Origin of the sequence: Pseudomonas sp. NFACC41-3, assembly GCF_900109505.1 — a bacterium.
GTDB classification, from domain to species: domain Bacteria; phylum Pseudomonadota; class Gammaproteobacteria; order Pseudomonadales; family Pseudomonadaceae; genus Aquipseudomonas; species Aquipseudomonas chlororaphis.
The window spans coordinates 338,357-448,436 of record NZ_FOAE01000003.1 but is presented as its reverse complement, the minus strand read 5'-3'; the positions used below and the strand labels follow the sequence as shown (position 1 = coordinate 448,436).

Below are 110,080 nucleotides of genomic sequence, written 5' to 3'. Positions count from 1 at the left end.
CGGAGACATGGATCTGTTTGATCGGCTCGGCGCGGCGGGAGATTTCCTGCCACACACCCAGCCGTTGATAGATCTGCCGCGCGCCGAACGACAGCGCTGAGGAACGCGCATCGTAGCTGGGCTGATAGGTATCGCCCGGAGCGAACGGCTCGATCAGCACGATCTTCCAGCCACGCTCCTTGGCGCCGGCCTGCAAGGCCAGGGCCAGGCTGGCACCGACCAGGCCACCGCCGATGATCGCCAGATTGACCCGGTTCATGCTGCGTGGCTCCGGGCGGCGGCCATCAGGGCCTCGATCTCGGCCACGGTCTTGGGCACGCCACCGGTGAGAATTTCACAGCCTTGCTTGGTTACCACCACGTCATCCTCGATGCGCACGCCAATGCCGCGCCATTTCTTCGCCACGTTCTGATTGTCCGGCGCGATGTAGATGCCCGGCTCGACCGTCAGGGCCATGCCGACTTCCAGCACCCGCCATTCGCCGCCGACCTTGTACTCGCCGACGTCATGCACATCCATGCCCAGCCAGTGGCCGGCGCGGTGCATGTAAAACGCCTTGTAGGCTTCGCTGGCGATCAACTCGTCCACCTCGCCTTCGAGCAGACCCAGCTTGACCAGCCCGGCGGTGATCACCCTGACGGTCGCTTCATGGGCCTGGTTCCAGTGCTTGTTCGGCGCGATCTCGGCAAAGGCGGCTTCCTGGGCGGCCAGCACCAGCTCGTAGATCGCCTTCTGCTCGGCGGAAAACTTGCCGCTCACCGGCCAGGTGCGGGTGATGTCGCTGGCATAGCAGTCGATTTCGCAACCGGCGTCGATCAGCACCAGATCGCCGTCCTTGAGCAACGCGTCGTTCTGCTGGTAATGCAGGATGCAGCTGTTGCGCCCGGCGGCGACGATCGAGCCGTAGGCCGGCATCTTCGCCCCGCCCCGGCGAAACTCGTAGTCCAGCTCGGCTTCCAGGCTGAACTCGTACAGGCCGGCGCGGCTGGCCTGCATGGCCCGGATATGGGCCTGGGCGGAAATCCGCGCAGCCTCGCGCATCACCTTCACTTCCGCCGCCGATTTATACAGGCGCATGTCGTGCAGCAGATGATCCAGGGCAACGAATTCGTTCGGCGGCTGGGCGCCCAGGTGCGCCTTGGAACGGATCACGTTGATCCATTCCATCAGGTGGCGATCGAACTCGGGGTTGCTGCCCATGGCCGAATACACCCGGTCGCGGCCTTCGATCAGGCCCGGCAGGATGTCGTCGATATCGGTAATGGGGAAGGCATCGTCGGCGCCGTAATCGCGGATCGCGCCCTCCTGGCCAGCCCGCAGGCCGTCCCAGAGTTCGCGCTCGGCATTACGCTCGCGGCAGAACAGGATGTACTCGCCATGCTCGCGACCGGGCATCAGCACGATCACCGCCTGGGGTTCGGGGAAACCGCTGAGGTACTGGAAATCGCTGTCCTGACGGTAGACATGCTCGACGTCGCGGTTGCGGATCGCCACCGCGGCAGCCGGCAGGATCGCGATGCTGTTGGGTTCCATCTGCGCCATGAGCGCCTTGCGGCGGCGGGTGTATTCCGATTTCGGGATATGGATCATGGGCAGACGGATTTCCCTATCGAGCGATCAGTGCAGAGAAGGCTTGGCGGCCGGTTCAACCGTCTTGTTGGTCTCGGTGAACAGCAGCAGCGGGGCGACCCGCAGGTATTCCATCACTTCCATGTAGTCGCTTTCGCCGTCGTCGGACTCTTCCAGCGCGTCCTGTACCTGGGCGATCGCCGCCAGGTCCTGCAGCACTTCCGTGGCCTCGGTGCTCAGGGCACTGCTGTCGCGGGAGTTCAGGCCGAAGCCGGTGAGGAAACCCTGGCACCACTGACCCAGGGCCGCGGCGCGCTCGGCCAGCGGGGCGTCGTCGGTGGGCAGCAGCAGGACGACGGTCATGTCGTCGCTGGTCAGCTCGCCCTTGACCATTTCCTGCAGGCCGATCAAGGCGTTGCGAACATTGTCCTGCGGCTCGCCTTCGAGCAGCTCGGCGGCGTCGATCAGCCAGCCGTCGACTTCGAAGCCGGCGCCGGCGCAGCTGCGACCCAGCAACAGGCCATGCAATTCGGCGGGCGAGACAGGGTGACCGCTGCTGCTGAGCAGGGTGGCGAAGGCGTTGTACGGGGAATTCTGAATGGGCATGGGTAGCTAGGCGCCAAGCGGCGCAATGTCTAGAATGGAGGCCTTGTATCCTAGCATCGGCAGACGCGCCAAGACCATCGAGGCCGTCAACTCGTTTGCCCAGGCAGTTGCCACTCATCAGACAAATCCAGTGGGATCCAATGGAAGACACCGATCTGCAAGCGCTGATGGCTAGACTCGAACTGCTAATTGGCCGGGTCGAGCAACTAAAGAGTCAAAACGCACTCTTATTAGCTCAGGAAAAGACTTGGCGCGAGGAACGCGCGCACCTCATTGAAAAAAACGAAATCGCCCGGCGTAAGGTCGAATCGATGATTTCGCGCCTCAAGGCCCTGGAGCAAGACTCATGAGTTCAAGCAATAGCGTTACTGTGCAGATCCTCGACAAAGAGTATTCGATCATCTGCCCCCAGGAAGAACGTAGCAATCTGGTGAGCGCCGCCCGGTACCTGGATGGCAAGATGCGCGAGATCCGCAGCAGCGGCAAAGTCATTGGCGCCGATCGTATCGCGGTGATGGCCGCCCTCAATATCACCCACGATCTGCTGCACAAGCAGGACCGCCCTGACGTGCAAGCCAGCGGTTCGACCCGCGAACAGGTGCGCGACCTGCTCGAGCGCGTGGATCTGGTGCTCGCCACCGACACCGATACAACCAAGGCTGATTCCTGAGGGTGGTTGCGGTATAATCCCCACCACTCCCTGGGGTGCTTGCCAGTTGGCGATGTCCCTGAGCCGATTCGCACTACCCTGGAAGTTGCACGTTGGGCCGGTGTGCATGTCCGCTAGACGGAAAGCCTTAACGCCTACTGCATCTTCCGCCTTGAACTTTCGGGTTCAAGGGCTAAGTCGACAGCGGTTCATCCGGGGAGCCTGAATTCCAGACCAATGCCAGCTATGCAAATAGCTGGCATTGTTTTTTTGGGGCTCCGCTTTTTCGGTTCCGTTTTTTTCGGCTCTGTTTTTTTCGATCAGGGGTTATTTGGTACGCTGTCCTGCCGTACCCGACCCGGACCCGAGCGACCATGACCGAACCGGCGCCGCTTTCCCGCCCGCAACTTCGACGCATCCTGCGCAAAGCCCGCCGCGCCCTCACCGCCAGCGAACAACGCCAGGCCTCTCGTGGGCTGTATCGGCAACTGGCGCAGCATCCGCTGTTCCGCCGCGCCAGGCACATCTCCCTTTACCTGCCCATGGACGGTGAAATCGACCCGCGCCCGCTGCTGCTTGCCGCACAACGCCGGGGCAAGGCGACTTATCTGCCGGTGCTCAGCGCCTGGCCACGGACCAAGATGGTGTTTCAGCGGGTTCGCCCCGGGGAGAAACTGCGCCCCAACCGCTTCCGCATTCCCGAGCCACGGGTGAGCCTGGCCCGGCAACGCAAGGTCTGGGCCCTGGACCTGGTGCTGTTGCCGCTGGTCGGCTTCGATGAGGCGGGTGGACGCCTGGGAATGGGCGGTGGTTTCTATGATCGCAGCCTGGCCTATCTGGCGCGGCGCAAAAGCTGGCGCAAGCCGACGCTACTGGGGCTGGCCCACGAATGTCAGAAAGTCGCGAAACTGGATCAGGCGAGCTGGGACGTACCGCTGCAAGGAACGGTGACTGACAAGAAATGGTATTTCGCGAAATAGGCGCCACCAGGAGAGAGCGGCGCCTTGGAAGGAATCAACGTTTGTAAGGCTGCTGCTGTTGCGCGAGCTCGACCGGTGCGTCGGTCTTGTTGGCCCACAGGCTCTGCGCATAACCGGTTGTCACTACGCCCAAACCGAACAAAATAACCAAAATCCATAGTAAATCCGGTTTGCGTTGCATCGATTGCCCCCCTCAGGCAAATCCCACACGATGACAGCGACGGTTTCCATAACAGGCCGTGCAGCAGCGTCAAGCTTAAAATCCCGGCATTCTGCGATAACGTGAACCGACACGCAAATGCTGACGTCAACCGACTGTCGGTTTGTCATAAAATTGCCCGACAACTTGCCCACGTCCCTCTGGAGAGCACAGAAAATGGCCTATTGGCTGATGAAATCCGAACCGGAAGAACTCTCGATCGAGGGCCTGGCGCTCAAGAAACAGGCGCGCTGGGACGGCGTACGCAACTACCAGGCACGAAACTTCCTGCGCAGCATGGCGGTGGGTGACCAATTCTTCTTTTATCACTCCAGCTGTCCCGAATCGGGCATCGCCGGGATTGGCCGGATCATCGAGGCCGCCTACCCCGACCCGACCGCCCTGGAACCGGAAAACCCGCATTTCGATCCCAAGGCCAGCGCCGAGAAAAATGCCTGGAGCGCCGTCGATGTCGCCCATGTCGAAACCTTCCCCAAGGTGCTGCGCCTGGATTATCTGAAGCAGCAAACCGCCCTCGCCGAACTGCCTCTGGTGCAGAAAGGCAGCCGGCTGTCCGTGATGCCAGTGACCGCCGAACAGTGGGCGGCGGTACTCGCGCTGCGCTGAACAGGCCGCCAGCGATACTCAGGCAGGCATCCCGCGCACATCGTACTAGGCTTGCCCGTTCATTTGACGGACATCAAGTCGCCCAACGGCTTGAGCCGCCAGACTAGGACGCTATAGCCGCAGGGATGCCCCCCAATGCCGACGAATCACCGCTCCTCCCGCCTTTTTGCCTTCGCCTTGCTGGCATTGCTGCTGATCGCGGGCGGCTTTGGTTACTGGAAGTCCACCCTGGACCGCCTGCCCGAAGGCCTGAGCATGGGCAACGGCCGGCTTGAAGCCACTGAAGTGCAGATCGCCAGCAAGACGCCCGGACGCCTGGCCGAAGTGCTCGTCGACGAAGGCGACAAAGTCTCCAAGGGCCAATTGCTGGCCCGCATGGACACCCGCACCCTGGAGGCCCAGCGCGCCCAGGCCGAGGCCGACGTGGTGCGCACCCGGGAAAACCTCGCGGCGGCCGAAGCCAATGTGCATCTGCGCCAGAGCGAACTGCTGCTGGCCAACCAGGAACTCAAGCGTTCCCGGGAACTGTTCAACCGTGGTTACGCCAGCCAGCAGATCATCGACCAGCAGCAGGCGCGCCTGAACACCGGCAACGCCGCCGTCCAGGCAGCCCAGGCCCAGGTCGCCGCGGTGCGCGCCGCCATTGGCTCGGCCAAGGCCATGGTCGCCCAGCTGACCAGCGAGATCGACGACAGCAGCCTGCGCGCGCCCATCGACGGCATCATCCAGCTGCGTCTGGCTGAACCGGGCGAGGTGCTGGGCGCCGGCGGCCGGGTGTTGCTGCTGATCGACCCGAGCGACCAGTACATGAACCTCTACCTGTCCGCCTCGGTGACCGGCCGCCTGGCCGTCGGCAGCGAGGCGCGGATCCTGCTCGACGCCCTGCCCGATCAACCGCTGCCGGCGAAGATCAGCTTTGTCGCGGCCAAGTCCCAATTCACCCCCAAGGAAGTGGAAACCCGCGATGAGCGCCAAAAACTGGTGTTCCGCGTCAAGCTGCGGCTGACCCAACCCAGCGCCGTACCGCAGGCCAAGCCGGGCATGCCCGGCGCCGGTTACGTGCGCACCGCGACCGTGGCCTGGCCGGCCAACCTGCAATGAACGAACTGGCGCTGCAGGCCACGGGCATCAATCATCGCTATGGCTCACAGCAGGCTCTGGTCGACCTTGCCTTCAGCCTGCCCGGCGGCACCCGCTGCGGATTGATCGGCCCGGATGGCGCCGGCAAGTCGAGCCTGCTGGGCTTGATCGCCGGGGTGAAGAAGCTTCAACAGGGCCAACTGCAGGTGCTCGGCGGCTCCATCGAACAACGCCGCCATCGCAACAGCCTGTACGCGCGGATCGCCTTCATGCCCCAGGGCCTGGGCGGCAACCTGTATCCCGAGCTGTCGATCGAGGAAAACATTCGCTTCTTCGCCACCCTGTTCGGCCTGTCGAAGACCGAATGCGAACAGCGCATGCACAACCTGCTGCTGGCCACCGACCTGCTGCGTTTCGCCGAACGGCCCGCGGGCAAGCTGTCCGGCGGGATGAAGCAGAAGCTCGGGCTGTGCTGCGCATTGATCCATGAGCCGGACCTGCTGATCCTCGACGAACCCACCACTGGCGTCGACCCGCTGTCCCGCCGGCGCTTCTGGGAGCTGGTGGACGAGGTTCGCCGCCAGCGCCCGCAACTGACGCTGCTGGTGGCCACCGCCTATATGGAGGAAGCCGAGCAGTTCGAGCACTGCCTGATGCTCGACCGCGGCCGGCTGATTGCCCAGGGCTTGAGCCGGGAACTGGCCATCGCCACGCCCAGTGGCAAGCTCGACGATGCCTTCACCCACTTTCAAGGCGACAGCGGGCACGACAACCAGCCGCTGGTGATCCCGCCAAGAACCACGGACAACCAGCAAATTGCTATCGAAGCCCATGAGCTGACCCTGCGTTTTGGCGACTTCACCGCCGTGAACAAGGTCAGCTTCGCCATTGGCCGGGGCGAGATTTTCGGCTTTCTCGGCTCCAACGGCTGCGGCAAGACCACCACCATGAAGGTCCTGACCGGGTTGATGCCGGCCACCGAGGGCAGCGCCAGGCTGCTGGGCAATCCGGTGGACGCCAGGGACCTGGCCACCCGCAAGCGCGTGGGTTTCATGTCCCAGAGCTTTTCGCTGTACGGCGAACTCAGCGTGCGCCAGAACCTGGTGCTGCACGCCCGGCTGTTCGACCTGCCCAAGGCCGAGAGCGGCCCGCGGATCGAAGAGCTGATCCGCCGCTTCGCTCTCCAGGAGATCGCCGACCAACCCTCCGGCGCCCTGCCCCTGGGCTTGCGTCAACGCCTGTCCCTGGCAGTGGCGGTGCTGCACCGCCCGGAAGTGCTGATCCTCGACGAGCCGACCTCGGGTGTGGACCCGGCGGCCCGCGACGACTTCTGGCGGCTGTTGATCGAACTGTCGCGGGAACAGGGGGTGACGATCTTCCTGTCCACCCACTTCATGAACGAAGCCCAGCGCTGCGACCGCATCTCGCTGATGCACGCAGGCAAGGTACTGGCTTGCGATACGCCGGCCGCCCTGCAGCAACAATTCGCCGGCAAAACCCTGGAAGCCGCTTTTGTCCGCTGCCTGGAAGACGCCCAGGGCGCGCCGCAAGCACCTCCCCCGGCGGCTGCCCAGCCCAAGGTCAGCAGCGCCATTCACAGCGACAGTCGGCGCTTGCGCCTGTCGCGCCTGATCGCCGTGGCCACTCGCGAAGGCAAGGAGCTGCTGCGCGACCGGGTGCGCCTGGGCTTCGCCTTGCTCGGTGCGCTGTTCATGATGGTGATCTTTGACTACGGCATTTCCCTGGACGTGGAAAACCTCGCCTTCGCCGTCTACGACCAAGACCAGACCCCGCAAAGCCGCGCTTACCTGGAAGCCTTCCGCAGCTCCCGCTACTTCAAGGAGCAACAGCCGATCCGCGATGCCGCCGAACTGCATCGGCGCCTGCAACGCTCGGAGATCAAGCTGGCCCTGGAGATTCCCCCCGGTTTCGGTCGCGACCTGTACGCCGGGCGCCAGCCCGCGGTGGCCGCCTGGCTCGACGGCGGCATGCCGTTTCGCGCCGAGACCAGCCGCAACTATGTCGAGGCGGTGCATCAGGCCAATATGGAATTGCTCGCCGAACACAGCAGCCCGGCCCTGGGGCGAGCAGCCGCGGCCCGGCTGGAAACGCGCTTTCGCTACAACCAGGACGTGGTCAGCGTGAATGCCATCGGCCCCGGGGTGATGGCGCTGATCCTGGCGTTCATCCCGGCGATGCTCACGGCGCTGGGCATCGTGCGCGAGAAGGAGCTGGGCTCGATCACCAACTTCTACGCCACGCCACTCAAGCGCCTGGAGTTTCTCCTGGGCAAACAGGCGCCCTACCTGGGCCTGAGCCTGATCAACCTGGCGCTGCTGGTGGCGATGAATCGCTGGCTGTTCGGCGTGCCCTTCAAGGGCAGCGGCCTGACCCTGGCCTTCGGCGGCCTGCTGTACGTGCTGGCCACCACCAGCCTGGGCCTGCTGATTTCCGCGTTCACCCGCACCCAGATCGCGGCGATCCTCGGCACCATGATCATCACCAGCCTGCCGACCATCCAGTTCTCCGGGCTGATCGTGCCGCGCTCGTCGCTGGACGGCGCCGCGGCGCTGATGGGGCAGCTGTTCCCCGCCGGTTACTTCCTCGACATTGCCGTCGGCACCTTCACCAAGGCCCTGGACCTGCGCCAGCTGTGGCCGCAGTGCCTGGCGCTGTTCGGGTTCTTCCTCGGGTTCACCGGGCTGAGCCTGGCGATGCTGAAAAAACAGGAGGCCTGATGCACCGGTTCAGCCACATCCTGCGCCTGGGCCTCAAGGAGCTCACCAGCCTGCGACACGACAGCGTGTTGCTGCTGTTTCTGCTGTACGCCTTCACCGTGGCCATCTACATGCCGGCGGCCGGTTCGGTGATCGGCGTGCACAACGCCAGCGTGGCGCTGGTGGACGAAGACCACAGCCAGCTCTCGCGCCAGCTGGCCGAGGCCCTGCAACCACCGGAATTCCAGAGCCCGGTGCAGTTGCCCTACGACCAGTTGGACCAGGTCCTGGACAACGGCCAGTTCACCTTCGTCATCAATGTGCCGGCCAACTTCCAGAGCGATCTGCTGGCCGGGCGCCAACCCAGCGTGCAAGTGAATGTCGACGCCACGGCCATGAGCCAGGCCTTCATGGGCGCCGGTTATATCGGGCGGATTTTCCAGCGCGAACTGCTCAACTACAGCCAGGCCGACCCGGCGAGCCGGATGCCCGCACTGCTGACCAGTCGCGCGCTGTTCAACACCAATCTGCAGGGCGGCTGGTTTCTCGCGGTGATCCAGATCGTCAACAACATCACCATCCTGGCCATTGTCCTGACCGGCACCGCGCTGCTGCGCGAACGCGAGCACGGCACCCTCGACCATCTGCTGGTGCTGCCGCTGACTGCCCTGGAGATCATGCTGGCGAAGATCTGGAGCAACATGCTGGTGGTGGTGCTCTGCACCTGGATGTCGCTGGAGGTGATCGTCAAGGGCGTGCTGGGCGTGCCGCTGGCCGGCTCGCTGGCGCTGTTCCTCGCGGTGACCGGGCTTTACCTGTTCGCCAGCACCGCGCTGGGGATCTTTCTCGCCACGCTGGCGCGTTCGACCCCGCAATTCGGCCTGCTGGCGATTCCGGTGATCATCCCGATGTTGCTGCTGTCGGGCGGCAGCACCCCGCTGGACAGCATGCCCCAGTGGCTGCAATGGGTGATGCAGGGCTCGCCGTCGACCCACTTCGTCAGCCTCAGCGCCGCAATTCTGTTTCGCGGCGCCGGCATCGAGGTGGTCTGGCCAGACCTGCTGGCCCTGGCGGTGATCGGCCTGCTGTTCTTCGGCATCGCCTTGGCGCGGTTCCGCAAGAGCCTGGCGTCCTGAGGTTGCCTCAGGGTGCCAACTTGTAGGAGCGAGCTTGCTCGCGATCAGCCGCCCGGCTGAAATGCGGCGGAGCTTGCAATATCGCTATCGCGAGCCAGCTCGCCCCTACAGATCCAGCATTACTGGATGATCAGGTTGTTGAACAGCAGGTCTTCCACCACCGGCTTGCCGGTTTCGTCGTTCATCACCTGCTGGGTCTGCTTCAGGGCTTCCTGGCGCAGTTTTTCCTTGGCTTCGACGTTGTTCATGGTTTCCGTGGTCTGCTGGGCGAACAGCGCCACCAGCTGGTTACGGATCAACGGTTCGTTGGCCTTCACCGCCTGGGCGGCGGCATCGCCGGTCACCCGCAGGGCGACGTCGGCCTTGTAGACCTTGAGCTTCGGGCCACCATCCAGACCGTAGTTGCCCACGAACGGCGGGTTCAGGCTGATGTAACTGACTTTCGGTGCTTCGCCCTCTTTGGCTTCCTCGGCCATGGCTGCCATTGGCAGAGACAGGGCCAGCATCAACATGATCCACGCTTTCACAGTTCGCTCCTTATCCGGTAGGCGGTCTAGCATAAAGGCCCCTGCGCCCGTGCCCAAGCACAAAGCTTATGGCTGGCTATCAGGCCGGGGCATGCTCGTTGACCGCGTTATTCACCCACCTACACTTATCGGCCATCACTCCCAAAGGAATAGCCCTGATGAAAGCCGTGCTGTGCAAAGCCTTCGGCCCCGCCGAAACGCTGGTGCTGGAAGACGTCGCGAGTCCTGTGCCGAAGAAGAACGAGATCCTGCTGCAGGTGCACGCGGCCGGGGTGAACTTCCCGGACACGCTGATCATCGAGGGCAAATACCAGTTCAAGCCGCCCTTTCCGTTCTCGCCCGGTGGCGAGGCCGCGGGGGTGGTGGGCGCGGTCGGCGAGAAGGTCAGCCACCTCAAGGTCGGCGACCGGGTCATGGCACTGACCGGCTGGGGCAGCTTTGCCGAGGAAGTGGCGGTACCGGGCTACAACGTGCTGCCGATTCCAGCGTCGATGGACTTCAACACCGCCGCCGCCTTCAGCATGACCTACGGCACCTCGATGCATGCCCTCAAGCAACGCGGCAACCTGCAGCCGGGTGAAACCTTGCTGGTGCTCGGCGCTTCCGGCGGTGTCGGCCTGGCGGCGGTGGAAATCGGCAAAGCCATGGGCGCCCGGGTCATCGCCGCCGCCAGCAGCGCCGAGAAACTCGCGGTGGCCAAGGCCGCCGGCGCCGACGAATTGATCAACTACAGCGAAACCAGCCTGAAGGACGAGATCAAGCGCCTGACCGACGGCCAGGGCGCCGATGTGATCTACGACCCGGTCGGCGGCGACCTGTTCGACCAGGCCATCCGCGCCATCGCCTGGAACGGCCGGCTGCTGGTGGTGGGTTTCGCCAGCGGACGCATTCCCGAACTGCCGGTCAACCTGGCGCTGCTCAAGGGCGCCGCGGTGATCGGTGTGTTCTGGGGTTCGTTCGCCCAGCGCCAGCCCCAGGACAACGCGGCGAACTTCCAGCAGCTGTTCAGTTGGTTCGCCGAAGGCAAGTTGAAACCGCTGGTCTCGCAGGTCTACCCACTGAGCAACGCCGCCAGCGCCATCAACGATCTTGGCCAGCGCAAGGCGGTGGGCAAGGTGGTGGTCCAGGTTCGCTGAACCTCCCCCTTTTCTTTATGTAGGAGCGAGCTTGCTCGCGATAGCGGTGTGACAGTCGACTTCATTGCTGACTGTCGGATCGCCATCGCGAGCAAGCTCGCTCCTACACAGAAGCATCAGGTACGTCCTCCACTTATCTTTAAGCGACATGTTCGTAAAAGAACATGCAAATGCTCCTGCGTTGCGTGCTCCTAGATAAGATGCAGTGCTATTTTCGGTAACGAAACTGTAACATTCGCATCCGCAGTCAAAACAAGAAATTTGGAGCTCTTGAATGTTTGCTTTCTTTCGACCTGCCGCACATCAGGCGCCCCTGCCTGACGAAAAAATAGACAGTACCTACCGCCGCCTGCGCTGGCAGATCTTCGCCGGGATCTTCATCGGCTACGCCGGCTACTACCTGCTGCGCAAGAACTTCTCCCTGGCCATGCCGTACCTGATCGAAGAGGGTTACACCCGCGGTCAGCTGGGCCTGGCCATGTCGGCAATCGCCATCGCCTACGGCCTGTCCAAGTTCCTCATGGGCCTGGTGTCCGACCGCTCCAACCCGCGCTACTTCCTGCCCTTCGGCCTGTTGGTGTCGGCCGGGGTGATGTTCATTTTCGGTTTCGCGCCCTGGGCCACGTCCAGCGTGACCATGATGTTCATCCTGCTGTTCATCAACGGCTGGGCCCAGGGCATGGGCTGGCCGCCAAGCGGACGGACCATGGTGCACTGGTGGTCGCAGAAGGAACGCGGCGGCGTGGTTTCGGTATGGAACGTGGCGCACAACGTCGGCGGCGGCCTGATCGGCCCGCTGTTCCTGCTCGGCATGGGCTGGTTCAACGACTGGCACGCGGCGTTCTACGTCCCGGCCGCCGTGGCCCTGATGGTGGCGCTGTTCGCCTTCGTCACCATGCGCGACACCCCGCAATCGGTCGGCCTGCCGCCAATCGAGAAGTACAAGAACGACTACCCGGAAGGCTACGACGCCAGCCACGAAGAAGAATTCAGCGCCAAGGAAATCTTCGTCAAATACGTGCTGCGCAACAAAATGCTCTGGTACATCGCCATGGCCAACGTCTTCGTCTACCTGCTGCGCTACGGCGTACTCGACTGGGCGCCGACCTACCTCAAGGAAGCCAAGCACTTCACCGTGGATAAAACCTCGTGGGCGTACTTCTTCTACGAGTGGGCGGGGATCCCGGGCACGCTGCTGTGCGGCTGGATGTCGGACAAGATCTTCCGTGGCAACCGCGGCCTGACCGGCATGGTGTTCATGGCCCTGGTGACCGTGGCGACCCTGGTGTACTGGCTGAACCCGGCCGGCAACCCGACCATCGACATGATCGCGCTGTTCTCCATCGGCTTCCTGATCTATGGCCCGGTGATGCTGATCGGCCTGCAGGCCCTGGAACTGGCGCCGAAGAAAGCCGCCGGCACCGCCGCGGGCTTCACCGGTCTGTTCGGCTACCTGGGTGGCTCGGTCGCGGCCAGCGCGGCGATGGGCTACACCGTGGACCACTTTGGCTGGGACGGCGGCTTTGTCCTGCTGGTAGGCGCCTGCCTGCTGTCGATGGCCTTCCTGGCCCCGACCCTGTGGCACAAACAGGTCGCCAGCCAGAGTCGCGAAGCCATTGCCTAATGGGTGGCTGACTTACAGCGCTTGAGCCGCGCCTCCAGATTACGGTCTGGCATGGCGTGGCTACGCAGGGCGTGCACGGTCTGCTCGACATAATCGCGAGTAGTGCCGTAGCGCCCGCAGGCGTTTTCAAATACCTGGCTCAGCACATGGTCCGGCAGGTTGCCGGCATAGCTGGGCAGGTGTCGCTCCAGAACGAACCCCAGGGCCTGAACCCGGCTACCGTCTTCGAGGCGGCAGTTGAGCCAGTGCGGGCGATAGGACGGGTATGGCATCTCGCGCTGCCACAGCGCATACAGCGAGGTTTCCAGCTGCTCTTGCGGCAGGCGGTAGGCGAAGCCACTGCAGGAACCGCCACGATCCAGGCCAAAGACCAGCCCCGGCTTCTCCGGCGTGCCACGGTGCTCGTGGGACCACAGGTACAGACCGCGATGGTAGCCATGCACCCGCCCGCGCATGCGCTCGACCGCCGAACATTCAGGGCGCCAGATCAGCGAACCATAGGCAAACAGCCAGACCGGCCCGCCCTTGTGGCGCGCCATGGTGGACTGCATCGAGCTGAGAAGCTGTTCGTGGGTGAGCTGCGGCCCCAGGTCGAGCCGCGGAGGGTAAGCCAGATTCAAAAAACTGGATTCAATGGCTGTCATGGCGAATAGCGTTCGGCTCCCCGCGTATAAAGAATTACTTAATAGAACGCACGGCTGTAACTCCAAGACACATATGTTTCAAGGCAAGTTAAGTGCCATCGAAGAGTTTTAACTTTCAATAATGCGTGACATATAACCTACCGGTATTTATCTAATTAAATAAATACCGATGGGCTATATAGGAAGTTATAACGAGGGACAGCCCCGAGAACTCAGGACCGAGGAGCGTAGGCAAATACATCCGCGCGCATCTGGTGCGCATCCATGCCCGCTTCGACCAGCGCGTCGAGGGTCGCGTAGATCATCGCCGGCGAACCGCTGGCGTAGACATGCACCGCCGACAGGTCGGCTATATCCTCGCTCACCGCCTCGTGCAGCATGCCGCAGCGCCCTTCCCAGCCACAGAGGTCGCTGACCACCTTGTGCAGGAACAGGTTGGGCAGCTTCTTCCATTCGTCCCAGTGTTCGATCTGGTAGAAGTCGTCCGGTCGGCGCACGCCCCAGTACAGGTGCACCGGGTATTTGAAGCCCTTGGCCCGGCAATGCTCGATCAGGCTGTGCATCTGCGCCATGCCGGTGCCGGCGGCGATCAGCACCAGCGGCCCGTCCGGCAGCTCGGCCAGGTGGGTATCGCCAAACGGCAGCTCGACGCGCACGTTGCCGTTGCGCTGCAACTGTTCAATCAGGCTTTGTGCACTGCTTTCGCGCACCAGTACGTGCAGCTCCAGGTCGCGCCCGGCGTGTGGCGCCGAGGCCAGGGAGAACGCCGACTTCTCGCCATTCTCCCGCTCGAGCATCAAGTACTGGCCAGCGTGATAACGCGGTGGCTTGCCGGCGGGCGCCCGCAGGCGGACCCGCCAGACATCGCCGCCGACTTCCAGACACTCGGTGACCTGACACGACAGACTGCGCACCGGCAGTTCTCCCAGCGCAAGGACGCCATCCCACAGCACGATGCAGTCTTGCAGCGGCTCTGCAATGCAAGTGTAGAACTCGCCATGATCGCGCACATCGCCGGCCTGCAGGACGCGGCCCTCCACCAGCAGGGCGCAGCACACATGACAGTTGCCATTGCGACAGCTTTGCGGGCATTCATAGCCCAGGCGCCGCGCCGCATCGAGAATCCGCTCGCCGGGCAGCGTCTCAAGCACCGCTCCGGAGGGCTGCAAGGTTACACGCATCAATCTATTCCTAACTGATTCCAGATGGCATCGATCCGGCGGGTCACTGCCTCATCCTTGACGATCACCCGGCCCCACTCGCGGGTGGTTTCACCGGGCCATTTATGCGTGGCATCGAGCCCCATCTTCGAACCCAGGCCGGAGACCGGCGAGGCGAAGTCGAGGTAGTCGATCGGCGTGTTATCGATCATCACCGTGTCGCGCTTGGGGTCCATGCGCGTGGTAATGGCCCAGATCACGTCGTTCCAGTCGCGCGCATTGATATCGTCGTCAGTGACGATAACGAACTTGGTGTACATGAACTGTCGCAAAAACGACCAGACACCGAGCATTACCCGCTTGGCGTGGCCGGGGTACTGCTTCTTCATGGTCACCACCGCCATGCGGTACGAGCAGCCTTCGGGCGGCAGGTAGAAGTCGGTGATTTCCGGGAACTGTTTCTGCAGGATAGGCACGAATACTTCGTTCAGCGCCACGCCGAGAATCGCCGGCTCATCCGGCGGACGACCGGTGTAGGTACTGTGGTAGATCGGCTTGATCCGGTGGGTGATGCGCTCGACGGTAAACACCGGAAAACTGTCGACTTCGTTGTAGTAGCCAGTGTGGTCGCCATACGGGCCTTCATCGGCCATCTCGCCCGGATGGATCACCCCTTCCAGGATGATTTCCGCAGTGGCCGGCACTTGCAGGTCGTTGCCGCGGCATTTCACCAATTCGGTGCGGTTGCCCCGCAGCAGGCCGGCGAAGGCGTATTCGGAGAGGCTGTCCGGCACCGGCGTCACGGCGCCGAGAATGGTCGCCGGATCGGCGCCCAGGGCCACGGACACCGGGAACGGCTGGCCCGGATGCTTCTCGCACCATTCGCGGTAATCCAGCGCGCCGCCACGGTGGCTCAGCCAGCGCATGATCACCTTGTTGCGGCCGATCACCTGCTGGCGATAGATACCGAGGTTCTGCCGGTCCTTGTTCGGCCCCTTGGTGACGGTCAGGCCCCAGGTGATCAGCGGACCGACATCGCCCGGCCAGCAGGTCTGCACCGGGAGCATCGCCAGGTCGACGTCATCGCCTTCGATGACCACTTCCTGGCAGATCGCGTCCTTGACGACTTTCGGCGCCATGGAAATGATCTTGCGAAAGATCGGCAGCTTGGACCAGGCATCCTTGAGCCCCTTGGGCGGCTCGGGCTCCTTGAGGAACGCCAGCAGCTTGCCGATTTCCCGCAGTTCGCTGACCGCCTCAGCCCCCATGCCCAGCGCCACGCGCTCCGGGGTGCCGAACAGGTTGCCCAGCACCGGAATGTCGTAGCCGGTGGGATTTTCAAACAGCAGGGCCGGACCTTTGGCACGCAAGGTGCGATCGCAGACCTCGGTCATTTCCAGCACTGGGGACACCGGAACCTGGATGCGCTTGAGTTCGCCGCGCTGTTCCAGACCGCTGATAAAGTCGCGCAAGTCGCGATACTGCATGCGTGAGCCTCGTTTTGGCCGTGGCGTTCGGGGCTGGCAGTTTAGCGCCGAACCCGACTGTTCAGAACAGTGAACTGCCGTTCATCAATAATCGGATAGCAAAAAGCCGGGTTTCCCCGGCTTTTGCGGTCCCGCTCGACTTACTTGCGTTTCATCGACAGGAAGAACTCATCGTTGGTCTTGGTCTGTTTCAGCTTGTCGACCAGGAACTCGATGGCGGCGACTTCATCCATCGGATGCAGCAGCTTGCGCAGGATCCACATGCGCTGCAGCTCGTCGTCGGCGGTCAGCAACTCTTCGCGGCGGGTGCCGGAACGGTTGATGTTGATGGCCGGGAATACGCGCTTCTCGGCGATCTTGCGGTCCAGGGGCAGTTCCATGTTGCCGGTACCCTTGAACTCTTCGTAGATCACTTCGTCCATCTTCGAACCGGTCTCGACCAGCGCGGTGGCGATGATGGTCAGCGAGCCGCCTTCTTCGATGTTCCGCGCGGCGCCGAAGAAACGCTTCGGTTTTTCCAGGGCGTGGGCATCGACACCACCGGTCAGCACCTTGCCGGAGCTCGGGATCACGGTGTTGTAGGCACGGGCCAGACGAGTGATGGAGTCGAGCAGGATCACCACGTCCTTCTTGTGTTCGACCAGGCGCTTGGCCTTCTCGATCACCATTTCGGCAACCTGCACGTGGCGGGTTGGCGGTTCGTCGAAGGTGGAGGCGACCACTTCGCCGCGCACGGTGCGCTGCATCTCGGTCACTTCTTCCGGACGTTCGTCGATCAGCAGCACGATCAGATGAACTTCAGGGTTGTTACGGGTGATGTTCGACGCGATGTTCTGCAGCATGATGGTCTTGCCCGCTTTCGGCGGAGCAACGATCAGGCCGCGCTGGCCTTTACCGATCGGGGCGCACAGGTCGATGACACGACCGGTCAGGTCTTCGGTGGAGCCGTTGCCGGCTTCCATCTTCATGCGCACGGTCGGGAACAGCGGCGTCAGGTTTTCGAACAGGATTTTGTTCTTCGCGTTCTCGGGACGATCGTAGTTGATCGTGTCGACCTTCAGCAGTGCGAAGTAACGCTCGCCTTCCTTTGGAGGGCGGATCTTGCCAACGATGGTGTCACCGGTGCGCAAGTTGAAACGACGGATCTGGCTCGGGGAGACGTAGATATCGTCTGGGCCGGCCAGATAGGAGGCGTCGGAGGAGCGAAGAAAGCCGAAGCCGTCCTGGAGGATCTCCAGCACGCCATCACCGGAGATTTCCTCGCCGCTTTTAGCGTGCTTTTTCAGCAGGGAGAAAATCACGTCCTGCTTGCGCGAACGGGCCATATTTTCTATGCCCATCTGTTCGGCCAATTCGAGCAGTTCGGTAATCGGCTTTTGCTTGAGTTCAGTCAGATTCATATAGGAATGACGTAATCATTTATGGAGGGGGGAAATTAAGCTTTTGGCTTAATGATGCCGCGCCGCGGAGAAGGCGACAGGATCGCGTACTTATTCGAAAAGGAGAGCGTCGGCGACGGCTTGCAGGGGGCAGAGGAGAAACCAGTGCGGGGCCGAATGTAACACCTGAGTTTCTGAGCGTCTAGCCCTGAATAATGAAAAAGCCCCGCTATTTACGGGGCTTTTTTGATGCGATTTACAACGACGCTTAGATGTTGGCGTCGAGGAAAGCAGCCAGTTGCGACTTGGACAGTGCGCCGACCTTGGTGGCTTCGACGTTGCCGTTCTTGAACAGCATCAGCGTCGGGATACCACGCACGCCATGCTTGGCCGGGGTTTCCTGGTTTTCGTCGATGTTCAGCTTGGCAACGGTCAGCTTGCCTTTGTAGGTTTCAGCGATTTCGTCCAGGACCGGAGCGATCATTTTGCATGGGCCGCACCACTCAGCCCAGTAGTCGACCAGTACAGCGCCTTCGGCCTTGAGTACGTCAGCCTCGAAGCTAGCGTCGCTAACGTGTTTGATAAGATCGCTGCTCATGGAAGTCTCCAGGTTGTAAGCAAAAAAACGTGGCCCATCATAGCCGCCCTTCCCGCGTTCAGGAAGCCGGAGTTGATTGACTCTCGCTATGGTGCCCGATGAATTTGGGTATAGCTCAACTGGAAACTATGCGGGGGTAACAAAGGCGATTCCGGTGCGCAACGCGGCGCCACGCACATGCTCCTGCATGGCCTTCTGCGCCGCCCCAGAGGCATGCCGGGCCAGCCCACGGAGGATCTTGCGGTGCTCCTGCCAGGTTTCCATGGCCCGCTCGGGTCGGATGAACGGTAGTTTCTGGCTCTCCAGGAAGATCTCGGCGCTGGTGCTGAGAATGCTCACCATTGCCTGATTGCCGCTGGCCTGCAGGATCTTCTGGTGAAACTCGAAATCCAGCCGCGCCGCCGCCTCGAAATCCGCCGCCCGCAGCTCGTTGCGCATGGCCTCGACATTATCCTGCAGCGCATCCAGCTCGTCGGCGGTCAGGGTCACGGCCGCCAGCCCCGCGGCGAAGCCTTCCAGGGCGTAACGCAACTGAAAGATATCCGTCGGCGACGCCTGGGCCGCGAACGGCCAGCTCAGCCCCGCGCCATTGACCGGCAATTCCGCGGCCTGCACGAAAACACCTTTGCCAGGCTGCACGCTGATCACGCCCAAGGCGCTCAAGGACGACAGCGCCTCGCGCAACGAAGCCCGGCTGACCCCCAGCTGTACGGCCAGATCGCGCTGCGACGGCAGCGCATCGCCCGGGCCGAAGCCGCGCTCGTTGATCAATTGGCGGATGGCTTGCAGCGCCACCTCGGGTACGGCGCGGGAGATCGAGTTCATAGAATGCAGGCTGGCCGGTCCAGGAAAAGGCTAGTTGTAAAGCTATTCGCCGAGCCCGGCAAGTCGTGCCCCAAGGGGGTTCGGGCGGGTGGCCGAACGCTCGATAAGGGGGCAGAAACGCCATCAACTGTTCAGACCAGTAAGACCGAACGACGCCAGCAAAACCCGGTGCTCCAAGGCTTTTTCCGGCGTTTGGCACGGCCTGTGCTGTGTCGCTGCGCAGAAATCACTTCCCGTGAATCCGGAGATTTGCCATGACCAAGCGTTTCAGCGCCCTGCTCTCTGCCCTGTTTGCCAGTCTGATGCTGAGCCAGACGCCCGCCCACGCCAGCGGCCTGGACGATGTCGTCGCCCGCGGCACCCTCAAGGTGGCCGTGCCCCAGGATTTCCCGCCCTTTGGCTCGGTCGGTCCGGACATGAAACCCCGTGGCCTGGATATCGACACCGCGAAACTGCTGGCCGACCAGCTCAAGGTCAAACTCGAACTGACCCCGGTCAACAGCACCAACCGCATTCCGTTCCTGACCACCGGCAAGGTCGACCTGGTGATCTCCAGCCTCGGCAAGAACCCGGAGCGCGAGAAAGTCATCGATTTTTCCCAGGCCTACGCGCCCTTCTACCTGGCGGTATTCGGCCCACCCGAAGCGCCTATAGCCACCCTCGACGATCTCAAGGGCAAGACCATCAGCGTCACCCGCGGCGCCATCGAAGACATCGAACTGACCGCCGTGGCCCCGCAAGGCGTAACCATTAAGCGCTTCGAGGATAACAACTCGACCATCGCCGCCTACCTGGCCGGCCAGGTCGACCTGATCGCCAGCGGCAACGTGGTAATGGTCGCCATCAGCGAGCGCAACCCGAAACGCATCCCGGCGATGAAGGTCAAGCTCAAGGATTCCCCGGTCTACGTCGGCGTGAACAAGAACCAGCCGGAGCTGCTGGACAAGGTCAACCAGATCCTCACCACCGCCAAGGCCGACGGCAGCCTGGAAAAGAACGCCCAGCTGTGGCTCAAGCAGCCATTGCCGGCTGGCCTCTGATCGCCGTCGCGGAGGTTATCCATGGCTTATCAGTTCGACTTTCTACCGGTGCTGGAAAACACCAGCCTGCTGCTGCGCGGCGCCCTGTTCACCCTTGAGCTGACCGCCATCGGCACATTGCTCGGGGTCGGCCTGGGCATAGTCGGCGCGGTGGTGCGGGCCTGGAAGATCCAGCCCTTCTCGGCCCTCTTCGGCGTCTACGTCGAGCTGATCCGCAACACTCCGTTCCTAGTGCAGCTGTTCTTCATCTTCTTCGGCTTGCCGTCCCTGGGGCTGCAGATCTCCGAGTGGCAGGCGGCGGTGCTGGCGATGGTGATCAACCTGGGCGCCTACTCCACGGAAATCATTCGCGCCGGGATCCAGGCCATCCCCCGCGGCCAACTGGAGGCCGCGGCGGCCCTGGCCATGACGCGCCTGGAAGCCTTCCGCCATGTGGTATTGCTGCCGGCGCTGGGCAAGGTGTGGCCGGCCCTGAGCAGCCAGATCATCATCGTCATGCTCGGTTCGGCGGTGTGTTCGCAGATCGCCACCGAGGAGCTGAGCTTCGCCGCCAACTTCATTCAGTCGCGCAACTTCCGCGCCTTTGAAACCTACGCCCTGACCACGCTGATCTACCTGTGCATGGCCCTGCTGATCCGGCAGCTGCTGAACTGGGTCGGGCGCCGCTATATCGCGAGGAGCAGCCAATGAGTGATTTCAGCTTCTGGGACATCGTGCGCAACCTGCTGACCGGCCTGCAATGGACCCTGCTGCTGTCGCTGGTGGCCTTTGTCGGCGGTGGGCTGATCGGCTTGCTGATCATGACCCTGCGCATTTCCAAGAAGGCTTTCCCCAGCGGTTTCGCCCGCCTGTACATCGAGCTGTTCCAGGGCACACCGCTGTTGATGCAACTGTTCCTGGTGTTCTTCGGCATCGCCCTGCTGGGGGTGGATATCTCGCCCTGGCTGGCGGCGGCCATCGCCCTGACGCTGTTCACCAGCGCCTACCTGGCGGAGATCTGGCGCGGCTGTGTCGATTCGATCCCCAACGGCCAGTGGGAAGCCTCCTCCAGCCTGGCGCTCAACCCTTATGAACAGCTGCGCCATGTGATCCTGCCGCAGGCGCTGCGGATTGCCGTGGCGCCTACCGTGGGCTTCTCGGTGCAGGTGGTCAAAGGCACCGCGGTGACCTCGATCATCGGCTTCACCGAGCTGACCAAGACCGGCGGCATGCTCGCCAATGCCACCTTCGAGCCCTTCATGGTCTACGGCCTGGTGGCGCTCGGTTACTTCCTGCTGTGCTACCCCCTGTCCCTCAGTGCGCGCTACCTGGAAAGGAGACTGCATGCCTCTGCTTAGAATTTCCGCCCTGCATAAATATTACGGCGACCATCATGTGCTCAAGGGCATCGACCTCAGTATCGAGGAAGGCCAGGTGGTGGCGATCATCGGGCGCAGCGGTTCGGGCAAGAGCACCTTGCTGCGCACCCTCAACGGCCTGGAGTCGATCAACGACGGGGTCATCGAAGTCGACGGCGAATACCTCGACGCCGCCCGCGCCGACCTGCGCAGCCTGCGGCAGAAGGTCGGCATGGTGTTCCAGCAGTTCAACCTGTTCCCTCACCTGACCGTCGGCGAGAACGTCATGCTCGCCCCGCAGGTGGTGCAGAAGGTGCCCAAGGCCAGGGCCGCCGAGCTGGCGCGGAAGATGCTGAAGCGGGTAGGCCTGGAGGAGAAGTTTGACGCCTTCCCCGACCGCCTGTCCGGCGGCCAGCAACAGCGGGTGGCGATTGCCCGGGCCCTGGCCATGTCGCCCAAGGTGCTGCTGTGCGACGAGATCACCTCGGCCCTGGACCCGGAGCTGGTCAACGAAGTCCTGAGCGTGGTGCGCCAGCTGGCCAAGGACGGCATGACCCTGATCATGGTGACCCACGAGATGCGTTTCGCCCGGGAAGTGGGCGACAAGCTGGTGTTCATGCACCAGGGCAAGGTGCATGAAGTGGGCGACCCGAAAGTGCTGTTCGCCAACCCGCAGACGCCGGAACTGGCGAATTTCATCGGGACCAATGAGGCGGCGGGCTGAGACTCTGCGGCGCCTGCCAGATTATTTCGCGAGCGAGCTCGCTCCTACAGTGGCCCGCATTCCCCTGTAGGAGCGAGCTCGCTCGCGATCGAACCCGCAGGGTTCGGCGCTTTTGCCTGCCTTGCATCAAGGATCGCGCCTTCGGCCACTGCTGCGCGTTGGCGCGAGCGATTGATCGTGGCAGGATGGCAAGGTTATCGACCGAGACCCCCAAACCATGCCGCAAACCCAAGCCAAGAATCTGTCCCTGATCGCCGCCATCGACCTGGGCTCCAACAGCTTTCACATGGTCGTGGCCAAGGCTCACCATAATGAAATCCGCATTCTCGAGCGGCTCGGTGAAAAGGTGCAGTTGGCCGCCGGGATCGACGAAGACCGTCAACTCAACGAAGAATCCATGCAACGCGGGCTCGATTGCCTGAAGCGCTTCGCCCAACTGATCAACGGCATGCCCCTGGGCGCGGTGCGTATCGTCGGCACCAACGCCCTGCGCGAAGCGCGCAACCGCGGCGAATTCATCCGCCGCGCCGAGGAGATTCTCGGCCACCCGGTGGAAGTCATCTCCGGTCGTGAAGAAGCTCGCCTCATCTACCTGGGCGTGTCCCATACCCTCGCCGATACCCCGGGTAAGCGCCTGGTCGCCGACATCGGCGGCGGCAGTACCGAATTCATCATCGGCCAGCGCTTCGAGCCGCTGCTGCGCGAAAGCCTGCAGATGGGCTGCGTCAGCTTCACCCAGCGCTATTTCCGCGACGGCAAGATCACCCCGGCGCGCTACGCCCAGGCCTACACCGCGGCGCGCCTGGAAATCATGAGCATCGAACACGCCCTGCATCGCCTGACCTGGGATGAAGCCATCGGCTCCTCGGGCACCATCCGCGCCATCGGCCTGGCGCTCAAGGCCGGCGGCCACGGCAGCGGTGAAGTCAACGCCGAAGGCCTGGCCTGGCTCAAGCGTCGGCTGTTCAAGCTGGGCGATGCCGAGAAAATCGACTTCGAAGGCATCAAGCCGGATCGTCGGGCGATCTTCCCCGCCGGCCTGGCGATTCTCGAAGCCATCTTCGACGCCCTCGAACTGCAGCGCATGGACCATTGCGAAGGCGCCCTGCGCGAAGGCGTGCTCTACGACCTGCTGGGCCGTCATCACCACGAAGACGTGCGCGAGCGCACCCTGGGCTCGCTGATGGAGCGTTATCACGTCGACCTGGAACAGGCTGCCCGGGTCGAGCGCAAGGCGCTCCACGCCTTCGACCAGGTGGCCGAGGACTGGGACCTGGAGGACGGCGTCTGGCGCGAATTGCTGGGCTGGGCCGCCAAGGTCCATGAAGTGGGCCTGGATATCGCCCACTACCACTACCACAAGCACGGCGCCTACCTGATCGAGCACTCCGACCTCGCCGGTTTCTCCCGCGAAGACCAGCAAATGCTCGCGCTACTGGTACGCGGCCACCGTCGCAACATTCCCAGGGACAAGTTCGCCGAATTCGGCGAGGAAGGCAGCAAGCTGATCCGCCTGTGCGTGCTGCTGCGTTTCGCCATCCTGTTCCACCATATCCGCGGCACCCAGGAAATGCCCCAGGTGAAGCTGCACGCCGCCGGCGACAGCCTGGAGGTGATGTTCCCGGCAAACTGGCTGGACGAGAACCAGCTGACCCAGGCCGACTTCGCCCTGGAAGCCGAGTGGCTGACCCGGGTCGGGATCACCCTCAACGTGCACTGAAACGCCCCGCACAAAAAAAGCCGGCTTGCCGGCGATGGGCTCCTGCTAAAGGGCGTCATCGCCGGCAAGCCGGCTTTTTCATGGGCTGAATAGGCCGCGGGCTCAGCGCACCGCCAGCACCGGGTTGCTCAGGCGCTCCAGCAATGTGGCCTGGGCGCTGCGCGGGTTCTGGTTGCCGGTCGGGGTGTTGCGGATGTAGCGACCGTCCGACTGCAGGCTCCAGCTGTGGGTGTTATCGGTGAGATAACTTTCCAGCTCTTTCTTGACCCGCAGGATCAGCTTCTTGCCCTCGACCGGGAAGCAAGTCTCGACGCGCTTGTCGAGGTTGCGCTCCATCCAGTCGGCGCTGGAGAGGAACATCTGCTCCTCGCCGCCATTGAGGAAGTAGAACACCCGGGTGTGCTCCAGGAAGCGGCCGATGATCGAGCGCACATGGATGTTGTGCGACACACCGGCGATCCCCGGACGCAGGCAGCACATGCCACGCACCACCAGGTCGATGCGCACGCCCGACTGGCTGGCCTTGTACAGCGCGCGGATGATCTTCGGATCGGTCAGCGAGTTGAACTTGGCGATGATGTGCGCCGGCTTGCCGTCCAGGGCGAACTGGGTCTCCCGGGCAATCATGTCGAGCATGCCCTTCTTCAGGGTGAAGGGCGCGTGCAGCAGCTTCTTCATGCGCAGGGTCTTGCCCATGCCGATCAACTGGCTGAAGAGCTTGCCGACGTCTTCGCACAAGGCGTCGTCGGAAGTCAGCAGGCTGTAGTCGGTATACAGGCGGGCGTTGCCGGCGTGGTAATTGCCGGTGCCCAGGTGGGCGTAGCGCACGATCTCGCCGGCTTCGCGACGCAGGATCAACATCATCTTGGCGTGGGTCTTGAAGCCGACCACACCGTAGATCACCACCGCGCCGGCCGCTTGCAGGCGGCTGGCCAGTTGCAGGTTGGACTCTTCGTCGAAGCGCGCGCGCAGCTCGATCACCGCGGTGACTTCCTTGCCGTTACGCGCCGCATCCACCAGCGCATCGACGATTTCCGAGTTGGCGCCGGAGCGGTACAGGGTCTGGCGCACCGCCAGCACGTGCGGATCCTTGGCCGCCTGACGCAGCAGGTCGACCACCGGGGTGAAGGACTCGAACGGGTGCAGCAGCAGGATGTCCTGCTTGCTGATCACGCTGAAGATGTTCTCGCTGTTCTGCAACAGCTTGGGAATCTGCGGGGTGAACGGCGTGTATTGCAGCTCCGGGTGGCTGTCCAGGCCGGTGATGCTGAACAGGCGCGTCAGGTTCACCGGACCGTTGACCTGGTACAGCTCGGTCTCGCTCAGGTTGAACTGCTTGAGCAGGTAGTCGGACAGGTGTTTCGGGCAGGTGTCGGCCACTTCCAGACGCACCGCATCGCCGTAACGACGGGAGAACAGCTCGCCGCGCAGGGCGCGGGCCAGGTCTTCGACGTCCTCGGTGTCCACCGCCAGGTCGGCGTTGCGGGTCAGACGGAACTGATAGCAGCCCTTTACCTTCATGCCCTGGAACAGGTCATCGGCGTGGGCGTGGATCATCGACGAGAGGAACACATAGTTGTCGCCAGGGCCGCCGACTTCTTCCGGCACCTTGATGATCCGCGGCAGCAGGCGCGGCGCCGGGATGATCGCCAGGCCGGAATCGCGACCAAAGGCGTCGATCCCTTCGAGTTCGACGATGAAGTTCAGGCTCTTGTTCACCAGCAGCGGGAACGGGTGCGTCGGGTCGAGGCCGATCGGGGTGATGATCGGCGCGATCTCGTCGCGGAAATAGCGACGGACCCAGGTCTTGAGCTTGGTGGTCCAGTAACGGCGACGGATGAAGCGGACCTGATGTTTTTCCAGCTCCGGCAACAGGATGTCGTTGAGGATCGCGTACTGGCGGTCGACGTGACCGTGCACCAGGTCGCTGATGCGCGCCAGGGCCTGGTGCGGCTGCAGGCCATCGGCACCGGCCTGTTCACGGGCGAAGGTGATCTGCTTCTTCAGGCCGGCGACGCGGATCTCGAAGAACTCGTCCAGGTTGCTGGAGAAAATCAGCAGGAACTTCAGGCGCTCCAGCAACGGATAGGACTCATCCAGCGCCTGTTCCAGCACGCGGATGTTGAACTGCAGTTGCGACAGCTCGCGATGGATATACAGGCTGCTGTCATCCAGGCTCGGGATGACCAGGGTCGGCATCGCCACATGCGGTGCGTCCGCTTGCACCGGCGGGGCTTCCAGCTCCGGTGGTGTTTCAACGACCTGCTCGACCACGGGTTGAGCTTCTTTTACGGCAACTTCAGTGAGTCCTTCGGTATTCATCGCGTGTTCCTGGGAGGGCTATTTTTGCTCTCGTAACAATTGAGCAGCACGAACGGCAAAGTAAGTCAGGATGCCATCGGCACCCGCGCGTTTAAAGGCGGTCAAGGATTCGAGAATAACCCCTTCGCTCAACCAGCCATTCTGGATCGCCGCCATGTGCATGGCGTATTCGCCGCTGACCTGATAGACAAAGGTTGGCACCTTGAATTCATCCTTGACCCGCCAAAGGATGTCCAGGTACGGCATGCCCGGCTTGACCATGACCATGTCCGCGCCTTCGGCGAGGTCGGCGGCCACTTCATGCAGGGCTTCGTGGCTGTTGGCCGGGTCCATCTGGTAGGAGGCCTTGTTGGCCTTGCCCAGGTTCAACGCCGAGCCGACCGCATCGCGGAACGGGCCGTAATAGGCGCTGGCGTACTTGGCCGAATAGGCCATGATCCGCACGTTGACGTGACCGGCCAGCTCCAGGGCTTCGCGGATCGCCTGGATGCGGCCGTCCATCATGTCCGAAGGCGCGACCACCTGGGCGCCGGCTTCGGCATGGGACAGGGCTTGCCTGACCAGTGCATCGACGGTGATGTCGTTCTGCACATAGCCTTCTTCGTCGAGGATGCCGTCCTGACCGTGGGTGGTGAACGGATCGAGCGCCACGTCGGTGATCACCCCCAGCTCGGGGAAACGCTCACGCAGCGCGCGGGTGGCGCGCTGGGCAATGCCTTCCGGGTTCCAGGCTTCGGCGGCGTCCAGCGACTTGAGATCCGCCGGGGTCACCGGGAACAGCGCCAGCGCGGGAATCCCCAGCTCGACCCACTTTGCCGCTTCCTCCAGCAGCAGGTCGATGGTCAGGCGTTCGACGCCCGGCATCGAGGCCACCGCTTCCCGACGATTCTCACCGTCGAGCACGAATACCGGCAGGATCAGGTCATCGGTGGTCAGGACGTTTTCACGCACCAGGCGACGAGAAAAATCATCACGGCGATTGCGACGCAGGCGAGTGGCAGGAAACAAACGGTTGGCTGGGGTAAAGCTCACGACAGACTCCTGAGCCCGCACAGGCGGGCGAGCGTGACAGTTATAAGCGCCCATTATGACGAACGGATGACAGTTGTGCTTAACCCTGTGACCGGTAGTCACAGCTATTGTCCAGCCAGCATTTGTTCACGTCGAGACACATTTGGATACTTTCCTCCATGGGCCCGAAGGGTTAGGCTGCGCGTTCATTTCGCCAGCATCCAGACAATGCTCCAACAATTTCTTCAGGAATTCGGCTACTTCGCCCTCTTTCTCGGCACATTCTTCGAAGGCGAGACCATCCTGGTCCTGGCCGGCTTCCTCGCGTTTCGCGGATACATGGACATCAACCTGGTGGTGGTCGTGGCGTTCTTCGGCAGCTATGCCGGCGACCAGCTGTGGTACTTCCTGGGACGCAAGCACGGGCGCAAGCTGCTGGCGCGCAAGCCGCGCTGGCAATTGATGGGCGATCGGGCGCTGGAGCATATCCGCAAGCATCCGGACATCTGGGTGCTGAGCTTCCGCTTCGTCTACGGCCTGCGCACCGTGATGCCGGTGGCCATCGGCCTGTCGGGGTATCCGCCGGGACGTTATCTGTTGCTCAACGGCATTGGCGCGGCGATCTGGGCCGCCGCCCTGGCCGCCGCGGCCTATCACTTCGGCGCCGTGCTCGAAGGCATGCTGGGCAGCATCAAGAAGTACGAACTGTGGGTGCTCGGCGCCTTGCTGGTCCTGGGTTTCGCCCTGTGGCTGCGCCGCCGCTTCAAGAATGCGCGACTGGCCAAGGCGATCTACGAAGCCGAACAGGTCAAGCAGAACGAGCAGAGCGATTGCTGCAAGTCTAAGACGCCAGTCGAGTAAGACGACCCCGGCAGCAGTAAAGCGCTATGCCACTGAGCAGGCTGTAGCTGATCAAGCCGACCCAGCCCAAGGCGCTGGCCGGCCACAGCCCGACCAGAGGCGCCAGCCACACCAGCGGCAGGTTCGACGCCAGCCGCAGCAGCTCCATCTTCAGCGCCCACGGGCGATTCTCCAGCGCCCCCCCAATACCCAAATAATGAACACCCCGCCGTAGTTGCGATCCATGTAGAAAGCGTCCCCGACCCGATAGTTGTTCGCCCCCCGCCAGCGGTCGGCCAGCAGCTCGAGGGCTATCAGCACGAAGAAGAACGGCACCGCATACAGAATGAAATTCATGACACGGCCTGATCGCAATCCTGATCGGAGATTAGGTCGGGCGGCGAGATAACCCTATGGCAACGGGCGACAAATTAGTGGACATTTAACGCCATGAATCTGGAGAAAAAACCATGAGCAAAAAAGTTGCAGTGATCCTTTCCGGCTGTGGCGTCTATGACGGTGCCGAGATCCATGAAAGCGTCATCACCCTGCTGCGCCTGGACCAGCGCGGCGCCCAGGTGCAGTGTTTCGCCCCGAACATCGCCCAGCTGCATGTGATCAACCACCTGACCGGCGAAGAGATGCCGGAGTCGCGCAATGTCCTGGTGGAGTCGGCGCGCATCGCCCGCGGCCAGGTCAAAGACATCCGCGAGGCCAACGCCGAAGACTTCGACGCGCTGATCGTGCCGGGCGGCTTTGGCGCGGCGAAAAACCTTTCCAACTTCGCCGTGGAAGGGGCCGGCTGCACAGTCCAGCCGGATGTCCTGGCACTGACCGAAGCCTTCGCCGAAGCCGGCAAGCCGGTGGGCCTGATCTGCATCTCGCCGGCATTGGCGGCGAAGATCTACGGCCCGGGCGTCACCTGCACCATCGGCAACGACGCCGACACCGCGGCCGCCGTCAGCAAGATGGGCGCGACCCATGCCGAGTGCACCGTCGGCGACATCATCGAGGACAAGGCGCGCAAGCTGGTCAGCACCCCGGCCTACATGCTCGCGCAGTCCATCAGCGAAGCCGCGGCCGGCATCAATAAGCTGGTGGATCGGGTGCTGGAACTGACCCACGAAAACGACGAATAACCCAAAAGCCGTGGCGAGCGGCAAGCGCCCTCGCCTCGCGGGAATTGTCAGGCCTGACGCGCCAGCCGCGTCAGGATCCGGTCCAGGGCATTGGCGAAGGCCTGCTTCTCGCGATCCCCATAAGGGCCTTGCCCGCCACCGACCTGCCCCTGCTCGCGCAGATCGGTAAACAGGTTACGCACCGCCAGCCGCTCGCCCATGTTCTGCGCATCGAACTCCTTGCCCCGCGGGTCGAGGGCGGCGACGCCCTTCTTCACCAGCCGGTCGGCCAGGGGCACGTCGCTGCAGATCACCAGTTCACCCGGCACTGCGTGTTCCACCAGATAATCGTCAGCCGCATCCGGACCGCTGGGCACCACGATCAGCTTGACGCAGGCAAAGGCCGGCTTGATCTGCGGCTGCCCCGCCACCAGCACCAGCTCGAACTGGCGCTTGAGGGCAAACCTCACGACCTGATCCTTCGCCGCCTTGGGACAGGCGTCGGCATCGATCCACACACGCATTGCGTGACTCCTCCTGAAAGCATCGCGGGCAAGCCTCGCGCCTACAGTTCTCGATGAACCGTAGGAACAAGGCTTGCCCGCGATAATGAGCGAAGCGGATGCCTCAGGAAACCTGGGCCCGCCGTTTCTCGGCGATGCGGCTGCGACTGTAGAGCACGATGATCGCCACGATCGCCACCGCCTGTGCCGTCAGCGAGTAGGCATCGGCGTGAATGCCCAGCCAGTCGAAGTCGAAGAACGCCACCGGCCGCGTACCGAAGATTCCAGCCTCCTGCAGCGCCTTGACGCCATGCCCGGCAAACACCACCGACAAGGCGCACAGCAACGCCGCGTTGATGCCGAAGAACAGCGTCAGCGGCAGCTTGGCCGAACCGCGCAGGATCACCCAGGCCAGGCCGACCAGCAGCACCAGCGCCGTGGCGCCGCCGGCCAGCACTGCGTTGTGGCCTGCCGGGCCGGCCTGCAGCCATAGGGTTTCGTAGAACAGGATCACTTCGAACAGCTCGCGATAGACCGAGAAGAACGCCAGCACCGCAAAACCGAAACGGCCGCCACCGCCCACCAGGCTGCTCTTGATGTAGTCCTGCCAGGCCGCCGCGTGCCGGCGGTCGTGCATCCACACGCCGAGCCACAGCACCATGACACTGGCGAACAAGGCCGTGGCGCCTTCCAGCAACTCGCGCTGGGAGCCGCTGACGTCGATCACATACGCCGCCAGCGCCCAGGTCGCCAGGCCGGCCAGCAACGCCAGCCCCCAACCGACGTTGACGCTGCGCACCGCCGATTGCTGGCCGGTATTGCGCAGGAAGGCCAGGATCGCCGCCAGCACCAGGATCGCTTCCAGGCCCTCGCGCAGCAGGATCAACAGGCCGGAAATGTAGCTCAGGGACCAGCTCAGGCCATCGCTGCCCAGCAGGTCCGCCGACTCTTTCAGCTTGGCCTTGGCGGCATCCAGGCGCTGCTCGGCCTGCTCTGCCGGCAAGCCGTCCTGCAGCGCCTGACGGTAGGCCATCAGGGCTTTCTCGGTGTCCTTGCGCACATTGGCATCGACGTTGTCGAGGGAGCTTTCCACCAGCTCGAAGCCTTCCAGGTACGCCGCCACCGACAGGTCGTAGGCCTGTTCGTGGTCACCGGAGCGGTAGGCGGCCAGGCTCTTGTCCAGGGTCGAGGCGGTGTAGTCGAGCAGTTGCGCCGGGCCGCGCTTGACCTGTGGCGGCTGGGCGCGCTGGGCACGGAAGGTGGCCGCGGCCTGCGGGCCTTCGGCGGCCTCTACTTCACTTGGGGTCTGGCGGGCCAGGTCGGCGAGGTTGTAGCTCTTGTCGCCCTTCGCCGCGGCCGGGTCGGCGGTGAAACCGGCGATATAGGTCGCCAGGTCCCAGCGCTGGCGGTCGTCCAGCTGATCGGCGAAAGACGGCATGTCGGTGCCTTCGACGCCCAGGCCGAGGGTGTTGTAGATCGCGTAGAGGCTCAGGTGATCCGTGCGCGCCGCATCCCGTAGGTTGGCCGGTGGCGGCGTCAGGCCGACACCGGCCGGGCCGTCGCCGGCACCGGTGTCGCCGTGACACACCGAGCAATGCTGGGCATACAAAGGTGCGCCACGGCTCGGGTCCGGGGTGATGATCGGCGCCTGGCTGACCTCATACGCCACCGCCAGCCGGGCTCCCAGCTGCCGCGCCTGACGGGCGACGAGGGCGCCGTCCGCCTTGGCCTTGACCGCGTCGTTCAGGCTGGCGATGCCCTGCTCCAGCTCGGCCTTCTCCGGCTTGGCCGGCAAATCGGCGACCAGCCCCTGCAACACGCCGAGAAACTCGACCTGCTCACGGTACTCGGAGTCATCAATGACCTTGCCCGCCTCGACCGTCGGTGGGTAGTCCGCGCCAATGTAGTCGAGCAGGTGCAGCGCCTTGGGCGCGCCTTCTACGGTGTCCGCCAGCAGGTTGGCACTGCACAGGGCCAATACCGGCAGCACGAGCCACGCCAGGAAACGGGAGGGGGCAGTCATGAACGAATCTCAAATGGAAATACGAAGTAACACATTGTTCACTTCCAATGAGTTTCACTCAAGCGTTGTCACACGCGACACCCAGGCGCAGTCGTGCCTCGTGCCGGGCCAAAGCCTTGAATCGCCTGGGGTCCGGGGTTTCCTGAACAAAGATGAAATAAATCCGGGCGTGGTCGGGACTAGCCCATGCTCTCGGATCCCCTGAGGCGCACGTACAAAAAAGGCGCCCCCGATGGGCGCCTTTTTGCTGTGACCAGCCTCTTAGACCGGCGCTTTGCGAATGGTCGCCAGCAACCCGGCGGCGCCGAGGAACAGACCGGCGAAGGTGCGGTTCATGCGCCGTTGCTGGGTAGGCGTGCGCAGCAGGCGCAGGACCTTGGAGGCCAGGCCGGTGTAGCCGGCCATGACGATCAGGTCGACGGCAATCATGGTCGCGCCGAGGATCAGGTACTGCTTCACCAGCGGTGCGTGGGGATCGATGAATTGCGGCAGGACCGCCAGCATGAACACCAGCGCCTTGGGGTTGCTGATGTTGACCAGGAACCCGCGGAACACCAGCGCCAGGGGTTTGCCGATCGGCCGGATCGCGGCGTCGTCGCTCAGGTCGCTGGGCAGCGCGCGCCACTGTTTGACCGCGAGGTAGACCAGATAAGCCACGCCGAACCATTTGATCGCGTAAAAGGCGGTCGAGGATGCCGCGAGAATCGCCCCCACGCCGGCGGCGACAATCGCAATCTGCATGGCCAGGCCCAGTTGCAGGCCCAGGGCGTTCCAGTAACCGCGCCAGAAACCGTATTGCAGACCGCAGGACATCGACGCAATCGCGCCGGCCCCGGGGGAAAGGCTGATCACCCAGCAGGCGGCAAAAAACGCCAGCCATGTCTCAAGAACCATCGCACACCTCGGCTCGAATTCGTCGTAGACGCCTAAGCTAATGCGCTGGCGGGCGGATGACCATAGATTTTTGTCGGACAGATATCGCCGGCCAACTGTAGCCGCTGCCGAAGGCTGCGCTAAGGTCCGCAGGAGCTTCCTGCGACCTCAAGAGCACGTCTGCTTCGCAACCGATGCAGCCTCGCGATGCTCGGCAGCGGCTACAGAGACGGCGCAGGGGGACTATTTCTCGCCGGAGCCTATCGACAGCGCATCGCTGCCACGCCAACGGCGCACCGAACGCTGGAAGAACAGGCTGTTGGGCACCTGCACCATGACGCCGCCGGTGCCGGCTTCCTCGGCCTCGATCAACGAGGTGTACAGCAGGTTGATTGCCACCACCCGGCCCTTGATACCCGGCTTGTCGAGGGTGTCCACCAGTTCGACCACATCGCCGATGCGGAAAGGGCCCACGGTGAAGATCAGGATGGCGCAGAGCAGGTTGGACAGCACGCTCCACATGGCGAAGAAGGCCACCGCCGCCACCGCGACAAAACCGGACAGGGCAGTCCAGAGCACCGTCGCCGACACCCCGAGCCGCTCCAGGACGAAGATCAGCGCGCTGCCCATGATCAGCCAGCGTAAGCCGCCGCGCAGCGGCATCAGCAGCTGCGGCGGGAACGGATAACGTTCACCCAGGCGGGTCAGGCAGCGGGCGACAAACCGCTGGGTGATGTAGCCAGCCAGCAGGATCAGCAGGATTTGCACGGTGACCCACAGCGGCTCGACCCACGTGATAGGCACAGGCAGCTTGAACGCTTCCATCAGGACAAGGCTTCCAGTTCCGCCTGCATGCTTTCCAGCAGTTCCAGGGCTTCCATCCAGGCCTCTTCCAGCTCGCCTTCACGCACCTTCAGCCTGGCCTGCTCGGCCAGCAGGTCACGCAGCTCGTCCTTGCGCGCGGCTTCGTAGATACCACTGTCGCCAAGGCTGGCTTCGATTTTCGCCAGCCGCTCGTGGACCTTGCCCAGCTCGGTTTCCAGCTTGTCGGCTTCGCGCTTGTGCGGGGCCAACTGCTGGCGCAGGGCCGCGGCAGCCTGGCGCTGGGCCTTCTTGTCGGTTTTGTCCGGGTTGACCGTGGTCGTGCTGACCGGCGCGTTGCGCTGGCGGTAGTCCACCAACCAGCGCGCGTAGTCGTCCAGGTCGCCGTCGAACTCTTCGACCTTGCCGTCGGCCACCAGGTAGAAGTTGTCGGTGGTGCTTTTCAGCAGGTGACGGTCGTGGGAGACCACCAGTACCGCGCCGCTGAACTCTTGCAGGGCCATGGTCAGGGCCAGGCGCATCTCCAGGTCCAGGTGGTTGGTCGGTTCGTCAAGCAGCAGCAGGTTCGGGCGGTCCCAGGCAATCAGGGCCAGGGCCAGGCGCGCCTTTTCGCCACCGGAGAAATTCAGCACCGGCTCGTCGATACGCGCGCCGCGGAAGTCGAAACCACCGAGGAAGTCGCGCAGGGTCTGCTCGCGCTCGGTCGGCGCCAGGCGCTGCAAATGCAGCAACGGGCTGGCCTTGGCATCGAGCGAATCCAGCTGGTGCTGGGCGAAATAACCGACCACGGTGTTCTCGCCGCGGGTCAGGCGGCCGCCCAGCGGCGACAGCTCGCCGGAGAGGTTCTTGATCAGGGTCGACTTGCCCGCACCGTTGGGGCCGAGCAGACCGATGCGCGCACCCGGGGTCAGTTGCAGCTTGACCTTCTCCAGCACGGTCTTTTCGCCGTAACCCAGGCGGGCATCGGACAGGTCGAGCAGCGGGCTGGAGATCTTTTCCGACTCGCGGAAAACGAAGTCGAACGGCGAGTCGACGTGGGCGGCGGACAGCTCTTCCATCCGCTCCAGGGCCTTGATCCGGCTCTGGGCCTGGCGGGCCTTGGTGGCCTGGGCCTTGAAGCGCGCAATGTACTTTTCCATGTGCGCGCGTTGCGCCTGCTGCTTCTCGTAGGCTTGCTGCTGTTGCGCCAGACGTTCGGCACGGGCGCGCTCGAAGGCGCTGTAGCCACCGCGATAAAGGGTGATCTTGCGCTGATCGACGTGAGCCACATGGTCGACTACGGCATCGAGGAAATCGCGGTCGTGGGAAATCAGCAGCAAAGTGCCGGGGTAGCCCTTGAGCCAGTCCTCCAGCCAGAGGATCGCATCGAGGTCCAAGTGGTTGGTCGGCTCGTCGAGCAATAGCAGGTCCGACGGGCACATCAGCGCCTGCGCCAGGTTCAGGCGCATCCGCCAGCCACCGGAGAAGTCGCCGACTTGGCGGTCCATCTGCTCGTTGCTGAAACCCAGGCCAGCCAGCAGCTTGCGCGCCCGGGCGTCGGCGGTATAACCGTCGGCGCTGTCCAGCTCGGCATGCAGGCGCGCCAGGGCCGCACCGTCATGGGCCGTTTCGGCGGCGGCCAGCTCACGCTGCACCTGGCGCAGGCGCAGGTCGCCATCAAGCACGTAGTCGACCGCCAGCCGCTCGAGGGTATCGACCTCCTGGCGCATATGGGCGATGCGCCAGTCGGCGGGCAGGAAGCAGTCGCCCGAATCCGGGTGCAACTCGCCACGCAGCAAGGCGAACAGGCTGGATTTGCCGGCGCCATTGGCACCGATCAGGCCGGCTTTCTGGCCGGCGTGCAGGGTCAGCTCGGCGTCTTCTAGCAGACGTTGCGGACCACGCTGTAAAGTCAGGTTCTGAAGTCGAATCATAATGGCGGCGGAGTCTACCAGCTTCGTTCGCAACTGGCGCGAGTAGCACTATGTCCTCTGACCTGTGGAGCTTCACCCTCAAGACCTACGCCCGCCCGGGAGTCGAAGAGGCCTGCCTGAACCTTCAGGCGGCCGGGGCCAATGTCTGCCTTCTACTCTGCGCGGCCTGGCTCGGCGTACGCGGGGTGGCCTGCACTTCGCAGCGCCTGCAACAGCTGCGAACCCTGGGCCAGCCCTGGCACGACGAAGTCGTCAGGCCGCTGCGCCAGCTGCGCACGCAATGGCGCCCGGCCGCGAGCGCGGATCCGGAACTGGCGATCTTGCGCGAACAGGTCAAGGCATTGGAACTGGAGGCCGAGCGGCAACTGCTGCTGCGCCTGGAGGCGCTGGCGGGAGAATGGTCGGAGGGTGAAGCGCAGGATCTGACGGACTGGCTGGAAGGACTGGCGGCCGAAGCCGCCAACCTCAACCGCGACGCGCTGCAGGCGCTGCGCGTCGCGGTGACCGGCGCTTAGGAAGCGCTGGTTGGCGTGGTGCTGGCGGGAGCGGCAGTCGGCGCCGGAGCTGGCGCAGCAGTCGCCACTGGAGCTGGCGAAGAGACCGGTGCCGCAGGCTTGGCTGCCGGAGTTGCCGGGGCGGCTGGTTTGGCGGCCGCTGGAGCGGTGGCCGGTTTGGCAGCAGCAGGCTTGGCGACGACTGGCTTCTTCGCGGCAGGTTTTGCAGCCGGCTTGGCAGCAGGTTTCACCGCAGGCTTGGCGGCAGGTTTTGCTGCAGCCGGTTTAGCGGCTGCTGGCTTGGCGGCAGTGGAAGCCGCTGGCTTGGCTGCTGCAGGTTTGGCTGCCGGTTTGGCCGCGGGTTTCGCTGCTGCCTTCACCGGAGCTTTGGCCGCAGCCGGTTTGGCGGCCGGCTTCGCAGCCGTTTTTGCCGCTACTGGTTTAGCTGCTGGCTTGGCAGCAGCAGGCTTGGCCGCTGCGGTTTTAGCCGCTGGCTTGGCGGCGGGTTTGGCCGCTGGTTTTGCTGCTGGCTTGGCAGCGGGTTTCGCTGCAGCCGGTTTGGCAGCCGCCGTTTTCGCAACGGGTTTGGCAGCAGGTTTTGCAGGTGCTTTTGCAGCAGCCGGTTTAGCCGCTGGCTTGGCAGCTGCAGGTTTGGCTGCGGCGGTTTTTGCCACTGGCTTGGCGGCAGGTTTGGCAGCCGGTTTACTGGCAGCTTTTGCCGGTGCTTTAGCGGCAGGTTTGGCCGGTGCTTTTGCCGCCGGCTTGGCTGCGGCTTTCTGTGCTGGAGCGGCGGCCGGTTTGGCGGAGCGAGTGCTCAGCACCTTGGCTGCGGCTTCTTTCACACGACCGACGCCCTGGGCCAGTTTCAGGCTTTCCTGAGCGTCGCGCTTGAGTTGCAGAATGTAGACGCGGGTTTCGGATTGACGTGCCTTGAGTGCATCGAGCAGGTCTTCAAGTTCTTTCACTGCGTCCTTGGCTTTGGCTTGTGCCTTGGCCTTGCCGGCCGCCGCGGCGTCCTGCAATTTGGTGCGCGATTTGTGCAGTTTTTCCTGTGCCTTACCGCGTTGCTTTTCCAGTTTGGCGAGCAGTTTTTCAGCATCAGCCAAGGCTTGGGAACAAGCGTTTTCCAAATGTTCGAGCAGGCTGCTCGAAAGCTGTTGGAGCAAATGCAACGGAGTGTTTACAGGCTTCTTATTGGCCGACATGGTTTACCTCCTGGCTGACGTGAGTTGCGGCTCATACTAGACCTCTGCTGCTACCGCCGCTAGGGCATGTTGACAGTATCGAATGCCATGCGTTGCAGAGGATCGAAAATGTTCTTCGCGCGCAAGAAAGTTACTCACCAGCCGCCACATCCACGCTGGCATAATCCACCTCGTCTCAGGCCGGAGAACGCCCATGTCGCGTTACCTTTTTTTATCCTTGTGTATGTTGTTGCCACTGGCTCAGGCCGCCGAAGATTCGCAGAAAAACGATGCTCACGATCTCGCCTACAGCCTGGGCGCCAGCCTCGGCGAGCGCCTGCGCCAGGAGGTGCCGGACCTGCAGATCCAGGCATTGGTGGAGGGCTTGAAACAGGCCTACCAAGGCAAGCCCCTGGCACTCAAGGACGAGCGCATCGAACAGATCCTCGCCCAGCATGAAGCACAGGTCGGCGAGCAAGCGGACAAGCCGCGAATCGAAGTGGCGCTGGAAAACGAACAGCGCTTTCTCTCTGCCGAAAAGGCCAAGCCGGGGGTACGCGAACTGGAGAACGGCATCCTGCTGACCGAGCTGGCACCCGGCAACGGAATACGGCCGGGAGCCAATGGTTCGGTACAGGTTCGCTACACCGGACGCCTGCCTGACGGCACAGTGTTCGATCAGAATCAGCAGCCGCAATGGTTTCGCCTGGACAGTGTGATTGCCGGATGGCGCAGCGCGTTGCAACAGATGCCGACGGGGGCGAAGTGGCGCCTGGTGATTCCTTCGGCCCAGGCTTACGGCGCCGACGGTGCGGGCGACCTGATCGCGCCTTACACCCCCCTGGTGTTTGAAATCGAGCTGCTGGGGGCTACCGGTTAGGGGGGCGCAGAAACGAAAAACGGTGCGCAATGCGCACCGTTTCAATAAAGCTTTCGCTGCAAGTCAGGCCTGAACGGCGGCCTCTTCCTTGTGAGCGTTGTGCAGCACTTCGATCAGGCAATCTTCCAGCTCGAAGCGTTCATGCAGCAGACCACCCAGCTCCTTGAATTTCTCCGCCACGCATTTTCCTTCGTCGCACAGATCGTTGAACGCCAGCAGCTTTTCAGTGATGACATCGATCCGTGGATAAATGGTTTCGGCCAGTTCGAGCCCGCGCTGGTCGTTGAAGGCCTTGGCCTCGCCGGTCAACTGCTCGTAGATTTCAAAATGACCGGCGGAGACGTAGTCCACCAGGATTGCGCAGAACTCCTGCAGCGGCTGTCGATTTTCAGCCAGCGTCTCAGGCTCCGCGCCGAGAGCATCATAGGCCCGAACCAGTTCGTGACGCTCCTGCAACCAGCGATCGATCAGCAGATGCACTCCACCCCAGCGTTCCTGAGCATTCTGACAACTTTCGAGCATGGCGATCTCTCTTCCCTTATGGGTCATGCCGCTCTGAATCCGCCACTGGACTGAACATCAGCATCCGGCCAGGCAGAACAGCATCGAGCAACGTAATTGCGGTGACACGTGCGGGCCAGATTATGCCCGCTCGACAGCCGCTTCAAGGTACGCAGGAGATAAAGTTCATACAAGTGTTTAATCTTGCGTCCCATCGCAAATCGCCGATTCAGGTCGCGGCCGCCCTGCGCCGGCCCCATGGTAGAAGCCGCACCAGACGATAGGCGCTCAAAATCATCACAGCGATGAAAAACAGCAGGCTCCACTCCGCGGCACTCATGTCCAGCAACGTCCAGGAGACCTCCGCGCACTGCGCGGTCCCGGTGAAAACCAGCTGCAAGGCACGCCCCCAGGACAGGTTGCCGAGCATGAACGCCATGTCCGGCAAGCACGCCAGCAACTGATCCGAAGGAATGTTCTGCAATAGCACATGGCGCCCTGCCGTAACCACACCCGCCAGGCTGCAGAGCAGTTCCAGCAGCCAGTACAGGGCACTCGCCGGGTATTGTGGCCCCTGCAGGGCCGCGACCAGGCTGATCGAGGTCAACAGCAACACGAAGAAACGTTGCGCCACCCACAACAGGCAAGGCTCGAGCCCAATCCCGAACTCCAGGTGAAACGAAGCCCACAGGGCCAAGGCACCGGTAAAAAACACAAGGGAGAACAGCAAGCGTGAGCCGGCCAGCGACATGGTGTATCCACAACGGAAGAAACAGGCTGCCACGGTAGAGAAAGCGCTCGGCCCTTTCAAGGCGCGCCATGACAAGATCGAGCGCGGCAAACTGGCACAGAGGCCAGATCGGGAGGGGGCACGGGACGGGCCGCCCCTCCGAGGACGGCCCAGCCTTGCTGGTTTATACCCTGGCAGGCACCGGCAGCGGCGATGCCAGGAGGCGCTCGTCCAACAGCCCCAGACCTTCCTGGAACAGCTGGTTGCTGCGCTCGGTATCGCCCAGCTGCGCCAGCAACCGGGCCAGCTCGGCACAGGCCTCAGGGTTGCGCTGCAGGCGCAGGCTGCTTTCCAGGTAGTCCCGCGCCTTGCCCCAGAGACTGGTTTGCAGGCACAGGCGACCCAGGGTCAGCAGTAGGCTCGGATCGTTCGGGTGGTCTTTGAGCCACTGCTCGGCGAACTGCAGTTGCCGCGCCGGGTCACTGCCCCGCAGCAAGCCGTAAAGCCGCGCCAGATGGCTGTCGTACTTGCGCTTGAGAGCGACGCGCAGCACTTCTTCGGCCTCGGCCCCGGCGCCCAATTGCCGCAGTTGTTCGGCGTAGGCCAGCACCAGCTGCGGTTCCTGACGCTGAGCCGCGGTCAGTTGCTGCCAAGCGCGGTTGAGCGATTGCAGGCCGACCGTACCGTCCTCTTCGCGATGCGCCGCGAGGGTCAGGTTCTCGCCCCAGGCCCGACGCTCCAGCTCGGCCAGTTCGTTGGCGGGCAGGACCTTGTCCTTGCGCAGCTCGGGCAGCAGGCGGATCACCGCCGACCAATCGCCCCGCTGCTGGTGCAGACGCTGCAACTGCCGCAGCACCTGGACACTGTGCGGATGACGCTCGTGCATGGCTTGCAGGGTACTCAGGGCGCCTTCGGTATCACCGCGATCGGTCTGCAACTGGGCATGACTCAAGGCCACCGCCAACTCAGCCTGGGGCTGGCGCTCGAGGGCACGCTCCAGCAGGCTGTCGCACTGCTCGTAGTTTCCCTGCTCGTTCGCCGCCCGCGCCGCGCCGAGGTAGTACAAAAGAGGCTGGCGCTCGGCTTCCGCGGCACGATGCAAGTGCTTCTGGGCGCTGGCCCAGCGGCCCTCGGCAAGATCCATCTGGCCTTGTTCGATGGCAATCTGCACGCGACGGCTGCGGTTGCGCCGCGACCAGGGATTGACCACGCCGCTGGAGGCCATCACCAGTTCGATCAGTGCCTTGATACCCCAGATCACCAGCCAGATCACCGCGATCAATGCCAGGGTCGCCCACAGGCTCGACTCATAACGGAAGCTGTCGTAGGCAATCAGGATGTACCCGGAGTGCTCGGCAATCGCCAACCCCAGCAATCCCGAGGCGGCGATCACCAGGAACAGAATCACGTACAGGCGCTTCATGGGCTGGTCTCCTGCGGGGCATTCGCAGCAGGTTTGGCCAGTGGTTTCACCGACTCTTCAGCGCTCAGGTTGCGTCGCTCCAGGTAGGCCTGAACGGCGCTCAGGGTCTTGGCCAGGTCCGGCGTCTGCACAGTGACCGGCTGTTTGCTCAGCTCGGACACGCGCTCGAGCATGAGTTTGCTCTGCGGGTTGTCCTGATTGAAATTGCCCTTCAACACGTCGCGAGCTTCCGCCAGGGCCTGGGTGTACACCGGCGCCTGGCCGTTCAGGGCCGCCCATTGCGCCTGCTCCAGGGCCAGGCTCAAGGCCAGGCGCACCTGCGTCAGGCTTTGCCCGGCGAGCAGCGGCCGCACATTCTTGTCCGCGTTGAAGTCGATACGAATGTAGCGCGAGATCTGATCCCACCATTGCGCCCAGCGGCTGGCGCCGTCGCCGTCGGCGGTCAGGCCCAGCAACGAATCGCCACGGTCGCGGTACTCCGGGGCCAGCTCGGTGAGCTCGGTCACCTGGTCGCGCAGTGCGCCCAGTTGCAGGAACAGCCCGGTGCGATCCGGTTGTTCGGTGCTGCGCAGGGCCGCGAGGCTCTTGGCCAACTGCTCACGCGCGGCGAAAGAACCAGGATCGTTCTGCTCGCGCAGGATCTCGTCGGCACCCTGCACCAGGGCCTGGGCGCTGCTGATGTCCTGCAAGGCCGAAAGACGCAGGCTGGCCAGACGCAACAGATGTTCCGCCTCGGCCAGACGCCAGTCCTTGCGGCTGGCACCCAGCACGCTCTCGAGCTTCTGATTGAGTCGCTGCTGGTCACCCTGCAACTGCGCGACGAGACGACGACGCTCTTCCAGCTCATCGGCCGCCGGCAACTGCTCCAGGCGAGCCGTCAGGCGCTGCTCGTTGAGCTTCAGGCTCTGCGCCTCGTCACCCAGGGCCTGCAACTGCCCCAGCTGCTGTTGATTGTTGGCTTGCAGGCTGCGCACCTGCCAGACACCCCAGCCGCCGGCAGCGACGCCGGCCGCCCCCAGCAGCAGGGCGAGGATCGCCAACCCGTTGCCACGGCGCTGTGGAGCAGGGGTTGCGGGTTCAGCCGGAGCATCGACTACCGGCTGGACATCATCTTTAGGCAAGGCTGTTTCGCTCACGTATCCATCCTTTGCGTTTAGAGAACGGGCACGGGTTGCTCCCGTAGCGCCGTTAGCAAGGCCGCGGCGCTGGCGCCACGACAATCCACAACTTTCTCGGCCCCGGCGGCACGCGCCATCTCGGCGACCCGGGGGCTCGGTACAAACAACGGCAGCCGCGCCACCTGTGGCCAGGCCTCGCCGGCCAACTGCTGCAAGTGCTCGAAACCCTGCCCACTGCTGACCACCAGCCCATTCAAGCGTTCCGCCTGGATGCATTGCATCAGGACCCCGTCGGCATAGCGTGGCAGGTCGCGGCGGTACAACTCCAGATAATCGACACTAGCACCTTGGCCGCGCAAACGCTCAGCCAGCAGCTCGCGGCCACCCTTCCCGCGCACGATCAGCACCCGCGGGTCGGGCCGTGCAATAGCCTCGCGCAACTGGGGAAGTTCAAGCAAGGCTTCGCTGTCATCGCCTTGCTCGGGGAAAAAAACATCCAGGCCGTGATCGGCCAGAATCTGCGCCGTGCCGGCGCCCACACTGAACCAGCGCTGGCTCGGCGGCTGCGGCCAGAACTGCTCGAGCAGTTGCACGGCCATTCGCGCGGCCGGCTTGCTGACCACGATCACCGCACAGTACAGGTGCAGATCAAGCACTTTGGCGCGCTGGGTATCGCCAAAAGGCAGGGCTTGGATTTCCAGCAACGGCAGGCTGCTGCTGAACACCCCCGCTTCGCCCAGAACCTCAGCCAGCAGCGCCGACTCGTCCGTGGGCCGGGTCAGCAGCACACGCCAGTCGCTCACTCTTCGCCAGCCTCGCCATAGACCGCGCGCAGAATATCGTCGGCGCCCTGGGCCAGCAGATCCTCTGCGACCTGCACGCCGAGCGCCGCCGCCGCGCTACGTGGAGCACGGGCCTCGGCGCTGAGCAGCACACCGCCGCTCGGTTCGCCGACCAGGCCACGCAACCACAGCTGATCGCCTTCGAGTACCGCATAGCAGGCGATCGGTACCTGGCAGCCGCCATTCAGATGTTTGTTGAGGGCCCGCTCGGCGGTGACTCGATCCGCGGTATCGACATGATGCAGCGGCGCCAGCAGCTTATGGATCTCGCTGTCGGCCGTGCGGCATTCGATGCCCACCGCGCCCTGCCCGCCAGCCGGAAGGCTGTCGTCGACGCTGATCGAAGAGCTGATGCGATCTTCAAAGCCAAGACGGATCAAGCCCGCAGCGGCCAGGATGATGGCGTCGTACTCGCCGGCGTCGAGCTTGGCCAGGCGAGTGTTGACGTTGCCACGCAGGAAGCGGATCTGCAGGTCCGGACGACGAGCTAGCAACTGCGCCTGGCGACGCAGGCTGGAGGTGCCCACCACGCTGCCCACGGGCAGGTCGTCGAGACTGGAGTAGATATTGGAGACAAAGGCATCGCGCGGGTCTTCACGCTCGCAGATGCAGAACAGGCCCAGGCCTTCGGGGAAGTCCATAGGCACGTCTTTCATCGAATGCACGGCGATATCCGCTTCGTTTTCCAGCAGCGCGGTTTCCAGCTCCTTGACGAACAGTCCCTTGCCGCCGATTTTCGACAACGGCGAGTCGAGCAGCTTGTCGCCGCGACTGACCATGGGCACCAGCGTCACGATCAACCCGGGGTGAGCGGCTTCCAGACGAGCTTTGACGTATTCGGCTTGCCACAAGGCCAAGGCACTTTTGCGGGTAGCGATGCGGATTTCGCGAGAGGACATGGATCAATCCGTACTGATGAAAATACGGCAGATGATAACAGCTCAGCCAAATCAGCTTTGACTTGTATCAGGAACTACAGCCCCTCCCTGGCTGCAGGAACATTGCGGCGGGGCGCATGACCCGCCCGGCCGCCCGGATCTAGAGCTGCTGCATCATCTTGCGCACGCCGGCCACATGCCGTCGGCTGACGATCAACGCATCGCCATTGAGGCCTTTGAGGAACAGCTGGAAATGCCCCAGCGGCGTACGCTGCAGGCGTTCGATGCGTTCACGGGCCACCAGGGCGTTGCGATGGATGCGTACGAAACGCTCGCCAAACTCGTCCTCCAGCGCCTTCAGGGGTTCGTCCAGCAGGACTTCGCCGCTTTCATGGCGCAAAGTCACGTATTTGTGGTCGGCAATGAAATAGACGACCTGATCCAGCGGGATCAGCTCGATGCCTTTGCGGGTCCGCGCACTGATATGGCTGCGAGGGCCGCTGCCGCTTTCCGCGGCGGGCCGGGTCAGGGCCGCCAGTTGGACCCGGTTAGGGCGGTCGGCCTTTTTCAGCGCCTCGAGCAAATGCTCGGAACGCACCGGTTTGAGCAGGTGACCTACCTCGCTGACATCAAAAGCCTCGAGGGCGAATTCATCAGGGGCGGCACAAAACACCACGGCTGGCGGTGCTTCGCGCTCGCACAAACGGGCGGCAACCTGCAGGCCATCGAGACCCGGCATGCGGATGTCGAGAAGCACGATATCCGGCTTCAGGCTGTCGATCAGGGCCAATGCCTCTTCGCCATTGGTGGCGCTGGGCTCCAGGACACTGTATCCCTCAAGCTCACTGACCATGCGGCTCAGTCGCTCGCGGGCTAGGGGTTCGTCATCAACGATCAGGACATTCATATTGCGCTGGATTCCTGCGTGAGTCTCGCACAAGGATAGCGTAGACAGGTGAAGTGACGTCCGTCACGGCGATCCACGCTAAGACTAGTGCGAGGGCCAAAAAGTGCCCCACGACGGGCACCATTATTTACCCGGGCCTGCTCGATACCGTTCAAGGCCCGCCACTGCACGACATGGTCATGGGGACTGCTGATACAGGACACAAACACCCCCTCTCTTATAGTCGGCTTCCACCCCGACCGCCTCCCTCGCGAATCGCGAGGTGGCGGCGGGACCGGAGCGCATGCGACAACGGTTGCGTGATCAGCGACCAGACTCGATGAAACATCCGGGATTGCGCTGTTCCTTCAGTCCAACTGTAGACGGTTGCCAAGACGATATTGCTCTATCGATAAATATCGTTACATCACTCCTAGTAGCCCGCCTTCGCTCGCCTAGTCTCTGCGCGCCCGAGGTCGGCGACAAGCGCCCGCGGCCCCCATGGCAGAAATAAAAACCTGCCGACCGGTGCCAGCTACAGGATTGGCAACCCTGTTATTATCCGCGGCAACTTTTCACCTCATTTCCCTTCCAGCCGATCACGAGCGAATTCATGAGCACTGACAAGACCAATCAGTCCTGGGGCGGCCGCTTCAGTGAGCCCGTCGACGCCTTCGTCGCCCGCTTCACCGCCTCCGTCACTTTCGACCAGCGCCTCTATCGTCACGACATCATGGGCTCGATCGCCCACGCCACCATGCTGGCCAAGGTCGGCGTACTGACCGATGCCGAACGCGACAGCATCATCGACGGCCTGAAAACCATCCAGGGCGAAATCGAGGCCGGCACCTTCGACTGGCGCGTCGACCTGGAAGACGTGCACATGAACATCGAAGCACGCCTGACCGACCGCATCGGCGTCACCGGCAAGAAGCTGCACACCGGCCGCAGCCGCAACGACCAGGTGGCCACCGATATCCGTCTGTGGCTGCGCGACGAAATCGATCTGATCCTGGCGGAAATCACCCGCCTGCAAAAAGGCCTGCTGGAGCAGGCCGAGCGCGAAGCCGGCACCATCATGCCGGGCTTCACTCACCTGCAAACCGCGCAGCCTGTGACCTTCGGTCATCACATGCTGGCCTGGTTCGAGATGCTCAGCCGCGACTACGAGCGCCTGGTCGATTGCCGCAAGCGCACCAACCGCATGCCGCTGGGCAGCGCCGCGCTGGCCGGCACCACCTACCCGATCGACCGCGAGCTGACCTGCCAGCTGCTGGGCTTCGACGCCGTCGGTGGCAACTCGCTGGACAATGTGTCTGATCGCGATTTCGCCATTGAGTTCTGCGCCGCCGCCAGCGTGGCCATGATGCACCTGTCGCGCTTCTCCGAAGAGCTGGTGCTGTGGACCAGCGCGCAGTTCCAGTTCATCGATCTGCCCGACCGTTTCTGCACCGGCAGCTCGATCATGCCGCAAAAGAAAAACCCGGACGTTCCGGAGCTGGTTCGTGGCAAGAGCGGCCGCGTGTTCGGCGCCCTGATGGGCCTGCTGACCCTGATGAAGGGCCAGCCCCTGGCCTACAACAAGGACAACCAGGAAGACAAGGAGCCGCTGTTCGACGCCGCCGACACCCTGCGCGACTCGCTGCGCGCCTTCGCCGACATGATCCCGGCGATCAAGCCCAAGCACGCGATGATGCGCGAAGCGGCACTGCGCGGATTCTCCACCGCCACCGACCTGGCGGACTACCTGGTGCGCCGCGGCCTGCCATTCCGCGATTGCCACGAGATCGTCGGCCACGCCGTGAAGTACGGTGTGGAAACCGGTAAGGACCTGGCGGAAATGAGCCTGGAGGAACTGCGCAAGTTCAGCGACCAGATCGACCAGGACGTGTTTGCCGTGCTGACCCTGGAAGGCTCGGTCAACGCCCGTGACCACATCGGCGGCACGGCCCCGGCTCAGGTCAAGGCGGCGGTGGTTCGCGGCCAGGCGTTGCTGAGCAGCCGCTAAAAGCTAGCGCGGGCAAGCCACGCTCCTGCTAAGAGCATGGCTTGCCCGCAGTCAGTGACCTGAAACCTTCCTACTTCTTGCTGGCGATCATCGCCAGGAACTGCGGCATTGCCGCGTCCTTGTCTGCCGCGACCCGCTGCACATTGGGCATCTGCTCCAGGCGCGCCATCAAGGCCTTGGCTGTCGGTATCTCGGCCAGATAATCCACACCGAACAGTTTCTGCCCTACCGCGCAGGCCAGGCTCACGCTGTACAGAAAATACAGGTCCGCCACGCTCAGGCTGCTGCCCGCCACATAAGGGGCGAACTTGCCGTGCCTGGCCAGCGAGGCGAATCCCAGCACCAGCTCGTTGCGGGACTTCTCCTTGATAGCCTCGGGGACCGCCATCCCGAAGAACGCCTCGCCATAACAGGCCCGCGCCGGCAACTCGATGTAAAGCTCGATCTCCTTGGCCAGCGCCAGCACCTGGGCACGCGCGAACGGATCACTGGGCAGCAGCGCCGACCCAGGCTGGCTTTCAAGGTATTCGAGGATCACGCTGGTTTCATTGATAAAACCCTGCTCCACCCCCAGCACCGGCACCTTGCCGCGCGGGCTGATGGCCAACGCCTCAGGGCTTTGCCCGGCGTAGAACGGCACCTCTTCGAAAGGCAGATCTTTTTCCAGCAATGCCAGTTTCACCATGTTGTAGTAATTGCTGACGGCGAATCCATAAAGCTTGAGCATCACATAGCCTCCAGGCCGGGCACGGGGTTGGCAGTCACTCTTATAGATCCTCGACAGCCGACTGGCCAGCAGCATCAGGCTTCTGAATACGGGTAAACTGGCGACCTTTCCTTGAGGAGCCTGCCATGAGCGAGCCGACCCCCGGTACCAGCAACGACGACAGCGACGAAGAAGCGTTCGCCGAAAACACCCTGATCGAAGCGATCGAAAACCAGATCGAAAGCGACAACCCGCCCGCGGCCAAGGCCACCTTCAACAAGCTGACCCTGGTCGGCTATGAGCGTGACGAAATCCTCAACCTCATGGCTCACGTCCTGGCGGTGGAAATCGACGCGATCCTCGAAGAAGACCGCGCGTTCGACACCCAATGGTACGAAGCCGCGCTGCGCGCCCTGCCCGAGCTGCCGCCCGAGAAGAAATAAGCCCGCCACGCCTCGCGTCCGCCCCTGGCCGGCGCGATGGCGAGCCTTGACTACACTGGTACGCGCCCTGCGGCCAAATACCGCCGCCCAGGGGCGTAAAAGTCCGCAGCGGACACTGGACAGGCTGCCCAACTGCGGTCACCTTAAGGACGCTGTCGTCTAATTCCTAGAAAGTCTGGAGTCCTTATGTCGTATACCCCTGAGTTGGTTGCCGAACTGGAAATCCTTGCACTCTTCAACCTGGACAGTTCCCAGGAAGGCCTGAAAATCCATCAGACCGCTGCCCCCCAAGCTATCGCCGCCGCACGACGCCTGTTCGAAAAAGAGCTCATTACCCAGCCCGATGGTGGTTACCTGACCAGCCTGGGCCGCGATGCCGCTGAGCATGCCCAAGGCCTGCTGACCATTTTGACGGTCAAAGAAGCCGCCTGAACGCTCTCCCCTATGGCCCTCGGAATCCCCGCCTGTCGGATTCCGCGGGCAAGCTCCAGTTGCCCGCTGGAACTCTGACGTCAAAAATAAAATTCAGCTTAAAGCTCGCCCTCGACTGGCTGTAAACTCCTCCGCCTATAAGACCTCCCACGTTCAAGCTTCGCGAGCCTGTTTGAATGACCCGCACCCATGAAATCCGCCCAGATCTGGACGAGGGAATCGATCGCAAGGTTCTCAGCCAGCTGCGCGCGCGCTTTCTGAAGCTCAACGAAGGGCGCCTGGGCCGGGCCATGGAGGGGTTGTCGCCGCGCCAGCAACTGGTGCTCAACCTGTTGCCGCTGTTCTTTCACGTCAACCACCCGTTATTGCCGGGTTATGTGTCGGGCGGCACACCCGCCGGGCTGTCGAACTACGAACCCGACACGCCGACGCTCAACGAAGCCCAGCGCCTGACCCGCTCGTTTTCCTACAAGGTCCGGCTCGGCAACGCACCACGCCCTATCCATGGCCTGTTCCTGATGGGCAGCCTGGGCACCCTGGCCCAGGCTGACCAGAGCGATATGGATGTGTGGGTCTGCCATGCGCCCGACCTCGGCGAAAACGAACTCGCCGAACTGCGCAAGAAATGCCTGCTGCTGGAAACCTGGGCTGCCAGCCAGGGCGCCGAGGCGCATTTCTTCCTGATTGACCCCAGCCGCTTCGTCCGTGGCGATCGCGACACCCAGCTGAGCTCGGACGATTGCGGCACCACTCAGCACTATCTGCTGCTGGACGAGTTCTATCGCACCGCCATCTGGCTGGCCGGGCGTACGCCACTGTGGTGGCTGGTGCCGGTGTACGAAGAAGCCCGCTACCAGCAGTACACCCATACGCTGCTGTCCAAGCGTTTCATCCCTGCCGACGAAAACCTCGACCTTGGCCATCTGGCCCATATTCCGCCGGGCGAATTCATCGGCGCCGGACTCTGGCAGTTGTTCAAGGGCATCGAGTCGCCGTACAAGTCGGTGCTCAAGCTGCTGCTGACCGAGGTCTACGCCAGCGAACACCCGCGGGTGGAATGCCTGAGCCTGCGCTTCAAGCAGGCGGTGTTCGCCAATCGCCTGGACCTCGACGAGCTGGACCCGTACATCGTGGTCTACCGGCGCATCGAGGAATACCTCAAGGCCCGCGGCGAGCCGGAGCGCCTGGAGCTGGTACGGCGCAGCCTGTATCTGAAGGTCAACCGCAAGCTCACCGGCAACAACGGCGCGCGCAACCCGAGCTGGCAGCGCTCGCTGCTCGAACGGCTGGCCCACGAATGGGGCTGGGATCAACGCCAGCTGGCAATGCTCGACAGCCGCAGCCAGTGGAAAGTCCGCCAGGTCAGCGCCGAACGCCGGGCCCTGGTCAACGAACTGAACTACAGCTACCGCTTCCTGACCCAGTTCGCCCGTAGCGAGCAAACCCTCGGCCTGGTCAACAAGCGCGACCTGAATATCCTCGGCCGCCGCCTGTACGCGGCCTTTGAACGCAAGGCCGGCAAGATCGAATTCATCAACCCCGGCATCGCCCCGGACCTGGCCGAAGACACCCTGACCCTGGTGCAGTCGCCCAACAAGAAAGAACCGGGGCAAACCCACTGGGGCCTGTACAACGGCAGCCTGACTGCCCTGGAGTGGGAACACTTCGCGCCGATCAAGCGCAGCCGCGAACTGCTGGAGCTCCTGACCTGGTGCCATCGCAACGGCGTGATCGACAGCAGCACGCGCCTGGCGCTGCACCCGGGCAGCAGCGACTTGAGCGAGTTCGAGCTGTTCAATCTGCTGGGCAGCCTGCAACAGACCATCGCCCTGCCCCTGGGCACCGTCAGCGAAGAACGCCTGCTGCACAGCAGCGTGCCCAGCGAAGTGCTGATCCTGGTGAATGTCGGCCGCGACCCGCTCAAGCATCACCGCGACCTGAACATCCTGATGACCACCGAGCGCACCGACTCTTTGAGCTACGCCGGGGTGCGGGAGAACCTGGTGCTGACCCTCGACCAGGTGACGCTCAACAGCTGGAACGAGGTATTAGTCGGCCGTTACGACGGCGCCCATGCCCTGCTCGACTGCCTGCGCGACTACCTCAACAACTTGCCGCGCGGCCCTGAGCAACCGAAGTTGCGAGTGCGCTGCTTCTGCCACAACCGCGCGCAGTTCATTGCCCAACGGGTCGAAGAGCTGTTCGACACGGCGCAGAACCTGTTGCTCAGCCAGCTCAACCACCGCTACCTGATCCAGGTCCAACAGCATTACCACGTGCTGGAATTGGTGCCAGGCCAGGTCAATCATGTGGCGCTGGCAAGCCTGCCAGCGTTGATCGACTACCTGGGCGAAGAACAGTCGAGCTACAGCCCGCTGCATCTGGACCCGATGGCCCTGGAAGAACACGACCTGGCGCTGATCCTGCCGATGGGCCAGCCTGATTGCATCCAGGTGTTCTACCGCGTCGTCGAGGCTCAGGCCGAGCTGTATGTGCTGGATGAATTCGATGCGCTCTGGCAGCAACGCCTGCCCTATCACGACGAACAGAGCCTGTTGGTCCCCCTGCAACGCTTCCTGCAGTCGATCCTCTACCGTCGCGATGCCCAACTGCCGATGGAGGCGTCCCAGGCTCTGGTGCCGCTGGATATTTTGTATTACCAGATATTGCCCTCAGGCAGCACCAGGGCCCGTCGAATCGAGCCGCGCCCGGCACCACAGACACCAGCGAACAAAGCCTTTTATGACGTGCAGGGCATCATCGGCAAAGCCGCACCGGGGCAGGTGCAGGTCACTCTGTATTGCAATCAACGGGAGTTTTCCGAGCTGGAGCATGCCGACCAGCTGTTCGCCGCGGTGGCCCAGGAGATTGTCGGCCAGCGTCGCGAAACCGAGCGCTATCGCTGCTACATCACCGACCTGGACCTGTCCGGCCTGCTCGGTGACCACCACGGCTCAAGCAATCTCTACCTGCGCTACAAAGCCGACCTGGAGCGCGCCTTGAACGACGCGCTCGAGCAGGTCTAGCCGGTCAGCAGTGCCCTTCAGAGGTGAAAGTCGCCAGCCGCTTCGGGTTGGTATTCCACTTCCAGCAGGGTCAGCTTCAGGGTCTTGCCGCCGGGCGCCGGCCAGTCGATGTATTGCCCGACCTGCAAACCGAGCAAGGCGCTGCCCACCGGCGCCAGGATAGAGATCCGGCCCTCGTCGGCGTTGGCGTCCTGCGGATACACCAGGGTCAGGTGATAGTCCTTGCCGCTGCCCTCTTCGCGGCAATGCACACGCGAATTCATGGTCACGACACCAGGCGGGACTTCATCGTGGCCCACCAGGGTTTCGGCGCGATCCAGCTCGGTCTGCAACGCAATGACGCCAGGCAGCGTGTCGTCCAGGCTGTCGATCAGGCGCTCCAGACGCTGCACGTCGAGGCGGGTGAGAATGATGGAAGGTGCGGTGCTCATGATCCAGGCAGACTCCTTTTTTCGGCACAAAAAAGCAAAACCCCGTCCAGATAAGACGGGGTTTTCACTGGCCTCGATGTGGCGAGGCGTAACCGGACACTACCACAGCAGCACAAATAAACAAGCCGCCGGGCTTTTGTGCCCGAGCTAGCCCATACCGGGCGCCGCCGCCCGCCTGCGCTCCAGCGCCTGGCGACAGATGACGCGCCGACGCTCATCGTCCGCCGAGCGCCATTCGCGAATGTCTTCGACATGCCGGAAACAGCCCTTGCAGACTTTTTCCTCATCCAGCCGGCACAGACTGATGCAGGGCGAGGCCACGGCCGGGCTGACATTGCTGTACAGCGGCTTGGGCGGGCGCACCGGGGCGGTTGGCGTCACGGTCTCAGAGCCCTTCGAACTCGAGCTTGATATCGGCCTGCTCAAGGACGATGCGCTCGAGCATTTCGCCCAGCTGCTCTTCGCTCTTGTCGCACATCCAGCGCTCGCTTTCTTCGTCGTAGTCGAAGTGGAAGCCACCGGAGCGCGCGGCCAGCCACAGCTGGCGCAGCGGTTCCTGGCGGCTGAAGATCACCTGGCTGCCGTTTTCGAACTTGACGGTGAGCACACCGGCGGAGCTCTCCAGATCGATATCCAGGTCACTCTCCTCGAAAATGTCCTCCAGCGTCTGCTGGGTGGCATCGACCAGGTCGTGGAAACGGGCTTCAGTCAAACTCATTGCGGGAACCTCGAAAAGTGTCTACTCACGCTCAAGCGCCGCAAGATACGGGCGCATCCGGGCGAATGCAAAGGATACCGTCCAAGGGCGCGGGCGGCAGAGAAAATATCCCCGCGGCCGCCACGCCCAGCCTCTGCGCCCGGGGCAAAGGCCCGCCAGACGGGTGTTCCAGCGCATAGGCAAGCCGTCGGGTGGCCGGTATACTCGGGCGCAATTAACGCATTCTCAAGGATTTCGCCATGAAGCGCCTGATCTCTTCCCTTGCTGCGCTCGTCGCGGTTGCCTGCCTTGTCACTGCCTGCGGTCAAAAAGGCCCGCTGTATCTTCCCGATGACAGCAAATCCCCTGAAGACCAAGGTCACTCGCAGTCGCACAAGCACGACACCAACTAAGGGAACCCCATGGACGCTTTTAACTACCGCGGCGGGCAGCTGTTCGCGGAAGGTGTAGCGTTGTCCGCCATTGCCGAGCGCTTTGGCACGCCGACCTACGTCTATTCCCGAGCGCATATCGAAGCGCAGTACCGCGCGTACGCCGATGCCCTCGCCGGCATGCCGCACCTGGTCTGCTTTGCGGTAAAGGCCAACTCCAACCTGGGTGTACTGAATGTCCTGGCGCGTCTGGGCGCCGGTTTCGACATCGTCTCCCGGGGCGAGCTGGAACGCGTCCTGGCCGCTGGCGGCGCGGCCGACAAGATTGTCTTCTCCGGTGTCGGCAAGACCCGTGACGACATGCGTCGCGCCCTGGAAGTCGGCGTGCACTGCTTCAACGTCGAGTCCAGCGACGAGCTGGAACGCCTGCAACAGGTTGCCGCCGAACTGAACGTTCGCGCGCCGGTTTCGCTGCGGGTCAACCCGGATGTCGATGCTGGTACCCACCCGTACATTTCCACCGGCCTGAAGGAAAACAAGTTCGGTATCGCCATCGCCGATGCCGAAGACGTGTACATCCGCGCGGCACAGCTGCCGAACCTGGAAGTGGTCGGCGTCGATTGCCATATCGGCTCGCAACTGACCACCCTGGCCCCCTTCATCGATGCCCTCGACCGTCTGCTGGACCTGGTCGACCGCCTGGGCGATTGCGGCATCTACCTGCGCCACATCGACCTCGGTGGCGGCCTGGGCGTGCGTTATCGCGATGAAGAGCCACCGCTGGCCGCCGACTACGTCAAGGCCGTGCGCGAACGCCTCGATGGCCGCGACCTGGAGCTGGTCTTCGAACCCGGCCGTTTCATCGTCGCCAACGCCGGGGTACTGCTGACCCGGGTCGAGTACCTCAAGCACACCGAACACAAGGACTTCGCCATCGTCGACGCGGCCATGAACGACCTGATCCGCCCGGCCCTGTACCAGGCCTGGATGGACGTCAGCGCCGTACGCCCGCGCGATGGCCAGGCACGTACCTACGACATCGTCGGCCCGATCTGCGAAACCGGCGACTTCCTGGCCAAGGAACGTCAGCTGGCCCTGGAAGAAGGCGACCTGCTGGCCGTGCATTCGGCCGGTGCCTACGGTTTCGTCATGAGCTCCAACTACAACACCCGCGGTCGTGCTGCTGAAGTGCTGGTCGATGGTGAACAGGCTGTTGAAGTGCGTCGCCGCGAGACGGTAGCCGAGTTGTTTGCTGGCGAAAGCCTGCTGCCGGAGTAGAACCATGCTGCTGCGTTTTACCAAGATGCACGGCCTGGGCAATGACTTCATGGTCCTCGACCTGGTCAGCCAGCACGCGCACATCCTGCCCAAACATGCCAAGCAATGGGGCGATCGCAACACCGGAGTCGGTTTCGACCAGTTGCTGATCGTCGAGGCGCCGAGTAATCCGGACGTGGATTTCCGCTACCGGATCTTCAATTCCGACGGCTCCGAAGTGGAGCAATGCGGCAACGGTGCGCGCTGTTTCGCCCGTTTCGTGCTGGACAAGCGCCTGACCACCAAGCGCCAGATCCGCGTCGAGACCAAAAGCGGCATCATCGAACTGGATGTGCGCAACGACGGTCAGATCAGCGTCGACATGGGCGCGCCGCGCCTGGTGCCCGAGCAGATTCCGTTCGTGGCGCCGGCCCAAGCCCTGAGTTACCAGGTCGAAGTCGATGGCCAGAGCGTCGAGCTGGCCGCGGTGTCCATGGGCAACCCCCATGCGGTACTGCGGGTCAACGACATCAACAGCGCGCCGGTGCATGAGCTGGGGCCGAAGATCGAACATCACCCGCGCTTCCCGGCCCGGGTCAATGTCGGCTTCATCCAGGTCATCGACCGTCAGCGCGCGCAGCTGCGGGTCTGGGAACGTGGCGCCGGGGAAACCCAGGCCTGCGGTACCGGCGCCTGCGCTGCCGCAGTGGCCGCGATCAGCCAGGGGTGGATGGATTCGCCGCTATTGATCGACCTGCCGGGCGGGCGCCTGTCCATCGAATGGGCAGGCCCTGGCCAACCGGTGAAGATGACCGGCCCGGCAGTGCGCGTATACGAAGGACAGGTGCGTCTTTGAATGAGCGAAAACCATGACTGATCAGCCTCAGGTTCCAGCCGAAAAGCCCGACGAATCTCCTGCCGAAAACCTTGAGGCGGCGGCGATCGCCGCGTACCTGGAGGCTCATCCGGACTTCTTCGTCGAGCATGAAGAACTGCTCCCGGCGTTGCGCATTCCCCATCAGCGCGGTGACACCATCTCGCTGGTGGAGCGGCAGATGAAGATCCTGCGCGAACGCAACATCGAGATGCGCCACCGGCTTTCGCAGTTGATGGACGTGGCCCGGGACAACGACCGGCTCTTCGAGAAGACCCGGCGCCTGATTCTCGCGCTGATGGATGCCAACAGCCTGGAAGACGTGGTGATGAGCGTCGAAGACAGCCTGCGCCAGGACTTCCAGGTGCCTTTCGTGAGCCTGATCCTGTTCAGTGACAGTGCCATGCCGGTGGGCCGCTGGGTCACCGCGGCCGATGCCCAGACCGCTATCGGCGGCTTGCTGACCGAAGGCAAGAGCGTCAGCGGCAGCCTGCGCGAGCATGAGCTGGACTTCCTGTTCGGCGAAGAGCAGCGCCTGCAGATCGGCTCGAGCGCCGTGGTCGCCATCGCCCATCAGGGCATTCACGGCGTGCTGGCCATCGCCAGTCGCGACCCGCAGCACTACAAAAGCTCGGTGGGGACGCTGTTCCTCAGCTATATCGCCGAAGTCATGGGCCGCGTGCTGCCGCGCTTCACTCACTCGCTACGCTCGGTTCGCTGACCATGGAACGACAACTGGACGCCTACTGCGAGCACCTGCGCAGTGAGCGCCAAGTGTCGCCCCATACGCTGCAAGCCTACCGCCGCGACCTGGAAAAAGTGCTGGCCTTCTGCGCCAAGCAGCAGGTTTGCAGCTGGTCCGACCTGGACATCCAGGGCCTGCGCAGCATGATTGCGCGCCTGCACCAGCAGGGCCAGTCCTCTCGCAGCCTGGCGCGCCTGCTCTCCGCCGTACGGGGCCTGTATCACTATCTGAATCGCGAAGGCCTGTGCAATCACGACCCGGCCAACGGCCTGGCGCCGCCCAAGGGCGAGCGCCGCCTGCCCAAGACCCTGGACACCGATCGCGCCCTGCAATTGCTCGATGGCGCGGTGGAGGATGATTTCCTCGCGCACCGCGACCAGGCGATTCTCGAGCTGTTCTATTCCTCCGGGCTGCGCCTGTCGGAGCTGACCAGCCTCGACCTCGAACAATTGGACCTGGCCGATGGCCTGGTGCAGGTCCACGGCAAAGGCAGCAAGACCCGGGTCCTGCCGATTGGCAAGAAGGCCCGCGAGGCGCTGCAGCTGTGGCTGCCGCTGCGGGCGCTGAGCAATCCGCCGGACGACGCGGTGTTCGTCAGCCAGCAAGGCCGGCGCCTGGGCCCCCGGGCGATCCAGCTGCGGGTCAAGGCCGCCGGCGAGCGCGAGCTGGGACAGAACCTGCATCCGCATATGCTGCGACACTCCTTCGCCAGCCACATGCTGGAATCCTCCCAGGACCTGCGCGCGGTACAGGAACTGCTGGGGCACTCGGATATCAAGACCACCCAGATCTATACCCACCTGGACTTCCAGCACCTGGCAGCGGTCTACGACAGCGCCCACCCACGGGCCAAACGCAACAAAGGCGGTGAGTAATGACGATCAAGCTGATCACCTTCGACCTCGACGACACGCTGTGGGATACCGCGCCCGTGATCGTCAGCGCCGAAGCCGTGCTGCGCCAGTGGCTGACCGACCATGCCCCGCAGCTGGGCGGCGTACCGGTGGAGCATCTCTGGGCCATCCGTGAGCGGGTGCTGAACAACGAGCCGGGGCTCAAGTACCGCATCAGCGCGCTGCGCCGGCGGGTGCTGTTTCATGCGCTGGAGGAAGCCGGCTACGACCAGGGCCAGGCCAATGCCCTGGCCGACCAGAGTTTTGAAGTGTTCCTGCATGCGCGACACCAGCTGGATATCTTTCCCGAGGTGCTGCCGACCCTGGAGGCGCTGGCCAACCACTTCGCGCTGGGCGTGGTCACCAATGGCAACGCCGACGTGCGCCGCCTGGGGCTGGCGGATTATTTCAAGTTCGCCCTGTGCGCCGAAGACATCGGCATCGCCAAGCCCGATGCACGGCTGTTTCACGAGGCCCTGCAACGGGGCGATGCCACGCCGGACACCGCCGTGCACATCGGCGACCACCCGGGCGACGACATCGCCGGGGCGCAGCAGGCCGGCCTGCGGGCCATCTGGTTCAACCCGGCCGGCAAAGCCTGGGAGGCGGACCGGTTGCCGGATGCGGAAATCCGCAGCCTGACCGAGCTGCCAAAACTGCTGGCGCGCTGGCACAACGGCGCCTGATCGGACGCTGTCGCAATCACTGCAACACCGCACTCTCGCCAACAAACGCCCATGAAAAAGCCCGCAGCGACGGCGGGCTTTTTCAGCAAGCAAGTGGCAGGCGCTCAGATAGGCCGGCTACCGTACTTGTTATCAGGCTTCTTGGGCGGATCGGCAACCACATTGGCCTCGACTTCCTGCACTTTACCGCCACGGGCCAGGAACTCCTCCATGGCGCGCGCCAGTGCATCACGCTCTTTGTTCTTGGCTTCGACACTCGGCAGCTCGTCTACCGAGACGGCAGCCTTGGCCTTGCCTTTGGCGGTCGGGGCAGGAACATCACTGCCGTCGTCTTCCGCCACATCGTCGGCGGCCGCTTCAAGACCTTCTTCGGTTTCGTCTTCGTCGCCTACTTCGAGGTCGTCGTTTTCCAGATCATCGTCGCTCATGTTCTACCTCATGACTTGCGAAAAGCAGATTAGTTATAGCCCAGCTGAGCCGACTGTCGAAGGCCGCTGGAAAAAAATCAACATCCACTGATAACCAGCGGCTTATGCCTTATCACCGTGCAAGGTGGCAAGGACTTTGCGGGCACCGCCATGATCGCGATGCTCGCCCAGATAAACGCCTTGCCAGCTGCCTAACGCCAAGCGACCCGCCGAGACCGGCAAGCTCAATTGACAGCCTAGCAAACTGGCCTTGAAGTGCGCCGGCAGATCATCGGGCCCTTCGTCGTCATGTTCATACCCGGCCATGCCTTGAGGCACCAGGGAGTTGAAGAAACGCTCGAAGTCACGACGAACCGCAGGGTCGGCATTCTCGTTGATGGTCAACGAGGCCGAGGTATGCTGCAGCCACAAATGCAACAGACCGACCCGACATGCCTTCAGTTCAGGCAGGCCGGCGAGCAACTCGTCCGTTACCAGATGAAAGCCCCGGGGCCTTGCCCGCAGGGTAATCAGAGTCTGTTGCCACATACAGTTCTCCGCACATTCGGCGCGCATTCTAGCGCGCTCTGGGAAAAAACAAAGTGCCGAATATTCCTCCAATGCTGTAAGTCATTGACCCGAAAAAAAAGCAGTCATCAAACTGGCTGACACGCTCTGGAAAAAACCTTTCAGCTGTCTCTCAATGACAAAACGCAGACAAAAAAATGCCCGGCAAGCCGGGCATTTTTTTCAGGCGAGATTACAGGTTGTAACCGCGCTCGTTGTGTTGCGCCAGGTCGAGGCCGACCGACTCTTCTTCCTCGGTGACACGCAGCCCGATGACCACATCCAGCACCTTGAGGATGATGAAGGTCACGATCGCGGTGTAGATCACCGTGAAGCCCACGCCTTTGCACTGGATCCACACTTGCGCGGCGATGTCGGTCACGGTGCCGAAGCCGCCCAGCGATGGCGCAGCGAACACGCCGGTGAGGATCGCGCCGAGGATGCCGCCGATACCGTGCACGCCGAAGGCGTCCAGGGAGTCGTCGTAGCCCAGCTTGCGTTTCAGGGTGGTGGCGCAGAAGAAGCACACCACGCCCGCTGCCAGGCCGATCACCAGGGCGCCCATCGGGCCTACAGTGCCAGCGGCAGGCGTGATCGCCACCAGGCCGGCAACCACACCCGAGGCGATGCCCAAGGCGCTTGGCTTACCGTGGGTCAGCCATTCGGCGAACATCCAGCCCAACGCCGCGGCGGCGGTGGCGATCTGGGTTACCAGCATCGCCATGCCGGCGGTGCCGTTGGCGGCGGCGGCGGAACCGGCGTTGAAGCCGAACCAGCCGATCCACAGCATGGCCGCGCCCATCAGGGTGTAACCCAGGTTGTGCGGCGCCATCGGGGTGGTCGGGAAGCCTTTACGCTTGCCCAGCACCAGGCAGGCCACCAGGCCGGCGATACCGGCATTGATGTGCACCACGGTGCCGCCGGCAAAGTCCAGTACGCCCCAGTCCCACATCAGGCCGCCGTTGCCGGACCAGACCATGTGCGCGATCGGCGCGTAGACCAGGGTGAACCAGATGGCCATGAAGATCAGCATGGCGGAGAACTTCATCCGCTCGGCGAAGGCACCGACGATCAGCGCCGGGGTGATGATGGCGAAGGTCATCTGGAAGGTGATGAACACCGCCTCGGGGAACAGCGCCGCCGGGCCGGTCAGGCTCGCCGGGGTGACGCCGGCCAGGAAGGCCTTGCCCAGGCCGCCGACGAAGGAGTTGAAGTTGACGACGCCCTGCTCCATGCCGGTGGTGTCGAACGCAATGCTGTAGCCATAAATGACCCACAGGATGCTGATCAGACCGGTAATGGCGAAGCATTGCATCATCACGGAAAGAATGTTTTTCGAGCGCACCATGCCGCCGTAGAACAGCGCCAGGCCGGGAATGGTCATGAACAGCACCAGGGCCGTCGAGGTCAGCATCCAGGCGGTGTCGCCGGAATTGAGGACTGGGGCTGCCACTTCGTCCGCCGCCATGGCCAGGCCAGGCATTACGAGGGACAACAGGGCTCCTAGCCCTGCGATTTTACGCAGAGTCATATTGTTTTCTCCTGGGGCGTTGGGTTTGGGGCGGCTTAGATGGCGTCGGTATCGGTTTCGCCGGTACGGATGCGAATAGCCTGTTCCAGATTGACCACGAAGATCTTGCCGTCACCGATCTTGCCGGTGTTGGCGGCCTTGGTTATCGCCTCGATGACCCGATCAAGATCCTTGTCGTCGATGGCGACGTCGATCTTCACCTTGGGCAGGAAGTCGACTACGTACTCCGCGCCGCGATACAGCTCGGTGTGCCCCTTCTGCCGGCCGAAGCCTTTGACCTCAGTAACGGTAATGCCCTGCACGCCGATCTCGGACAGCGACTCGCGCACGTCGTCCAACTTGAACGGCTTGATGATGGCAGTGACTAGCTTCATGAAACTTTCTCCCGAATTGGTGGACTTGCCCCAGGAAAACAAACCCGACTCAAGTCTAAGCGCAGTGCCTGGCTTTGTAACGCATCGTCGGCCTTCCTCGACCAGACCGACGCCAGCTAACCGCTGCTGACGAAACACTTCCCCGCTCCGCCTGCCGCACTGCATTCGTCACAGCGACTGCATCAGTGCATGGGTCATCGGGGACTAAGCAGAAACCTTGCCATCTCGCGAAAACCCACTGATTTCAGTCCCTTGGCCGCCACGACAGAAACCACTTCGCCATCATCGCCACGGATACGCACAACAACGGTGCGCCACTGCCCGGCGCGATGCGCGAAAAGCGTGCATCCCCGCCTGCCAATTGACTATAGACAGTGCGTGATACACTGCCCGCCATTGTTTTCAGGACACTTCCCATGCTCGCGCCCAAAGACCTCCTCGATGCCCTGAGCGGCCATGCCGCCCGCCTGTTCAGCGGCGATACCCCACTGCCCCGCGCCGAAATCGAAAGCCAGTTCAAGGCCCTGCTGCAAAGCGGCTTCAGCAAGCTGGACCTGGTCAGCCGGGAAGAATTCGACAGCCAGATGGTCGTCCTGGCCCGTACCCGGGCCCGCCTGGAAAGCCTGGAGGCGAAGGTCGCCGAGCTGGAAGCCAAGCTCAACCCGAGCGAGCAATAACCACCTCGACCGCGCCCTTGTGCATAGGCTCGATCGTGCAGTGCCTGCCGCCGGTCGAGCCGGCCCCGCCAGTAAAGATTTTCCGCCCTGCCCGTTCATTTCCCGCCTGCTCCGCCGATAACATGTCCAGCGTTTGCGATCCTGGCCACCCTCTGGGCGAGCCATGCCCTACGACACCGCCAAGCAACGCCAACGCTTGCCTCGACTTATTCTTTGTTGTGCACCAGGTAGCCCTATGACCGCGCCAAAACCCTTCAGCCGCTTGGCCTTCTTCGTTCATACCGCCGAGATGCTCAATCACTATCAGGCGGTCTGGAGCCTGCTCGGGGCCGACGCTTTCGATGTGGTCCTGCATGGCACCCATGAAGAGCGCGCGCAAAGCCGCGAACTCATCGGCGGCCTCGGTTACAGCTGTCACGGCAGCCTGGATGTGATCAAGGCCAATCACCGCTATGACGTGGTGGTCTCCAACCACAGCATGTACGACCACGGCTCGCAGCCGATGATCAAGGCGCTGGGCCATCGACAGGTGCGCTTCATGTACGCCCTGGGCAAGTACAAACACAACTTCTCCAGCTGGAACCGGCATTACGACCTGATCCTGTGCTTCGGCCCCTGGCAGGCCGAGCGCCTGCGCGAATGCTGCGATGCCGTGACCTTCCAGATGGGCTACCCGCGCTACGACGCTTATTTCCGCGAAACCTCGCTGCAAGGCCAGCATCCGGCGGACCTGGCCCTGGACCCGACGAAAAAGACCGTGCTGTGGCTGCCGACCTGGCTGGAGCTGTCGTCGATCAGCCGCTTCGCCGACGCCATGGCCGGGTTGTGCGATCGCTACAACGTCATCGTAAAGACCCATCCGCTGTCGCTTGAAACCGATCCCGAGGCGCTGAAACTGCTCGAGCAATACGCGTTCACTGCGGTGATTACCCGCGTCTACGACAACCTCAGCCTGTTCCGTTGCGCCGACTATGTGGTTTCGGACTACGGCGGAACCGCGTTCGGCGCCCTGTACCTGGACAAGAACCTGCTGCTGTTGAACGTACCGGACGCCGAGCAGGACGCGCTGACCGGCGAGGAATCGCCCGATGTGCTGCTGCGCAACGACATCGTCAACCTCGACCCCGAGGCGCGCTGGCAACTGGCCGACCTGCTGGGGGACGAGAGCCTCTGGCAACGGCAGGCCGCGGTCCGTCAGCGCCTGCGTCGCCATTACTTCGCCCCCAGCTATGGTTTCTCGGCGGAGCTGGCGGTGCTGGCGCTGCGCAACATCGAAAACATACTCAAGCAGGGGTGAAAGCATGGTGATCTGGCTGGTCGGCATGTCGGGCGCGGGCAAAACCACGATTGGCCGGGCCCTGTATGCCAGCCTGAAAGCGCAACGGCCGCAGACCGTGTTCGTCGACGGCGACGAGATTCGCGCGCTGTTCCGCCATGACCAGCAAGCGGACGCCTACAGCGTCGCCGGACGCCGGGTCAACGCCGAGCGGATCCAGGCCCTGTGCGGCTGGCTCGATAGCCAGGGCATCGATGTGGTCTGCTGCATCCTGTCGATGTTCCAGGACATCAGCGACGACAACCGTCAGCGTTTCTCCAGCTACCGTGAAGTGTTCGTCGATGTGCCGCTGAGCACCCTGATCAGCCGTGACAACAAGGGGCTTTACCAGTCCGCCCTGCGAGGCGAACAGAGCAACGTGGTGGGCGTGGACATCGAGTACCCGCCGCCGCAACGCCCGGACCTGGTGCTGCATAACCGTCACGAGCCCGACGACATCCCGGGCTATGTGGAACGCATTCGCCAGCTCTGTGGGTATCCACCAGCATGCTGAACTACGCCTACAGCGACGGGGACCTGCTGGAAACCCCGCAGACCTATCGCTACAGCAGTTTCCAGGGTGAAGCCTTCGTCGACGCCTGGCGCGCCTCGCGCCTGGCTGCATGCGCCCACCTGCCGGCGCCAGCCTTGCCTGCGCTGTATCCGCAAGGCCCGGCGCACGCCGGGGACAGCACGGCGCTGCTGGGCCACCTGTGCCTGGAAATGCGCGCGGGCGCGGGCGTCTCCGGCCCTCTGGCGGCCTACTGGCTGCCGCGCCTGCTGAAGAAATTCGAAGTGAGCAAACGCCTGTATGCCGGCTACGAAGCCGCGGCTCCGCACCGTCCGCTGCCCCATGGCAGCTATGGGTCCGTACAGCCTTACCTGCTGCTGGCCGAGTGCATGCTGCACGGCTGGCAGGCGAGCGGCGCGGCCTACTACCTCAGCGGCCTGCTCAAGCTGACGGATACCCTGGTGTCGCAGCAGGGCCGCCTCGCCCCGGACCAGGGCGCCTACCTGGCCTGGCTGCTGACCCAGGAACAACAGGTGCTGGCCACAGTCGCCCGGGAGGCCGGCCTATGAGCCGCGCTCGCCTGCTGATCCTCTGCGCCCGCACCGCACGCTCGGTCGCCTACCTGCAAGGCTTGGCGGCAGCCGGGATCGAACCTGAAGCGGTGATTGTCTACGGTCAGGGCGGCGGCTCGTTACAGACCACCCGCGAGCTGCAGGTACAGCCTCTCGCAGAGCTGTTCTGCCCGGACCTGAGCCAGGACCTCGACACCTGCCTGGCGGCCCTGGACTGGCCCCACGAGGTGTGCCCGGCCCAGGCTCTCGACGATCCACAACTGCTCGCGCTGATCGCCCGCCAGGCGCCGGACCTGGTCGTCTACTCCGGCTACGGCGGGCAACTGGTGCCGGCGGCCCTGCTGAGTCGCTACCCGGTGCTGCATATCCACTCCGGCTGGCTGCCGGACTATCGCGGCAGCACCACCCTGTACTACCAGATCATCGAGCAGCGTGAATGCGCCGCCAGCGCCCTGCTGCTCGACGAGCAGATCGACACCGGCCCGGTGCTGGCGCGCAAGACCTATCCCCTGCCCCCGCCGGGCATGGATGTCGACTACCTGTATGACAATGCGATCCGCGCCGACCTGCTGGTGGAAGTCCTCGGCCACTGGCGACGCGAAGGCGCCCAAGCCCTGCGGCCCCTGCCGGCCGAAGCCGAAAAGCCGCCTTACTTCATCATTCACCCGTTGCTCAAACACCTGGCCCTGCTGGCGGTGGACAAACACAAGGACGCGCCATGAACCCGGTCGCCGAAAACATCGTTCGTTTCGGGACCAAGTCCGAAACCCTGGAGCGCCTGCAGCCGCGGGTCACCCGTTCGCAGATCCTGCCGCTGTACTTTTTCACCGCCCGGCAATGGCGGGACGATCCGGCTGACGTGCTGCAGAACATTGCCCGGCTGGAGCCTGACGGCTTTTTCGTGATCGTGCGCAGCAGCGCGCAGAACGAAGACAGCGTCAACAGTTCCATGGCCGGCCTGTTTACCAGTTGCCTGAATGTCAGTATCACCGACCCTCGGGCCTTGAGCGTCGCCATCGAACAGGTGATCGCGTCTTTTGCCGAGCACCGCTGCGAGGACAACCAGATCCTGATCCAGCCGATGCTGACCTCGATCCAGATGAGCGGCGTGGTGATGACCCACGACCTGGAGCATGGCGCCCCTTATTACGTGGTGAACTACGACGACGAGAGCGGCCTGACCGATACCATCACCGGCGGCCAGGGCATCCAGAAAACCGTGCTGGTGTACCGCGACACCGAGAGCGCCCAGCTGCGCTCCCCGCGCTTGCAGGCAGTGATCGATGCCTGCCGGGAGCTGGAAACGCTCTGCGGTAACGTGCCGCTGGACATCGAGTTCGCCGTCGACCACCACCAGCAGGTCTATGTCCTGCAGGTGCGGCGCATCACCCTGTGCAACACCTGGCACCCGGTCACCGAACGGCGGGTGGCGCGCCAGCTGGAGCACATCCAGCGCTTCCTGGCCAAACGCCTGGCGCCCCAGGCCGGCCTGTATGGCGATAGCACCCTGCTGGGGGTGATGCCTGACTGGAATCCGGCGGAAATCATCGGCACCACCCCGCGCCCGTTGGCGGCCTCGCTGTATCGGCGCCTGGTGACGGATTCGACCTGGCGCGAAGCCCGCGCCCTGATGGGTTACCACCACCCGCGACACCAGGCCCTGATGGTGATGCTCGGCCATCACCCGTATATCGACGTGCGCTGCAGCTTCAACTCATTCCTGCCGGCGGGCCTGGAACCGGGGTTGTGCACTCGCCTGGTCAATGCCTGGCTGCAGCGCCTGCAGGCCCATCCGCAATGGCACGACAAGGTCGAGTTCGAAGTCGTCCAGACCTGCCTGGACTTCACCTTCGATGCCGACTTCGCCGAGCGTTATAGCGACAGCCTCAGCGCCGTCGAACAACGGGCCTATCGCACGGCCCTCGACCAACTGACGTTGCGGGCGCTGAGCGGTGAGGGAGCCGGTGCGCTGCCGCCCTTGCTCGATCGGGTGCGCACCCATGAGCGCCGGCAGCAAAGCCGGCGCCTCGACGCCCTGCCGGCCGACCTCGACAGCATCCACCGCCTGCTGCTGGACTGTCGCGAGCAAGGCACGCTGCCGTTCGCCATGCTCGCCCGGCATGCGTTCATCGCCGAGGCCCTGCTGCGTTCGGCCTGCCGCCGGGGCGCCCTGAGCAACGAGCGCCTGCTGGCCTGGAAGCAATCGATCCACACCGTCACCACCGAATTGACGCGCGAATACGCCCAGGTCTGCGCCGATGCCCGTACCCTGCCGGCGTTCGTCGCCAAGTTCGGTCATCTGCGCCCCGGCACCTACGACATCACCTCACTGCGCTACGACGAGCGCCACGACCTGTTCGCTGCCGCGACCGTCGAGCTGGGTCACGGCGAGAGCCCGCAGACGGCATTCCAGCTGCAACCCGAAGAACGCCAGGCCCTGCAACGGCTGATTGACGAGCAGGGCTGGCCGCTGTCGACCGAACACCTGCTGGACTACGCCAGCCAGGCCATCCAGGCCCGGGAATACGCCAAGCTGGTGTTCACCCGGGACCTGTCCGATGCCCTGCAATTGCTGGTGAGCTGGGGCGCCGACGTCGGCCTGGCCAGGGAAGACCTGTCCTTTCTCGATATCCACCCGCTGCTCGACAGCCTCACCGCGCCGCTGATGGATGACACCGACCGGGTCCTGCTGGAGTCGGCCAGCCAGGCCCGGCGCAGTTATGAACAGGGCATCTCGCTGAAGCTCGGGCACCTGATCAGCGCGGTCGACGATGTGTTCGTCGCGCCGCTGCATCGCAGCCTGCCCAACTTCATCACCCGGCAGAACGTCGAAGCCATCGGCATGGAACTGCGCCAGGACACCCCGGCCTCGGCGCCGCTCAAGGGCAAGATCGTCTGCATCGAGAATGCCGACCCCGGCTACGATTGGGTCTTCACCCGCGGCATCGCCGGGCTGGTCACCCAATACGGCGGGGCCAACTCGCACATGGCCATCCGCTGCGCCGAGTTCGGTATTCCGGCGGCCATCGGCTGCGGCGAACAGCTGTTCAACCGGATCCTGCGCAGCCCGCGCATCGCCCTCAATTGTCGCGACAAGACCCTGAGCCCGGTGCAGCCATGAAACGTCTCGGCATCACCCTGAGAACCTGCAACCCGCAGGCCTACGACGAACCGCGCGATGGCCTGGCCAGGGACTGGTACCGCTTTTTCGCCGAGCTCGGCTGCGGCCACCAATGGCTGCTGCTGCCCAACCTGGGCGAAGACACCGTGGCCTATGCCCGGGCCCAGGGCGTGCAAGGCGTGATCTTCAGCGGCGGCGACGATCTCGGCAGCGACCCGTTGCGCGATCAGAGCGAGCAGGCGCTGCTGGCCCACTGCGTGGCCGAGCGGCTGCCGGTGCTGGGGGTCTGCCGCGGGTTGCAACTGATCCACAGCTTTTTCGGCGGCCGGCTGGCCGATGCCGATCGCGACGTGCACGTCGCGCAACGCCACCTCATCACCTTGCTGGCCGCCGACGAGCTGCCCTGGCTACAAGGCCAGGCGGCTTCGCGCTCGGTCAATTCCTTCCACGGCAAACAGTTGCTCGACCCGTTGCCCGCCGCCCTGCGCCCCTGGGCCCTGGACGCTGCCGGGACCTGCGAGGCCCTGGTGCATACCCACCTCAAGGTGGCCGGCATCATGTGGCATCCCGAGCGCGAAGCAGCGCTGGACGAAGCCGATCGACGGCTGTGCCAATGGCTCTTTGAGTGACCTGACATGAAAGCCGTAATTCTCGCCGCCGGCCGCGGCTCCCGCCTGAAACACCTGACCGCAGCGCAACCCAAGCCCCTGGCCCGCCTGGCTGGCAAGCCGCTGCTCGAATGGCAGTTGCACGCCCTGGAAAACGCTGGGGTCGACGAGGTGCATCTGGTCAGCGGTTATTGCAGCGAAGCCCTTGAAGGCTACGGCCAGAGCCGGCTGTACAACCCGCATTGGGCCAGCAGCAACATGGTGCGCAGCCTGCTACGCGCCGACGCCCTGCTGTCCAGCGAACCGACCCTGGTGTGCTACGGCGACATCGTCTATCGCCCGGACATCGTTCGTGACCTGATGGCCTCCCAGGCGCCCCTGAGCATCACCTACGACCTCGACTGGTGGGATCTGTGGTCGACGCGCTTCGACGACCCCCTCAGCGATGCCGAAAGCTTCCGCCAACAGGCCGGCCAACTGCTGGGTATCGGTGAAAGGGTCGCCAGCCACGAGGAAATCGAAGGCCAGTACATGGGCCTGCTGAAATTCACCCCCGCGGGCTGGAGCCAGGTCCAGGCGCTGCTGGCCGACATGAGCGAGCAGCAGATCGACAAACTGGACATGACCAGCCTGTTGCGCGCCCTGCTCCAGGCCGGCACCGCCATCGCCACCGTGGCCATTCGCGGCGGTTGGGTGGAAGTCGACAATCAGTCGGACATCGCCCTGTACGAACAGCGCATCGCCCAACCGGGCTGGTCCCACGACTGGCGCGGCTGAGCCACTCGCCGCAACATCCTGAGCCGATTTTCCGGCGCGGCGATGCTCCGGCCGGGGCTAGGCTTGCACAACCGCAGGACGCGGTTTCCCAGCCTCAAGGAACGAGTCATGTCTCTGGCCATTGTCCACAGCCGTGCCCAGACCGGCGTGCAAGCGCCGGCCGTGTCGGTCGAAGTCCATCTGGCCAACGGCCTGCCGGCCCTGACCCTGGTGGGCCTGCCCGAAGCGGCGGTCAAGGAAAGCAAGGACCGGGTGCGCAGCGCCATTCTCAATGCCGGCTTCGATTTTCCAGCCCGGCGCATCACCCTCAACCTCGCCCCGGCCGACCTGCCCAAGGACGGCGGGCGCTTCGATCTGGCCATTGCCCTGGGCATTCTCGCCGCCAGCGTGCAGGTGCCGACCCTGGCCCTGGAGGAAGTCGAATGCCTGGGCGAGCTGGCGCTTTCCGGCGCGGTTCGTCCGGTACGCGGTGTGCTGCCGGCAGCCCTGGCCGCGCGCCAGGCCGGACGCACGCTGATGGTGCCGCGCGCGAATGCCGAGGAAGCCTGCCTGGCGTCGGGACTGAAGGTGATTGCCGTCGAGCACTTGCTGGAAGCCGTTGCGCATTTCAACGGCCATACACCGATCGAACCCTATGTTTCGGACGGCCTGCTCTACCAGAACCGACCCTACCCCGACCTGAATGAAGTACAGGGCCAGCTGGCCGCCAAACGCGCGCTGCTGGTGGCCGCAGCCGGTGCGCACAACCTGCTGTTCAGTGGTCCGCCGGGCACCGGCAAGACCTTGCTGGCCAGCCGCCTGCCCGGCCTGTTGCCGCCGCTGGAGGAGCAGGAAGCCCTGGAAGTGGCCGCCATCCAGTCGGTCACCAGCCATACTCCGCTGAGCCATTGGCCGCAGCGACCGTTTCGCCAGCCGCACCACTCTGCGTCAGGGCCAGCCCTGGTGGGTGGAGGCTCGAAACCACAACCCGGGGAAATCACCCTGGCCCACCACGGTGTGCTGTTTCTCGATGAGTTGCCGGAATTCGATCGCAAGGTATTGGAGGTGCTGCGCGAGCCGCTGGAGTCTGGGCAGATCGTCATCGCCCGGGCTCGCGACCGGGTGCATTTTCCGGCGCGTTTCCAGCTGGTGGCGGCGATGAATCCTTGCCCCTGTGGATATCTTGGCGAGCCCAGTGGCCGCTGCCGCTGCACGCCGGAGCAGATCCAGCGTTATCGCAACAAACTCTCCGGGCCGCTGCTCGACCGCATCGACCTGCACCTGACCGTGGCTCGGGAAAGCACCGCCCTCAACCCCAAGCCCCAGGCTGGGGATAACACCGCGCAAGCCGCGGCCCTGGTGGCCCGCGCCAGGGAGCGGCAACAACGGCGCCAGGGTTGCGCCAATGCTTTTCTCGACCTGCCGGGCCTGCGCCGGCATTGCCAGTTATCCACAGCCGACGAGCGCTGGCTGGAAATCGCCTGCGAACGCCTGACCCTGTCCCTGCGCGCCGCCCACCGCCTGCTCAAGGTCGCCCGTACCCTGGCGGACCTCGAGCAGGCCGAGCAGATCAGCCGCGAGCACCTGGCCGAAGCGCTGCAATACCGGCCGGCCGCGAGTTGAGGAGAATCACTCCTTGCTCAGGTCCACCAGTGGCGTCGGCCGTACTTCGGTCTGCCGACCGTTCTGGATCTGGCTGATCTCGGCCAGGGACTTATCCACAGCCGCCTTGTCGGCCAGCAGGCTGTAGTGGATCTGGAATTGCTTGCTCTGCCCGGCCTCGATGGTCGGCACCAGGCCCAGCGGACGCTGGTAGCGACGGTTGTAGGAGAAACTGGTGCCCGGTTCCAGGCCGGTCACGTAGCCCTGGCCCTGGGTATCGGTGTTTTTCCACAGGGAGAACACCGGCAACTGCCGGGTATTGAAGCCCACCGCCACACCGAGGCTGCCGGCCTTGTTGTGCAGCACCGTCAGGGTGTCGCCCTGGGCATCGGCGTACGGCACCACGTTGTAGACAGTCTCGTCGTAATCCCGGGTCGGGCCGCGGTAGGTCTGCCAATCGGCAAGGTCGGCCTTGGCCTTGTCATTGAACGGCGACACCTGCTTCACCGCAGCGGCGAACTTCGCCCCCTCTTCGAGGAACGGCGTGCTGAAGTTGCTGTGATACAGCGCCTGGTATTCCTTCGGATAGTCGCCGTTGTTGGTCAGGGTGTCGTTGAGAGCGAAACTGACGCTGCCCGGCTCGGTCACCAGCTCGGTGGCCACCGAGAAATCGACCTTCTTGAACGCCTGCTCCTTGAGCTCGCCGCGCAGACTGATGGCGTATGGCGGCTTCTCGTCGATATGCAGGGTGACCTTGTTCGCCGGAATGTTCGCCGCGCGACCATGCAGGGTCAGCAGCTCACCGTTATCCATCCCCGGGTGCCCGACCCACTCATAGCCGCAGCGGGTCACCAGTTCGTTGAAACCTTCCAGCCAGCCCAGGCCGCCGCGACCGTTAAGCTCGATGAACGCCGGGTTGACCACTTCCTTGACCGGCGAATCCCAGCCCATGCGCACCTTGCCGACGGAGGCCTGCAGCACGTTCATGCCACGGGTCGGCACCACCGAGAGCTTCATCGCACCGTTGTCGATGTCGACAATGCTTACCCCTTCCTGCCGCCCGCCGTGCAGGGTGCGCAGGGTCACGGAAAAGGGTTGTTCGGTCTTTACTCCCAGCTGTTGGCTGGTGATATGGAAATCCTGGGCGGCCTTGTCGGTATCGAGCAGGACATAGTCCCAGGCCATGGCATGGGAAGCAGCAGTGAACGCGGAAAGAGCGACCAGCAGTCGGAGCGGAGTCATGGGCGTATGCCTTTATTGGAGTTGTGGGATTTTTATAGCGCTGATGAAACGTTTCAGCAACCTAATTTCCGCAACAGCCCGGCACACTCGAACGCCCCTCCAGGGCTCAGCGAATCTTCAATAACAGCTCAACCACTTCCATCACCTCGTCCATCGCCGCTGCGGCGGCCTCGGCCGAGGGTCGCAGCAACAGGCCGTCGGCATGGCCCATGATCTGGGCGAAGATCTGCCGGGCTGCGCGTGCGGGTGATGCGCATTGGAAAACCTGGGCCTGCACGCCGGCTTCGATGATGCTGGCGAGCAGGGCCTGCCACTGCTCATCCACCCTCTGGTAGGCCTCGGCCAGCGCGGTGTCGTGCATGGCTTCATCCCAGGCATCGAGCCACAGCGCCCAGCTGTCTTCGGCAGACACCGGCAGGCAATCGCGCAGGAATCCATGCAGGGCCTCCAGCGGCGGCAAGCCAACCAGGGGCGCGCCTACGGCGTCCAGTTGCTCGTTGGCGAAGCGCACGAAGGCTTCACGACGCAATTCATTCCAATCGCTGAAATAGTGATAGATATGGCTGCGGGACAAGCCGGCGTGGTCCGCCAGGTCGCGGGTGGAAACGGCGGCGAAGCCCTTGCTGAGAAACAGCTCCAGGGCGGCGGCGATGATCTGGTCTTTGCGGTCGGTACGGGACATGCGGGCATTACCTCAGGGCGCCGGCGGATGGATGGCGCTTGCATTTTGAGCGGTCGCTCAAATACCATTGAGCGATCGCTCAATAATAGCGTTTATCTTCCATCCGGTGCACTCATGCCAGCCGTTACCCCGCAAGTCCTGATCGATGAAAGCAAAAAAATCGGTCAGCAATCCGCCAGCCAGACCCTGAAAGCCATCGCCCGCGCCTACCCCGGCAAGCTGTTCTGCACCTTGTCGCTGGTGGCGCTGGAGAACGCGTTGCTGTTGGCCTACCCGCTGTTTGCCGGGTTCGCCGTGGACTCGATCATTCGCAGCGACGCCGGCAGCGCCCTGGTCTACGCCCTGGTGGTGCTGGCGTTCTGGGTGGTCGGGGCCGCGCGGCGGGCGGTGGATACCCGCACCTTCACGCGGATCTACGCCGACCTGGCGGTGCCGGTGATTCTCAACCAGCGCCTGCAGAACCAGAGCACCTCCACCGCCGCAGCAAGGGTGGTGCTGGCCCGGGAGTTCGTCGATTTCTTCGAGAAGCACGTACCGACCATCGCCACCGCGCTGGTCTCGATTGTCGGTGCGGCGGTGATGCTGCTGGTGATCGAACCTTGGGTCGGCTTGGCCTGCCTGGTGGCCTTGCTGCTGTGCGTCACCCTGCTGCCGCGCTTCGCCCGACGCAATCAGGAGCTGCATGAGCGCCTCAACGACCGGCTGGAAAAGGAAATCGACCTGGTGGCCAAGGTCGGCGCCACCTCCCTGCAACGGCACTACCGGCTACTGTCGCGGCTGCGGATCTGGTTATCGGACCGCGAGGCCGCGGCCTATCTGCTGCTTGGCTCGGCGGCCGCGCTGCTGTTCGTGATCGCCATCAGCCAGCTAGCGCTGACCGAGGGGGTCAAGGCCGGGCATGTGTACGCGGTGATGACCTACCTGTGGACCTTTGTCAGCAGCCTGGATGAAGCGCCGACCATGGTCGACCAACTGGCGCGCCTGCGGGATATCGGCAAGCGGGTGGACCCGGGGCTCGCCGAACCGGCCGAGCCCCGCTGAAACCTCAGAACGGCCGGATGCGATAGCCGTTGCCATCCTTGGCCTCGGCGAATTTGTAATACGCCGACAGATTGACCTTCTCGGCGATGTGCTGGGTGAATGACACGCCGTCATCGCCCCACACCCGACCGATGTGGCTGTAGGCAAAGGCTTGCGCGGCCCACTGCTTGTCGCCCTTGCCCATGTTGTTCATGGCCACGTAGCCGGACGACGTCCTCGACATGCCGCTGACCTCGCCACTGACATCGTTCTGGCCGTTGGTGACCGGGGAAATGAACACCTTGGCGCTGGTGGTGCGGGCCTCGGCGTATTGCGAGAGCTTCTGGTTCTCCGAGTGGTTGAGCACCAGCAGCACCTTGCCCTGCAGTTGGCTGGCGGTCGGCCAGGACTTGCCCTTGAGCGAGCCCTGCAAGGCACTGCTGCTGACACCCAGGTGCTGGGCCAGGTCGCCCGGGGTGTAGAGCTTGCCCTGGAAAATCCGGCTGACCAGGTCATCGAAGTCTTTAGGCGTACGCCCGGAGCTTTCCTTCGACCAGCCCTGCTTCTTGTCGAGGATCAGGGTAATCGGGAAGTGCCCGGGATGGCTGTCGCTCCAGAGCTTGATGTCATTGAGGCAGGCCTCAAGATCGTTGGTGCCGTTGCCGTCGCCGGTGCAATTGTTGTCATTGCCGGACTGGAACAGGCTGCCGGGGTTGTGCCGCACGAACCAGTGGCGGGGCGAACCTCCGGTGACCGCATCGCGTTGGTCCCAGAAGTCCAGCTCCAGGGTGCGCACGCTGTCGAGCACGCTGGTGAAGGTGCCGGCGTACTGTTTTTCGTAGCAGTTATGGCACGCCACCTGGGCGATAGCGTTGAAGGCGGTGTACCAGGAAGCCGGGGAAATGAATCCCACAGCCTCCTGGCTGGACGCCATCTGGCTGGCCAGCACCAGGGGCAGCACGGCGGTACGGAGGGCAAAGCGAGTGAGACGGGACATGTCAGCTCCTGCCGGGAAGGCATCCTGTAGGGAAATCGCCCCTATGGTTTAGCCCAGCCCCGCGCATTTGCAATCTGCCTCCCCAGTCGCGGTCAACGGCCACGCAACCGCTATCAACGGAAGCGATCGACCTCCTGGCGCAAGTCCGCCGCCAGCTTCTCCAACTCCTTGGCGGTGATCGCCAGGTTCGACACCACTTCGCGCTGTTCGCTGTTGGCCAGGGCAATGCTTTGCAGGTTGCTGCTGAGCAGGGTCGCCGTGCTGCTCTGCTCCTGGGTCGCGGTGGTGATCGCGGCGAACTGCTGGCCGGCCGAGCGGCTCTGCTCGTCGATGCGCGCCAGGGCCGAGGCGACATTGGCGTTGCGCGACAGGCCTTCCTGCATCAACACATTGCCCTGCTCCATGGTGGCGATGGCGTTGCCGGTTTCCTGCTGGATGCTGTTGATCATCCCCGAGATTTCATCGGTGGCTTCGCGGGTGCGCGAGGCCAGGTTGCGTACCTCGTCGGCGACCACGGCAAAGCCGCGGCCTTGCTCGCCGGCACGCGCGGCCTCGATGGCGGCGTTTAGCGCCAGCAGGTTGGTCTGGTCGGCAATCGCGGTGATCACCCCGACGATGCCGCCGATTTCCTCGGAGCGCTGGCCCAGGGTATTGATCACCGTGGCCGTGCTGTTCAAGGCGCCGGCGATCTGCTCCAGCGACGCCGAGGCTTCCTCCATCGAGGTGCGGCCGATCCGGGTCTGCCGGGCATTTTCCTGGGCCAGGCGCTCGGTGTTGCCCATGTTGTCGGCAATGTTCAGCGAGGTGGCGCTGAACTCCTCCACCGCCCCGGCCATGCTGCTGATCTCGCCCGACTGCTGTTCCATGCCCTCGTACGCCCCGCCCGACAACCCGGACAACGCCTGGGCCCGGCCATTGACCTCCGCGGCGGCCTTGCGGATGTGCTCGACCATGGTCGACAGGGCCTGGCCCATCTGGTTGAAGCTGCCTGCCAACTGGCCGATCTCATCCTGGCTGGAGACATTCAGGCGCGCACTCAGGTCGCCTTTACCCAAGGCATCGGCCTGGCGCACCAGGTCGCCCAGCGGCGTAAGCTTGCTGCGCAGCAGCCAGACCGTGGCGCCCACCGCCAGCAGCATTGCCAACAGGCTGCCAATGACCAGCCGCAGACCGACGCTCCAGGTCACCGCACGAATCTCGGCCTTCGGCATGCTCGCCACCACCGACCAGGGCCCGCCTTCGAAGGGCACGGCGACACTGTAGAAGTCCTCGTTCTTGTCGCTCCAGAAGTGGCCCTTGCCCGGCTGCCTGGCCAGTTCAGCGATGGTCGCCCCCGCCGGCTCCAGGGCCTGCACGCCGGCCGGCGGCACCAGCCACTTTTGCTGTTCGTCGAGCAACGCCAGGGAACCGGTCTGGCCGATGCGGAAGCGCTTGAGGTTGTCGAACTGGGCGTTCTGCGCATCGGTGTAGTCGAAGCCGACGAACAGCACCGCAATCACCTGGCCGGCGCTGTCCCGCACCGGCGTGTATTGGGTCATGTACAGGCGCTCGAAGAGCAGCGCGCGGCCGACATAGCTCTGCCCCGCCATGAGTTTCTGGTAGGCCGGGTGCGCGTGGTCCAGCAGGGTGCCGATGGCGCGGCTGCCGTCCTGCTTGCTCAGCGAGGTGCTGACGCGGATGAAGTCGTCGCCGCTGCGCACGAACACCGTCGCCACGCCGGCGGTCATCTGCTTGAACTCGTCGACCTCCTCGAAATTGTTGTTCAGCACCACGTCGCCCAGGTGCAGGCCCGGGGTCTGGGTACCGGCCACGGTCACCGGCTGGTCCGGGTGCAGGCTCAGGCCGCCGCTGAAACGCTTTTCGAACAGCCCGCTCAGGCGCTGGGTGCTTTCGCGCAGGGTGCCGTGGAAAGTATTGAGCTGGTCGGCCAGTAGCCGTGCCTCACTGGCCAGGTGTTCTTCCCGGGTGGCGAGGTTGGCGGCGTCCAGCGAGCGCAGGGCGAAGACAGTACTGCCGCTGATCACGATCGCCAGTACCACGGCGAGTGCGAGACCAAGCTGCGAGGCGATCCGGGCACGAGGTTGAGGCATGACAGCTCCTGGCCGAGAGACCGGATCGTCCTGATCGCGTCACACGCTCGGCAATGGTTCTAATAAGAATGAGGTGTCGGAACCTCTCAGAACGAAGGTTCCACTTCCAAGGATTCGGCGGCGCCGATCAATACTTGAGCGCGCTGGATGGGTATCGCGCAGGCCCCTGGTCACGGGGCCTTCATCGTTTCAGCCGAGACGCTCTACGTCGGGCAATTGCATGGCGCGGACCTCGTTCTGGAGAAAATCGCTGAGGCGGCGCAAACGTTCACCTCCAGGCCGGGTCTTGGGCCAGACCAGGTAGTAATTCTCGCCACTGGCCACCGCCGTCGGCCAGGGCAGGCTCAGGCGTCCCTGGGCCACATCCTCGGCCACCATCAGCAGGTCGCCCATGGAAACCCCGTAGCCGCGGGCCGCGGCGATCATGCCCAGTTCCAGGGTGTCGAACACCTGCCCGCCCTTGAGCGAGACCTGCTCGGACAGGCCCATGCGCTCCAGCCAGTTGCGCCAGTCGCGGCGATCCGGGGTCGGGTGCAGCAGCTCGGTGGCCGCCAGCCGCGCAACATCCCACGGCTGGTCGTTGAGCAGGTTCGGCGCGCCCACCGGGATCAGCAGTTCCGGAAACAGGTAGCTGGCCTCCCAGTCCGGCGGAAAGTGGCCGTTGCTCAGCAGCACCGCGCAGTCGAAGGGCTCCTGGTTGAAGTCCACCGAATCGACGTCCATCCAGGCGCTGGTCAGTTGCACTTCGTTGCCCGGTTGCAGATGGCGGAAGCGGCTCAGGCGCGCCAGCAGCCAGCGCATGGTCAGGGTCGAGGGTGCCTTCATGCGCAGGATGCCGTCTTCGGCGCGCAAGGTATCGCAGGCGCGCTCGAGGGCGGTGAAGCCCTCGCGAATGCCTGGCAGCAGCAGGCGCGCGGCTTCGGTCAGTTGCAGGTTGCGCCCGCTGCGCTGGAACAGCCGGCAGGCGAAGTGGTCTTCCAGGGTGCGGATATGCCGGCTGACCGCGCTCTGGGTGATCGACAGCTCTTCGGCCGCGCGGGTGAACGAGCTGTATCGCGCCGCGGCTTCAAAGGCGCGCAAGGCATACAGGGGCGGAAGACGACGGGGCATGGCAGCACTCCACAGGCGCAATGGCGCCAACTTACCAGAATCCGTAGCATGAGTTTTAATCATGCCACCAATCGTTTTTATCCCTTTGTGAAAGTCGACGAGAGCGCCGAGAATCAACCCTCTTGACTCCCTCCCCCCTATCGAGACCGATGACCATGCAGCATCCAGCACGCACCGAACTCTGGGCCATCCTGCGGCTGGCCGGGCCGCTGATCGCCTCACAGTTGGCGCACATGCTGATGGTGCTGACCGACACCCTGATGATGGCCCGCCTCAGCCCGGAAGCCCTGGCCGGCGGTGGCCTGGGCGCGGCCAGCTATTCGTTCGTGTCGATCTTCTGCATCGGCGTGATCGCGGCGGTCGGCACCCTGGTCGCGATTCGCCAGGGCGCCGGCGACATCGAAGGCGCCGCGCGCCTGACCCAGGCCGGGCTCTGGCTGGCGTGGCTGATGGCGTTGGTCGCCGGCCTGCTGCTGTGGAACCTCAAGCCGGTGTTGCTGCTGTTCGGCCAGACCGAAACCAACGTGCAGTCCGCCGGCCAGTTCCTGCTGATCCTGCCGTTCGCCCTGCCCGGCTACCTGAGCTTCATGGCCCTGCGCGGCTTCACCAGCGCCATCGGCCGCGCCACGCCGGTGATGGTCATCAGCCTGGCCGGCACCGTGGCCAACTTCCTGCTCAACTACGCCTTGATCACCGGCATGTTCGGCCTGCCGAAGCTGGGCCTGGTGGGGATCGGCCTGGTCACCGCGATCGTCGCCAACTGCATGGCCGTGGCGCTGGCCTGGCACATCAAGCGCCACCCGGCTTATGCCGCCTACCCGCTGCGCCAGGGCCTGGCGCGGCCCAATCGCCACTACCTGCGGGAACTCTGGCGCCTGGGCCTGCCCATCGGCGGCACCTACGCGGTGGAAGTCGGGCTGTTCGCCTTCGCCGCGCTGTGCATGGGCACCATGGGCAGCACCCAGCTGGCGGCGCACCAGATCGCCCTGCAGATCGTTTCCGTGGCCTTCATGGTGCCGGCCGGGATCTCCTATGCGATCACCATGCGCATCGGCCAGCACTACGGTGCCGGGCAACTGCTGCACGCGCGCATGGCCGGCCGGGTCGGGATCGCCTTTGGCGGCGCGGCCATGCTGGGTTTCGCCATGGTCTTCTGGCTGTTGCCGAACCAGTTGATCGGACTGTTCCTCGACCATAACGACCCGGCCTTTCGCGAGGTGATCAACCTCGCGGTCAGCCTGCTGGCGGTCGCGGCCTGGTTCGAGCTGTTCGATGGCACGCAGACCATCGCCATGGGCGCGATTCGCGGGCTCAAGGACGCCAAGACCACCTTCCTCGTGGGCCTGGGCTGCTATTGGTTGATCGGTGCGCCGGCGGCCTGGCTGATGGCCTTCACCCTGGGCTGGGGCGCGACCGGCGTGTGGTGGGGCCTGGCATCGGGGCTGGCGTGCGCCGCCATCAGCCTGACCCTGGCTTTCGAATGGAAGATGCGCCGGATGATTCGCCGGGAAGGTGCGGAGCCTGCCGCGCGGGATAACTTCCAGACCGCCCGGGATTCCCTGTAGCGGCAGGTTCTCCTGCCACTACGGCGGGGTGCCGTCAGCTGACCTCGCCGACCAGGACCTGCTGGCTTGCGCCGAACGTCAGGTATTCCACCAGTTCCGCCAGCGGCAGCGGCTTGCTGATCAGGTAGCCCTGCGCCTGGTCGCAGCCGAAGCTGCGCAGCAAGGCCAGTTGCTCGGGGGTTTCCACACCTTCGGCCACCACCTCGAGATGGAGGTTGTGGGCCAGATTGATCATGGCGTGCACCAGCTTGCGGTTCTCTTCGCGCAGCTCCATGCCGCCGACGAAGCTTTTGTCGATCTTCAGCAAGGCAATCGGCAAGCTGTTGAGGTGCACGAAGGACGAGAACCCGGTGCCGAAATCGTCCAGGGAAAACCGCACCCCCAGCCGACCCAGCGCATCCATGGTCTGCTTGACCAGGTCGCTGCGGCGCATCACCGCGGTTTCGGTCAGTTCGAATTCCAGCCATTGCGCCTCAACACCCCGCTCGGCAATCAGCCGGCTGAGGGTCGACAGCAGCTGGCTGTCCTGGAACTGGCGGAACGACAGGTTGACTGCCATGTGCAGCGGCGCCAGGCCACGTTCGCGCAGGGCCTGCATGTCGCGCAGCGCCCGGGAAATCACCCAGTAGCCCAGCGGCACGATCAGGCCGCTCTGCTCGGCCAGGGGCACGAACTCGCTCGGCGGCAACAGCCCGCGCTCGCCGTGGCGCCAGCGCACCAGGGCCTCGAGGCCGACGATCTGCCCGTCATGCAGGTTCAGGCGCGGCTGGTAGTGCAACTCCAGCTCGTCGCGGCGCAAGGCCCGGCGCAGTTCGCTTTCCAGGTCGGCGAGGCTGCGGGCATTGCGATTGATGCGTTCGTTGAAGATGTGAAAGGTACAGCCCTGGGTACTTTTGGCCTGCTGCATGGCGATGTGCGCGTGCCACATCAGCGGGTCGGCGCCGGCATTCGCCCTGGCGTGGGCGATGCCCAGGCTGCAGCCGATCAGCAGGCTTTCGCCATCGATCCAGTACGGCTCGGCCATGACTTCGGCGATGCGTTCGGCCATCCACTCGGCGCGTTGCGGCGCCCGGCGGGTATCGATCAGCAGGGCGAATTCGTCGCTGCCCAGGCGCGCCAACTGGTCGCCGGCCTCAAGCTGGCTCTTGAGCCGCGAGACCACTTGCAGGATCAACCGGTCGCCGGCCTGGTGGCCCAGCGCATCGTTGGCATGGCGGAAGTTGTCCAGGTCCAGGTGCCCCAGCGCCAGCCCGCGCCCTTCGTTTTCCGCCAGGCGCGCCGCCAGCAGGGTCTGGAAACCCTGGCGGTTGGCGATGCCGGTCAAAGGGTCCTGCTCGGCCAGGCGCAACAGGGTGCTTTCCAGCACTCCGCGCTCGCGCACATGGCGCAGGCAACGGCGCACCGTATCGGTGGTGAGGTTTTTATTCACCAGCCAGTCGCTGGCGCCGGCTGGCGTGTTCAGCGGCTCCTGCTCCAGCAGCAATACCGTGGGCAGGCTGCAACGACCGGGAGCCGGTTGCAGTTGGGGAACGGTTAACAGAATCGCGGAGCGGTCTTCATCGAACAGACGGCTGACAGATTCCCAGGTCGGCGCACTGATCAGCACCACCGAGTCTCCCAACGGAGCGAGACACTCGCGCAACAACGCTGCCCACGCCGGCTCTTCGGCCAGCAGCAGCAAGCGCAAGGGTTCGACAGGCTTGGACAAGCTAGCTCCCTAGACTCTGTAATAGAAGTTGGCGGCGGGCATTATGACGCGCAGATAAACAATGACAAATGATATTGATTATCAAGCGCAATTTCTTGTACCGCTCTAACTCGAACATTAGACGCATATTCAGCGCGCATCCTGAGGGAAAGTATCAAAACCGGCAAATTTAGATAGCGTGCTGCGTCACAAGTCGGAGAGAGCAGCAGAATCCGTCCAGCCTGTTAAAATGCCCGCCCATTTCGCTACAGACCCCTTTTTTCGTCATGTCCCGACTCAATCCCCGGCAGCAAGAAGCCGTGAACTACGTCGGCGGCCCTCTTTTGGTGCTCGCCGGTGCTGGCTCCGGCAAGACCAGTGTAATCACGCGCAAGATCGCCCACCTGATCCAGAACTGCGGCATTCGCGCGCAGTACATCGTCGCCATGACCTTCACCAACAAGGCCGCGCGGGAGATGAAGGAACGGGTCGGCACCCTGCTGCGCAGTGGCGAGGGCCGCGGCCTGACCGTGTCGACCTTCCACAACCTGGGGCTGAACATCATCCGCAAGGAGCATGTGCGGCTGGGCTACAAGCCGGGCTTCTCGATCTTCGACGAGACCGACGTCAAGGCCCTGATGACCGACATCATGCAAAAGGAATACTCGGGCGACGACGGCGTCGACGAGATCAAGAACATGATCGGCGCCTGGAAGAACGACCTGATCCTGCCGGCCCAGGCCCTGGAAAACGCGCGCAACCCCAAGGAACAGACCGCGGCCATCGTCTACACCCACTACCAGCGCACGCTCAAGGCGTTCAACGCGGTGGACTTCGACGACCTGATCCTGCTGCCGGTGAAGCTGTTCGAGGAACACGCCGACATCCTGGAGAAGTGGCAGAACAAAGTGCGCTACCTGCTGGTGGACGAATACCAGGACACCAACGCCAGCCAGTATCTGCTGGTGAAAATGCTCATCGGCAAGCGCAACCAGTTCACCGTGGTGGGCGACGACGACCAGTCGATCTACGCCTGGCGCGGCGCGCGCCCGGAAAACCTGATGCTGCTCAAGGAAGACTACCCGTCCTTGAAGGTGGTGATGCTCGAGCAGAACTACCGCTCCACCAGCCGCATCCTGCGCTGCGCCAACGTGCTGATCTCCAACAACCCCCACGAGTTCGAGAAACAGCTGTGGAGCGAGATGGGCCATGGCGACGAGATCCGCGTGATCCGCTGCCGCAACGAGGACGCCGAGGCCGAGCGCGTGGCCATGGAAATCCTCAGCCTGCACCTGCGCACCGACCGGCCCTACAGCGATTTCGCGATCCTCTATCGCGGCAACTACCAGGCCAAGCTGATCGAGCTGAAGCTGCAGCATCACCAGATTCCCTATCGCCTGTCGGGCGGCAACAGCTTCTTCGGGCGCCAGGAAGTGAAGGACCTGATGGCCTACTTCCGCCTGATCGTGAACCCGGACGACGACAACGCCTTCCTGCGGGTGATCAACGTGCCGCGCCGGGAAATCGGCTCGACCACCCTGGAAAAACTCGGCAACTACGCCACCGAACGCAAGATCTCGATGTACGCCGCCACCGACGAAATCGGCCTGGGCGAACACCTGGACAGCCGCTTCACCGATCGCCTGGCGCGCTTCAAGCGCTTCATGGACAAGGTGCGCGAGCAGTGCGCCGGCGAAGACCCGATCTCCGCCTTGCGCAGCATGGTCATGGACATCGACTACGAGAACTGGCTGCGCACCAACAGCTCCAGCGACAAGGCCGCCGATTACCGCATGGGTAACGTGTGGTTCCTGATCGAGGCGCTGAAGAACACCCTGGAAAAAGACGAAGACGGCGAAATGACCGTCGAAGACGCCATCGGCAAGCTGGTGCTGCGCGACATGCTGGAGCGTCAGCAGGAAGAGGAAGACGGCGCCGAAGGCGTGCAGATGATGACCCTGCATGCCTCCAAGGGCCTGGAATTCCCCTATGTGTTCATCATGGGCATGGAGGAGGAAATCCTCCCCCACCGCTCCAGTATCGAAGCCGACACCATCGAGGAAGAACGCCGCCTGGCCTACGTGGGCATCACCCGCGCGCGCCAGACCCTGGCCTTCACCTTCGCCGCCAAGCGCAAGCAGTACGGTGAAATCATCGACTGCGCGCCCAGCCGCTTCCTCGACGAACTGCCGCCGGACGACCTGGCGTGGGAAGGCAACGACGACACCCCGACCGAAGTCAAAGCCGTGCGTGGCAACAACGCACTGGCGGATATACGGGCGATGTTAAAGCGCTAGAATCGAGCACTTTTTAACCGCAGCATTTTTAACCGAACACCTTTTATCAGAGCTCAGGCGCACAAGGCGTCAACAGAGGAAAGCTTCATGGAAGCACTGCACAAGAAAATCCGCGAAGAAGGCATCGTGCTTTCCGACCAGGTCCTGAAAGTCGACGCCTTTCTGAACCACCAGATCGACCCGGCCTTGATGAAGCTGATCGGCGACGAATTCGCCACGCTGTTCAAGGACTCGGGCATCACCAAGATTGTCACCATCGAAGCCTCGGGCATCGCCCCGGCGATCATGACCGGCCTGAACCTGGGCGTACCGGTGATCTTCGCGCGCAAGCACCAGTCCCTGACCCTGACCGAGAACCTGCTGTCGGCGACCGTGTACTCGTTCACCAAGCAGACCGAAAGCACCGTGGCGATTTCCCCGCGCCACCTGACCAGCAGCGACCGCGTGCTGATCATCGATGACTTCCTGGCCAACGGTAAGGCGTCCCAGGCGCTGATCTCGATCATCAAGCAGGCGGGCGCCACCGTGGCCGGCCTGGGCATCGTGATCGAGAAGTCGTTCCAGGGCGGCCGTGCCGAACTGGACGCGCAAGGCTACCGCGTGGAATCCCTGGCCCGGGTCAAGTCCCTGGCCGATGGCGTGGTGACCTTTATCTAAGAGGCTTCGCCTCTTGATCGCGGGTAAGCCTCGCTCCTACAGAGACCACCCGCTTCTGTAGGAGCAGCCGGTCGACGCTCGATTGCCCGCGATGACGCCGCCAGGCGTCTACCTCAGGCCTGCGCCGTCTCCCGCAGCGCCGCCAGCAGCAAACGCTGATAGATCTCCTCGCGCCAGCCATCGGGCTTCACCAGCTGCATTCGCTGCAGATGCGCCGGGAAGGCCTCGGGCGGTGGGGCATCCAGCGCCGCCTTGCCCAATTCGAGAATCTCGCTGAGCTTGAACTTGCTCTTCAGCCAGTTCAGCGCCCGCAGCAAATCCCGCTCCTCTGCGCTGAAGTCGCTGCCCAGCGGATATTCCGGGAACAGGTGCCGGTGCCGCGCCTGGATCGCCAGCAAGCGTTGCGGGTGGTTGTCGGTAAAACGCGGATCGAGGCGGAAATCCCTGGGCAACTTGCCGGCCTTCTGCGCCTGTTCGATCAGGCCCGGCTGGAACCGCGAGTCGCTGATATTGAGCAGCGCTTCAACCACCTTCGCATCGGTCTTGCCGCGCAGATCGGCGATGCCGTACTCGGTGACCACGATGTCCCGCAGGTGCCGCGGGATGGTGCAGTGGCCGTATTCCCAGACGATGTTGGAACTGACCAGGCCCGCGGATTCGCGCCAGCTGCGCAGGATCAGGATCGAGCGCGCGCCTCGCAGCGCATGGCCCTGGGCGACGAAGTTGTATTGCCCGCCGACCCCGCTGAGCACCCGGCCGTCTTCCAACTGATCCGCCACCCCGGCGCCCAACAGGGTGACCATGATCGAACTGTTGATAAAGCGCGCATCCAGGCGCTGCAGGCGCTTGAGTTCTTCGTCGCCGTACAGCTCGTTGATGTAGCTGATGGCGGTCATGTTGAACTCGCCGAGCTTGCTCTTGGGCAGATCCCTGAGGCGCTGGTAGAAACTGCGCGGCCCGAGGAAAAAGCCGCCATGTACCGACACTCCGCCCAGCGCCTGGTCTTCATCCAGCGTCCCGGCGTTGGCCTGTTGCTGCAGGGCCACCGAAGGGTAGACCTTGCGCCGTACGATGCCGGCATCGGCCAGGGCCAGCAGGCCGTTGACGAACATCTCGCTGCAGCCATAAAGGCCCTTGGCGAAAGGCTCCACCCCGCCTTCGCGCTCGATCAGCGGCTTCCAGCACTGGATCTCCAGGTCCGCCAGCAGCGCCCGATAACCGTCGTTGTCCGCCTGGCGTGCCAGCAACGCCGCCGTCAATGCGTCGCCCATGGAGCCAATGCCGATTTGCAGGGTGCCGCCGTCGCGCACCAGGGTGCTGGCGTGCAGGCCGATAAAGTGATCCTGGAACCCCACCGGCATGTTCGGCGTGGAAAACAGCGTGCTGCTCTCCTCTTCGTCGATCAACAGGTCGAAGGTGGCGGCGTCGATTTCGGCGTCGCCCGGCATGTAAGGCAGGTCGCGATGCACCTGGCCCAGCAGCAGGATGGTTTCGCCGGCGGCACGTCGCTCGGCGATCATCGGCAACAGGTCGAGGGTGATGTCCGGGTTGCAACTCAGGCTCAGGCGGTCGGCTTGCTGCGGGTCCCGGGCCACCAGTTGCGCGACCAGGTTCAGGCCGGCGGCATTGATGTCGCGCGCGGCGTGGCTGTAGTTGCTGCAGACATAATCCTGCTGCGCCGCCGGGCTGTTGAGCAGGCTGCCGGGCTGCATGAAGAACTGTTCGATATGGATATTGGCCGGCACCTGGTTGCGGTGCAGGTCGGCGAGGAAGTCCAGCTCGGGGTAGTCGCCGAAGACCTGCTCGATGAAAGGCTCGAGGAAGCGCCGTTGCAGGCCATCGCCCAGCGGCGGGCGGCCCAGGCTCAGGGCGGTGTAGAGGGTCAACTGGCGCTCGGGCAACTGCGCGATGCGACGATACAGGGCATTGGCGAAGCGGTTGGGTTTGCCCAGCCCCAGCGGCATACCCATGTGAATATGCGCCGGCAAGCGTGCCAGGACCTCATCGACCGCCCGCTCGATAGAACATGACTGCACCATCCGATCCTCCAGAACCTTCCATGAATTTGAGGTTGGACCGAGCTTGCCGGGTCTTTGCTGCAATGAACAGTGGCGGCCGAATCGCAGGCATGAAAAAAGCCGCTCGTAAGCGGCTTTTTTGCGCAAGATCCGTGCTTATTTCAAGCCGGACATCTTCTGGATGGCGCCTTTGAGCTCTTCATCGGAGCAGTCGGCGCAAGTGCCTTTAGGCGGCATCGCGTTGATACCGGTAATGGCCTTGGCCAGGATGCCGTCGAGGCCACCCTGGTGATCCGCGCGCTCTTTCCAGGCAGCGGCATCGCCGATTTTCGGCGCGCCCAGCAGGCCGGAGCCGTGGCAAGCATTGCAATGCTTGGCAATCACTTCGTCTGGAGTCTTCGCACCACCGCCACCGGCGGCAACAGCGACTTCCATGCCCTTGCATTCCTGACCCTGGACGCAGACCTGGCCAACCGGCTCGAGGCGCTTGGCAATGTCGTCGTTGGTCGCAGCTTGAGCGCTGACAGCCCAGAGGGCCAATACGGTTGCTGGTGCAGCCAGCATTTTCATAATTAGGTTCACGCGTACACCCTCAATGGTGGCTAGTCACGCCCACGGCCACGGTTTCGCGGGCGGGCGCAAGTATAGCGGTTAGCCCGCCACTCTGAAACAACCCTAGATTCAAAGGGGGATTAGAGAGAGGCGAAATGCGGCTTCGGGCACCGCTGCAATCCTTGCAGGACGCCTCTTCTATTAGAAGTTCGCGGGCGTGGCTGCGCTGATTAGTCGCGCGGGGGCATCGAAAGGATTACGGAAACGGTGCGGCTTGGTGCTTTCGAAATAGTAGCTGTCACCGGCTTCGAGCACGAATGTCTCAAGACCCACCACCAGCTCCAGGCGTCCTTCCACGAGAATCCCGGTTTCCTCGCCTTCATGGGTGAGCATCTCTTCACCGGTATCGGCGCCCGGCGGATAGATCTCGTTGAGAAAAGCAATCGCCCGGCTCGGATGCGCCCGGCCCACCAGCTTCATGGTCACCGCGCCATCGGAAATATCGATCAACTCGTTGGCTTTGTAGACGATCTGGGTGGGTTTTTCCTGGAGGATTTCTTCCGAGAAAAACTCGACCATCGACATGGGAATGCCGCCAAGAACCTTTCTCAGCGAACTGATCGAGGGGCTGACGCTGTTCTTCTCGATCATCGAAATGGTGCTGTTGGTGACGCCCGCGCGCTTGGCGAGTTCACGCTGGGAAAGGCCTTTGAGTTTACGGATGGATTGCAGTCGTTCACCGACGTCCAATGCGGCAGCCTCCTAGGGATCAGGCGTTGTTGTAGTTGAGCGTTATCATGGCGATAGCGTTCAGTATTTACAACACTTGGGCCCCAATCCCAGGGGGCAAGGCGACTTTCGGCAATGCGCTGTGCCGCTCAGTCCCCGGAATAGACGCGTGGCACCCGGCGCAGGTTGCAGAACAGCTGATAAGAGATGGTGTCGGCCGCGGCCGCCAGCTCGCTGGCGAGGATGTTCTTGCCCCACAACTCGACGGTAGAACCCAGCCCGGCCTCTGGCACCTCGGTCAGGTCGATGCACAGCATGTCCATGGAAACCCGGCCGAGCAGTTGGGTACGCTGCCCCGCCACCAGCACCGGCGCACCGGTCGGCGCATGCCGCGGATAACCGTCGGCGTACCCCATGGCCACCACGCCGATCCGCATCGACCGTGGTGTGACGAATTTGGCGCCGTACCCCACCGGCTCGCCGGCCGACAGTTCACGCACGCAGATCACCTTAGACTCCAGGGTCATCACCGGTTGCAGGCGCGCGGCCAGTGGATGCGGTTCTTCGAACGGGGTCGAGCCATACAGCATGATGCCGGGGCGCACCCAGTCGCTGGGGATGTGCGGCCAGCCGAGCACGGCCGGCGAGTTGCGCAGGCTGATCTCGGCAGACAAGCCCTGGCGCGCCGCCTCGAACACCGCGACCTGCTCGTCGCTGCTGCTGCAACTGAGCTCGTCGGCGCGGGCGAAGTGGCTCATCAACACGATCTTCGCCACCTTGCCGCTGGCCAGCAGCTGTTGATAGGCCGGCTGGTAATCCTTGGGATGCAGGCCGACGCGGTGCATGCCCGAATCCAGCTTGAGCCATACCGTCAGTGGCTTGGCGACGGTGGCCTGCTCGATGGCCTCCAGTTGCCACAGCGAATGCACCACGCACCAGAAATCATGTTCGACGATCAGGTCCAGCTCATCGGCCTCGAAAAAACCTTCAAGCAGCAATATTGGCGCGCGAATCCCCGCCGCCCGCAGCTCCAGGGCTTCTTCGATACAGGCCACGGCAAAGCCGTCGGCCTCGGCTTCCAGCGCCTGGGCACAGCGCACCGCGCCATGGCCATAGGCATCGGCCTTGATCACCGCGAGCGCACGGGCGCCCGGCGAGGCTTCGCGGGCCAGTTGGTAGTTGTGACGCAGGGCTTGAAGATCGATCAGGGCACGGGCAGGACGCATGGCGGCAGACTTCTAGGCGGTCATGTGGGAAGAAAAAACCGGCGCTGGCGGATGGCGTGAGCCATCCATTAACAGCACCGGGAGAGGGATCTTGCTTAAGGCAGAGCGGCCACGACGGACAGCTCGACCAGGATTTCCGGTTCGCAGAGCTTGGCTTCGACGGTTGCGCGGGCCGGGGCGACGCCTTTTGGTAGCCACTGGTCCCATACGCTGTTCATCCCGGCGAAGTGCGCATCGATGTCCTTCAGGTAGATGGTCACCGACAGCAGGCGCGACTTGTCGGTGCCGGCCAAGTCCAGCAAACGCTCGATGTTGGCGAGGGTTTCACGGGTCTGCTGCTCAATCCCCGCGTTCAGGTCGTCGCCGACTTGCCCGGCCAGATACACGGTACCGCTGTGGACGACGATCTGACTCATGCGCTCATTGGTGAGCTGGCGCTGGATTGACATGTTTTGCAGGCTCCTGAGGATTACCGTAACGAGAAATATCGAGACCTTCGGCGCTGATCTGCGGCTTTTTCTTCGCCATCAGATCGGCCAGCAGACGACCGGAACCACAGGCCATGGTCCAGCCAAGCGTGCCATGGCCGGTGTTCAAGAACAGGTTGCGCATGGGCGTGGCGCCAACGATCGGCGTGCCGTCCGGGGTGGTGGGACGCAGGCCGGTCCAGAAACTGGCCTGGGACAGATCACCGCCCTGAGGATAAAGATCGTTGACGATCATCTCCAGCGTTTCGCGCCGACGCGGGTTCAGCGAGAGGTCAAAACCGGCGATTTCAGCCATGCCGCCAACGCGAATACGGTTGTCGAAACGGGTGATCGCCACCTTGTAGGTTTCGTCGAGGATGGTCGAAGTCGGGGCCATGGCCGGGTTGGTGATCGGCACGGTCAGCGAGTAACCCTTGAGCGGATACACCGGGGCCTTGATGCCCAGTGGCTTGAGCAGTTGTGGCGAGTAGCTGCCCAGGGCCAGCACGTAGCGGTCGGCGGTTTCCAGCTTGCCGTCGATCCAGACGCCGTTGATGCGGTCACCGGCGAAGTCCAGGCGCTGGATGTCCTGGTCGAAGCGGAATTCCACACCCAGCTTGGTGCACATTTGCGCCAGGCGCGTGGTGAACATCTGGCAGTCGCCAGTCTGGTCGTTCGGCAGGCGCAGGGCGCCGGCCAGGATGTCGGTCACGCTGGCCAGGGCCGGCTCGACGCGGGCGATGCCCTCGCGGTCCAGCACTTCAAAAGGCACGCCGGATTCCTTGAGCACGGCGATATCCTTGGCCGCGCCATCCAGTTGCGCCTGGGTGCGGAACAGCTGGGTGGTCCCCAGGCTGCGGCCTTCATAGGCGATGCCGGTTTCCGCGCGCAGTTCGTCGAGGCAGTCGCGGCTGTACTCGGACAGGCGGACCATGCGCTCCTTGTTCACCGCATAGCGGGCAGCGGTGCAGTTGCGCAGCATCTGCGCCATCCACAGGTATTGATCGATGTCGGCGGTGGCCTTGATCGCCAGCGGCGCGTGACGCTGCAGCAGCCACTTGATGGCCTTGAGCGGCACGCCCGGCGCGGCCCAGGGCGAGGCGTAACCCGGCGAAACCTGGCCGGCGTTGGCGAAGCTGGTTTCCATGGCAACGGCCGGTTGACGGTCGACGACGGTCACTTCGAAACCGGCACGGGCCAGATAGTAGGCACTGGTGGTACCGATCACGCCGCTACCCAAGACCAGAACGCGCATTTTCATATCCCTCATCGCGGATAACCGCTGACGTTTGTTATTCAGAGCGAAGATGTGCGCAGTATAAAAAGCAATGACCAGTGCTTTTCACTATATAAACGCCTATATTTGGCGAGAATTCTCGGCAAAAACCCTTTTCACGGAGGCGCATCCCCTATGCGTACCAACCATCAGACAAAGCGTGAGCTGGACAAGATAGATCGCAATATCCTGCGCATCCTGCAGGCCGATGGACGCATCTCCTTTACCGAGCTGGGGGAAAAGGTCGGGCTGTCGACCACACCGTGCACCGAGCGGGTCCGCCGCCTGGAGCGCGAAGGCATCATCATGGGCTACAACGCCCGGCTCAACCCGCAGCACCTCAAGGGTAGCCTGCTGGTGTTCGTCGAAATCAGCCTGGACTACAAGTCCGGCGACACCTTCGAGGAGTTCCGCCGCGCCGTGCTGAAACTGCCGCATGTACTGGAATGCCACCTGGTGTCGGGGGACTTCGACTACCTGGTGAAGGCGCGGATTTCCGAAATGGCCTCGTACCGCAAACTGCTGGGCGACATCCTGCTCAAGCTGCCCCACGTGCGCGAATCCAAGAGCTATATCGTGATGGAAGAGGTGAAAGAGAGCCTGAGCCTGCCGATTCCGGATTGATCACAACGGCCCGCAGGCCCAGTCGTCAGGGCAATCGCTGTCGCGGGCAAGCCTCGCGCCTACAGGCCCGCGATGGCCTCGGGTCAGACCAGCACCTGCCGGGTGCTCGCCATGTATTCATGGATCTGCTTCTCCACCCGCGGGTGGATCAGCTCCACCGGGCGCCGGCCATTGGGGCATGGCAGGCTCGGCGTGGTGCCGAACAGGCGACAGATCAGCGGCCGCTCGTCATACACCGTGCAGCCATTGGGCCCCAGGTGCACACAGTTCAGCTCTTCCATCGCCGCGTCCTGCTCGGCCCGGGTCTTGCGCGGCAGGCGCGACATCTCTTCGGTCGAAGTGGTGACCGGACCACAGCAGTCGTGACAGCCGGGCACACACTCGAACGAGGGGATCTGCTGTCGGAGCGTGCGGATTTTCTGGCTGTTGCAGCTCATCGAAGCGCTTACCGGGAGTCTGGAGAGGCCGCGATTTTGCCCTAAAAGCCCTGTGGCAGACAGCACTGGCCGACCAATGTTGCCGCGCCGGAAAGGTCCGGCTTATGCTCCGTCAAATTTTCCAAACACACGAATCAGGATGATCCACATGAACACCCGTGTTCAGCCGTCGGGGCCAGGCCATTCGCACCCCGCCTCCTACTACGCCGCCAGCAGTCTGCCCCAGCCCGATTATCCGGCGCTGGCCGGCGAGCATCAGGCGGACGTATGCGTGGTCGGCGGCGGCTTCTCCGGGCTCAATACCGCGATCGAGCTGGCCGAGCGCGGGCTCAGCGTCATTTTGCTGGAGGCGCGCAGGATCGGCTGGGGCGCCAGCGGGCGCAACGGCGGGCAACTGATTCGCGGGGTGGGTCACGGCCTCGAGCAGTTCGCTCCGGTGATCGGCGAAGACGGCGTGCGCCAGATGAAACTGATGGGCCTGGAAGCGGTGGAAATCGTCCGCCAGCGCATCGAGCGTTTCCAGATTCCCTGCGACCTGACCTGGGGCTATTGCGACCTGGCCAACAAACCGCGCGACCTCGAAGGTTTCGCCGAAGATGCCCAGGAGCTGCGCGATCTGGGCTATCGCCATGCAACCCGCCTGCTGCAAGCCCATGAGATGCACAGCGTAGTGGGCTCCGACCGTTACGTCGGCGGCCTGATCGACATGGGGTCGGGGCACCTGCACCCGCTGAACCTGGCCCTGGGCGAAGCCGCGGTCGCGCAGCAACTGGGCGTGCGCCTGTTCGAACACTCGGCCGTGACCCGCATCGATTACGGGCCGCAGGTCAAGGTCCATACCGCCCAGGGTTCGGTGCGCGCCAACACCCTGGTGCTGGGCTGCAACGCCTACCTCAACGATCTCAACCCGCAACTGGGTGGCAAGGTGCTGCCCGCCGGCAGTTACATCATCGCCACCGAACCCTTGAGCGAAGAGCTGGCCCACGCCCTGTTGCCGCAGAACATGGCGGTCTGCGACCAGCGGGTGGCCCTGGATTACTACCGCCTTTCAGCCGACCGGCGCTTGCTGTTCGGCGGCGCCTGCCACTATTCCGGCCGCGACCCGCGGGACATCGCCGCTTATATGCGGCCGAAGATGCTGCAGGTGTTCCCGCAGCTGGCGGCGGTGAAGATCGACTATCAATGGGGCGGCATGATCGGCATCGGCGCCAACCGCCTGCCGCAGATCGGCCGTCTAAAAGACCAGCCCAATGTGTATTACGCCCAGGCCTATTCGGGCCACGGCGTGAATGCCACGCACCTGGCCGGCAAGTTGCTGGCCGAAGCCATCAGCGGCCAGCAGGGCGGTGGTTTCGATCTGTTCGCCCAGGTCCCGCACATCACCTTCCCGGGCGGCAAGCACCTGCGTTCGCCGCTGCTGGCGCTGGGAATGCTCTGGCATCGGTTGAAAGAACTGGTCTGAAGGCATTTGTAGCCGCCGCACGACAGGTATGAAAAAGGCCGCATCCGGGGGAAACCGGATGCGGCCTTTTTGCGATTGCTACGCAACCGATCGCAGGCTGCGCCAGCGGCTACAGCCGCCAGAACGGCTTGAGCCCTTCCTGCCGGGCCTGTTCGCGACTCAGGCCGATATCGCGCAACTGTTCGGTGGTCAGCTCAAGCAACGCCTTGCGTGTACGCAGTCGGTGCCAGTACAGGCCCCAGAGACCGAGGCCGGACGGCGCATTGTGGACGGACATCGCCCCTGCTGCCCGCTCCTGCCCAGCCGCCAGTTCCTGACTGTGTAACGACAGACGCACATCGCTCAAGCCGTTCATTTTTGCTGCTCCTGTTTACTTGGGTCGCTATGAGCAGACATCATGCGCGGGCGTCAGAAACCATTACAGATTCAAAGCACTGCTATTATTTCCATACAGAATTTCCCCTATCCGGGCTGAATCCTGTAATTTTGCGCCATCTGTACTGGTTACCCGATTCAATCACCCCGAGGCTGCGCCATGACCCTGTATGTCAATCTCGCCGAACTGCTGGGCACACGTATCGAACAAGGCTTCTATCGCCCCGGCGACCGACTGCCGTCGGTACGGGCCTTGAGTGTCGAACACGGGGTCAGCCTGAGTACCGTGCAGCAGGCTTATCGGGTGCTGGAAGACAGCGGCCTAGCGACGCCCAAGCCCAAGTCCGGCTATTTCGTGCCGGTCAGCCGTGAGCTGCCGGCACTGCCCGCGGTAGGTCGCCCGGCGCAGCGGCCAGTGGAGATTTCGCAGTGGGACCAGGTGCTGGAACTGATCCGCAGCGTGCCGCGCAAGGACATCGTCCAGCTGGGCCGCGGCATGCCCGACGTCACCAGCCCGACCCTCAAGCCCCTGCTGCGCGGGCTCGCCCGCATCAGCCGGCGCCAGGACATGCCCGGTCTGTATTACGACACCATCTACGGCGTGCACGAACTGCGTGAACAGCTGGCGCGGCTGATGCTCGATTCCGGCTGCCAGCTCGGCGCCAACGATCTGGTGATCACCACCGGCTGCCATGAAGCCTTGTCCACCAGCATCCGTGCCACCTGCGAGCCCGGGGATATCGTCGCCGTCGACTCGCCGAGCTTCCACGGCGCCATGCAGACCCTCAAGGGCCTGGGCATGAAGGCCCTGGAAATCCCCACCGACCCACTCACCGGCATCAGCCTCGACGCCCTGGAACTGGCCCTGGAGCAATGGCCGATCAAGGCCATACAGTTGACCCCCAACTGCAACAACCCGCTGGGCTATATCATGCCGGAGTCGCGCAAGCGGGCCCTGCTGACCCTGGCCCAGCGCTTCGACGTGGCGATCATCGAAGACGATGTGTATGGCGAGCTGTCCTACACCTACCCACGCCCGCGGACCATCAAGTCATTCGACGACGATGGCCGGGTGCTGCTGTGCAGCTCCTTCTCCAAGACCCTCGCCCCGGGCCTGCGCATCGGCTGGGTCGCCCCCGGGCGCTATCTGGAACGAGTGCTGCACATGAAATACATCAGCACCGGCTCCACCGCGCCGCAGCCGCAGATCGCCATCGCCGAGTTCCTCAAGAGCGGCAATTTCGAGCCGCACCTGCGGCGCATGCGCACCCAGTACCAGCGCAATCGCGACCTGATGATCGACTGGGTCAGCCGCTATTTCCCCACCGGCACCCGCGCCAGCCGGCCACAGGGCGGGTTCATGCTGTGGGTCGAACTGCCGGAAGGTTTCGATACCCTGCGCCTGAACCGCGCGCTGCTCGGCCAGGGCGTGCAGATTGCCGTGGGCAGCATCTTTTCGGCCTCGGGCAAGTACCGCAATTGCCTGCGGATGAACTACGCTGCCAAGCCAACGGCACAGATCGAGGAAGCCGTGCGCAAAGTCGGCGCAGCGGCCATCAAGCTGCTGGCTGAAGATTGCGCCACGGACTGACCTTTTCCTGTGAAACCGGCGTCACAGCTAGACCATCGCAGCGATTCGAGATGAGCTGACTTGAGATCCAGACAGGCCCTGGCCTTCCTTATGCTGATCGCGCTGTGCCTGAGCGGCTGCGTCAGCCTCGATGTGCCTCACGAGCCCAGCCAGGCACTGCCGGCCGCCGACTCGGCCTTCGGTCGCTCGATCCAGGCCCAGGCCGCCCCCTACCAGGGACGCTCGGGCTTTCGCCTGCTGTCCGACAGCAGCGAAGCCTTCATGGCCCGCGCCGAGCTGATCCGCAACGCCCAAAGCAGCCTCGACCTGCAGTACTACATCGTCCATGACGGCATCAGCACCCGGATGCTGGTGGACGAACTGCTCAAGGCCGCCGACCGCGGCGTGCGCATCCGCATTCTGCTGGACGACACCACCAGCGACGGCCTGGACCAGATCATAGCCACCCTCGCCGCCCATCCGCGGATACAGATCCGCCTGTTCAACCCCCTGCACCTGGGGCGCAGCACCGGCGTGACCCGTACCATGGGGCGCCTGTTCAACCTGTCGCTGCAACACCGGCGCATGCACAACAAGCTATGGCTGGCGGACAACAGCGCGGCCATCGTTGGCGGGCGCAACCTGGGGGACGAGTACTTCGACGCCGAACCCAACCTGAACTTCACCGACATCGACATCCTCGGTATCGGCCCGGTGGCCGAACAGCTCGGGCACAGCTTCGACCAGTACTGGAACAGCGCCCTGAGCAAACCCATCGGCGAGTTTATGTCGCGCCTGCCATCGGCCCGGGAGCTGGCCAATACCCGGCTGCGCCTGCAGCAATCGCTGGACGACGCCCAGCAGCAGGAGCATGCCCTGTTCCAGGAGCTCAAGGCTTATCGGAGCCAGCCGCGCATGGACGTCTGGCGCAAAGAGCTGATCTGGGCCTGGAACCAGGCGCTGTGGGACGCCCCGAGCAAGGTCCTGTCCAAGGGCGAACCCGACCCGCACCTGCTGTTGACCACCCAGTTGGCGCCGGAGCTACAGAGCGTCAGTAAAGAGTTGATGATGGTTTCGGCCTATTTCGTCCCCGGCCAGCCAGGCCTGGTCTACCTCACCGGACGCGCCGACGCCGGGGTTGCGGTGAGCCTGCTGACCAACTCCCTGGAAGCCACCGACGTGCCGGCGGTCCACGGCGGCTACGCGCCGTATCGCAAGGCGCTGCTGCAACACGGCGTGAAACTCTATGAACTGCGGCGCCAACCCGGTAACGGCGGCGGCAGCGGTCCTCATCTGTTCCATAGCGCGTCATATCCTGGCTCGGACTCCAGCCTGCACAGCAAGGCGATCATCTTCGACCGCCAGAAGTCCTTTATCGGCTCCTTCAATTTCGACCCGCGCTCGGTGCTGTGGAACACCGAGGTCGGGGTGCTGGTGGACAGCCCCGAGCTGGCCGAGCGCGTTCGCAGCCTGGCGCTGCAAGGCATGGCGCCGGCCCTGAGCTACGAGGCGAAGCTGCAGGACGGCAAGCTGGTCTGGGTCACCGAAGACAACCAGCAACTGCACACCCTGACCCGCGAGCCAGGCAGTTGGTGGCGGCGCTTCAATGCCTGGATGAGCAATACCATCGGCCTCGAACGGATGCTCTGAGCGCCTGCAGGAACGAGCTGGCTCGCGATAGCGGAATCTCACTCAGCCAGGCTGTTGACTGTCAGCCCCTTGTCGCGAGCAAGCCTCGCTGCTACAGGGCGTGTGCCTGGGCCGCGCCAAACGCGCCTTCGCGCAACAACAGCACAATCAGCCCCAGGGCCCCGGCCGCCATCAGCAACAGCAAGGCATGCCCGCTGACCCACTGGCTGCCCGCCCCCGCCACCAGCGGCCCGATCAGGCAGCCGATGCCCCACAACTGAGCGACGTGGGCATTGGCACGCACCAGCGCATCGTCGCGGTAGCGCTCGCCGATCAGAATCAGCGACAAGGTGAACAGGCCACCGGCGCTGGCGCCGAACAGCACCCACAGCGGCCAGATCAGCAGGGTGTCGAGCAGCAACGGAATGGCCAGGCTCGACAGCAGCAGGATCACCGCGCAACCGGCGAACAAGGCACGCCGCGATACGCGATCGGCCAGGGCGCCGATGGGCAGCTGCAACAAGGCATCGCCCACTACAACGGTGCTGACCATCGCCAGGGCGATGTCCTCGGTAAACCCCTGGCGCAGGCAATAGACCGGCAACAGGGTCAGGATCATCGCCTCGAACGCGGCAAACAGCGCCACCGCCCAGCCAATGGCCGGCAGGCCACGACAGAAGCGCCACAGATCACCGAAGGTCACGCTGCAAGACTCGCTGCTCGGCGCGCCGCTGCGGCCCATCAGCAGCAAGGGCGACACCACCAGCAGTACGACGCCCACCCAGAAACCGTAGTCATGCTCGGTGCCCAAGGCACCCAGCAGCAGCGGGCCAGCCAATTGGCTCAAGGCATAGCTACTGCCATACAGCGCCACCAGGCGACCGCGCCACTGCTCCACCACCAACTGGTTGATCCAGCTTTCGCCGAGGATGAAGACGATGGTCAGCACCACGCCGATCATCAGCCGCAGCACCAGCCACAGGGGATAACTCGGTAACAGCGCCAGCAGGCCGATGGAGATCGCCCCACCCCACAGGCACAGGCGCATCAGCCCCGCCGTGCCGAAGCGTGCCGCCAGGCGGCTGGAAACCTTCGCCCCGAGCAAGACGCCAATCGCCGGCATCGAGGCCATCACGCCGATTGCAAAGGGCCCATAACCCCAGCTCTCCAGGCGGAACGACACCAGCGGCATGCTCACGCCCAAGGCCAGACCCACACTCAGGACAGCCGCCAAAACGGCGAAATACGTTGCCCAGCGCATTTCCACGCTCCTGTGGATTTTTTTAATACAGAGACAACGCAGCCGGACCTCCCTTGCGGAAAGTCCGGCTGCGATATGGATCGGCTAACGGTGCGCGCGATGGAGTCTGTTCAGACGCCCGGCATCCGCGCGCCCCTGAATTACAGCTTGATCCAGGTCGCCTTCAGTTCGGTGTACTTGTCGAACGCATGCAGCGACTTGTCGCGACCGTTGCCCGACTGCTTGAAGCCGCCGAACGGCGCGGTCATGTCGCCGCCGTCATACTGGTTGACCCAGACACTGCCGGCCCGCAGCGCCTTGGCGGTCAGGTGAGCCTTGGAGATATTGGCCGTCCATACCGCCGCGGCCAGGCCATAAGGCGTGTCGTTGGCAATCTGGATGGCTTCTTCCACGGTGTCGAAGGCGATGACCGAGAGCACCGGGCCGAAGATCTCTTCCTGGGCGATTTTCATTGCGTTGCTGACGCCATCGAAGATGGTCGGCTCAACGTAGGTCCCGCCGGTTTCCTGCAGGGTGCGCTTGCCCCCCACCACCAGCTTGGCGCCGTCGGCATGACCGGACTCGATGTACGACAGCACGGTGTTCATCTGCTGGGTATCCACCAGCGCGCCGACGTTGGTGGCCGGGTCCAGCGGGTTGCCCGGTTTCCAGGCCTTGAGGGCCTCGATCACCAGCGGCAGGAATTTATCCTTGATCGAACGCTCCACCAGCAGGCGCGAACCGGCGGTGCAGACTTCGCCCTGGTTGAAGGCGATGGCGCTGGCCGCGGACTCGGCCGCGGCCAGCAGGTCCGGGGCATCGGCGAACACGATGTTCGGGCTCTTGCCGCCCGCCTCCAACCAGACGCGTTTCATGTTCGATTCGCCGGAGTAGACCATCAGCTGCTTGGCGATCTTGGTCGAACCGGTGAACACCAGGGTATCGACGTCCATGTGCAGGGCCAGGGCCTTGCCCACGGTGTGGCCGTAACCTGGCAGCACGTTGAGCACGCCGGCCGGGATCCCGGCTTCGACGGCCAGCGCGGCGATGCGGATAGCGGTCAGCGGCGATTTTTCCGACGGTTTGAGGATCACCGAGTTACCGGTGGACAGCGCCGGACCGAGTTTCCAGCAGGCCATCATCAACGGGAAGTTCCACGGCACGATGGCGCCGACCACGCCCACCGGCTCGCGAGTCACCAGGCCCAGTTGGTCGTGGGGCGTGGCGGCGACTTCGTCGTAGATCTTGTCGATGGCTTCGCCGCTCCAGCTCAGCGCTTGCGCCGCGCCGGGAACGTCGATACCCAGGGAGTCGCTGATCGGCTTACCCATGTCCAGGGTTTCGAGCAGGGCCAGTTCTTCGGCATGCTTCTTCAGCAGGCCGGCAAAACGAATCATGGTGGCTTTGCGCTTGGCCGGCGCCAGGCGCGACCAGACACCGGAATTGAAAGTGGCGCGGGCGTTTTCCACGGCGCGTTGTGCGTCGGCGGCGTCACAGCTGGCAATACTCGCCAGCAGACGGCCATCGACCGGGCTGATGCATTCGAAGGTTTCGTTGGAAACGGCGGCGGTGTATTCGCCATTGATATAGGCGCGGCCTTCGATTTTCAGCTCGCGGGCGCGTTGTTCCCAATCGGCTCGAGTCAGGGTGGTCATGCGAGTGTCCTCCTCTTGTTGGATACAGGCGCCACGCGATCGATGCCGGCACCTTCAGGAATTCTGCCCGGCCAGCCTGCTTCGGCCCATGGCATTCGCCACCCTAAACCAGCGGCACCCGAAGTTTCAATATATTTGACAGTGGCCAGGCAAACGCCATTGCTATGTTCATTTTAATAAACATAGACTTTGGGCTTTCCAGCCATTCGCAGCGCAATCAGGGGGGAATACCAGCATGAGCATCCAGGACATCGTCGACTTCAATCAGGCCAACACTGCGGCCGAGCGGTATCGCCCCGCCCAGGAAAAAGTCCTCAAGGGTGACCCTGAGCAGACCGTCTTCAACCACTACAACAGCCCGTGCGGCCAGATGAACGCCGGGGTATGGGAAGGCGCGATCGGCCAGTGGACGGTGAACTACACCGAACATGAATACTGCGAGATCGTGCAGGGGGTTTCGGTCCTGCGTGACGGCGAAGGCAATGCCAAGACCTTGCGCGCCGGCGATCGCTTCGTCATTCCCGCGGGCTTTCGCGGCACCTGGGAGGTGCTGGAGCCGTGCCGCAAGATCTATGTGATCTTCGAACCGAAAGCCTGAATCGCAGGCACAAAAAAACCCGCTTGAAGGCGGGTTTTTTTGTCAGAAGAAAAATCAATTACTTGATTTTGCCTTCCTTGTAGATCACGTGCTTACGAACAACCGGATCATATTTCTTGATCTCGATTTTGTCCGGAGTAGTGCGCTTGTTCTTGTCGGTAGTGTAGAAGTGACCAGTACCGGCGCTCGAAATCAAACGAATCAATTCACGCATGATTAGCTCCCTTAAACCTTGCCATCGCGACGAAGTTCGGCCAGCACGACATCAATGCCACGCTTGTCGATGATACGCATGCCTTTGGCAGATACGCGCAGACGCACAAAACGTTTCTCGGACTCAACCCAGAAGCGGTGATGCTGCAGGTTCGGCAGGAAACGACGACGGGTTTTGTTGTTTGCGTGGGAAATGTTATTCCCAGTCACCGGACCCTTACCGGTAACTTGACAGACTCTCGACATGCCTCAGCCCTCTAAAACCACATGCCCAACCCGGCATGGGTTGGCCGCTTAATCTCTCAGTCATTTGGCGCCAGGCGCCGCGTTTCTTTAGGGTCTTACCGGCTACACCTACAAGCGAAGGAACCGGGCCCCTAGAAAAGAGCGCTGCTTTATACCAGAAAGACCCCGTAGCAACAACAGCCGGTGTGCTTTGGATTTCGAAAAGTCCCTGTTTTCTTGCTCCGGATGCCTGCACCAAAGGCTGGCGCCATGGCTGACCGCTCGTCGCAGAATAAATTCTCCGAGGGTGAAACAGGCGGCAAAATCACCCTGCACAGCCGCCGCACCGCTCGTTCCACGTCAATATATGGAAAAAAACCTCTGTCAATTTATGCCTAATGTGGCCATGACTGCCGGCCGCCAACAGGCTCGACGCGGCAATAAATGCCAATGTATCCGGCCCACGAGCGAAAAAAGGGGATAGTCATTTTTCAACGGGGCCACTAGGGTAAGCCTTTTCCAGACTGCACTCGCAGATGGGCCTTCGATCTGCAAAGGAAGCCAAACATGCGCCTCGCTGCCCTCCCGCTCCTGTTCGCCCCTCTTCTTCTGAGCCCGCTGGTCCACGCCGCCGCATTAAGCGTGTGCACCGAGGCCAGCCCGGAAGGTTTCGACGTAGTGCAGTACAACTCGCTGACCACCACCAACGCTTCGGCCGATGTGCTGATGAATCGCCTGGTGGAGTTCGACGCCAGCAGCGGCAAGGTGGTACCGAGCCTGGCCGATAGCTGGGAAGTCTCGGCCGACGGCCTGACCTATGTGTTCAAGCTGCACCCGAAAGTGAAGTTTCATCGCACCGCGTATTTCAATCCGAGCCGCGAGCTGACCGCCGAAGACGTGAAGTTCAGCTTCGACCGCATGCTCGACCCGGCCAACCCCTGGCATAAAGTGGCGCAGAGCGGCTATCCCCATGCCCAGTCGCTACAGCTGCCGGCGCTGATCAAGAAGATCGACGCCCTGGATCCGCTGACCGTGCGCTTCACCCTTGATCATGCCGATTCGACCTTCCTCGCCACCCTGAGCATGGGGTTTGCGTCGATCTACTCCGCCGAATACGCCGACCAGTTGCTCAAGACCGGCACCCAGGACAAGCTCAACAGCCAGCCGATCGGCACCGGCCCCTTCGTTTTCGGCCGTTTCCAGAAGGACGCATCGATCCGCTACAAGGCCAACCCCGACTACTTTGCCGGCAAGCCGGCGGTGGACTCGCTGATCTTCGCCATCACCCCGGACGCCAACGTGCGCCTGCAGAAGCTGCGCCGCAACGAATGCCAGATCGCCCTGTCGCCCAAGCCGCTGGACGTGACCGCCGCACTTGAGGAGCCTACGCTCAAGGTCGAGAAAACCGCGGCCTTCATGACCGCATTCGTCGCCATCAACAGCCAGCACCCACCGCTGGACAAACCTGAAGTGCGCCAGGCCATCAACCTCGCCTTCGATAAGGCCAACTACCTGAAAGCGGTCTTCGAAAACACCGCCGAACCCGCCAACGGCCCCTTCCCGCCCAACACCTGGAGCTACGCCAAGGAGTTGCCGGGTTACGCCCACGATCCGGCGAAAGCCCGCCAGCTGCTGGCCAAGGCCGGCCTGAAAGACGGTTTCCAGACCACGATCTGGACCCGCCCTTCCGGCAGCTTGCTGAACCCCAACCCGAGCCTGGGCGCGCAACAGCTGCAAGCGGACCTGGCGGAGGTCGGGATCCAGGCGGAGATCCGCGTGATCGAATGGGGCGAGCTGATCCGTCGGGCCAAGGCCGGCGAGCACGACCTGCTGTTCATGGGCTGGGCCGGCGACAACGGCGATCCGGATAACTTCCTCACCCCGCAGTTCACCTGCGCGGCAGTCAAGTCCGGGACCAACTTCGCCCGCTACTGCGACCCCGGCCTGGACAAGCTGATCACCGCCGGCAAGACCACCACCGAGCAGGGCGTGCGCAGCAAGCTTTACCAGCAGGCGCAAACCCAGATCCAGCAGCAGGCCCTGTGGCTACCGCTTGCCCACCCGACCGCCTTCGCCCTGACGCGCAAGGATGTCCATGGGTATCAGGTCAGCCCGTTCGGTCGCCAGGACTACTCGAAGGTCAGCCTCAAGCCCTGACCCCGGCTACATCCAACCGTACTCGGCCATCGACAGCGGCTCACCCTCGCCGACGATGAAATGGTCGAGTACGCGCACATCCACCAGGTCCAGCGCCTCCGTGAGCCTGCGGGTCAGCACCCGATCCGCCTGGCTCGGTTCGGAAACACCCGAAGGATGGTTGTGACACAGGATCAACGCCGCCGCGTTGTGCGCCAGGGCACGCTTGACCACCTGCCGCGGATAGACGCTGGTGGTGTTGATGGAGCCCTGGAACAACGCCTCGAACGCCAGCACCCGGTGCTTGGAGTCGAGGAACAGGCAACCGAAGACCTCATGCGGTTCATGGCGCAACATCGCCTTGAGGTAGTCGCGGACCGCCACCGGGCTTTCCAGCACCGAATTGCGACTGAGTTTTTCCGCCAGATGCCGCCGCGCCATTTCCAGCACCGCCTGCAATTGCGCGAACTTGGCCGGGCCCAAGCCAAGCTGCCGACTGAAGGTCAATTGGTCCGCCTCGAGCAGACCACGCAGGCTGCCGAACTGATGCAACAGGTGTCGCGCCAGGTCGACCGCGCTTTTTCCGGCGACCCCAGTGCGCAGGAAAATCGCCAGCAATTCGGCGTCGGAAAGGGCCAGCGCGCCCTGCTCGAGAAGCTTCTCCCGCGGGCGCTCCGCCGCAGGCCAGTCGCGAATGCTCATAGCACCTCCATGTGTGTGGGCGCCGCTGTTCCATAGCGGTCGCTGTGCTATCTTAGCCCATCTTTTTGCGTGGAATTTCCCCTGGGGAGGGGGTGTTACACGCAGCAATCATTGAACTGAAAGGCAGGCCTATGCAGCGGCTGTATCGGAAACGCATCGTTCTCGGCGTCGGCGGCGGCATCGCTGCCTATAAGAGCGCCGAGCTGGTTCGCCGACTCCTCGACCACGGCGCGGAAGTGCGTGTGGTCATGACCCGTGGCGGCAGTGAATTCATCACCCCGCTGACCATGCAGGCCCTGTCCGGGCACCCGGTCCACCTGGACCTGCTCGACCCCGCGGCCGAAGCCGCCATGGGCCATATCGAACTGGCCAAATGGGCCGACCTGGTGCTGATCGCCCCAGCCACCGCCGACCTGATCGCCCGCCTGGCCCAAGGCATCGCCGACGACCTGCTGACCACCCTGGTCCTGGCCACCGACGCCACCGTCGCCATCGCCCCGGCCATGAACCAGGCCATGTGGCGCGACCCTGCCACCCAGGCCAACACCCAGCTGCTGCAAAGCCGTGGCCTGAAGGTCTTCGGCCCGGCTTCCGGCAGCCAGGCCTGTGGCGACGTCGGCCTGGGCCGCATGCTCGAAGCCAACGATCTGGCGCTGTGCGCCGCCGACTGCTTCCAGCACCTGACGCTGACCGGCAAACACGTGCTGATCACCGCCGGCCCGACCCAGGAAAATATCGACCCGGTGCGCTACATCACCAACCACAGCTCCGGGAAAATGGGCTTTGCCCTGGCCGAAGCCGCGGTCGAAGCCGGTGCCCGAGTCACCCTGATCACCGGTCCCGTGCACCTGCCGACCCCGGATCGCGTGACCCGGATCGACGTAGTCAGCGCCCGCGACATGCTCGCTGCCTGTGAGGCCGCCATCCCGTGCGACCTGTTCATCGCCTCGGCCGCGGTCGCGGACTACCGCCCGGAAGTCGTCGCCCCACAGAAGTTGAAGAAAGACCCTACGAACGGCGACGGCCTGCTGCTGCAGATGGTGCGCAACCCGGACATCCTGGCCACCATCGCCACCCGCCCCGACCGTCCGTTCAGCGTCGGCTTCGCCGCTGAAACCGAACACTTGCTCGACTACGCTGCACGCAAACTCAAAGACAAGAACCTCGACCTGATCGTCGCCAACGACGTGGCCAACCCGAGCATTGGCTTCAACAGCGAGGAAAATGCCTGCAGCGTGATTGACCGGGAGTTGCACGCAACTCTCTTCGCCCAGACCAGCAAGGGCAAGATTGCCCGCCAACTGATCTCTTTCATCGCCGAACGGCTGAACCAGGTTTAACTCGCATGCACGCTTTACAAGCCAAGATCCTCGACCCACGCATCGGCAACAAATTCCCCCTGCCGCAGTACGCCACGCCAGGCTCCGCCGGCCTCGACCTGCGCGCCATGCTCAAGCAGGACACCCTCCTGGAACCGGGCCAGACCCTGCTGATTCCTACCGGCCTGTCCGTCTACATCGGCGACCCAGGCCTCGCCGCGCTGATCCTGCCGCGCTCCGGCCTGGGTCACAAACACGGCATCGTCCTGGGCAACCTGGTCGGCCTGATCGACTCCGATTACCAGGGCGAACTCATGGTCTCCTGCTGGAACCGCGGTCAGACCGCCTTCAACATCGCGGTGGGCGAACGCATTGCCCAGTTGGTTCTGGTACCCGTGGTCCAGGCGCACTTCGAAGTGGTCGAAGCCTTCGACGAAAGCCAGCGCGGCGCGGGCGGTTTCGGTCACTCCGGCAGCCATTGAACAAAAAAAGCGGGCCGCGCCAGCGGCTCGCCTAAGATTGGTAGGCTGTGTTTCAGCACGAAAACTCAGCAGGTTTATTCGCGGACTTGACCACCCGGAATCACGGCACAAGGTGATCGAAAAAGAGCTGACGCTCATCAGATGGCATTTTTGCACCATGAACCCAAGGGCAAAAACGCCGTCATACCCTTCAGTTTGAGCCTTCCGGTCAGTATTCCGGCCTGTCCTGCCCCCTTTTAGACGGAGCACCCCCAGTGATGAGCAACGCAGCCCAAGTCGTACCCAAGTTCCCTGAAAGCATCTTTCGCGCTTATGACATTCGCGGAACCGTTCCGGAAACCCTGAACGCTGAAACCGCCTACTGGATCGGTCGCGCCATTGGCTCCGAGAGCCTGGCCCAGGGCGAACCCAATGTTTGCGTAGGCCGTGACGGTCGCCTGTCCGGTCCCGAGCTGGTGGCGCAACTGATCCAGGGCCTGCACGACAGTGGCTGCCACGTCAGCGATGTCGGCCTGGTACCGACCCCGGCACTGTATTACGCGGCCAATGTGCTGGCCGGCAAATCCGGGGTGATGCTGACCGGTAGCCACAACCCGTCGAACTACAACGGCTTCAAGATCGTCATTGCCGGCGACACCCTGGCCAACGAGCAGATCCAGGCCCTGCACGATCGCCTCAAGACTAACAACCTGAGCAGCGGTCAGGGCAGCATCACCAAGGTCGACATCCTCGATCGCTACGGCAAGGAAATCACCGCCGACGTCAAACTCGCCCGCCGCCTGAAAGTGGTGGTCGATTGCGGCAACGGCGCGGCCGGCGTCATCGCGCCTCAGCTGATCGAAGCGCTGAACTGCGAAGTCATCCCGCTGTTCTGCGAAGTGGACGGCAACTTCCCCAACCACCACCCGGACCCGGGCAAGCCTGAGAACCTGGAGGACCTGATCGCCAAGGTCGCCGAGACCAACGCCGACATCGGCCTGGCCTTCGACGGTGACGGCGACCGCGTTGGCGTCGTGACCAACACCGGCAGCATCGTCTTCCCCGATCGCCTGTTGATGCTGTTCGCCAAGGATGTCGTAGCGCGCAACCCGGGCGCGGAGATCATCTTCGACGTCAAATGCACCCGCCGCCTGATCCCGCTGATCAAGGAATATGGCGGTCGCCCACTCATGTGGAAGACCGGTCACTCGCTGATCAAAAAGAAAATGAAGCAGACCGGTGCGTTGCTGGCCGGTGAAATGAGCGGGCATGTGTTCTTCAAGGAACGCTGGTTCGGTTTCGACGACGGTATCTACAGCGCCGCGCGGCTGCTGGAGATCCTCAGCAAGGAAAAATCCAACGCGGAAGAGCTGTTCGCCACCTTCCCGAACGATATTTCTACGCCGGAAATCAATATCCATGTGACCGAAGAGAGCAAATTCAGCATCATTGATGCGCTGCACGACGCGCAATGGGGTGAAGGCGCCGACCTGACCACCATCGACGGCGTACGAGTCGACTACCCCAAAGGCTGGGGCCTGGTTCGCGCCTCCAACACCACGCCGGTGCTGGTACTGCGCTTCGAAGCCGATGACGAAGCCGAACTGCAGCGCATCAAGGATGTGTTCCACACCCAGCTGAAACGTGTTGCACCTGACCTCCAACTACCGTTTTGATTTTCTTCAAGCGCCTTTATTGAAGTGCCGGAGCCCTGAATGACCCTCGAACGCGATGCCGCCGCCAATACCGCCAAGGTCCTGTCCGAAGCGCTGCCTTATATTCGCCGCTATGTCGGCAAGACCCTGGTGATCAAATACGGCGGCAACGCGATGGAAAGCGAGGAGCTGAAGACCGGCTTCGCCCGCGACATCGTGCTGATGAAGGCTGTCGGGATCAACCCGGTGGTCGTGCATGGCGGCGGCCCGCAAATCGGTGACCTGCTCAAGCGCCTGTCCATCGAAAGCCACTTCATCGATGGCATGCGCGTCACCGACGCGGCGACCATGGACGTGGTGGAGATGGTCCTCGGCGGCCAGGTGAACAAGGACATCGTCAACCTGATCAACCGCCATGGCGGCAGCGCCATCGGCCTGACCGGCAAGGACGCGGAGCTGATTCGCGCGAAGAAGCTCACCGTCACCCGCAAGACGCCGGAAATGACCACCCCGGAAATCATCGACATTGGCCACGTAGGCGAAGTGGTCGGCATCAACACCGACCTGCTGAACCTGCTGGTCAAAGGTGATTTCATCCCGGTGATCGCGCCGATCGGCGTCGGTGCCAACGGCGAGTCGTACAACATCAACGCCGACCTGGTGGCCGGCAAGGTGGCCGAGGCGCTGAAAGCCGAGAAGCTGATGCTGCTGACCAACATCGCCGGCCTGATGGACAAGTCGGGCAAGGTGCTGACCGGCCTGACCACCCAGCAGGTCGACGCCCTGATCGAAGACGGCACCATCTACGGCGGCATGCTGCCGAAGATTCGTTGCGCGCTGGAAGCGGTACAGGGTGGCGTGGGCAGCTCGTTGATCATCGACGGTCGCGTACCCAATGCGATTCTGCTGGAGATCTTCACCGATACCGGTGTCGGCACCCTGATCAGCAATCGCAAGCGTCCTTAAGCAACACAAACAAAAAGACCCCGTTCAGCCTGGCTGAGCGGGGTCTTTTTTTGCCTGTGCGATCCTTACAGGTCGGTATCAGACGCCGAATTGCGCGCGGTAGGCTTCCACCGCCGGCAGATGCTGCTTGAGCGCCGGATCGTCCGCCAGGAACTGCAGGACCTGGGTCAGGGAAACGATGCTCACCACCGGAATGCCGAAGTCGCGCTCGACTTCCTGGATCGCCGACAACTCACCATTGCCACGCTCCTGACGGTTCAGGGCGATCAGCACACCCGCCGCCTTGGCGCCTTCCTGGGATTCGATGATCTGCATCACTTCGCGAATCGCGGTGCCCGCGGTGATCACGTCGTCGATGATCAGCACATCGCCAGTCAATGGCGCGCCGACCAGGCTGCCGCCTTCGCCGTGAGCCTTGGCTTCCTTGCGGTTGAAGCACCATGGCAGATCGCGCTGATGATGCTCGGCCAGGGCCACGGCCGTCGCCGCCGCCAAAGGAATGCCTTTGTACGCCGGGCCGAAAAGCACATCGAAAGAAATGCCGCTGTCGACGATCGCCGCGGCATAAAAACGCCCCAGCTGCGCCAGGGCCGAACCGCTGTTGAACAGGCCGGCATTAAAGAAGTAAGGACTGGTACGCCCGGACTTCAGGGTGAACTCACCGAAGCGCAAAACCCCGCGATCGATGGCAAAACGAATGAAATCGCGCTGATACGCCTGCATGAAAAAGCCCCAAATACCACGGATTTAGCTAATTAGGTAGACCTCGGGTATCATACACGCACGTGATTTTTGGGGCCATTTATGCGGATCATCAGTGTGAACGTCAATGGTATTCAGGCTGCGGTGGAGCGAGGTTTGCTCAGTTGGCTGCAAGCACAGAATGCCGACGTCATCTGCCTGCAGGACACCCGCGCCTCCGCCTTTGAACTGGACGATCCAGCCTTCCAACTGGATGGCTACTTCCTTTATGCCTGCGATGCCGAAGTTCCCGCCCAAGGCGGTGTGGCTTTGTATTCGCGGTTGCAACCGAAGGCTGTCATCAGCGGTCTCGGCTTCGAGACGGCCGACCGCTACGGGCGCTACCTGCAAGCCGATTTCGACAAGGTCAGCATCGCGACCTTGCTGCTTCCTTCCGGGCAGAACGGCGATGAAGACTTGAACCAGAAGTTCAAGCTTATGGACGACTTCGCCCGTTACCTGGATAAACAGCGGCGCAAACGTCGCGAGTACATTTATTGTGGCTCGCTGTACGTGGCGCAACAGAAGCTGGATATCAAGAACTGGCGTGACAGCCAACAATCTCCGGGTTTCCTGGCGCCTGAGCGTGCCTGGATGGACGAGATTGTCGGCAACATGGGTTATGTCGACGCCCTGCGCGAAGTCAGCCGCGAAGGCGATCAATACAGCTGGTGGCCGGACAACGAACAGGCCGAGATGCTCAACCTGGGCTGGCGCTTCGACTATCAGCTGCTGACCCCGGGCCTGCGTCGCTTCGTGCGCAGCGCACGCCTGCCACGCCAGCCGCGCTTCTCGCAACACGCGCCGCTGATTGTGGACTACGACTGGACGCTGACCATCTAAGCGTCTTTTCGCAGCCACAAAAAAGCCGACATCAGTGTCGGCTTTTTTGTGGGCGCTCGACCTACTTGATCAATCGCCAGGTGAACGGGTAACGGTACGCCACCCCTTCATTGGCCTTGACTCCGGCGATGATGGTCAGCACCAGGGCGCCGATCGCCAGCAGACCGAAAAGCAGGAAACCCACCAGCACCACCATCAACAGGAAGCAGACCAGCGAGGCAAGGGCCACCGTGATCTGAAAGTTCAGCGCTTCCTTGCCCTGGGCATCGATGAACGGATCGGTCTCGCGCTTCATCTGCCAGAGCACCAACGGGCCGATCAGGGTGCCGAACGGAATCCAGATGCCCAGCAATGCCGACAGATGACAGAACATCGCCCACTGACGCACCTCATGGCTCGGGACAGGTTGCGGAAGCTGGTCGTCGTTCATGCGGCTCTCCTTGCTGAAAGCTACCGGGCAATCAGTCAGCCAGGGCTGCCTGTTGCAATTCAAAGATCTCGCTCATGCCTTTCTTGGCCAAGGCCAGCATGGCGTTCAGTTCTTCCGGCTGGAACGGCGCGCCTTCGGCAGTGCCCTGGACTTCGATGAAGCCGCCAGTGCTGGTCATGACCACGTTGAGGTCAGTCTCGGCCGCCGAGTCCTCCAGGTAATCTAGATCCAGCACCGGCTCGCCCTGGTACATGCCCACGGACACCGCCGCGATCATTTGCTTGATCGGGTCGCCGCCCTTCAGGCCGCCACGCTTCTTGATCACTTTCAGCGCATCCACCAGGGCCACCATGGCACCGGTGATCGACGCGGTACGGGTACCGCCATCGGCCTGGATCACATCGCAGTCAACATACAGGGTGACGTCGCCCAGCTTGGTCATGTCCAGCGCAGCGCGCAGGGAACGGCCGATCAGACGCTGGATCTCCAGGGTGCGGCCGCCTTGCTTGCCGCGACTGGCTTCACGCTGGTTACGCTCGCCGGTGGCGCGCGGCAGCATGCCGTATTCGGCGGTCAACCAACCCTGGCCCTGGCCCTTGAGGAAGCGGGGTACGCCGTTCTCGACGCTGACCGTGCAGATCACTTTGGTATCACCGAACTCGACCAGTACAGATCCCTCGGCGTGTTTGGTGTAGTTGCGGGTGATGCGGATCGAGCGGAGCTGATCGGCAGCGCGACCACTTGGACGTTTCATAGGGAAATACCTGTACGGGGACGGAAAACTGCCGATCATTATAGAGCCCGCGGCCCTGCCTGGGCAGTTCTAAAAACCCCGGCCCGTCGGCGACGCCTCTGGAACGGCCCTCCGGTCGCCCCGCAGCGCTTTGTCACACCCGCAGTTTGGGAGCATCCACCGCACTGCGCTACAATCCTGCGCCTTCGCAGCCTGTCGGCTTCAATTCATTCATATCGGGCCCGTGCAACCCTCCGCGGTTGGCGGCGGACCTGTATCGGAGGTACCTCCATGGTGCACAGCATGACCGCCTTCGCCCGGGTAGAACGGGCCGGCACCCAGGGCACCCTGAGTTGGGAACTGCGCTCGGTCAACAGCCGTTACCTGGAACCGCACCTGCGCTTGCCGGAATCCTTTCGCGATCTGGAAGGCGCGGTCCGCGAGGCGCTGCGCCAGGGACTGTCGCGCGGCAAGCTCGAATGCACCTTGCGCTTCACCGAAGAAACCACCGGTAAACCACTGCAGGTCGACCGGGAGCGCGCCGCGCAACTGGTGGCGGCAGCCGAGTCCGTTGCCAGCCTGATAAAACAGCCGGCGGCACTGAACCCACTGGAAGTGCTGGCCTGGCCCGGCGTCCTGGTGGCCGATGCCAGCGACCCGCAAGCGCTGAACAACGAAGCCCTGAGCCTGTTCAACCAGGGGCTGAAAGAGTTGAAGAGCGGCCGCGAGCGCGAAGGCGCGGAGCTGGCCCGCCTGATCAACGACCGCCTGACCTCCATCGAGGAAGACGTCGTGACCCTGCGCGAACTGGTCCCGCAGATGCTCGCCACCCAGCGCCAGAAGGTTCTCGACCGCTTCGCCGACATGCAGGCCGAACTGGACCCCACGCGCCTGGAACAGGAAATGGTGCTGCTCGCCCAGAAGAGCGACGTCGCCGAAGAACTGGACCGCCTGAGCACTCACATCATCGAAGTTCGCCGCGTGCTCAAGTCCGGCGGCGCCGCCGGCCGGCGCCTGGACTTCCTGATGCAGGAACTCAACCGCGAAGCCAACACACTGGGCTCCAAGGCCTTCGACCCGCGCAGCACCCAGGCTGCGGTCAACCTCAAGGTGTTGATCGAGCAGATGCGCGAACAAGTACAGAATATTGAGTAAGGCTACCCCGACATGAACCACAGCACCGGCACCCTCTACATCATTTCCGCCCCTTCGGGCGCGGGCAAGACCAGCCTGGTCAAGGCCCTGATCGACGCCGATCCGTCGATCCGCGTTTCCGTGTCCCACACCACCCGCGCCATGCGCCCGGGCGAAGTGGACGGCGTGAACTACCACTTCGTCTCGCGCGAAGCGTTCGTGAAGATGGGTGAACACGGCGACTTCCTCGAGCGCGCCGAAGTCTTCGGCAATCTCTATGGCACCTCCCAAAGCCACTTGCAGCAGACCCTGGACGAAGGTCACGACCTGATCCTGGAGATCGACTGGCAAGGCGCCGAGCAGGTGCGCAAACTGATGCCCCAGGCTCGTTCGATCTTCATCCTGCCGCCTTCCCAGCAGGCCTTGCGCCAGCGCCTGACCAACCGCGGCCAGGACAGCGACGAGATCATCGAAGGCCGGATGCGCGAAGCGGTCAGCGAGATGAGCCACTACGTCGACTACGACTACCTGATCATCAACGACGATTTCGCCCACGCGCTG

Annotated in this window: 110 protein-coding genes, 1 other RNA gene and 2 pseudogenes (2 of these 113 cut by a window edge); 55 read left to right on the top strand and 58 right to left on the bottom strand. The window is 63.3% G+C overall.

Annotated features, from left to right (window positions below):
• The 3 genes in view from ubiH to BMY68_RS16335 are tightly spaced (at most 27 nt apart) and all read right to left on the bottom strand, a layout consistent with a single transcriptional unit that may run on beyond the window.
• Positions 1-259 carry the 5' end (the start) of a 2-octaprenyl-6-methoxyphenyl hydroxylase gene (gene ubiH / locus BMY68_RS16345; protein ID WP_062824289.1) on the bottom strand. It extends 929 nt beyond the left edge of the window, so the window shows 259 of its 1,188 coding nt (coding positions 1-259); its start codon is at positions 257-259; its stop codon lies beyond the left edge, outside the window.
• Positions 256-1,590 (bottom strand): Xaa-Pro aminopeptidase, encoded by a 1,335-nt coding sequence (pepP, locus tag BMY68_RS16340; protein WP_085532910.1) that lies wholly within the window; start codon positions 1,588-1,590, stop codon positions 256-258. Before pepP ends, ubiH begins: the two co-directional genes overlap by 4 nt.
• A 27-nt stretch (positions 1,591-1,617) precedes the next feature.
• On the bottom strand, positions 1,618-2,175 hold the full coding sequence (locus BMY68_RS16335; protein WP_007926743.1) for a YecA/YgfB family protein: 558 nt from the start codon (positions 2,173-2,175) through the stop codon (positions 1,618-1,620).
• 140 nt (positions 2,176-2,315) lie between these two features.
• On the opposite strand from BMY68_RS16335, the gene BMY68_RS16330 reads away from it, so the two are divergent.
• The 4 genes from BMY68_RS16330 to BMY68_RS16315 all read left to right on the top strand — a co-directional run bounded on the left by BMY68_RS16330 (position 2,316) and on the right by BMY68_RS16315 (position 3,804).
• Positions 2,316-2,525 carry a TIGR02449 family protein gene (locus BMY68_RS16330; RefSeq protein ID WP_007911197.1) on the top strand — a complete coding sequence of 70 codons (210 nt, stop codon included), beginning with the start codon at positions 2,316-2,318 and terminating at the stop codon, positions 2,523-2,525.
• The gene (locus tag BMY68_RS16325) at positions 2,522-2,845 is read left to right on the top strand and encodes a cell division protein ZapA (RefSeq protein WP_007926742.1); all 324 of its coding nucleotides are present in this window, start codon (positions 2,522-2,524) and stop codon (positions 2,843-2,845) included. Before BMY68_RS16330 ends, BMY68_RS16325 begins: the two co-directional genes overlap by 4 nt.
• 24 nt (positions 2,846-2,869) lie before the next feature.
• Positions 2,870-3,048, top strand: a non-coding RNA gene (gene ssrS, locus BMY68_RS16320) — 6S RNA.
• A 150-nt stretch (positions 3,049-3,198) separates the two neighbouring features.
• Positions 3,199-3,804: a 5-formyltetrahydrofolate cyclo-ligase gene (locus BMY68_RS16315; protein WP_009046117.1), complete on the top strand. Its 606-nt coding sequence runs from the start codon at positions 3,199-3,201 to the stop codon at positions 3,802-3,804.
• A 34-nt stretch (positions 3,805-3,838) separates the two neighbouring features.
• Here the strand turns inward: BMY68_RS16315 and BMY68_RS29910 are convergent, their stop codons facing one another.
• Entirely contained in the window at positions 3,839-3,985 is a 147-nt protein-coding gene (locus BMY68_RS29910) for a hypothetical protein (protein WP_007926740.1), read from the bottom strand.
• Positions 3,986-4,180: 195 nt separating this feature from the next.
• On the opposite strand from BMY68_RS29910, the gene BMY68_RS16305 reads away from it, so the two are divergent.
• The 4 genes from BMY68_RS16305 to BMY68_RS16290 all read left to right on the top strand — a co-directional run bounded on the left by BMY68_RS16305 (position 4,181) and on the right by BMY68_RS16290 (position 9,563).
• Entirely contained in the window at positions 4,181-4,630 is a 450-nt protein-coding gene (locus tag BMY68_RS16305; RefSeq protein WP_085532908.1) for an EVE domain-containing protein, read from the top strand.
• A 135-nt stretch (positions 4,631-4,765) separates the two neighbouring features.
• Positions 4,766-5,731 carry an HlyD family secretion protein gene (locus BMY68_RS16300; RefSeq protein ID WP_085532906.1) on the top strand — a complete coding sequence of 322 codons (966 nt, stop codon included), beginning with the start codon at positions 4,766-4,768 and terminating at the stop codon, positions 5,729-5,731.
• Positions 5,728-8,448 (top strand): ribosome-associated ATPase/putative transporter RbbA, encoded by a 2,721-nt coding sequence (gene rbbA / locus BMY68_RS16295; protein ID WP_085532904.1) that lies wholly within the window; start codon positions 5,728-5,730, stop codon positions 8,446-8,448. The genes BMY68_RS16300 and rbbA overlap by 4 nt, the downstream gene beginning before the upstream one ends.
• Positions 8,448-9,563 (top strand): ABC transporter permease, encoded by a 1,116-nt coding sequence (locus tag BMY68_RS16290; RefSeq protein WP_085532902.1) that lies wholly within the window; start codon positions 8,448-8,450, stop codon positions 9,561-9,563. Before rbbA ends, BMY68_RS16290 begins: the two co-directional genes overlap by 1 nt.
• A 119-nt stretch (positions 9,564-9,682) precedes the next feature.
• Here the strand turns inward: BMY68_RS16290 and BMY68_RS16285 are convergent, their stop codons facing one another.
• On the bottom strand, positions 9,683-10,090 hold the full coding sequence (locus BMY68_RS16285) for a flagellar basal body-associated protein FliL (protein ID WP_007926735.1): 408 nt from the start codon (positions 10,088-10,090) through the stop codon (positions 9,683-9,685).
• 158 nt (positions 10,091-10,248) lie between these two features.
• Between BMY68_RS16285 and BMY68_RS16280 the strand changes: the two genes are divergently transcribed.
• Both BMY68_RS16280 and glpT read left to right on the top strand, forming a co-directional pair.
• Positions 10,249-11,226, top strand: coding sequence for an NADPH:quinone oxidoreductase family protein (locus tag BMY68_RS16280; RefSeq protein ID WP_085532900.1), 978 nt, complete (start codon positions 10,249-10,251; stop codon positions 11,224-11,226).
• 274 nt (positions 11,227-11,500) lie between these two features.
• Positions 11,501-12,850, top strand: a complete 1,350-nt coding sequence (gene glpT / locus BMY68_RS16275; protein WP_007926732.1) for a glycerol-3-phosphate transporter — start codon at positions 11,501-11,503, stop codon at positions 12,848-12,850.
• Here the strand turns inward: glpT and BMY68_RS16270 are convergent.
• The 6 genes from BMY68_RS16270 to BMY68_RS16245 form a co-directional block, all read right to left on the bottom strand.
• Positions 12,847-13,494 carry a gamma-glutamylcyclotransferase gene (locus tag BMY68_RS16270; RefSeq protein WP_007926730.1) on the bottom strand — a complete coding sequence of 216 codons (648 nt, stop codon included), beginning with the start codon at positions 13,492-13,494 and terminating at the stop codon, positions 12,847-12,849. The genes glpT and BMY68_RS16270 overlap by 4 nt on opposite strands.
• A gap of 212 nt (positions 13,495-13,706) precedes the next feature.
• Positions 13,707-14,675, bottom strand: coding sequence for a CDP-6-deoxy-delta-3,4-glucoseen reductase (locus BMY68_RS16265; RefSeq protein WP_009046124.1), 969 nt, complete (start codon positions 14,673-14,675; stop codon positions 13,707-13,709).
• Positions 14,675-16,141: a 4-hydroxy-3-polyprenylbenzoate decarboxylase gene (gene ubiD, locus BMY68_RS16260; RefSeq protein ID WP_053263060.1), complete on the bottom strand. Its 1,467-nt coding sequence runs from the start codon at positions 16,139-16,141 to the stop codon at positions 14,675-14,677. Before ubiD ends, BMY68_RS16265 begins: the two co-directional genes overlap by 1 nt.
• Positions 16,142-16,281: 140 nt before the next feature.
• Positions 16,282-17,541 (bottom strand): transcription termination factor Rho, encoded by a 1,260-nt coding sequence (gene rho / locus BMY68_RS16255; RefSeq protein WP_007926725.1) that lies wholly within the window; start codon positions 17,539-17,541, stop codon positions 16,282-16,284.
• A 247-nt stretch (positions 17,542-17,788) separates the two neighbouring features.
• On the bottom strand, positions 17,789-18,118 hold the full coding sequence (gene trxA, locus BMY68_RS16250; protein ID WP_003206727.1) for a thioredoxin TrxA: 330 nt from the start codon (positions 18,116-18,118) through the stop codon (positions 17,789-17,791).
• Between the two features lie 126 nt (positions 18,119-18,244).
• On the bottom strand, positions 18,245-18,943 hold the full coding sequence (locus tag BMY68_RS16245) for a FadR/GntR family transcriptional regulator (RefSeq protein ID WP_009046126.1): 699 nt from the start codon (positions 18,941-18,943) through the stop codon (positions 18,245-18,247).
• 254 nt (positions 18,944-19,197) lie between these two features.
• On the opposite strand from BMY68_RS16245, the gene BMY68_RS16240 reads away from it, so the two are divergent.
• From BMY68_RS16240 to ppx, 5 genes are all read left to right on the top strand, one after another.
• Complete coding sequence (locus BMY68_RS16240; protein ID WP_081359460.1) at positions 19,198-19,983, top strand: transporter substrate-binding domain-containing protein; 786 nt, start codon at positions 19,198-19,200, stop codon at positions 19,981-19,983.
• Between the two features lie 21 nt (positions 19,984-20,004).
• Entirely contained in the window at positions 20,005-20,673 is a 669-nt protein-coding gene (locus BMY68_RS16235) for an amino acid ABC transporter permease (protein WP_009046128.1), read from the top strand.
• Positions 20,670-21,320 carry an amino acid ABC transporter permease gene (locus tag BMY68_RS16230; protein WP_007926721.1) on the top strand — a complete coding sequence of 217 codons (651 nt, stop codon included), beginning with the start codon at positions 20,670-20,672 and terminating at the stop codon, positions 21,318-21,320. The genes BMY68_RS16235 and BMY68_RS16230 overlap by 4 nt, the downstream gene beginning before the upstream one ends.
• Positions 21,307-22,044 carry an amino acid ABC transporter ATP-binding protein gene (locus BMY68_RS16225; protein WP_009046129.1) on the top strand — a complete coding sequence of 246 codons (738 nt, stop codon included), beginning with the start codon at positions 21,307-21,309 and terminating at the stop codon, positions 22,042-22,044. The genes BMY68_RS16230 and BMY68_RS16225 overlap by 14 nt, the downstream gene beginning before the upstream one ends.
• A gap of 217 nt (positions 22,045-22,261) precedes the next feature.
• Positions 22,262-23,764: an exopolyphosphatase gene (gene ppx / locus BMY68_RS16220; RefSeq protein ID WP_085532898.1), complete on the top strand. Its 1,503-nt coding sequence runs from the start codon at positions 22,262-22,264 to the stop codon at positions 23,762-23,764.
• A 102-nt stretch (positions 23,765-23,866) separates the two neighbouring features.
• On the opposite strand, the gene ppk1 is transcribed toward ppx, so the two are convergent.
• The gene (gene ppk1 / locus BMY68_RS16215) at positions 23,867-26,086 is read right to left on the bottom strand and encodes a polyphosphate kinase 1 (protein ID WP_009046131.1); all 2,220 of its coding nucleotides are present in this window, start codon (positions 26,084-26,086) and stop codon (positions 23,867-23,869) included.
• An 18-nt stretch (positions 26,087-26,104) separates the two neighbouring features.
• Positions 26,105-27,118, bottom strand: coding sequence for a porphobilinogen synthase (gene hemB / locus BMY68_RS16210; protein ID WP_009046132.1), 1,014 nt, complete (start codon positions 27,116-27,118; stop codon positions 26,105-26,107).
• Between the two features lie 207 nt (positions 27,119-27,325).
• On the opposite strand from hemB, the gene BMY68_RS16205 reads away from it, so the two are divergent.
• Positions 27,326-27,958 (top strand): DedA family protein, encoded by a 633-nt coding sequence (locus BMY68_RS16205; RefSeq protein ID WP_007926712.1) that lies wholly within the window; start codon positions 27,326-27,328, stop codon positions 27,956-27,958.
• Here BMY68_RS16205 and BMY68_RS16200 read toward each other — a convergent pair.
• Positions 27,939-28,151: pseudogene (locus BMY68_RS16200) on the bottom strand (hypothetical protein); the annotation flags it as partial. The gene BMY68_RS16205 and the pseudogene BMY68_RS16200 sit on opposite strands and share 20 nt — an antisense overlap.
• Positions 28,109-28,294 (bottom strand): hypothetical protein, encoded by a 186-nt coding sequence (locus BMY68_RS16195; RefSeq protein ID WP_009046134.1) that lies wholly within the window; start codon positions 28,292-28,294, stop codon positions 28,109-28,111. The gene BMY68_RS16195 and the pseudogene BMY68_RS16200, both read right to left, overlap by 43 nt.
• Positions 28,295-28,407: 113 nt before the next feature.
• Between BMY68_RS16195 and elbB the strand changes: the two genes are divergently transcribed.
• Positions 28,408-29,076, top strand: a complete 669-nt coding sequence (gene elbB, locus BMY68_RS16190) for an isoprenoid biosynthesis glyoxalase ElbB (protein ID WP_007926709.1) — start codon at positions 28,408-28,410, stop codon at positions 29,074-29,076.
• Between the two features lie 47 nt (positions 29,077-29,123).
• On the opposite strand, the gene BMY68_RS16185 is transcribed toward elbB, so the two are convergent.
• The 5 genes from BMY68_RS16185 to BMY68_RS16165 form a co-directional block, all read right to left on the bottom strand.
• Positions 29,124-29,579 carry a YaiI/YqxD family protein gene (locus tag BMY68_RS16185; protein WP_044465693.1) on the bottom strand — a complete coding sequence of 152 codons (456 nt, stop codon included), beginning with the start codon at positions 29,577-29,579 and terminating at the stop codon, positions 29,124-29,126.
• 103 nt (positions 29,580-29,682) lie between these two features.
• A complete protein-coding gene (locus tag BMY68_RS16180) occupies positions 29,683-31,581 on the bottom strand; it encodes an FTR1 family protein (protein ID WP_085532896.1) in 1,899 nt (632 codons plus the stop codon).
• Between the two features lie 261 nt (positions 31,582-31,842).
• Positions 31,843-32,475, bottom strand: coding sequence for a LysE family transporter (locus BMY68_RS16175; RefSeq protein WP_007926706.1), 633 nt, complete (start codon positions 32,473-32,475; stop codon positions 31,843-31,845).
• Between the two features lie 222 nt (positions 32,476-32,697).
• Positions 32,698-33,279 (bottom strand): mechanosensitive ion channel family protein, encoded by a 582-nt coding sequence (locus tag BMY68_RS16170; protein WP_009046137.1) that lies wholly within the window; start codon positions 33,277-33,279, stop codon positions 32,698-32,700.
• The gene (locus tag BMY68_RS16165; protein ID WP_085532894.1) at positions 33,279-35,189 is read right to left on the bottom strand and encodes an ATP-binding cassette domain-containing protein; all 1,911 of its coding nucleotides are present in this window, start codon (positions 35,187-35,189) and stop codon (positions 33,279-33,281) included. The genes BMY68_RS16170 and BMY68_RS16165 overlap by 1 nt, the downstream gene beginning before the upstream one ends.
• A 50-nt stretch (positions 35,190-35,239) precedes the next feature.
• On the opposite strand from BMY68_RS16165, the gene BMY68_RS16160 reads away from it, so the two are divergent.
• Positions 35,240-35,704 (top strand): TIGR02444 family protein, encoded by a 465-nt coding sequence (locus BMY68_RS16160; RefSeq protein ID WP_085532892.1) that lies wholly within the window; start codon positions 35,240-35,242, stop codon positions 35,702-35,704.
• On the opposite strand, the gene BMY68_RS16155 is transcribed toward BMY68_RS16160, so the two are convergent.
• Positions 35,701-36,888 (bottom strand): AlgP family protein, encoded by a 1,188-nt coding sequence (locus BMY68_RS16155; protein WP_085532890.1) that lies wholly within the window; start codon positions 36,886-36,888, stop codon positions 35,701-35,703. The two genes, BMY68_RS16160 and BMY68_RS16155, sit on opposite strands and share 4 nt — an antisense overlap.
• 193 nt (positions 36,889-37,081) lie before the next feature.
• On the opposite strand from BMY68_RS16155, the gene BMY68_RS16150 reads away from it, so the two are divergent.
• Positions 37,082-37,747, top strand: a complete 666-nt coding sequence (locus BMY68_RS16150; RefSeq protein ID WP_009046141.1) for an FKBP-type peptidyl-prolyl cis-trans isomerase — start codon at positions 37,082-37,084, stop codon at positions 37,745-37,747.
• Positions 37,748-37,810: 63 nt separating this feature from the next.
• Here BMY68_RS16150 and BMY68_RS16145 read toward each other — a convergent pair whose 3' ends face one another.
• The 7 genes from BMY68_RS16145 to BMY68_RS16115 form a co-directional block, all read right to left on the bottom strand.
• Positions 37,811-38,269, bottom strand: a complete 459-nt coding sequence (locus tag BMY68_RS16145) for an Rsd/AlgQ family anti-sigma factor (RefSeq protein WP_007926697.1) — start codon at positions 38,267-38,269, stop codon at positions 37,811-37,813.
• Positions 38,270-38,477: 208 nt separating this feature from the next.
• Positions 38,478-38,999 (bottom strand): disulfide bond formation protein B, encoded by a 522-nt coding sequence (locus BMY68_RS16140; RefSeq protein ID WP_085532888.1) that lies wholly within the window; start codon positions 38,997-38,999, stop codon positions 38,478-38,480.
• A 163-nt stretch (positions 39,000-39,162) separates the two neighbouring features.
• Positions 39,163-40,401, bottom strand: a complete 1,239-nt coding sequence (locus BMY68_RS16135; RefSeq protein WP_009046143.1) for a heme biosynthesis protein HemY — start codon at positions 40,399-40,401, stop codon at positions 39,163-39,165.
• On the bottom strand, positions 40,398-41,537 hold the full coding sequence (locus BMY68_RS16130; RefSeq protein ID WP_085532886.1) for a uroporphyrinogen-III C-methyltransferase: 1,140 nt from the start codon (positions 41,535-41,537) through the stop codon (positions 40,398-40,400). Before BMY68_RS16130 ends, BMY68_RS16135 begins: the two co-directional genes overlap by 4 nt.
• Before the next feature lie 17 nt (positions 41,538-41,554).
• Complete coding sequence (locus tag BMY68_RS16125; protein WP_085532884.1) at positions 41,555-42,322, bottom strand: uroporphyrinogen-III synthase; 768 nt, start codon at positions 42,320-42,322, stop codon at positions 41,555-41,557.
• Positions 42,319-43,260 carry a hydroxymethylbilane synthase gene (gene hemC / locus BMY68_RS16120; protein ID WP_085532883.1) on the bottom strand — a complete coding sequence of 314 codons (942 nt, stop codon included), beginning with the start codon at positions 43,258-43,260 and terminating at the stop codon, positions 42,319-42,321. The genes BMY68_RS16125 and hemC overlap by 4 nt, the downstream gene beginning before the upstream one ends.
• Positions 43,261-43,399: 139 nt before the next feature.
• Positions 43,400-44,146 carry a LytR/AlgR family response regulator transcription factor gene (locus tag BMY68_RS16115; protein WP_016703190.1) on the bottom strand — a complete coding sequence of 249 codons (747 nt, stop codon included), beginning with the start codon at positions 44,144-44,146 and terminating at the stop codon, positions 43,400-43,402.
• Positions 44,147-44,738: 592 nt separating this feature from the next.
• Here BMY68_RS16115 and argH point away from each other — a divergent pair.
• Positions 44,739-46,133: an argininosuccinate lyase gene (gene argH / locus BMY68_RS16110; protein WP_009046147.1), complete on the top strand. Its 1,395-nt coding sequence runs from the start codon at positions 44,739-44,741 to the stop codon at positions 46,131-46,133.
• A gap of 70 nt (positions 46,134-46,203) precedes the next feature.
• Here the strand turns inward: argH and BMY68_RS16105 are convergent, their stop codons facing one another.
• Positions 46,204-46,860 carry a glutathione S-transferase family protein gene (locus tag BMY68_RS16105; RefSeq protein ID WP_085532881.1) on the bottom strand — a complete coding sequence of 219 codons (657 nt, stop codon included), beginning with the start codon at positions 46,858-46,860 and terminating at the stop codon, positions 46,204-46,206.
• 125 nt (positions 46,861-46,985) lie between these two features.
• Here BMY68_RS16105 and BMY68_RS16100 point away from each other — a divergent pair, with 125 nt between their 5' ends.
• The 3 genes from BMY68_RS16100 to BMY68_RS16090 all read left to right on the top strand — a co-directional run bounded on the left by BMY68_RS16100 (position 46,986) and on the right by BMY68_RS16090 (position 50,740).
• A complete protein-coding gene (locus BMY68_RS16100) occupies positions 46,986-47,282 on the top strand; it encodes a hypothetical protein (protein ID WP_007926685.1) in 297 nt (98 codons plus the stop codon).
• Between the two features lie 186 nt (positions 47,283-47,468).
• Entirely contained in the window at positions 47,469-47,714 is a 246-nt protein-coding gene (locus BMY68_RS16095) for a TIGR02647 family protein (protein ID WP_007926676.1), read from the top strand.
• Positions 47,715-47,890: 176 nt separating this feature from the next.
• Positions 47,891-50,740, top strand: coding sequence for a class I adenylate cyclase (locus BMY68_RS16090; RefSeq protein WP_085532880.1), 2,850 nt, complete (start codon positions 47,891-47,893; stop codon positions 50,738-50,740).
• Between the two features lie 17 nt (positions 50,741-50,757).
• Here the strand turns inward: BMY68_RS16090 and rnk are convergent, their stop codons facing one another.
• From rnk to cyaY, 3 genes are all read right to left on the bottom strand, one after another.
• Positions 50,758-51,171 carry a nucleoside diphosphate kinase regulator gene (gene rnk, locus BMY68_RS16085; protein ID WP_007926672.1) on the bottom strand — a complete coding sequence of 138 codons (414 nt, stop codon included), beginning with the start codon at positions 51,169-51,171 and terminating at the stop codon, positions 50,758-50,760.
• A 147-nt stretch (positions 51,172-51,318) separates the two neighbouring features.
• Positions 51,319-51,552 carry a DUF1289 domain-containing protein gene (locus tag BMY68_RS16080; protein WP_085532878.1) on the bottom strand — a complete coding sequence of 78 codons (234 nt, stop codon included), beginning with the start codon at positions 51,550-51,552 and terminating at the stop codon, positions 51,319-51,321.
• 4 nt (positions 51,553-51,556) lie between these two features.
• On the bottom strand, positions 51,557-51,889 hold the full coding sequence (gene cyaY / locus BMY68_RS16075; protein ID WP_007926670.1) for an iron donor protein CyaY: 333 nt from the start codon (positions 51,887-51,889) through the stop codon (positions 51,557-51,559).
• A gap of 239 nt (positions 51,890-52,128) precedes the next feature.
• Between cyaY and BMY68_RS16070 the strand changes: the two genes are divergently transcribed.
• Genes BMY68_RS16070 through BMY68_RS16045 form a run of 6 tightly spaced genes read left to right on the top strand, consistent with a single transcriptional unit; the run spans position 52,129 to position 56,715 of the window.
• A complete protein-coding gene (locus BMY68_RS16070; protein WP_007926668.1) occupies positions 52,129-52,281 on the top strand; it encodes an LPS translocon maturation chaperone LptM in 153 nt (50 codons plus the stop codon).
• A gap of 9 nt (positions 52,282-52,290) precedes the next feature.
• Complete coding sequence (gene lysA / locus BMY68_RS16065) at positions 52,291-53,538, top strand: diaminopimelate decarboxylase (protein WP_085532876.1); 1,248 nt, start codon at positions 52,291-52,293, stop codon at positions 53,536-53,538.
• Positions 53,539-53,542: 4 nt separating this feature from the next.
• A complete protein-coding gene (gene dapF, locus BMY68_RS16060) occupies positions 53,543-54,373 on the top strand; it encodes a diaminopimelate epimerase (RefSeq protein WP_085532874.1) in 831 nt (276 codons plus the stop codon).
• 13 nt (positions 54,374-54,386) lie between these two features.
• Positions 54,387-55,112, top strand: coding sequence for a DUF484 family protein (locus tag BMY68_RS16055; protein WP_085532872.1), 726 nt, complete (start codon positions 54,387-54,389; stop codon positions 55,110-55,112).
• A gap of 2 nt (positions 55,113-55,114) precedes the next feature.
• Positions 55,115-56,011, top strand: coding sequence for a tyrosine recombinase XerC (gene xerC, locus BMY68_RS16050; RefSeq protein WP_007926657.1), 897 nt, complete (start codon positions 55,115-55,117; stop codon positions 56,009-56,011).
• Positions 56,011-56,715, top strand: a complete 705-nt coding sequence (locus BMY68_RS16045) for an HAD family hydrolase (RefSeq protein WP_085532870.1) — start codon at positions 56,011-56,013, stop codon at positions 56,713-56,715. Before xerC ends, BMY68_RS16045 begins: the two co-directional genes overlap by 1 nt.
• A gap of 104 nt (positions 56,716-56,819) precedes the next feature.
• Here BMY68_RS16045 and sutA read toward each other — a convergent pair whose 3' ends face one another.
• From sutA to glnK, 4 genes are all read right to left on the bottom strand, one after another.
• On the bottom strand, positions 56,820-57,143 hold the full coding sequence (gene sutA / locus BMY68_RS16040; RefSeq protein ID WP_007926654.1) for a transcriptional regulator SutA: 324 nt from the start codon (positions 57,141-57,143) through the stop codon (positions 56,820-56,822).
• Between the two features lie 102 nt (positions 57,144-57,245).
• Positions 57,246-57,671, bottom strand: a complete 426-nt coding sequence (locus tag BMY68_RS16035; protein ID WP_007926650.1) for a secondary thiamine-phosphate synthase enzyme YjbQ — start codon at positions 57,669-57,671, stop codon at positions 57,246-57,248.
• A gap of 211 nt (positions 57,672-57,882) precedes the next feature.
• On the bottom strand, positions 57,883-59,220 hold the full coding sequence (locus BMY68_RS16030) for an ammonium transporter (protein WP_007926649.1): 1,338 nt from the start codon (positions 59,218-59,220) through the stop codon (positions 57,883-57,885).
• 35 nt (positions 59,221-59,255) lie between these two features.
• Positions 59,256-59,594, bottom strand: a complete 339-nt coding sequence (gene glnK / locus BMY68_RS16025; protein WP_002555808.1) for a P-II family nitrogen regulator — start codon at positions 59,592-59,594, stop codon at positions 59,256-59,258.
• A 416-nt stretch (positions 59,595-60,010) separates the two neighbouring features.
• On the opposite strand from glnK, the gene BMY68_RS16020 reads away from it, so the two are divergent.
• From BMY68_RS16020 to BMY68_RS15980, 9 genes are all read left to right on the top strand, one after another.
• Positions 60,011-60,271 (top strand): accessory factor UbiK family protein, encoded by a 261-nt coding sequence (locus BMY68_RS16020; RefSeq protein WP_007926648.1) that lies wholly within the window; start codon positions 60,011-60,013, stop codon positions 60,269-60,271.
• Between the two features lie 235 nt (positions 60,272-60,506).
• Entirely contained in the window at positions 60,507-61,568 is a 1,062-nt protein-coding gene (locus BMY68_RS16015; protein ID WP_085532868.1) for a CDP-glycerol glycerophosphotransferase family protein, read from the top strand.
• Positions 61,569-61,572: 4 nt separating this feature from the next.
• Positions 61,573-62,100, top strand: coding sequence for an adenylyl-sulfate kinase (locus BMY68_RS16010; protein ID WP_085532866.1), 528 nt, complete (start codon positions 61,573-61,575; stop codon positions 62,098-62,100).
• Positions 62,094-62,666 carry a hypothetical protein gene (locus BMY68_RS16005; RefSeq protein ID WP_062824257.1) on the top strand — a complete coding sequence of 191 codons (573 nt, stop codon included), beginning with the start codon at positions 62,094-62,096 and terminating at the stop codon, positions 62,664-62,666. The genes BMY68_RS16010 and BMY68_RS16005 overlap by 7 nt, the downstream gene beginning before the upstream one ends.
• Positions 62,663-63,391 carry a formyltransferase family protein gene (locus BMY68_RS16000; protein WP_009046161.1) on the top strand — a complete coding sequence of 243 codons (729 nt, stop codon included), beginning with the start codon at positions 62,663-62,665 and terminating at the stop codon, positions 63,389-63,391. Before BMY68_RS16005 ends, BMY68_RS16000 begins: the two co-directional genes overlap by 4 nt.
• Entirely contained in the window at positions 63,388-65,790 is a 2,403-nt protein-coding gene (locus BMY68_RS15995) for a PEP/pyruvate-binding domain-containing protein (protein WP_085532864.1), read from the top strand. Before BMY68_RS16000 ends, BMY68_RS15995 begins: the two co-directional genes overlap by 4 nt.
• The gene (locus BMY68_RS15990; protein WP_085532862.1) at positions 65,787-66,419 is read left to right on the top strand and encodes a gamma-glutamyl-gamma-aminobutyrate hydrolase family protein; all 633 of its coding nucleotides are present in this window, start codon (positions 65,787-65,789) and stop codon (positions 66,417-66,419) included. Before BMY68_RS15995 ends, BMY68_RS15990 begins: the two co-directional genes overlap by 4 nt.
• Positions 66,420-66,425: 6 nt before the next feature.
• Positions 66,426-67,175 carry a phosphocholine cytidylyltransferase family protein gene (locus BMY68_RS15985; protein WP_085532860.1) on the top strand — a complete coding sequence of 250 codons (750 nt, stop codon included), beginning with the start codon at positions 66,426-66,428 and terminating at the stop codon, positions 67,173-67,175.
• A gap of 108 nt (positions 67,176-67,283) precedes the next feature.
• A complete protein-coding gene (locus BMY68_RS15980) occupies positions 67,284-68,777 on the top strand; it encodes a YifB family Mg chelatase-like AAA ATPase (RefSeq protein ID WP_062824252.1) in 1,494 nt (497 codons plus the stop codon).
• A 6-nt stretch (positions 68,778-68,783) separates the two neighbouring features.
• Here the strand turns inward: BMY68_RS15980 and BMY68_RS15975 are convergent, their stop codons facing one another.
• A complete protein-coding gene (locus tag BMY68_RS15975) occupies positions 68,784-69,998 on the bottom strand; it encodes an aldose 1-epimerase family protein (protein WP_009046165.1) in 1,215 nt (404 codons plus the stop codon).
• A gap of 106 nt (positions 69,999-70,104) precedes the next feature.
• Complete coding sequence (locus BMY68_RS15970; protein ID WP_085532858.1) at positions 70,105-70,680, bottom strand: TetR/AcrR family transcriptional regulator; 576 nt, start codon at positions 70,678-70,680, stop codon at positions 70,105-70,107.
• A gap of 114 nt (positions 70,681-70,794) precedes the next feature.
• Here BMY68_RS15970 and BMY68_RS15965 point away from each other — a divergent pair, with 114 nt between their 5' ends.
• On the top strand, positions 70,795-71,721 hold the full coding sequence (locus BMY68_RS15965) for an ABC transporter six-transmembrane domain-containing protein (RefSeq protein ID WP_175534847.1): 927 nt from the start codon (positions 70,795-70,797) through the stop codon (positions 71,719-71,721).
• Between the two features lie 4 nt (positions 71,722-71,725).
• Here the strand turns inward: BMY68_RS15965 and BMY68_RS15960 are convergent, their stop codons facing one another.
• From BMY68_RS15960 to BMY68_RS15950, 3 genes are all read right to left on the bottom strand, one after another.
• Positions 71,726-72,697: a Ca2+-dependent phosphoinositide-specific phospholipase C gene (locus tag BMY68_RS15960; RefSeq protein WP_085532854.1), complete on the bottom strand. Its 972-nt coding sequence runs from the start codon at positions 72,695-72,697 to the stop codon at positions 71,726-71,728.
• A gap of 113 nt (positions 72,698-72,810) precedes the next feature.
• The gene (locus BMY68_RS15955; RefSeq protein WP_085532852.1) at positions 72,811-74,787 is read right to left on the bottom strand and encodes a methyl-accepting chemotaxis protein; all 1,977 of its coding nucleotides are present in this window, start codon (positions 74,785-74,787) and stop codon (positions 72,811-72,813) included.
• Between the two features lie 189 nt (positions 74,788-74,976).
• On the bottom strand, positions 74,977-75,897 hold the full coding sequence (locus BMY68_RS15950; RefSeq protein ID WP_007926627.1) for a LysR substrate-binding domain-containing protein: 921 nt from the start codon (positions 75,895-75,897) through the stop codon (positions 74,977-74,979).
• Between the two features lie 155 nt (positions 75,898-76,052).
• Between BMY68_RS15950 and BMY68_RS15945 the strand changes: the two genes are divergently transcribed.
• On the top strand, positions 76,053-77,462 hold the full coding sequence (locus BMY68_RS15945; RefSeq protein WP_175534846.1) for a NorM family multidrug efflux MATE transporter: 1,410 nt from the start codon (positions 76,053-76,055) through the stop codon (positions 77,460-77,462).
• Between the two features lie 34 nt (positions 77,463-77,496).
• Here the strand turns inward: BMY68_RS15945 and BMY68_RS15940 are convergent, their stop codons facing one another.
• Positions 77,497-79,170, bottom strand: a complete 1,674-nt coding sequence (locus tag BMY68_RS15940) for a putative bifunctional diguanylate cyclase/phosphodiesterase (RefSeq protein ID WP_085532848.1) — start codon at positions 79,168-79,170, stop codon at positions 77,497-77,499.
• A gap of 266 nt (positions 79,171-79,436) precedes the next feature.
• Here BMY68_RS15940 and rep point away from each other — a divergent pair, with 266 nt between their 5' ends.
• Together rep and BMY68_RS15930 are read left to right on the top strand one after the other, a co-directional pair.
• Positions 79,437-81,446: a DNA helicase Rep gene (rep, locus tag BMY68_RS15935; protein WP_009046172.1), complete on the top strand. Its 2,010-nt coding sequence runs from the start codon at positions 79,437-79,439 to the stop codon at positions 81,444-81,446.
• 87 nt (positions 81,447-81,533) lie between these two features.
• Positions 81,534-82,103 carry a xanthine phosphoribosyltransferase gene (locus BMY68_RS15930; RefSeq protein ID WP_007932417.1) on the top strand — a complete coding sequence of 190 codons (570 nt, stop codon included), beginning with the start codon at positions 81,534-81,536 and terminating at the stop codon, positions 82,101-82,103.
• 113 nt (positions 82,104-82,216) lie between these two features.
• Here the strand turns inward: BMY68_RS15930 and BMY68_RS15925 are convergent, their stop codons facing one another.
• From BMY68_RS15925 to dadA, 6 genes are all read right to left on the bottom strand, one after another.
• Positions 82,217-84,142: an acetyl-CoA hydrolase/transferase C-terminal domain-containing protein gene (locus BMY68_RS15925; RefSeq protein ID WP_085532846.1), complete on the bottom strand. Its 1,926-nt coding sequence runs from the start codon at positions 84,140-84,142 to the stop codon at positions 82,217-82,219.
• A 135-nt stretch (positions 84,143-84,277) separates the two neighbouring features.
• The gene (locus BMY68_RS15920; protein WP_009046174.1) at positions 84,278-84,691 is read right to left on the bottom strand and encodes a c-type cytochrome; all 414 of its coding nucleotides are present in this window, start codon (positions 84,689-84,691) and stop codon (positions 84,278-84,280) included.
• A gap of 183 nt (positions 84,692-84,874) precedes the next feature.
• Positions 84,875-85,423 (bottom strand): cupin domain-containing protein, encoded by a 549-nt coding sequence (locus BMY68_RS15915; RefSeq protein ID WP_007932420.1) that lies wholly within the window; start codon positions 85,421-85,423, stop codon positions 84,875-84,877.
• 128 nt (positions 85,424-85,551) lie between these two features.
• Complete coding sequence (gene alr / locus BMY68_RS15910; protein WP_085532844.1) at positions 85,552-86,628, bottom strand: alanine racemase; 1,077 nt, start codon at positions 86,626-86,628, stop codon at positions 85,552-85,554.
• Between the two features lie 95 nt (positions 86,629-86,723).
• A complete protein-coding gene (locus BMY68_RS15905; RefSeq protein ID WP_009046176.1) occupies positions 86,724-87,077 on the bottom strand; it encodes a RidA family protein in 354 nt (117 codons plus the stop codon).
• A complete protein-coding gene (dadA, locus tag BMY68_RS15900; protein ID WP_009046177.1) occupies positions 87,049-88,350 on the bottom strand; it encodes a D-amino acid dehydrogenase in 1,302 nt (433 codons plus the stop codon). The genes BMY68_RS15905 and dadA overlap by 29 nt, the downstream gene beginning before the upstream one ends.
• 156 nt (positions 88,351-88,506) lie before the next feature.
• Here dadA and BMY68_RS15895 point away from each other — a divergent pair, with 156 nt between their 5' ends.
• Entirely contained in the window at positions 88,507-88,995 is a 489-nt protein-coding gene (locus BMY68_RS15895; protein ID WP_007932443.1) for an Lrp/AsnC ligand binding domain-containing protein, read from the top strand.
• A gap of 83 nt (positions 88,996-89,078) precedes the next feature.
• On the opposite strand, the gene BMY68_RS15890 is transcribed toward BMY68_RS15895, so the two are convergent.
• Positions 89,079-89,432 (bottom strand): YkgJ family cysteine cluster protein, encoded by a 354-nt coding sequence (locus BMY68_RS15890; RefSeq protein ID WP_007932445.1) that lies wholly within the window; start codon positions 89,430-89,432, stop codon positions 89,079-89,081.
• Between the two features lie 148 nt (positions 89,433-89,580).
• Between BMY68_RS15890 and BMY68_RS15885 the strand changes: the two genes are divergently transcribed.
• Entirely contained in the window at positions 89,581-90,894 is a 1,314-nt protein-coding gene (locus tag BMY68_RS15885; RefSeq protein WP_085532842.1) for an NAD(P)/FAD-dependent oxidoreductase, read from the top strand.
• 109 nt (positions 90,895-91,003) lie between these two features.
• Here the strand turns inward: BMY68_RS15885 and BMY68_RS15880 are convergent, their stop codons facing one another.
• Complete coding sequence (locus BMY68_RS15880) at positions 91,004-91,249, bottom strand: DUF1127 domain-containing protein (protein WP_009046179.1); 246 nt, start codon at positions 91,247-91,249, stop codon at positions 91,004-91,006.
• Between the two features lie 180 nt (positions 91,250-91,429).
• Here BMY68_RS15880 and BMY68_RS15875 point away from each other — a divergent pair, with 180 nt between their 5' ends.
• A complete protein-coding gene (locus BMY68_RS15875) occupies positions 91,430-92,860 on the top strand; it encodes an aminotransferase-like domain-containing protein (protein WP_007921095.1) in 1,431 nt (476 codons plus the stop codon).
• Between the two features lie 60 nt (positions 92,861-92,920).
• The gene (locus tag BMY68_RS15870; protein WP_092160497.1) at positions 92,921-94,489 is read left to right on the top strand and encodes a phospholipase D family protein; all 1,569 of its coding nucleotides are present in this window, start codon (positions 92,921-92,923) and stop codon (positions 94,487-94,489) included.
• A gap of 91 nt (positions 94,490-94,580) precedes the next feature.
• Here the strand turns inward: BMY68_RS15870 and BMY68_RS15865 are convergent, their stop codons facing one another.
• Entirely contained in the window at positions 94,581-95,729 is a 1,149-nt protein-coding gene (locus tag BMY68_RS15865; RefSeq protein WP_085532839.1) for an MFS transporter, read from the bottom strand.
• Positions 95,730-95,869: 140 nt separating this feature from the next.
• Positions 95,870-97,363, bottom strand: coding sequence for an aldehyde dehydrogenase (locus BMY68_RS15860; RefSeq protein WP_085532837.1), 1,494 nt, complete (start codon positions 97,361-97,363; stop codon positions 95,870-95,872).
• Between the two features lie 235 nt (positions 97,364-97,598).
• Between BMY68_RS15860 and BMY68_RS15855 the strand changes: the two genes are divergently transcribed.
• Positions 97,599-97,961 (top strand): cupin domain-containing protein, encoded by a 363-nt coding sequence (locus BMY68_RS15855; protein ID WP_007921102.1) that lies wholly within the window; start codon positions 97,599-97,601, stop codon positions 97,959-97,961.
• Positions 97,962-98,019: 58 nt separating this feature from the next.
• Here BMY68_RS15855 and rpmG read toward each other — a convergent pair whose 3' ends face one another.
• Both rpmG and rpmB read right to left on the bottom strand, forming a co-directional pair.
• A complete protein-coding gene (gene rpmG / locus BMY68_RS15850) occupies positions 98,020-98,175 on the bottom strand; it encodes a 50S ribosomal protein L33 (protein ID WP_003177274.1) in 156 nt (51 codons plus the stop codon).
• Positions 98,176-98,186: 11 nt separating this feature from the next.
• Positions 98,187-98,420, bottom strand: coding sequence for a 50S ribosomal protein L28 (gene rpmB, locus BMY68_RS15845; RefSeq protein WP_007921114.1), 234 nt, complete (start codon positions 98,418-98,420; stop codon positions 98,187-98,189).
• A gap of 546 nt (positions 98,421-98,966) precedes the next feature.
• Between rpmB and BMY68_RS15840 the strand changes: the two genes are divergently transcribed.
• Positions 98,967-100,556, top strand: a complete 1,590-nt coding sequence (locus BMY68_RS15840; RefSeq protein ID WP_085532835.1) for an ABC transporter substrate-binding protein — start codon at positions 98,967-98,969, stop codon at positions 100,554-100,556.
• Positions 100,557-100,562: 6 nt separating this feature from the next.
• On the opposite strand, the gene radC is transcribed toward BMY68_RS15840, so the two are convergent.
• Positions 100,563-101,237, bottom strand: coding sequence for a RadC family protein (radC, locus tag BMY68_RS15835; protein WP_007921116.1), 675 nt, complete (start codon positions 101,235-101,237; stop codon positions 100,563-100,565).
• A 131-nt stretch (positions 101,238-101,368) separates the two neighbouring features.
• Between radC and coaBC the strand changes: the two genes are divergently transcribed.
• The 4 genes and pseudogenes from coaBC to argB all read left to right on the top strand — a co-directional run bounded on the left by coaBC (position 101,369) and on the right by argB (position 105,638).
• Positions 101,369-102,577, top strand: a complete 1,209-nt coding sequence (coaBC, locus tag BMY68_RS15830; RefSeq protein WP_085532833.1) for a bifunctional phosphopantothenoylcysteine decarboxylase/phosphopantothenate--cysteine ligase CoaBC — start codon at positions 101,369-101,371, stop codon at positions 102,575-102,577.
• Positions 102,578-102,582: 5 nt separating this feature from the next.
• The gene (dut, locus tag BMY68_RS15825; protein ID WP_085532831.1) at positions 102,583-103,038 is read left to right on the top strand and encodes a dUTP diphosphatase; all 456 of its coding nucleotides are present in this window, start codon (positions 102,583-102,585) and stop codon (positions 103,036-103,038) included.
• A 296-nt stretch (positions 103,039-103,334) separates the two neighbouring features.
• Positions 103,335-104,693, top strand: a pseudogene (locus BMY68_RS15820) (phosphomannomutase/phosphoglucomutase); the annotation flags it as partial.
• 39 nt (positions 104,694-104,732) lie between these two features.
• Positions 104,733-105,638: an acetylglutamate kinase gene (gene argB, locus BMY68_RS15815; RefSeq protein WP_007921120.1), complete on the top strand. Its 906-nt coding sequence runs from the start codon at positions 104,733-104,735 to the stop codon at positions 105,636-105,638.
• Positions 105,639-105,716: 78 nt separating this feature from the next.
• Here argB and pyrE read toward each other — a convergent pair whose 3' ends face one another.
• A complete protein-coding gene (gene pyrE / locus BMY68_RS15810; RefSeq protein ID WP_007921122.1) occupies positions 105,717-106,361 on the bottom strand; it encodes an orotate phosphoribosyltransferase in 645 nt (214 codons plus the stop codon).
• An 81-nt stretch (positions 106,362-106,442) separates the two neighbouring features.
• On the opposite strand from pyrE, the gene BMY68_RS15805 reads away from it, so the two are divergent.
• Positions 106,443-107,222 (top strand): exodeoxyribonuclease III, encoded by a 780-nt coding sequence (locus BMY68_RS15805; protein WP_003176915.1) that lies wholly within the window; start codon positions 106,443-106,445, stop codon positions 107,220-107,222.
• 61 nt (positions 107,223-107,283) lie between these two features.
• Here the strand turns inward: BMY68_RS15805 and BMY68_RS15800 are convergent, their stop codons facing one another.
• Both BMY68_RS15800 and rph read right to left on the bottom strand, forming a co-directional pair.
• Positions 107,284-107,652, bottom strand: coding sequence for a DUF4870 domain-containing protein (locus BMY68_RS15800; protein ID WP_007921123.1), 369 nt, complete (start codon positions 107,650-107,652; stop codon positions 107,284-107,286).
• A 31-nt stretch (positions 107,653-107,683) separates the two neighbouring features.
• On the bottom strand, positions 107,684-108,406 hold the full coding sequence (rph, locus tag BMY68_RS15795) for a ribonuclease PH (RefSeq protein ID WP_007921124.1): 723 nt from the start codon (positions 108,404-108,406) through the stop codon (positions 107,684-107,686).
• A 270-nt stretch (positions 108,407-108,676) separates the two neighbouring features.
• On the opposite strand from rph, the gene BMY68_RS15790 reads away from it, so the two are divergent.
• Together BMY68_RS15790 and gmk are read left to right on the top strand one after the other, a co-directional pair.
• Positions 108,677-109,540 carry a YicC/YloC family endoribonuclease gene (locus BMY68_RS15790; RefSeq protein ID WP_009046187.1) on the top strand — a complete coding sequence of 288 codons (864 nt, stop codon included), beginning with the start codon at positions 108,677-108,679 and terminating at the stop codon, positions 109,538-109,540.
• Positions 109,541-109,552: 12 nt separating this feature from the next.
• On the top strand, positions 109,553-110,080 hold the 5' portion of the coding sequence (gmk, locus tag BMY68_RS15785) for a guanylate kinase (protein WP_007921126.1). The gene runs 93 nt beyond the window's last position; only the first 528 of its 621 coding nucleotides appear in the window; its start codon is at positions 109,553-109,555; its stop codon lies beyond the right edge, outside the window.

What these genes read in the sequence shown, in the direction of transcription:
- BMY68_RS15885 (WP_085532842.1), top strand. Translation starts at nt 89,581, where the DNA reads ATGAACACCCGTGTTCAGCCGTCGGGGCCAGGCCATTCGCACCCCGCC.
- BMY68_RS16325 (WP_007926742.1), top strand. Translation starts at nt 2,522, where the DNA reads ATGAGTTCAAGCAATAGCGTTACTGTGCAGATCCTCGACAAAGAGTAT.
- BMY68_RS16160 (WP_085532892.1), top strand. Translation starts at nt 35,240, where the DNA reads ATGTCCTCTGACCTGTGGAGCTTCACCCTCAAGACCTACGCCCGCCCG.
- rep (WP_009046172.1), top strand. Translation starts at nt 79,437, where the DNA reads ATGTCCCGACTCAATCCCCGGCAGCAAGAAGCCGTGAACTACGTCGGC.
- BMY68_RS16100 (WP_007926685.1), top strand. Translation starts at nt 46,986, where the DNA reads ATGAGCGAGCCGACCCCCGGTACCAGCAACGACGACAGCGACGAAGAA.
- BMY68_RS15960 (WP_085532854.1), bottom strand. Translation starts at nt 72,697, where the DNA reads ATGTCCCGTCTCACTCGCTTTGCCCTCCGTACCGCCGTGCTGCCCCTG.
- BMY68_RS16150 (WP_009046141.1), top strand. Translation starts at nt 37,082, where the DNA reads ATGTCGCGTTACCTTTTTTTATCCTTGTGTATGTTGTTGCCACTGGCT.
- BMY68_RS16000 (WP_009046161.1), top strand. Translation starts at nt 62,663, where the DNA reads ATGAGCCGCGCTCGCCTGCTGATCCTCTGCGCCCGCACCGCACGCTCG.
- xerC (WP_007926657.1), top strand. Translation starts at nt 55,115, where the DNA reads ATGGAACGACAACTGGACGCCTACTGCGAGCACCTGCGCAGTGAGCGC.
- BMY68_RS16175 (WP_007926706.1), bottom strand. Translation starts at nt 32,475, where the DNA reads ATGGTTCTTGAGACATGGCTGGCGTTTTTTGCCGCCTGCTGGGTGATC.
- glpT (WP_007926732.1), top strand. Translation starts at nt 11,501, where the DNA reads ATGTTTGCTTTCTTTCGACCTGCCGCACATCAGGCGCCCCTGCCTGAC.
- lysA (WP_085532876.1), top strand. Translation starts at nt 52,291, where the DNA reads ATGGACGCTTTTAACTACCGCGGCGGGCAGCTGTTCGCGGAAGGTGTA.
- rnk (WP_007926672.1), bottom strand. Translation starts at nt 51,171, where the DNA reads ATGAGCACCGCACCTTCCATCATTCTCACCCGCCTCGACGTGCAGCGT.
- rho (WP_007926725.1), bottom strand. Translation starts at nt 17,541, where the DNA reads ATGAATCTGACTGAACTCAAGCAAAAGCCGATTACCGAACTGCTCGAA.
- BMY68_RS15995 (WP_085532864.1), top strand. Translation starts at nt 63,388, where the DNA reads ATGAACCCGGTCGCCGAAAACATCGTTCGTTTCGGGACCAAGTCCGAA.
- BMY68_RS16225 (WP_009046129.1), top strand. Translation starts at nt 21,307, where the DNA reads ATGCCTCTGCTTAGAATTTCCGCCCTGCATAAATATTACGGCGACCAT.
- BMY68_RS15805 (WP_003176915.1), top strand. Translation starts at nt 106,443, where the DNA reads ATGCGGATCATCAGTGTGAACGTCAATGGTATTCAGGCTGCGGTGGAG.
- cyaY (WP_007926670.1), bottom strand. Translation starts at nt 51,889, where the DNA reads ATGAGTTTGACTGAAGCCCGTTTCCACGACCTGGTCGATGCCACCCAG.
- BMY68_RS15905 (WP_009046176.1), bottom strand. Translation starts at nt 87,077, where the DNA reads ATGTCAATCCAGCGCCAGCTCACCAATGAGCGCATGAGTCAGATCGTC.
- BMY68_RS15980 (WP_062824252.1), top strand. Translation starts at nt 67,284, where the DNA reads ATGTCTCTGGCCATTGTCCACAGCCGTGCCCAGACCGGCGTGCAAGCG.
- BMY68_RS16245 (WP_009046126.1), bottom strand. Translation starts at nt 18,943, where the DNA reads ATGAACTCGATCTCCCGCGCCGTACCCGAGGTGGCGCTGCAAGCCATC.
- BMY68_RS16230 (WP_007926721.1), top strand. Translation starts at nt 20,670, where the DNA reads ATGAGTGATTTCAGCTTCTGGGACATCGTGCGCAACCTGCTGACCGGC.
- BMY68_RS16010 (WP_085532866.1), top strand. Translation starts at nt 61,573, where the DNA reads ATGGTGATCTGGCTGGTCGGCATGTCGGGCGCGGGCAAAACCACGATT.
- BMY68_RS16145 (WP_007926697.1), bottom strand. Translation starts at nt 38,269, where the DNA reads ATGCTCGAAAGTTGTCAGAATGCTCAGGAACGCTGGGGTGGAGTGCAT.
- BMY68_RS16135 (WP_009046143.1), bottom strand. Translation starts at nt 40,401, where the DNA reads ATGAAGCGCCTGTACGTGATTCTGTTCCTGGTGATCGCCGCCTCGGGA.
- BMY68_RS16185 (WP_044465693.1), bottom strand. Translation starts at nt 29,579, where the DNA reads ATGCGTGTGTGGATCGATGCCGACGCCTGTCCCAAGGCGGCGAAGGAT.
- BMY68_RS15955 (WP_085532852.1), bottom strand. Translation starts at nt 74,787, where the DNA reads ATGCCTCAACCTCGTGCCCGGATCGCCTCGCAGCTTGGTCTCGCACTC.
- BMY68_RS16305 (WP_085532908.1), top strand. Translation starts at nt 4,181, where the DNA reads ATGGCCTATTGGCTGATGAAATCCGAACCGGAAGAACTCTCGATCGAG.
- BMY68_RS29910 (WP_007926740.1), bottom strand. Translation starts at nt 3,985, where the DNA reads ATGCAACGCAAACCGGATTTACTATGGATTTTGGTTATTTTGTTCGGT.
- alr (WP_085532844.1), bottom strand. Translation starts at nt 86,628, where the DNA reads ATGCGTCCTGCCCGTGCCCTGATCGATCTTCAAGCCCTGCGTCACAAC.
- BMY68_RS15965 (WP_175534847.1), top strand. Translation starts at nt 70,795, where the DNA reads ATGCCAGCCGTTACCCCGCAAGTCCTGATCGATGAAAGCAAAAAAATC.
- BMY68_RS16030 (WP_007926649.1), bottom strand. Translation starts at nt 59,220, where the DNA reads ATGACTCTGCGTAAAATCGCAGGGCTAGGAGCCCTGTTGTCCCTCGTA.
- ppx (WP_085532898.1), top strand. Translation starts at nt 22,262, where the DNA reads ATGCCGCAAACCCAAGCCAAGAATCTGTCCCTGATCGCCGCCATCGAC.
- BMY68_RS16070 (WP_007926668.1), top strand. Translation starts at nt 52,129, where the DNA reads ATGAAGCGCCTGATCTCTTCCCTTGCTGCGCTCGTCGCGGTTGCCTGC.
- pepP (WP_085532910.1), bottom strand. Translation starts at nt 1,590, where the DNA reads ATGATCCATATCCCGAAATCGGAATACACCCGCCGCCGCAAGGCGCTC.
- sutA (WP_007926654.1), bottom strand. Translation starts at nt 57,143, where the DNA reads ATGAGCGACGATGATCTGGAAAACGACGACCTCGAAGTAGGCGACGAA.
- BMY68_RS16180 (WP_085532896.1), bottom strand. Translation starts at nt 31,581, where the DNA reads ATGACTGCCCCCTCCCGTTTCCTGGCGTGGCTCGTGCTGCCGGTATTG.
- dapF (WP_085532874.1), top strand. Translation starts at nt 53,543, where the DNA reads ATGCTGCTGCGTTTTACCAAGATGCACGGCCTGGGCAATGACTTCATG.
- BMY68_RS16005 (WP_062824257.1), top strand. Translation starts at nt 62,094, where the DNA reads ATGCTGAACTACGCCTACAGCGACGGGGACCTGCTGGAAACCCCGCAG.
- BMY68_RS16055 (WP_085532872.1), top strand. Translation starts at nt 54,387, where the DNA reads ATGACTGATCAGCCTCAGGTTCCAGCCGAAAAGCCCGACGAATCTCCT.
- BMY68_RS16095 (WP_007926676.1), top strand. Translation starts at nt 47,469, where the DNA reads ATGTCGTATACCCCTGAGTTGGTTGCCGAACTGGAAATCCTTGCACTC.
- BMY68_RS16280 (WP_085532900.1), top strand. Translation starts at nt 10,249, where the DNA reads ATGAAAGCCGTGCTGTGCAAAGCCTTCGGCCCCGCCGAAACGCTGGTG.
- BMY68_RS16090 (WP_085532880.1), top strand. Translation starts at nt 47,891, where the DNA reads ATGACCCGCACCCATGAAATCCGCCCAGATCTGGACGAGGGAATCGAT.
- coaBC (WP_085532833.1), top strand. Translation starts at nt 101,369, where the DNA reads ATGCAGCGGCTGTATCGGAAACGCATCGTTCTCGGCGTCGGCGGCGGC.
- BMY68_RS16270 (WP_007926730.1), bottom strand. Translation starts at nt 13,494, where the DNA reads ATGACAGCCATTGAATCCAGTTTTTTGAATCTGGCTTACCCTCCGCGG.
- BMY68_RS16235 (WP_009046128.1), top strand. Translation starts at nt 20,005, where the DNA reads ATGGCTTATCAGTTCGACTTTCTACCGGTGCTGGAAAACACCAGCCTG.
- BMY68_RS16330 (WP_007911197.1), top strand. Translation starts at nt 2,316, where the DNA reads ATGGAAGACACCGATCTGCAAGCGCTGATGGCTAGACTCGAACTGCTA.
- BMY68_RS15860 (WP_085532837.1), bottom strand. Translation starts at nt 97,363, where the DNA reads ATGACCACCCTGACTCGAGCCGATTGGGAACAACGCGCCCGCGAGCTG.
- BMY68_RS16045 (WP_085532870.1), top strand. Translation starts at nt 56,011, where the DNA reads ATGACGATCAAGCTGATCACCTTCGACCTCGACGACACGCTGTGGGAT.
- BMY68_RS16205 (WP_007926712.1), top strand. Translation starts at nt 27,326, where the DNA reads ATGCTCCAACAATTTCTTCAGGAATTCGGCTACTTCGCCCTCTTTCTC.
- argB (WP_007921120.1), top strand. Translation starts at nt 104,733, where the DNA reads ATGACCCTCGAACGCGATGCCGCCGCCAATACCGCCAAGGTCCTGTCC.
- BMY68_RS16020 (WP_007926648.1), top strand. Translation starts at nt 60,011, where the DNA reads ATGCTCGCGCCCAAAGACCTCCTCGATGCCCTGAGCGGCCATGCCGCC.
- BMY68_RS15920 (WP_009046174.1), bottom strand. Translation starts at nt 84,691, where the DNA reads ATGAAAATGCTGGCTGCACCAGCAACCGTATTGGCCCTCTGGGCTGTC.
- BMY68_RS16195 (WP_009046134.1), bottom strand. Translation starts at nt 28,294, where the DNA reads ATGAATTTCATTCTGTATGCGGTGCCGTTCTTCTTCGTGCTGATAGCC.
- ubiD (WP_053263060.1), bottom strand. Translation starts at nt 16,141, where the DNA reads ATGCAGTATCGCGACTTGCGCGACTTTATCAGCGGTCTGGAACAGCGC.
- BMY68_RS16335 (WP_007926743.1), bottom strand. Translation starts at nt 2,175, where the DNA reads ATGCCCATTCAGAATTCCCCGTACAACGCCTTCGCCACCCTGCTCAGC.
- BMY68_RS16240 (WP_081359460.1), top strand. Translation starts at nt 19,198, where the DNA reads ATGACCAAGCGTTTCAGCGCCCTGCTCTCTGCCCTGTTTGCCAGTCTG.
- BMY68_RS16140 (WP_085532888.1), bottom strand. Translation starts at nt 38,999, where the DNA reads ATGTCGCTGGCCGGCTCACGCTTGCTGTTCTCCCTTGTGTTTTTTACC.
- BMY68_RS15970 (WP_085532858.1), bottom strand. Translation starts at nt 70,680, where the DNA reads ATGTCCCGTACCGACCGCAAAGACCAGATCATCGCCGCCGCCCTGGAG.
- BMY68_RS15925 (WP_085532846.1), bottom strand. Translation starts at nt 84,142, where the DNA reads ATGGTGCAGTCATGTTCTATCGAGCGGGCGGTCGATGAGGTCCTGGCA.
- BMY68_RS16265 (WP_009046124.1), bottom strand. Translation starts at nt 14,675, where the DNA reads ATGCGTGTAACCTTGCAGCCCTCCGGAGCGGTGCTTGAGACGCTGCCC.
- BMY68_RS16115 (WP_016703190.1), bottom strand. Translation starts at nt 44,146, where the DNA reads ATGAATGTCCTGATCGTTGATGACGAACCCCTAGCCCGCGAGCGACTG.
- BMY68_RS15990 (WP_085532862.1), top strand. Translation starts at nt 65,787, where the DNA reads ATGAAACGTCTCGGCATCACCCTGAGAACCTGCAACCCGCAGGCCTAC.
- BMY68_RS15875 (WP_007921095.1), top strand. Translation starts at nt 91,430, where the DNA reads ATGACCCTGTATGTCAATCTCGCCGAACTGCTGGGCACACGTATCGAA.
- dut (WP_085532831.1), top strand. Translation starts at nt 102,583, where the DNA reads ATGCACGCTTTACAAGCCAAGATCCTCGACCCACGCATCGGCAACAAA.
- pyrE (WP_007921122.1), bottom strand. Translation starts at nt 106,361, where the DNA reads ATGCAGGCGTATCAGCGCGATTTCATTCGTTTTGCCATCGATCGCGGG.
- BMY68_RS16105 (WP_085532881.1), bottom strand. Translation starts at nt 46,860, where the DNA reads ATGCTCAAGCTTTATGGATTCGCCGTCAGCAATTACTACAACATGGTG.
- BMY68_RS15865 (WP_085532839.1), bottom strand. Translation starts at nt 95,729, where the DNA reads ATGCGCTGGGCAACGTATTTCGCCGTTTTGGCGGCTGTCCTGAGTGTG.
- BMY68_RS15880 (WP_009046179.1), bottom strand. Translation starts at nt 91,249, where the DNA reads ATGAACGGCTTGAGCGATGTGCGTCTGTCGTTACACAGTCAGGAACTG.
- argH (WP_009046147.1), top strand. Translation starts at nt 44,739, where the DNA reads ATGAGCACTGACAAGACCAATCAGTCCTGGGGCGGCCGCTTCAGTGAG.
- BMY68_RS15895 (WP_007932443.1), top strand. Translation starts at nt 88,507, where the DNA reads ATGCGTACCAACCATCAGACAAAGCGTGAGCTGGACAAGATAGATCGC.
- hemC (WP_085532883.1), bottom strand. Translation starts at nt 43,260, where the DNA reads ATGTCCTCTCGCGAAATCCGCATCGCTACCCGCAAAAGTGCCTTGGCC.
- BMY68_RS16035 (WP_007926650.1), bottom strand. Translation starts at nt 57,671, where the DNA reads ATGTGGCAACAGACTCTGATTACCCTGCGGGCAAGGCCCCGGGGCTTT.
- BMY68_RS15800 (WP_007921123.1), bottom strand. Translation starts at nt 107,652, where the DNA reads ATGAACGACGACCAGCTTCCGCAACCTGTCCCGAGCCATGAGGTGCGT.
- radC (WP_007921116.1), bottom strand. Translation starts at nt 101,237, where the DNA reads ATGAGCATTCGCGACTGGCCTGCGGCGGAGCGCCCGCGGGAGAAGCTT.
- BMY68_RS15840 (WP_085532835.1), top strand. Translation starts at nt 98,967, where the DNA reads ATGCGCCTCGCTGCCCTCCCGCTCCTGTTCGCCCCTCTTCTTCTGAGC.
- ppk1 (WP_009046131.1), bottom strand. Translation starts at nt 26,086, where the DNA reads ATGAATACCGAAGGACTCACTGAAGTTGCCGTAAAAGAAGCTCAACCC.
- rbbA (WP_085532904.1), top strand. Translation starts at nt 5,728, where the DNA reads ATGAACGAACTGGCGCTGCAGGCCACGGGCATCAATCATCGCTATGGC.
- BMY68_RS15945 (WP_175534846.1), top strand. Translation starts at nt 76,053, where the DNA reads ATGCAGCATCCAGCACGCACCGAACTCTGGGCCATCCTGCGGCTGGCC.
- BMY68_RS16290 (WP_085532902.1), top strand. Translation starts at nt 8,448, where the DNA reads ATGCACCGGTTCAGCCACATCCTGCGCCTGGGCCTCAAGGAGCTCACC.
- glnK (WP_002555808.1), bottom strand. Translation starts at nt 59,594, where the DNA reads ATGAAGCTAGTCACTGCCATCATCAAGCCGTTCAAGTTGGACGACGTG.
- BMY68_RS16300 (WP_085532906.1), top strand. Translation starts at nt 4,766, where the DNA reads ATGCCGACGAATCACCGCTCCTCCCGCCTTTTTGCCTTCGCCTTGCTG.
- dadA (WP_009046177.1), bottom strand. Translation starts at nt 88,350, where the DNA reads ATGCGCGTTCTGGTCTTGGGTAGCGGCGTGATCGGTACCACCAGTGCC.
- BMY68_RS15975 (WP_009046165.1), bottom strand. Translation starts at nt 69,998, where the DNA reads ATGACTCCGCTCCGACTGCTGGTCGCTCTTTCCGCGTTCACTGCTGCT.
- BMY68_RS16315 (WP_009046117.1), top strand. Translation starts at nt 3,199, where the DNA reads ATGACCGAACCGGCGCCGCTTTCCCGCCCGCAACTTCGACGCATCCTG.
- BMY68_RS15855 (WP_007921102.1), top strand. Translation starts at nt 97,599, where the DNA reads ATGAGCATCCAGGACATCGTCGACTTCAATCAGGCCAACACTGCGGCC.
- rpmB (WP_007921114.1), bottom strand. Translation starts at nt 98,420, where the DNA reads ATGTCGAGAGTCTGTCAAGTTACCGGTAAGGGTCCGGTGACTGGGAAT.
- BMY68_RS15790 (WP_009046187.1), top strand. Translation starts at nt 108,677, where the DNA reads ATGGTGCACAGCATGACCGCCTTCGCCCGGGTAGAACGGGCCGGCACC.
- BMY68_RS16170 (WP_009046137.1), bottom strand. Translation starts at nt 33,279, where the DNA reads ATGGAAGCGTTCAAGCTGCCTGTGCCTATCACGTGGGTCGAGCCGCTG.
- BMY68_RS16015 (WP_085532868.1), top strand. Translation starts at nt 60,507, where the DNA reads ATGACCGCGCCAAAACCCTTCAGCCGCTTGGCCTTCTTCGTTCATACC.
- BMY68_RS15930 (WP_007932417.1), top strand. Translation starts at nt 81,534, where the DNA reads ATGGAAGCACTGCACAAGAAAATCCGCGAAGAAGGCATCGTGCTTTCC.
- BMY68_RS15890 (WP_007932445.1), bottom strand. Translation starts at nt 89,432, where the DNA reads ATGAGCTGCAACAGCCAGAAAATCCGCACGCTCCGACAGCAGATCCCC.
- BMY68_RS16155 (WP_085532890.1), bottom strand. Translation starts at nt 36,888, where the DNA reads ATGTCGGCCAATAAGAAGCCTGTAAACACTCCGTTGCATTTGCTCCAA.
- rph (WP_007921124.1), bottom strand. Translation starts at nt 108,406, where the DNA reads ATGAAACGTCCAAGTGGTCGCGCTGCCGATCAGCTCCGCTCGATCCGC.
- BMY68_RS15985 (WP_085532860.1), top strand. Translation starts at nt 66,426, where the DNA reads ATGAAAGCCGTAATTCTCGCCGCCGGCCGCGGCTCCCGCCTGAAACAC.
- elbB (WP_007926709.1), top strand. Translation starts at nt 28,408, where the DNA reads ATGAGCAAAAAAGTTGCAGTGATCCTTTCCGGCTGTGGCGTCTATGAC.
- BMY68_RS16165 (WP_085532894.1), bottom strand. Translation starts at nt 35,189, where the DNA reads ATGATTCGACTTCAGAACCTGACTTTACAGCGTGGTCCGCAACGTCTG.
- BMY68_RS15950 (WP_007926627.1), bottom strand. Translation starts at nt 75,897, where the DNA reads ATGCCCCGTCGTCTTCCGCCCCTGTATGCCTTGCGCGCCTTTGAAGCC.
- trxA (WP_003206727.1), bottom strand. Translation starts at nt 18,118, where the DNA reads ATGAGCAGCGATCTTATCAAACACGTTAGCGACGCTAGCTTCGAGGCT.
- rpmG (WP_003177274.1), bottom strand. Translation starts at nt 98,175, where the DNA reads ATGCGTGAATTGATTCGTTTGATTTCGAGCGCCGGTACTGGTCACTTC.